The following is a 109560-nucleotide window of genomic DNA, read 5'->3' as shown; positions in this document are numbered from 1 at the left end:
GCGCGTCAGGTCGGCGTTCCGGCGCTGGTCGTGTTCATGAACAAGGTCGACCAGGTCGACGACGAGGAGCTGCTGGAGCTGGTCGAGCTTGAGGTTCGCGAGCTGCTGTCGTCCTACGAGTTCCCGGGCGACGACATTCCGATCGTGAAGGGTTCGGCACTGGCTGCGGTCGAGGGCACGAACGAGGAGATCGGCAAGAAGGCGATCCTGGAGCTGATGGCGGCGGTCGACGACTACATCCCGCAGCCGGAGCGTCCGAAGGACCAGGCGTTCCTGATGCCGATCGAGGACGTGTTCTCGATTTCGGGCCGCGGCACGGTTGTGACGGGCCGCGTTGAGCGTGGCGTGATCAAGGTTGGCGAGGAAGTCGAGATTGTCGGCATCCGCGACACCAAGAAGACGACCTGCACGGGCGTCGAGATGTTCCGCAAGCTGCTGGACCAGGGCGAGGCGGGCGACAACATCGGCGCGCTGCTGCGCGGTGTCGGCCGTGAGGATGTGGAGCGCGGTCAGGTCCTGGCGAAGCCGGGCTCGATCACGCCGCACACGAAGTTCAAGGCGGAGGCCTACATCCTGACGAAGGAAGAGGGCGGCCGTCACACGCCGTTCTTCGCGAACTACCGTCCGCAGTTCTATTTCCGGACGACGGACGTGACCGGCGTGATCGAACTGCCCGAGGGCACGGAGATGGTGATGCCGGGCGACAACATCGCGATGACGGTGGAACTGATCAACCCGATCGCCATGGACGAGGGCCTGCGCTTCGCCATCCGCGAAGGCGGCCGCACCGTCGGCGCCGGCGTCGTCGCATCCATCATCGAGTAACAGACAAAGAACCGGCTGCCGCCGGGTGAACCGGCGGCGGCCGTTTCCTTTCATTTCAAGGGAAGGGCGACATGGACAGTCAGAATATCCGGATCAGGCTGAAGGCCTTCGATCATCGGGTGCTGGACCAGTCGACGAGCGAGATCGTCAACACCGCCAAGCGGACGGGCGCCCAGGTCCGTGGGCCCATCCCGCTGCCGACGCGCATCGAGAAGTACACGGTGCTGCGCTCGCCGCACATCGACAAGAAGTCGCGCGAGCAGTTCGAGATCCGCACGCACAAGCGTCTGCTGGATATCGTCGAGCCGACGCCGCAGACGGTTGACGCGCTGATGAAGCTCGATCTGGCCGCCGGCGTCGACGTCGAGATCAAGCTCTGAGCCGGGGGTAGAGGTCGATGAGAACCGGTCTAATTGCACGCAAGCTGGGCATGACCCGCGTCTTCGGTGACGCGGGCGAGCATGTGCCGGTGACGGTGCTGCAGATTGACGGCTGCCAGGTGGTTGCCCACCGCACGGCCGACAGGGACGGCTATGACGCGCTGCAGCTTGGCGCGGGTCAGGCCAAGGTGAAGAACGTGAACAAGCCGATGCGCGGCCATTTCGCCAAGGCCGAGGTCGAGCCGAAGATGAAGCTGGCCGAGTTCCGCGTGGCCGGCGACGCCTTCGTCGATGTCGGCGCCGAGCTGCTGCCCTCGCATTTCATTGCGGGCCAGCGGATCGACGTGGTCGGCACCTCGATCGGCAAGGGCTTCGCGGGCGCCATGAAGCGGCACAACTTCGGCGGCCTGCGCGCCAGCCACGGCGTGTCGATCTCGCACCGCGCCCACGGCTCCACCGGCCAGTGCCAGGATCCGGGCAAGGTGTTCAAGGGCAAGAAGATGGCCGGCCACCTGGGCGACGTCCGCGTGACCGTCCAGAACCTGACCATCGTCCGCACCGATGACGAGAAGGGCATCGTGCTGGTTGAGGGCGGTGTGCCCGGCGCGAAGGGCGCCTGGGTCCTGCTGCGCGACGCGGTGAAGAAGGCCAGTGTCAAGGATGCGCCGTATCCGGCCTCCATCCGCGAGACGGCTGCGCCGGCGCCGGCCGAGGAAGAAGCCCCGGCGGACGAGCCGGAAGTCGAAGCCGCCGAGGCGACCGAAGCCGAGGCCGAGGCCCCGGCTGCCGAGACGGAGGACAAGTGACCATGCAGGCGAAGGTCATCAATCTCGACAATGCCGAGGCCGGCGATATCGAGCTGAACGACGCCATTTTCGGTCTGGAGCCGCGCGCGGACATCCTGCACCGGATGGTCAACTACCAGCTCGCCAAGCGCCGTGCCGGGACCCACAAGGTCAAGAACCGGAACGAAGTCGACCGCACCGGCGCGAAGCCCTTCAACCAGAAGGGCACCGGCCGTGCGCGTCAGGGCTCCTGGAAGGCCCCGAACCATCGTGGCGGCGGTGTCGCCCATGGTCCGCAGGTGCGCAGCCACGCCCATGATCTGCCGAAGAAGATGCGGCGTCTGGCCCTGCTTCACGCCCTGTCGTCCAAGGCGGCCGATTCCAAGCTGATCGTGCTGGATCAGGCCTCCGTCGAGGAGGCCAAGACCGGCCCGCTGGCGAAGAAGCTGAAGGGCATGGGGCTGAGCTCCGCCCTGATCGTGGACGGCGCCGAGCTGAACGAGAACTTCGCCCGTGCGGCCCGGAACATTCCGCTGATCGACGTGCTGCCCTGCCAGGGCGCCAACGTCTATGACATCCTGCGCCGCGAGCACCTGGTGCTGACGCGCGCAGCTGTAGAAGCGCTGGAGGCGCGCCTCGGATGAGCCTGGAACGCCATTACAACGTCATTCTGAGCCCGGTGATCACCGAGAAGTCGACCCTGCTTTCGGAGCACAACCAGGTCGTCTTCCGCGTGGCCACCGATGCGACCAAGCCGGAGATCAAGGCGGCGGTCGAGACCCTGTTCAAGGTCGAGGTTTCGGCGGTGAACACCATGGTCGTGAAGGGCAAGACGAAGCGGTTCAGGGGCCGGCCCGGCCGCCGTCCGGACGTGAAGAAGGCCATCGTCACCCTTGGCGAAGGCCACACCATCGACGTGACTACGGGACTGTAAGATCATGGCGCTGAAGACCTACAAACCGACGACCCCGTCGCGGCGCAATCTGGTGACCGTCGACCGCTCGCAGCTGCACAAGGGCGGGCCGGTCAAGTCGCTGACCGAGGGCCTGACGAAGTCCGGCGGCCGCAACAACACCGGCCGGATCACCGCCCGTCGCATCGGCGGCGGCCACAAGCGCCGCTACCGTGTCGTCGACTTCAAGCGGAACAAGCAGGACGTCGCCGCGACCGTCCAGCGTCTGGAGTACGATCCGAACCGGACCGCCTTCATCGCGCTGATCGAGTACGAGGACGGCGAACTGGCCTATATCCTGGCGCCGCAGCGTCTCGGCGTCGGCGACAAGGTGCTTTCGGGCGACCGTTGCGACATCAAGCCGGGCAACGCCATGCCGCTGCGCAACATGCCGGTCGGCACGATCGTCCACAATGTCGAGCTGAAGATCGGCAAGGGCGGGCAGATCGCCCGCTCCGCCGGTACCTACGCACAGCTGATCGGCAAGGACTCGGGCTACGCGCAGCTTCGTCTGTCCTCGGGCGAGCAGCGCATGGTGCGTGGCGAGTGCATGGCCACCGTCGGCGCCGTCAGCAACCCCGACCAGTCCAACATCAAGCTGGGCAAGGCCGGCCGCAAGCGCTGGCAGGGCAAGCGCCCGTCGGTCCGCGGCGTCGCGATGAACCCGGTCGATCATCCGCATGGCGGCGGCGAAGGCCGCACCTCGGGCGGCCGTCATCCGGTGACCCCGTGGGGCAAGCCGACCAAGGGCGCCCGGACGCGTCGCAACAAGTCCGGCGACAAGCTGATCATGCGCAGCCGCCACAAGCGGTAGGGCGCGAAGTTTTGAACGCGCCGCGGGCCAGGGGCCTGCGGCATAGGGAAGGGAAGATCGAACCGTGGCACGCTCAGTTTGGAAAGGGCCGTTCGTCGACGGCTATCTGCTGAAGAAGGCCGAGGCGGCGCGGGAGTCGGGGCGCAAGGACGTGATCAAGATCTGGTCGCGCCGCTCCACCATCCTGCCGCAGTTCGTCGGGCTGACGTTTGGCGTCTACAACGGCCAGAAGCACGTCCCCGTGCTGGTGTCGGAAGAGATGGTGGGCCACAAGTTCGGCGAGTTCTCGCCGTCCCGGACCTACTACGGCCATGCCGCCGACAAGAAGGCCAAGAGGAGGTAAGCCGTTGGGCAAGGAAGCGAGAGAACGCGCCCTGGGCGACAACGAAGCGAAGGCCGTCGCGCGCAACCTGCGCGTCAGCCCTCAGAAGCTGAATCTGGTGGCAGAGACCATCCGCGGTCACAAGGTCGAGGATGCGCTGGTGAAGCTGAGCTTCAACAACCGCCGCATCGCGCACGACGTGAAGAAGGTGCTGCAGAGCGCCATCGCCAACGCCGAGAACAACCATCAGCTAGATCCTGATCTGCTGGTGGTCAAGGAAGCCTATGTCGGCAAGGGCCTGGTGATGAAGCGCTGGCGCGCCCGCGCCCGCGGCCGGATCGGCCGGATCATGAAACCCTTCAGCCATCTGACCGTGGTCGTGGCTGAAGTCGAGGAGGCGAACTGATGGGTCAGAAGGTCAATCCGATCGGCCTGCGTCTGGGCATCAACCGGACCTGGGATTCGCGCTGGTACGCCGAGAGGGGCAACTACGCGGGTCTGCTGGACGAGGATCTGAAGATCCGCGACTACCTGTTCGACAAGCTGTCGGGCGCCGGCGTGTCGCGCATCGTCATCGAGCGGCCGGCGAAGAAGGCCCGCATCACCATCCACTCGGCGCGTCCGGGCGTGGTGATCGGCCAGCAAGGGCGCCGACATCGAGAAGCTTCGCCAGGACCTGTCGAAGATGACGACGTCGGAAGTCGCGGTGAACATCGTCGAGATCCGCAAGCCCGAGATCGACGCCAAGCTGGTGGCCGAGAACATCGCCCAGCAGCTGGAGCGCCGCGTCGCCTTCCGCCGCGCCATGAAGCGCGCGGTGCAGAACGCCATGCGTCTCGGCGCCCAGGGCATCCGCATCAACTGCGGCGGCCGTCTGGGCGGTGCGGAAATTGCCCGCACCGAGTGGTACCGCGAGGGCCGCGTGCCGCTGCACACGCTGCGCGCGGACATCGACTACGGCACCGCCACGGCGAAGACCGCCTATGGCGCGATCGGAATCAAGGTCTGGGTCTTCAAGGGCGAAATCATGGCCCACGATCCGCTGGCCCAGGACAAGCGGGCGCAGGAGCAGCAGAGCTCCGGCGGCCGCGGCTGACACGACAGAAGCTGAGGCAGAACGATGCTGCAACCGAAACGGACGAAATTCCGCAAGGCGCACAAGGGCCGCATCCACGGCAACGCCAAGGGCGGCACCACGCTGAACTTCGGCGCCTTCGGCATGAAGGCCCAGCAGCCGGGCCGCGTGACCGCGCGCCAGATCGAGGCCGCTCGCCGCGCCATCACGCGTCACATCAAGCGTGCCGGCCGCGTGTGGATCCGCGTCTTCCCGGACGTCCCGGTTTCCAAGAAGCCGACCGAAGTCCGCATGGGCAAGGGCAAGGGCTCGCCGGAATACTGGGTCTGCCGGGTGAAGCCGGGCCGGATCATGTTCGAGCTTGACGGTGTGCCGAACGAACTGGCCGCCGAGGCGTTCGAGCGTGCGGCGGCGAAGCTGCCGATCAAGGTGAAGATGGTCAGCCGTTATGCAGGGGACAACTGATATGGCCGCTGTCGAGGAATTCCGGGCGAAGTCCCAGGACGAGCTGAGCGAGAGCCTGGTCGACCTGAAGAAGGAGCAGTTCAACCTGCGCTTTCAGCGGGCGACGGGCCAGGTCGAGAACACGTCCCGCATCCGCGAGGTGCGCCGCGACATCGCGCGTATCAAGACGGTGCTGAACGAGCGGGCGAAGGGAGCCTGACACTATGCCGAAGCGCATCATGCAGGGCGTCGTCGTCAGCGACGCCAACGACAAGACGGTGGTGGTCCGGGTGGAGCGTCGCGTGCGGCATCCGCTGTACAAGAAGTTCATCCGCCTCTCGAAGAAGATTCATGCCCACGATCCGGAGAACAGCTGCAAGGCCGGCGAAACGGTCCGCGTGATCGAATGCGCGCCGATCTCCAAGCTGAAGCGTTGGGAAATCATGAAGGAAGTCGGCTGATCCGTCTCCGGATCGGTCGTGGGTAGCAGGACAGGAGTAGTCCGATGATTCAGATGCAAACCAACCTGGACGTAGCCGACAACTCGGGCGCGCGCCGGGTGCAGTGCATCAAGGTGCTCGGCGGCTCGAAGCGCAAGGTGGCCGGCGTAGGCGACGTGATCGTCGTCTCCGTCAAGGAAGCCATCCCGCGGGGCCGCGTGAAGAAGGGCGACGTGATGCGCGCGGTGATCGTCCGCACGGCGAAGGAAGTTTCCCGTGGCGACGGCACCTCGATCCGTTTCGACCGCAATGCCGCGGTGCTGATCAACAAGCAGAACGAGCCGATCGGCACCCGCATCTTCGGCCCCGTCACCCGCGAGCTTCGCGGCAAGGGCTACATGAAGATCATCTCTCTGGCGCCGGAGGTGCTTTGAGCATGTCTGAGAAGTTCAAGGTCAAGAAGGGCGACAAGGTCGTCGTCCTGGCCGGCCGCGACAAGGGCCGCAAGGGCGAGGTGCTCCGTGTGCTTCGCGACGAGCGCCGGGTCGTGGTTGCCGGCGTGAACATGATCAAGCGGCATCAGCGCCCGGGCGCCGGCAATCCCGGCGGCATCATCGAGCGCGAGGCCGCGATCCACATTTCCAACGTCGCCCATGAGGACCCGAAGGACGGCGCGCCCACCCGCGTCGGCTTCAAGACCCTCGAGGATGGCCGCAAGGTGCGTTTCGCCAAGCGGTCCGGCGAAATCATTGACGTCTGAGGAGCGGAAAATGGCTCAGCCCAGACTGAAAGAGCACTACGAGAGCACGATCGTTCCCCAGCTGAAGGAGCGCTTCGGCTACACGAACGTGATGCAGACGCCGAAGCTGGAGAAGATCGTCCTGAACATCGGCGTCGGCGAGGCGGTCGGCGATTCCAAGAAGGTCCAGGCGGCGTTCGAGGATCTGACCAAAATCGCCGGCCAGAAGCCGGTGATCACAAAGGCGCGGAAGTCCATCGCGACGTTCAAGCTGCGCGACGGCATGCCGATCGGCGTGAAGGTCACGCTGCGCGCCACTCGCATGTACGAGTTCCTGGACCGTCTGGTCACCATCGCGCTGCCGCGCGTACGTGACTTCCGCGGTGTGAACCCGAAGAGCTTCGACGGCAATGGCAACTACGCCATGGGCCTGAAGGAGCAGATCGTGTTCCCGGAAATCAACTACGACCAGGTCGACGAGATCCGCGGCATGGACATCATCATCTGCACGACGGCGAAGACCGACGACGAAGCGCGCGAGCTGCTTGCCGGTTTCAACATGCCGTTCACGAAGCAGGGGAGCTGATCGGATGGCTAAGAAGAGTGCGATCGAGAAGAACAAGAAGCGCGAGCGTCTTGTGAAGAAGTATGCCGCCAAGCGCGACGCGCTGCGGGCGATCTCGAAGGACGAATCGATGTCGATGGAGGAGCGGTTCGCCGCCCGCCTGAAGCTGGCCGAGCTGCCCCGCAATTCGGCGCCGAGCCGCCTGCACAACCGCTGCAACGTGACCGGCCGTCCGCACGCCTATTACCGCAAGCTGGGTATTTCCCGTATTGCGCTCCGCGAACTGGGCTCCGAGGGCAAGATCCCCGGCCTGGTGAAGTCGAGCTGGTAAGGAGAAGAGCGCCATGTCGTTTTCTGATCCCATCGGAGACATGCTGACCCGAATCCGCAACGGCCAGATGGCCCGCAAGGATTCGATCCGCACCCCGGCCTCGAAGTTCCGCGCCAGCGTGCTCGAGGTTCTGAAGCGCGAAGGTTACATTCGCGACTTCCACGATGATGTGAACGAGCGCGGTCACCCCGAGATCGTGATCGAGCTCAAGTACTATGAAGGCACGCCGGTCATCTCGACCATCAAGCGCGTCTCCAAGCCGGGCCGCCGCGTCTATTCCAAGATCGCGGACCTGGGCAAGGTCGCCAACGGCCTCGGCATCTCGGTCCTGTCCACGCCGCGCGGCGTGCTGTCGGACGCCGAGGCGCGCGAGCAGAAGGTCGGCGGCGAAGTACTCTGCGAGGTGTTCTGATCATGTCCCGTATCGGCAAGAACCCGGTCACTGTCCCCAGCGGCGTCGAGGTCAAGCTGGACGGCCGTGACCTGACCGCGAAGGGCAAGCTGGGGCAGCTCAGCATGCGTTTCGTCAGCGACGTGAACGTCGAGTTCGCGGACGGCAAGATCACGGTGCGTCCGGTGAACAGCACCAAGAAGGCGAGGATGGCCTGGGGCATGCAGCGCACGCTGGCCCAGAACCTGGTCACCGGCGTCTCCGAGGGCTTCAGCCGCGATCTGGAGATCACGGGCACCGGTTACCGTGCGCAGGTGCAGGGCAAGACCCTCAGCCTGGCGCTGGGCTTCAGCCACGACGTGAACTACCAGATCCCCGAAGGTATCGACATCCAGTGCGAGAAGCCGACGTCGATCAAGGTTTCGGGCATCGACAAGCAGAAGGTCGGCCAGGTGGCCGCCGAGATCCGCGCCTGGCGCCCGCCGGAGCCCTACAAGGGCAAGGGTGTGCGCTATGCGGACGAGTACATCGTCCGCAAGGAAGGCAAGAAGAAGTAAGGAACGCTGGTCATGGCCTATTACAAGCGCAAGACGAGCGCAAAGCGCCGTTCTGAGCGGGTTCGCGCCAAGCTGCGCCGCCTGGCGCAGGGGCGTCCGCGCCTCTCCATCCACCGCAGCGGCAAGCATATCTACGCCCAGGTCATCGACGACGCCCAGGGCCGCACCCTGGCCGCCGCGGCGACCGTGGAGAAAGATCTGGCGCAGCCGCTGAAGTCGACCATGTCGGTCGAGGCTGCGGCGATCGTGGGCAAGATGGTTGCCGAACGTGCTGTCGCCGCCGGCGTCAAGGCGGTCATCTTCGACCGTGGCGCCCTGCAGTATCATGGCCGCGTGAAGGCGCTGGCCGATGCCGCCCGTGAGGGCGGCCTGGAATTCTAGGGGAGCGGAACGCATGGCACGTCCCGATTTCAACGACCGCGACCGCGACAGCGAATTCGTCGACAAGCTGGTCCATATCAACCGCGTCGCCAAGGTGGTGAAGGGCGGCCGCCGGTTCGGCTTTGCCGCGCTGGTGGTTGTCGGCGACCAGAAGGGCCGCGTCGGCTTCGGCAAGGGCAAGGCCCGCGAAGTGCCGGAGGCGATTCGCAAGGCCACCGAGGTCGCCAAGAAGACCATGATCCGCGTGCCGCTTCGCGAGGGCCGTACCCTGCATCACGACATCTCGGGCCGTCATGGCGCGGGCCGCGTGATGCTGCGCGCGGCGCCTCCGGGTACCGGTATCATCGCTGGCGGTCCGATGCGCGCGGTCTTCGAGACCCTGGGCGTTCAGGACGTCGTGACCAAGTCGGTCGGCACCTCGAACCCCTACAACATGGTTCGCGCCACCTTCGACGCGCTGGCGAACATGACCTCGCCGAAGCGGGTCGCCGCCAAGCGCGGCCGCAAGGTCGGCGACATCGTCAGCCGCCGCGACGACGCCGCGGCGCAGGAGGCCGCTGATGTCTGATAGCAAGCTGAAGGTCACCCAGGTCGGCAGCCCGATCGGCCGCCCGAAGGACCAGCGCGCGACGCTGGTCGGTCTGGGTCTGAACAAGATGAACCGCACCCGCGTGCTGGAGGATACTCCCTCGGTTCGCGGCATGTGCGCCAAGGTCGCCCACCTGGTGAAGGTGGAGGAAGTCAGCGGCTGAATCCGGCCGCCGGCATCTCGAAGGTACGAAGAGGACGATCAGCCATGCAGCTGAACGAACTGAACGACAACAAGGGCGCCCGTCACGCACGCAAGCGCGTCGGCCGCGGTCTCGGCTCGGGTCTGGGCAAGACCTCGGGCAAGGGCCAGAAGGGTCAGAAGAGCCGTTCCGGCGTGGCCATCAAGGGCTTCGAAGGCGGCCAGATGCCGATCCACATGCGGCTGCCGAAGCGGGGCTTCAACAACATCTTCCGCAAGAGCTACGTGCCGCTGAACACCGGCCGCCTGCAGCAGGCGATCGACGCCGGCAAGCTGGACGTGGGCCAGAAGATCGACGGTGAGGCGCTGGTCGCTGCCGGCCTGCTCCGCCGCACGCGCGACGGCGTCCGGCTGCTGGCCAAGGGCGAGCTGACCGCGAAGGTCGAGCTGGAAGTCGCGGGTGCTTCGGCGAGCGCCGTGGCCCAGGTCGAGGCCGCGGGTGGGTCGATCGTGCAGACCGATGCACTGACCGAGGAGCAGCTGGCGCACAAGGCCAAGAAGGCCGAGACGCGCCGCACCAAGGTGATCGGCAAGGGGCACAAGAAGAAGAAGTGATCGATGCGTGGGTGGCGGACACCGGTCCGGCACCCGATTTTGGATGACGGGGTGAAATATGGCGGCGTCCGCGAGGCGCCGCTCCCTCGTCTTTAGAGGTGATCGAATGGCGTCAGCCGCCGAACAACTTGCCGCGAACATCAACTGGGGCGCCTTCGCCAAGGCGACCGAGCTGCAGAAGCGTCTGTGGTTCACCCTGGGCGCGCTTGTGATCTATCGCCTCGGCACCTTCATCCCGGTTCCCGGCGTCGACCCGCTGATCATGAAGGACATCTTCGAGCAGCAGGCCGGCGGCGTGTTCGGCATGTTCAATGTCTTCGCCGGCGGTGCGCTTGAACGCATGACGATCTTCGCGCTGAACGTCATGCCCTACATCTCCGCCTCCATCATCATGCAGCTGATGACCACGGTCTCCCCGACGCTGGAGCAGTGGAAGAAGGAAGGCGAGCAGGGCCGCAAGAAGATCAATCAGTACACCCGCTACGGCACGGTGTTGCTTGCCGCCGTCCAGGCCTACGGCATTGCCGTGGGTCTCGAGGGCCTGACCGGCTCCATGGGCAGCGCCGTCCACGACCCGGGCATGTTCTTCCGCTTCACCACCGTGGTGACGCTGACCGGCGGCACGCTGTTCCTGATGTGGCTGGGCGAGCAGATCACCGCCCGCGGCGTCGGCAACGGCATCTCGCTGATCATCTTCGCCGGCATCGTCGCCGAACTGCCCAGCGCCCTCGCCGGCACGCTGGAGCTCGGCCGTCTCGGCACGCTGTCGACCGCGATCATCCTGTTCCTGATGGTCATGGTCGTCGCCGTGATCGCCTTCATCGTCTTCGTCGAGCGCGCCCAGCGCCGGGTGCTGGTGCAGTATCCGAAGCGGCAGATGGGCCAGCGCATGATCGGCGGCGAGACCTCGCACTTGCCGATCAAGGTCAACACCGCCGGCGTCATTCCGGCGATCTTCGCCTCCTCTCTGCTGCTGATGCCGGTGACGGTTGCGCAGTTCAGCCAGTCGTCCGGTCCGGAGTGGCTGCAGACCGTCGTCGCCATGCTCGGCCGCGGCCAGCCGCTCTATCTGGCGCTCTATATCGGCGGCGTCGTCTTCTTCTGCTTCTTCTACACGACCGTCGTCTTCAATCCGCAGGACACAGCCGACAACCTGCGCAAGAACGGCGGCTTCATTCCGGGCATCCGTCCGGGCCAGCGCACCGCCGAGTATCTCGACTACGTGCTGACGCGCGTGACCGTGATCGGCGCAGCCTACCTGGCCGCGGTCTGCCTGCTGCCGGAGCTGCTGATCAGCCAGTGGAACGTGCCGTTCTACTTTGGCGGCACATCGCTGCTGATCGTGGTCTCGGTGACCATGGACACCGTCGGACAGATCCAGTCCCACCTGCTGGCGCACCAGTACGAAGGGCTGATCAAGAAATCCAAGCTTCGCGGCTCTTCGAGGGGGATGCGCCGATGAATCTGATCCTGTTCGGACCGCCGGGCGCCGGAAAGGGCACCCAGGCCGAATTCATCGTCGACCGCTACAAGGTGGTCCAGCTGTCGACCGGCGACATGCTGCGCGCGGCCGTCGCCGCCGGCACCGAGCTGGGCAAGATGGCCAAGGCGGTGATGGACCGTGGCGATCTGGTCGATGACCAGATCATCATCGGCATCATCGGGGACCGGATCGACGAGCCGGACTGCAAGGGCGGCTTCATCCTGGACGGGTTCCCGCGGACGCTGGGCCAGGCCGAGGGCCTGGACCGGATGCTGGACGAGAAGGGCCTGACCCTGGACGCGGTCGTGAACATCAGCGTGCCCGACGAGGAGCTGTTCAAGCGTATCGAGAAGCGGGCCGCCGAGACCGGCGGCAGCCGCGCGGACGATAATGCGGAGACGCTGAAGAACCGGCTGAAGGTGTATCACGACCAGACCGCGCCGGTTCTGGCCTACTACGAGAAGAAGAACATGGTCGATACCGTCGACGGCCTGCAGGCCATCGATCAGGTGACGGCCAACATCGTGACAATTCTGGACGGAAAGAGGTAGACAGGGGCGGTTGACGACAGGGCGCGCATTCGTATAATCGCGCGCCTTCATCGATCATCGGGTTCTGAGGCGGCTCCGGCCGGCCCCTGCCTGCTGCGTTTTGCTAAGGAGAAGAGCGTGGCGCGTATAGCTGGTGTCAATATTCCGAGCGCGAAGCGCGTGGAAATCGGGTTGACCTACATTCACGGCATCGGGCCGGCGAAGTCGAAGGAGATCTGCGGCAAGATCGGGATCCCGCGCGAGCGCCGGGTCAACGAGCTGACCGACGCCGAGGTCATCCAGATCCGCGAGACGATCGAGTCGGAGTACCTGGTCGAGGGTGACCTTCGCCGCGAGACCGCCATGAACATCAAGCGGCTGATGGATCTGAAGTGCTATCGCGGCCTTCGCCATCGTCGGAACCTGCCGGTGCGCGGTCAGCGTACCCATACCAACGCCCGCACCCGCAAGGGTCCGGCCAAGCCGATCGCCGGCAAGAAGAAGTAGGACCACCATGGCGAAGAAAGAGACGCGCGTTCGCCGCCGCGAGCGCAAGAACATCACGAACGGCGTCGCCCATGTGCAGGCGTCCTTCAACAACACGCTGATTGCCATCACCGACGTGCAGGGCAACGCGATCTCCTGGTCGTCGGCCGGCATGATGGGCTTCAAGGGTTCGCGCAAGTCGACCCCGTATGCCGCCCAGATGGCTGCCGAGGATGCGGGCCGCAAGGCGCAGGAGCATGGTGTGCGTACCCTGGAAGTCCGCGTGAAGGGGCCGGGTTCGGGACGCGAGTCCGCGCTGCGCGCCCTGCAGGCGACCGGTTTCGAGGTCACCTCGATCCGCGACGTCACGCCGATCGCCCACAATGGCTGCCGGCCGCGCAAGCGCCGCCGCGTCTGACATTGCGGAACAGGCGGCTACAGGCCGCCGGAACTTATTTTTCTGCAGGCGGCGGCGGTCATTCTGACCCCGGCGCGTCTGCCATGAACGACATGAGGTTTGCCAAGTGATCCAGCGGAACTGGAAAGAGCTGATCAAGCCGAACAAGATCGAATACAAGGGCGATGACCTCAGCCGCCGCGCCACCGTGGTTGCGGAGCCGCTGGAGCGTGGTTTCGGTCTGACGCTGGGCAACGCGCTTCGCCGCGTGCTGCTGTCCAGCCTGCAGGGCGCCGCCGTGACGGCCATTCACATCGACAACGTGCTGCACGAGTTCTCCTCGATCGAGGGCGTGCGCGAGGACGTCACCGACATCGTGCTGAACATCAAGCAGCTGGCGCTGAAGATGCACGGCGAAGGTCCGAAGCGGGTGACGCTGAAGGCCGACGGTCCGGGCCCGGTCACCGCCGGCCAGATCGACGCCGGCCACGACATCGAGGTTCTGAACCCCGACCTGGTGCTGATGCACCTGGACGACGGCGCGCGGATCAAGATGGACCTGACCGTCGACATGGGTTCGGGTTTCGTCGCCGCCTCGGCCAACCGTCCGGAAGATGCGCCGATCGGCCTGATTCCGGTGGACTCGCTCTTCTCGCCGATCAAGAAGGTCGCCTACAAGGTCGAGAACACCCGTGAGGGCCAGGTTCTCGACTACGACAAGCTGTCGATGGACATCGTCACCAACGGCGCCGTGACGCCCGAGGACGCCGTCGCCTTCGCCGCGCGCATCCTGCAGGACCAGTTGCAGCTCTTCATCAATTTCGAGGAGCCGCAGCGCGAGGTCGCCGAGGAGCAGAGTTCGGAGCCGGAGATCAACCGGAACCTGCTGCGCAAGGTCGACGAACTGGAACTGTCGGTCCGTTCGGCCAACTGCCTGAAGAACGACAACATCGTCTACATCGGCGACCTGATCCAGAAGACCGAGGCGGAGATGCTCCGGACCCCGAACTTCGGCCGCAAGTCGCTGAACGAGATCAAGGAAGTGCTGGCGCAGATGGGTCTGCGCCTTGGCATGGAAGTCCCCGGCTGGCCGCCGGACAACATCGACGATCTGGCGAAAAAGCTGGAAGACAATTTCTAAAGGGCGCACAGCCCCAGAACAGAAGGTTGCATAGACATGCGTCATCGCAAGAAAGGACGGCGGTTCGGCCGCTCCGCATCGCACCGCAAGGCGATGCTGGCGAACATGGCCAACGCGCTGATCAAGCATGAGCAGATCACCACGACCCTGCCGAAGGCGAAGGATCTGCGTCCGGTCGTCGAGAAGCTGGTGACCCTGGCCAAGCGCGGCGGCCTGCATGCGCGCCGCCAGGCCTACGCCCAGCTGCCGGAAGAGGCGATGGTGGCGAAGCTGTTCGACGTGCTGGCCGAGCGCTACGCCGACCGTCCGGGCGGCTACACCCGCATCGTCAAGGCCGGTTTCCGCTATGGCGACGCCTCGCCGATGGCGATCATCGAGTTCGTCGACCGCGACGAGGACGCCAAGGGGACCGATTCGGGTCCGGTGCCGGGCGATGACGAGGACGATTTCGAAGACGCGGCCTGACCCGACGTCGTCGATCATCTACAGTTGAGGGGGCGGGCCGTGTCGCGGCGCGCCCCTTTTTCTTTGACCAAGGGCGGGGAGCCATGCTGCGTCTGTTTCTGATCGGTCTGCTGGTTCTTTCGGGCGCGCCGGTGATGGCGCAGGACGGGCGCCGGCTGCCGGCGTCGCAGGCCGAGATGACGCTGTCCTTCGCGCCGGTCGTCGAACAGACCGCGCCGGCCGTGGTCAACATCTACGCCAAACGCATGGTCCAGAGCCGCGCCAACCCGCTGCTCGACGATCCCTTCTTCCAGCGTTTCTTCGGCGGCATGCTGGGTGGCCGGCAGCGTCCGCAGGAGGTTCCCTCGCTGGGTTCGGGCGTGATCGTCGATCCCGGCGGGCTGATCGTCACGAATGCGCACGTGATCGAACATGCCGACGACATCACCGTCGTGCTCAACGACCGCCGGGAGTTCGATGCGGAACTGATCCTGACCGACGCCGATACCGACCTCGCGGTGCTCAGGGTCTCGACGGGGGGCGAGCAACTGCCCTTCCTGCAGTATCGGGACGCGGACACGCTGAAGGTCGGCGACATGGTCCTGGCCATCGGCAATCCCTTCGGCGTCGGCCAGACCGTCACCAGCGGGATCGTCTCCGGTCTGGCGCGCAGCCGCGTCACCGACCGCGGCGGGCCGCAGAGCTTCATCCAGACTGATGCCGCGATCAATCCGGGCAACTCGGGCGGCGCGCTGGTCACGCTCGACGGCCGTCTCGCCGGCATCAACACCGCCATCTTCACCCGGTCGGGCGGCAGCCACGGCGTCGGCTTCGCGATACCGGCCAATCTGGTGCAGGCCGTGGTGCAGGGCGCCCGGACCGGCAAGGGCATCGTGCGCGCCTGGATCGGCATGACCGGTCAGGATCTCACCGCCGACCTCGCCGAAGGGATGGGACTGGACCGACCGGGCGGGGTTCTGGTCGCCGATACGTGGCCCAACGGACCCGCGGCACGCGCCGGCCTGAAAACCGGCGATGTCGTCGTCAGCTTCGATGGCCGTCCCGTTCGTTCGCCGGCCGAATTCCAGTTCCGTCTGGCGACGCGGCAGGTCGGCGACAAGGTGCCGCTCGGCGTCTGGCGCCGGGGCAACGAACTTGCCTTGATGCTGCCGCTTGAGCCGGCGCCGGAAGACCCGCCGCGCAATCTCACACTGCTGCGCGAACTGCATCCGCTGCAGGGCGCCGAGGTCGCGAACCTTTCGCCGGCGCTGATCGAGGAGACCGGCTTCAACGGGGTGGATCGCGGCGTCGTCGTCACCAAGACGCTGACCCGTTCGCAGGCCGCGCGGTTCGGCGTGCGGCAGGGCGACATCGTCGCCGAGGTGAACGGCGCGCCGGTTGAGCGCGTGCGCGATGTCGAGAACCTGCTGCTGGGCGTCAGCGGTTCCTGGGTGATCACGATGCGCCGCGGCGACAGCGCCTATCAGATCAAGGCGCGGCGGGGCTGATGGCCGCCAACCTGTTCGCGTCCGCCGGGCTGGAGGATGCCGCGCCCCGGCCGCTGGCCGACCGGCTGCGGCCCGCAAACCTGGCCGAGGTAGTCGGGCAGACGCACCTGACCGGGCCGGACGGACCGATCGGGCGCATGGCGCGGCAGGGCCGCCCGGGCTCCATCGTGCTCTGGGGCCCGCCCGGCACCGGCAAGACCACCATCGCCCGGCTGATGGCCGAGAGCGTCGATCTGGAATTCGTGCAGCTCTCCGCGGTCTTCTCGGGCGTCGCCGACCTGCGCAAGGCCTTCGACAAGGCGCGGGAACGGCGGAAGGCCGGCCGCGGCACGCTGCTGTTCGTCGACGAGATCCACCGCTTCAACCGCGCCCAGCAGGACGGATTCCTGCCGGTGGTCGAGGACGGCACCGTGATCCTGATCGGCGCTACCACCGAGAACCCGTCCTTCGAGCTCAATCCGGCGCTGCTGTCGCGGTGTCAGGTGCTGGTGCTCCGCCGCCATGACGATGCCTCGCTCGAGGAACTGCTGACCCGCGCCGAGGCGATCGAGGGATCGGCGCTGCCGGTGACCGAAGACGGCCGCCTGGCGCTGAAGGCGATGGCCGACGGCGACGGGCGCTACCTGCTCAATCTGGCCGAGGAACTCTGGCGGGTCGCACCGGAGGCGCCCCTGGATCCAGCCGGTCTGGCCGAGACGCTGCAGCGCCGCGCGCCGCTCTACGACAAGGCGCAGGAAAGCCACTACAACCTGATCAGCGCGCTGCACAAGTCGCTCCGCGGCTCGGACGCCGACGCGGCGCTCTACTGGATGGCCCGCATGCTGGCGGGCGGCGAGGATCCGCTCTATATCGCGCGGCGTCTGGTGCGCTTCGCCTCGGAGGATGTCGGGCTGGCCGATCCGGAAGCGCTCCGGCAGGCGCTGGCGGCGAAGGAAGCGTACGACTTCCTCGGCAGTCCGGAAGGCGAACTGGCGCTGGCCCAGGCGGCGCTCTATCTCGCCACCGCGCCCAAGTCGAACGCGGCCTACAAGGCCTTTGGCGCGGCGTCTCGGGCGGCGAAGGAAACCGGCTCGCTGAACCCGCCGATGCATATCCTCAACGCGCCGACGAGGCTGATGAAGGATCTCGGCTACGGTTCGGGCTACGCCTATGACCACGAGACCGAGGACGGGTTCTCGGGCCAGAACTACTTCCCTGAGGACATGGCCCGTCAGAACTTCTACCGGCCGGTCGAGCGCGGCTTCGAGCGCGAGATCGCCAAACGGCTGGCCTACTGGGACGGGCTGCGGCGCAAGCGGGTGGACGGCGAATGAACATGATCCTGGCCATCGCTGCGGGCGGAGCGCTCGGGGCCGTCAGCCGCTACGGCGTACAGATCCTGACGATCCGCCTTTTCGGCACGGGCTTTCCGTTCGGCACCCTGGCCGTCAATGTCGCTGGCAGCCTGATCATGGGGTTCGTGGCGCAGTGGTTCCTGGCGCGCGGCGTGTCGGCCGAGTTGCGCAGCTTCGTCATGGTCGGCGGCCTTGGCGCCCTGACAACCTTCTCGACCTTCTCGCTGGATGCCGTGGCAATTTATGAGCGCGGCGAGCCCGGCCTCGCCGCGCTCTACGTCGGCCTGTCGGTGCTTCTGTCCATCGGCGGGCTTGTAGCGGGGCTTGCAGCCTCGAGGGCGGTCTTCGCATGAGCGGCGTCACCCAGCAGACCGTGAAACGCGACGAGGATGGCATGCGCATCGACCGCTGGTTCCGCAGCCGTTACCCGGGCCTCACACAGGGTCGGCTGCAGAAGATGCTGCGCAAGGGCGAGATCCGCCTCGACGGCGGACGTGTGAAGGCCGATCAGCGTGTCGCCGCGGGCCAGACGGTCCGGGTGCCACCCATGCCCGACGACGATGCGCCGCCGCCGCCGCCGAAACAGCTCTCCGACGCTGACCGCCGCCAGGCCGAGGCGATGGTGATCTACCGTGATCCGGAAGTGCTGGTGCTCAACAAGCCGGCGGGTCTCGCCGTGCAGGGCGGGACGAAGGTTTCGCGCCATGTCGATGGCATGCTGCCGGCGCTGACCTTCGGGCTTCCGGAACCGCCGCGGCTGGTGCACCGCCTCGACAAGGACACGTCGGGCGTTCTGGTGCTCGGGCGGACGCGGCAGGCGGCGCAATGGCTGACGCGTGCCTTCCGGGACCGGGAGACCGAGAAGACCTACTGGGCGCTGGTCGCGGGCACGCCCCGGCCGCATCAGGGGACCATCGATCTCAGGCTGTCCAAGGAAGACGGCGAGCGGGTCGAGCCGGTCGAGTTCGGCGGCCAGAAGGCGATCAGCCAGTACAGCGTGGTCGCGCAGGCCGCCCAGCGCGCCTCCTGGCTGGCCATGCGGCCCGTGACCGGCCGGACGCATCAGCTCCGCGTCCATGCCGCGGCCATCGGCTGCCCCATTATCGGCGACGGCAAGTATGGCGGCGAGAAGGCCCATGAGGGCGGCTTTGCGAAGAGCCTGCACCTGCATGCCCGCCGGATCGTCATGGCGCGTCCGGACGGCCGCAAGCTGGATGTGACCGCCGAGCCGTCGCAGATCTTTCTGGACGGTCTGGACCGCCTCGGCTTCGACGTGAACGACCCGGAGACCGAGGTCGAATGGCCGGAGGCCGAGTGATCAGCGGCCGCGGACCAGCCCCTTCAGATCGGCCGGGTTGGCCAGCCGCGTGATCCAGGCCAGCAGGCCGTAGACCGCAATGCCGCCGAGGACCAGCATGGCCAGACCCGAGGCGCGCCACAACTCCCCGCCTGGCAGACGCTGATCCAGAACGATCGCGCCGAACACCAGCGCTGCGGCCATCACCACACTTGCCAGCAGGGCCTTCGGGATCGCGAGGGCAAGACGGCGGTCGGTCTTCATCCAGCCGCGCCGGTGCAGCCAGATCGCGAGCAGCGCCGTGTTCAGCCATGCGCTGATCGCCGTCGCCAGCGCCAGCCCGGCATGAAGCATCGGGCCCATCAGGATCAGGTTCAGCACCACGTTCACCACGACAGCGACGGACGCGATGATGACCGGCGTCTTCGTGTCCTGGCGTGCGAAGAATCCGGGGGCCAGCACCTTGACCATGACATAGGCCGGCAGGCCGGCGGCATAGGCCGACAGCGCCCACGCGGTTGCGGCCGTGTCTTCGGCCGTGAAGGCGCCGCGTTCGAACAGCGCGCCGATCAGCACGTCCGGCATCGCCAGGCAGGCCGCCGCTGCAGGAAAGGACAGGATCAGGCCGAGCTCGACTGCCCGGTTGAGGCTGTGGCGCGCGGCGCCGTCATCGCCGGCGGCGGCCTGCCGCGACAGCAGCGGCAGCAGCGCGGTCCCGACCGCCACGCCGACGACGCCGATGGGCAGCTGGTTGATGCGGTCGGCATAGAACAGGAACGAGATCGACCCCTCGGGCAGCGTCGAGGCGAGGACGATGTCGATGACCAGATTGACCTGCACCACGCCCGCGCCCAGGGCCGCCGGGGCCATGATCTTCATCACGCGCTTCACGCCCGGCGTCAGACGCGGGCGCGGCAGGGACGGCACCAGCCCGGCCCGTCCCAGCGCGGCCATCAGCCAGACGAACTGCAGCACGCCTGCGGCGAACACGCCGATCGCCAGTGCATGCCCGGCTGTCGGCACAAGTCCGGTCAGTCCGAGCAGAGCGCCGATCAGGCAGATGTTCAGCAGGATCGGCGTGGCGGCGGCGGCGGCGAATCGGCCGTCGCTGTTCAGCATGCCCGCCAGCAGCGAGACCAGGCTGATGAAGATCAGGTAGGGGAAGGTGATCCGCGTCAGTTCGACCGCCAGATCGAAGGTTTCCGGATCGTCGCTGAAACCCGGCGCCAGCGCGTACATCACCACCGGCATGGCAATCTGCATGGCGGACACGAACAGGAACAGGACCGTCAGCAGGACCGACAGCGTGTCCTCGGCGAAGCGCCTTGCCGCCTCGCGGCCCTCAGTTTCCAGCCGTCCGGAAAAGAGCGGCACGAAGGCGGCGTTGAAGGCGCCTTCGGCGAACAGGCGGCGGAAGAAGTTCGGCAGCTTGAAGGCGACGAAAAAGGCGTCGCCGATCGGACCGGCGCCCAGGAACGCGGCGATCAGGATATCGCGCGCGAAGCCGGTCAGCCGGCTCAACATGGTGAAGCCGCCGACGGTGGCGGCGGCCCGTATCAGTCCCGTCTCCCGGGATCTCGCGGCGCGATCGGACATGCGCCCTTCTACGACGGCTTTGAAGCGAAAGTAAGATGGGGAACGGCCTGGGCCGCCAGGCCATCAACGGCAAAGGGCCGCCGCGGTTGCGGCGGCCCCTTCGGGTCCGGAGTATCCGTGTTCCGGAAAGTCGATCCGGAGGCCCGGGCGGGTAGAGGGGGGTGCCCGGGCCCCCGGGCGGCGAACACCAATTGCCCAACAGGGCAGGGAACGGATTGGCGCTCACCGATCAGTCGACCCGCCGGCATGGCGGGCCGGCCAATCAGCGGCCAAGCCTTAGTCGTTCTGGTCGCCGTCGGCGGTCAGGTAGCCGCCTGCCGCGCCGGCCGCGCCGCCGACCGCGGCGCCGGTGCCGGCGCCGACGCCGGTGATCGCGCCCAGGGCCGCACCGCCGGCCGCGCCGATGGCGCCGCCCGACAGGGTACGCTGCTGGGTTTCGTTCATGCCTTCACACGCGCCGAGCACGAGGGTGAGGCCGATAACGCTGGTAGCTGCAATCTTGCGAACCATTGTACTGCTCCTTTTTTCTTTCTTCGCTCTGGACCGCATTTAGGTGCGGTTCTTGATGCCGCAACCGCGGCATTTGGACAGGGTGAACGAGATCAGTCGTCGTTGTCGCCCTGGTGGGTGAGGTAGCCCGCGCCCGCGCCGGCCGCGCCGCCGATCAGGGCGCCGGCCGCGATGCTGCCGCCGGTCAGGGCGGTCAGGGCCGCGCCGCCCGCCGCGCCGAGCGCGCCGCCCGACAGGGTGCGCTGCTCGAGGTCAGACATGTTCTCGCACGCGCCCAGCGTGAGGGCGGAGCCGATGACGCCGACAATGGCAAGTTTCCGGAACATGGTTTTTCTCCTTCTTCTCGGTCCGGGTTGGGATCAGTGAAACACGGCGCAAGGGGCGGCGAGCCGCGCCTCGTCCAGACGGGTCAGGGCGCCGGCCTCGATCGCGTAGAGCGTGTCGTGCACCGTGCGCGCAGGCAGGCCGGCGACCCCGTCAAGCAGCAGCGCCAGGCGGTAACCGTCCTGACGCCGGCGGCGGCGCTGGCGTGCGCGTTCCCTTCGCAGCGCAGCGCCGCCGGTCGAGGTGTTCAGGCCGTGCAGGGCGTCCAGGGTGGGGCCCAGCAGGTCCGTGTGGTGAGTCCGGCGCAGGCCGCCCGCAGCGCGGATGACATCGGGCGCCACATCGGACGGCGCCGGGATCGCGGAGGGGAAGAGCTGGCCCGCGCCGCTCATGTTGCGGCCCCAGTCGCTGTGGGCGGCGGCCAGCGCGATCAGCAGCGACGGCGCAAAGGCGTCGAAGCGGCGGTCGAGCTGCTCGGCGCTGCTGGCGCCGTACTGCCACATGGCTTCCGACAGCAAGGTCTCGTTGGTCTCCGCACGCAGCATGGAGCGCTGCAGCGTGATGATCTCGTTCGCACGCAGCACGACCGGAAGCATGATCCGGACGAAAATCATCTGGGCTTCGGAGATGCTGTGCACGTGCGCCATGTCGGCCGGCAGCCGGTGCGCGAAGACGCGCGGCACGTTCTGCTGGCCGTCGCCTGCGGCGTAGGGATCGTAGGTCAGGCGGCGGGAGGCGTCGGCGATGCATTTCGGCGAAAAGGTTTCGCCGCCGATGGCCGACCGTGCCGTTGCATGAATACGCTGCTCGTCGATTCTAAGGTACATCGTCAGTCCTCGTTCTGGGCGCGAATGATGCGCCTCGTTGCTGAGGCTAAGATGCTCCTGCGTCGGTGACCGGTCAGCGGCCAGGTTGTGGCAAGGCTGTGACCGCGGGTAACGCCTTGTAACGCCTGGACTTCAGGCTCTACGGCGGGCGAGGATTCCGGCGCATTCGGCCATGTCCTCGACATTGTCGAAGGCGGGGACCCCGGCAGCCTCCAGACTGGCGAACCAGCCGTCCCGTCCGGGCAGGGTGCCCATCATCGAATGCATGAAGGGAACCGGGCATTCGGCAGCCATTTCGGCCAGTTTCGCGACCACCGGATCGGCATCGACCATGAAGGGGACGACATGCACGCCCAGCACGGCGTCGAAGCTGCCGGCGGCATGGTCGAGCATCGACCGGAAGCACATGCCGAAACGGTCCTCGCGGGCGTCGGCCAGCAGATCGATGGGGTTGGCGACGGAAGCTTCGCCAGGCAACGCATTGCGTAGTTCGTCCGCCATGACATTGGGCAGTGGCGCGAGATCGAGACCCTGGGCCGCCGCCTCGTCCGCGGCCAGAACGCCCGGCCCTCCCGAGTTCGAAAGAAGCAGGACGCGCTTGCCGATGCCGTCCGGGAAGGCCCCGAAACCCTTGGCGGCCAGCATGAGCTGCCGCAGCGAGCGCACGCGGATGGCGCACGCATCGGCCAGCAGCTTCCCGATACCGTCATCGTCGGTGGCCGGCGCACCGGTATGCGCCGCTGCCGCGCGGCTGCCGGGCCCGGTTCTGCCGCCCATCAGCGCCACGACGGGCTTGTCTGCAGCGATGCGCCGGCAGGTCCGGACGAAGGCCTCCGGATCGGCGACGGATTCGATGTAGAGCAGCACGCAGGAGACCGTGTCCTGGCTGCCGGCATGGTCGAGATACTCGGTGACGCCCAGATGCATGGCGTTGCCGACGGAGACGACCGTGGCGAGCGGGATATGCGACCGGTTGGCGGCCGCGATGGCCTCCTCGGCGATGGCGCCGGACTGGCTGATCAGGGCGATGCCGCCCTTCGTGTTCGGACCAGGAGGCATGTCGCGCAGGAACGTGGCCGCGAAGGGCAGGCTGCGGTCCAGCGAGATCAGGCCGGCGCAGTTGGGTCCGGCGACCGTGATCCCGTACTGCCGCGCAATGTCCCGCGCCTCGGCGTCGCGCTTCAGGCCCTCGTCGCCGGCTTCGGCGAAACCGCCCGGCAGGATCAGCACATTGCGGTGGCCGGTCTCGCCGGCCTCCTTCAGCGCGCCCGGAATGAGGTCTGGCCGGATCACGACGACGCAGAGATCGGCAGGGCCGTCCAGTTCCGTCAGGGATGTCTTCGCCTCGTGGCCGAAGACGCTGCCGCCCTTCGGGTTCACCGGTATCACCTGGCCCTCGTAGCCGGAGAGCCTGAGGTTCTGCATCACTGCGCCGCCGGACGATCCGGGGCGTTCTCCGGCTCCCATGACCGCGACCGAACGCGGACGGAAGAAGCCGTCGAGGTTCACAGGGGAAGGTCCATGTCGGCGATGACCGGGACGTGGTCGGAGGGCTTCACCCAGCCGCGCGCCGGGCGGTGGATCTCCATGCCCTTCACCGCGGGCTTCAGGTTCTGCGTCACCCAGATGTGGTCCAGCCGGCGGCCGCGGTCGGCGGCGTCCCAGTCACGGGCGCGGTAGCTCCACCAGGAATAGAGCTTCTCGGTTTCCGGCACGAACTGGCGGACCACGTCGTGGAAGTCATGCGCCGCGAACCAGCGCGACATCGCCTCGACCTCGATAGGCGTGTGGCTGACCACCTTCAGAAGCTGCTTGTGGGACCAGACGTCGTTCTCGTGCGGCGCGATGTTCAGATCGCCGACCACGACGAGACGATTCGAATCCTGCCGCCGTTCGCCGAACCAGCTGGTGACCTCGTCCAGGAACTGCAGCTTGTGGGCGAACTTGTCGTTGATCTCCGGGTCCGGCTCGTCGCCGCCCGCGGGGACGTAGAAATTGTGGATCTCGGTATTGTCTTCCAGGGTCGTCACCAGATGGCGGGTGTCGTCCTTGCCGCACCAGTGCATCTTCTCCGCCGACTGGAACGGGTATTTCGAGACGGTGGCGACGCCGTGATAGCCCTTCTGACCGAAGACCTCGACCTCGCGGTAGCCCATCTCGCGAAAGGCCTCGAAGGGGAACTTCTCGTTCTCGACCTTGATCTCCTGCAGGCAGAGAATGTCCGGATCGTGCTCGGCCACGAACTGTTCGACGATCGGCAGTCGCAGCCGGACCGAGTTGATGTTCCACGTCGCGATGCGGACATTCGCCATGCGGGGCGTCTCCTGTCTCAGAATATGCTGAAGGTGCCGCCGGTGATGCCCAACGGCCAGCGCCCGGCCTGGAACAGCTGGAATTTCTGGGCGAAGGCGTGGTCCTCGTCCTCGGCGGCGGCGATCACCAGCGCGGCCTGATAGGCGGCCTGGGTCGCGGCGCCCGCGGCGGCGCGGATAAGGCTCTGATCGGCGACACCGAAGCGGGATGCGGCAACGGCCGCCGCCCCGTGCACGGCGTCGGAGGCCTTCGATGTGACGTTGGTCAGCGCGACCAGCACGGCTTCCTCGTCGCCGGTGATCTCGACGGCCTGGGCCGAGAGGCCGGCGCGGAGCTGCTCCTCGGCCTCCCACCAGGCGGTGTTCCAGTCGGGATTGCGCGCGGCGGCTTCCGCTTCCTCCCAGTCCATCGCCGGGACGATGTCGCATTCGGGGAAGCCGAGCGCCAGCAGGTAGCCGGCGGCATCGGCCCGCTCGGCATCCGACAGCCGCTCGCCCACGGCAGCGAACCATGACACGTGGTGCAGCGTCGAGGCGAAGCGCGACAGCGCCGCCAGCGTCGGCGGCAGGTCGTCGAGCGCCAGGGTTTCGTCGTCGTCTTCGTCGAAGGGGGAATCGTCCATGGCCGGGAGCCTAATGGGTCCCGCGATGCCTGTCATGGCCCGCTGTGCTAGGGTGCCGCGAGCGATCGTCATCCCCGGGAGCGGACATGAAGAAGCTGATCCTCGCAGCCGCCATGGCGCTCGCCGCGCCGCTTCCGGCCGATGCCGACACATTGAAGATCTGCTTCGAGGACTGGGCCCCGTTCCACAGCATCGAGGGCGGCAAGCCGGCCGGTATCCAGATCGAGCTGACCGACCGCGCGCTGGCCGCGCTGGGCCACGATGCGGCCTACAGCCTGATGCCCTATCTGGACTGCATCGCAGCCGTCACCGAGGGACGGCAGGACGCCATGCTGCTGACGTCGGGCGAGGAGCCCCTGGTGCCGGCCACGGTTTCCACCGTGTTCTGGGAGATCGGCATGGTCGCGCGGCCGGACTGGCCCGAAGACCGCTTCGAGTCGCTGGCCGACTTCAACGGCGCGCGGGTGGGCATGATCGAGGGCTACGTCTATCCCGAGGCGGTCGATATCGCCGCGCTGGACTGGACCGCCGTGAAGGGCCGGCAGGACATCCTCAACCTGCGCGCGGCGGCCGCCGGCAAGCTGGACCTGATCGTCATCGACGTGCCCTGGGCGCTGCGCAAGGCACGCGAGGAGGGGCTGAAGGTGAAGGCGCTGGAGCCGCGGCTGACCTCGACGCCGCAATACACCTACTTCAACCCCGACCGGGCGGCGCTGGGTCCGGCGCTCGGTGCGGAACTGCAGAAGCTGATCGCCGACGGGACCGTCAACGCCATCTACGAGCGCGAGACGGGCATGCCCTTCTCCGCCGTGCAGGCCCGCGCCGGCCAGACCCTGCTGGACTGAGCGGGTTGAAAAATCCCGGAATGCGCGATAATTTTATTACAATACACGTATAAATAGTATCGGGGTGGATCGATGGGGCTTGGTGACCGGCTGAAGGGGCTGTTCGGCGGCAAGGCGACCTATGCCTCGATGGACGAGGCGGTCGCGGCGATCAACGCAGGCGAGACCGGTGCACCGGTTGACTGGGTGCGGGGGCAGGCCGAGGCGGGCGACATGCGGGGGCAGAAGCTGATGTTCGAGCTCTGCCGGCACGGCGTCGGCATGCCCGCGGACATGGCAGCCGGAATCGACTGGCTGGAGAAGGCGGCCGGGCAGGGCGACGAGGAATCGCAGAGCAGGATCGCGGGCCTCCTCAGTGTCGACAACTCGCCGTGGCGGGATCCGGCCCGCGCCATGCCCTGGGTGCGGCTCTGCGCCGAGCGTGGCGACAGCTTCATGCAGGTGATGCTCGGCGCCCTGACCCTGCGCGGCGAGGGTGTGGTGCCGGATCTGGACGAGGCCCGGCGCTGGTTCGACAAGGCCGCGGAGCAGGGCGAGCTGGATGGGCATTTCGCCATCGGGCTGGCCCATGAGAAGGGCGATCACCTGCCCCAGGACTGGGACGAGGCGTTACGCATTTACCGCGAGATTGCGGAACGGGGCAGCGGGCGCGCCCTGCACAAGCTCGGCATGCTCCACATGCTGGGTGAGGGTGTGGAGACGGACCTGCCGGCGGCGGTGGGCTACTTCGAGCGTGCGGCCGCCGATGGCGTGATCCATGCGATGATGACCCTCGGCGATCTCTACCGAGGCGACAGGCTCGGCCAGCCGGATCATGCAGAGTCGCTGAAATGGTACCGCATGGCGGCCGGGCATGACGACGGCGAGGCCTGGTATCGCGTCGGGCAGGCCTACGATCTCGGTCGCGGCGTGGAGCAGGATTATCTGAAGGCCTGCGAGGCCTTCTCCGAGGCCGCATCGCTGGACTACGACATGGGCAAGGTCGCGCTGGGCACCAAGTACGTGAACGGTGACGGCGTGGTCCGGGACCTGCCGCGCGCCTATGCGCTCTTCTTCCTCGTCGCGCGCGAGACCGATGACGAGGACGCCCGCTCCGAGGCCCGCCGCCTGCTGACCGAGGTCGCCGACGACCTCACGCCTTCGCAGCGCGCGGAGGCGGAGCAGAACATCCTCAACTGGTCGGCATAGTGCATCGTTCTGTGGTTCCCGAGTCTTCTTGGATGGATCACGCATTACCAAGGTGGTCATGCCCGCCTTGCGCGGGCATCCGGCCCATCATTGAGTTTGCGGCGAAGCTGTTCCGGTCCCCCGAGTAGCCCGACGGGCCATCGGGGGTGACCCGTTGACCGAATTCTGACCGGCCAACCGGCAGCGTCAGCTCAACGCCGCGATCATCTCCGCCGCGTCTGGCCACCGGGCGCTGAGGTTCTTGGCGTCGGCCATCTCGAAATCGGCGAAGTCGAAGCCGGGCGCGACGGTGGTGCCCATCAGGGCGAAGCGGCCGCCCGGTTTCACCCGTGCGCCCTGCCAGACGCCGCGGGGGACGATCACCTGCGGGCGCTGGCCGGCGGCGAGGTCCGGGCCGATCTCCACGACCGCGTGCGAACCGTCGGGCATCAGATGCAGCTGTTCGACCGGGTCGCCGAGATAGAAGTGGAAGATCTCGTCCGAGGTGATCCGGTGCATGGCCGAAACGTCGTGCGGCCCCAGCAGGTAATAGATCGCGGTGCCGAAGCTCCGGTCGCCGCCATAGCGGTCCGGAAGATCGGCGGCTGCGATCCCTTCGTCCGCGCGCCAGATCTCGGCGAAGTGCCCGCCCTCGGGGTGCGGCTGCAGGCCGAGGGTGTCGATGATGTTCTTGAGGTCCATTGCGGCGCGGTCAGCCCGCCAGCGCGGCGCGGATCCTGTCGGCGTTGGCCTTCAGCTCTTCCGGCTTCGCCATCTCGCTGGCCGGGCGGCGGAGCGGCACGCCTTCGTGGCGCGGCAGCACGTGGAAATGCAGGTGGAAGACTTCCTGTCCGCCCGCGGCCTCGTTGGCCTGGGTCAGGGTCACGCCGTCGGCGTCGAAGGCCTTCATCACCGCGTGGCTGAGCTTCTGGACGGTGCGGATGCAGGCGTCGAGCTGTTCCGGCGTGGCGTCCAGCATGTTGCGCGCCGGGCCTTTCGGGATCACCAGAACATGGCCGTCCGAGCGGGGCATGATGTCCATCAGGGCCAGCGTCATGTCGTCCTCGTAGACCTGCTCCGACGGCAGTTCGCCGCGCATGATCTTCGCGAAGACATTGTTCTCGTCATAGCTCATCGGTCCCTCCTGCGCCGCTCGACGGGCGCATTGTAGGGCGGCTGGCTACAAAGTCAGGTCCCAGTTCTGACCGACCAGATCGACGCCGAAGCTGTGATGTTTTTCCTCCTCGACCAGCACGAAGCCCTTCTTCTGATAGATGCGCCGCGCCGCGTGCAGGCAGTCATTGGTCCAGAGCGTCAGCATGCGGTAGCCCTTCGCCCGAGCGAAGCCGATCACCGTATCGACCAGGGTCTCTCCGATTTTCAGGCCGCGGGCCGAGGGCTCGACGATCAACATGCGCAGCTTCGCCACCTCGTCGGATTCCTTCACCACGAAGACCGAGCCGACATTCTGGCCGTGCCGTTCGGCGATCCAGCAATGCTCCCAGCCGGGCTGGAACTCCGTGATGAAGCGGCCTGCGATCTCCGCCACCATCGCTTCGAAGGTGATGTCCCAGCCATATTCCTCGGCGTAGAGCGCGCCGTGCCGGCTGATCACCCAGCCGATATCGCCGGGCCGGTGCGGGCGCAGGATGAAGGGCGGCTGACGGCCGTCGTCGCCGCGCTCCAGAAGGCCGCGGACCCGGCCCATGGCGGCGGTCAGTTCGGCATGCTCGGCCGGCGCCAGATCCTGCAGCAGTCCGGCGACCTCGGCACGGGAACGGGCGTCGAGATCGGCGAAACAGGCCCGGCCCGCCTCGGTCAGCTCGATCAGCTTCTCCCGTCCGTCCGTCTCCGAGGCGCGTTTGGCGATCAGCCCCCGTCGCTCGAGCTGCTTGATCAAGCGGCTGACATAGGCGGGGTCCAGCGCGAGATCCTTCGACAGCGCGCCGCCGGTCAGGCTGCTGGTCTGCGCCAGTTCGAAGACGATGCGGGCCAGCGGGAGCGGGAGATCGGTATCGAGCAGGCCTTCCTTCAGCACCCCCAGACGCCGTGTGTAGAACCGGGTGAAGTCCCGGACTTCGGCGATCGTGTGATCCATGGCAGCCTCCCGATTGACCGATGGCAGCTAATTAATGGCTTTTGGCCATTATATGCGAAGTCCGCGAGGTTGCAATCGGTCACGCGATTTCGGCTGGCGCTCAACTGCGGGCCGCCTATCCTGCGGCCATGAAGTTCCTGCAGCACAAACGGCTGGAAGAACTGGACGATGGCCTGCCGGCGCTGAAGCACTGGTCTCTCCGGTTTCTCGACGAGGACTGGGACGACCGCTACCGGGCGGCGTTGCGCGAGGGGAACCTGTCCGGCCTGCGCGCTGCAATGTGGATTGCCGTAGCTCTCAATTCGATCTTCGTGCCGCAGGATATCTTCTTCTATCCCGAGAATGGCGAAGCCATCGCACTGATCCGCGGGCTCGGCATGAACGGGCTGATCCTCCTGCTGCTCGGACTCAGCTATGTGAAATACTGGTACACGCGCTGGCCGGGCCTGCTGATGATCCTGGCTGTCAGCTACACGACCTTCCAGGCATTCGCCAACGTCTACGGAAACCATCATCAGCCCGTCGATCAGGGCTTCATCCTGATGATCTTCATCATCTACGCGCTGCTGCCGTTCTTCTACATCCAGGCCGTCAATGCGGCGCTGATCTGCAGCGCGATCTTCCTGACCATCACGATCTGGGGCGGCTGGCCACACGGCGATCCGGCCCAGGTGGCCTACGCAACGCTGCTGATCATCGCGTCCAACATCGTCGGCTTCGTGGCCCTGCGGCGGATGGAGTTCCTGCGGCGGCGCGGCTACGCCACCGGCGAGATCGTCGAGCGCGAACGGGAGCGGGTACGCGATCTGCTGGACCGGATCCTGCCGGCCAGCGTCGCCAAGCGGCTGCGCGACGGCGAGACGCGCGTGGTCGAGGAACTGGCGGACGTGACGGTGATGTTCGCCGATGTCGAGGGCTTCACCACCATGGCCTCGCAATGCGCGCCGGAAGAGACGCTGGATATCCTTTCCGGCACCTTCGAGCGTTTCGACAGGCTGGTGGCGCAGCACGGGGTCGAGAAGATCAAGACCATCGGCGACGCCTACATGGTCGCGGCCGGCGCGCCGAAGGGTTCGGGCTGCGACGCCAAGGAGATCGCGGCGCTGGCTCTGGACATGATGACGTCGATCGAGGATCTGCGCCGCCCGGACGGCACGCCCCTGCATATCCGCATCGGGATCGCACGCGGCCCCATCATTGCCGGCGTGGTCGGCGAAAGCCGCTTCCTCTACGACCTGTGGGGCGATGCGGTGAACACGGCGTCTCGCATGGAGACCACCGGCGAGGCGAACCGCATCCAGGTCACGGCGGAAGTGGTGGAGGCGCTGCAGGCGCTCTACGACTTCGAACCGCGCGGCGAGGTCGAGGTCAAGGGCAAGGGCCGGATGCCGACCTGGTGGCTGACCGGTCCGAAGATGCAGGCCGCGGCCGCCGAATAGCTCCCCTTCCCGGGGCGGGACTGGCGCAGCGGACATTTCTTCATATGATCGCGCCGGGGAGGACACCCGGTGACGGACTATCCGGAATATCGGTCGATCAGGCTCGAACGGCGCGGCACGCGCGCCTGGCTCACCCTGAACCGGCCGGAGGCGCGCAATGCGCTGACGCATTCGATGATGGAAGAGATCGGCGACGCCGTCGGGCATGTCGCGCGCGACCCGGATGCGCGGGTGCTGATCCTGCGCGGCGCCGGCGGCAACTTCTCCGCCGGCGGCGACCTCAACGCCATGCAGGACATGCCGCCCGAACCCGGCCCGGGCGAGGAAGACCCGATGTTCCAGCCCTACCGCTTCTTCGGCGATGTGCTGCACGATCTCGACCGCCTGGCGAAGCCGGTGATCGCCGTGGTCGAGGGTGGTGCGGCGGGCGGTGGCTTCGGCATGGCCTGCTGCGCCGATGTCGCCATCATTCGCGACGATGCCAAGCTGGCGCTGCCCGAACCAAAGGTCGGGTTCATTCCCTCCCAGATCATTCCCTTCATCGCCCGCCGCATGGGCGCCGGGCAGTTGCGGCGCATCGCCGTTCTGGGCCAGCGCATCTCCGGGGAGGAGGCCTACCGGCTCGGCGTCTCGCACTACCTGACCCGCTCGGACGCCGAGACCGAGGCGGTGCTGGCCAGGGTGCTGGCCGAGATCGACCGCAACGATCCGGCCGCCGTCGCGGCGGTGAAGGATGTCGTGCTCCGGTGCGGCGACGAACCGATGGTCGAGACGCTGGACGCGGCCGCGCGCCATCTGATTGCGCTGCTGCGCCGGCCCGAGGCGCCGGCCGGCATGCGCGCCTTTCTCGCCAAGCAGGACCCGCCCTGGCTCGCTGCGGCCCGGGCGATGAACGGCGGGGATTGATCGTGTGTGTTGCCCCCGGACCTGATCCGGGGGCCTCGGAGTGGTGTCGAACTCAGGTCCCCGGGTCAGGCCCGGGGACGGCAATACAAATCGGGAGACCAGAATGACCTACGAACAGATCCTCTACGACGTCGAGGACAACATCCTGACAATCACCCTGAACCGGCCTGAAAAGCTGAACGCCTTCACCGAGCAGATGCGGACCGAGGTGATGGATGCGCTGGACCGGGCCGACGCCGACGACGAGGTGAAGGCGATCATCTTCACCGGCGCGGGCCGCGGCTATTGCGCGGGCGCGGACCTCAGCCGGGGCGGTGGCACCTTCGACTATTCCAAGCGCGGTTACGCGGCGGGCGAGGTGGTTCGCGACGGCGGCGGGCTGATGACGCTGCGCATCTACCAGTGCAAGAAGCCGGTGATCGGCGCCATCAACGGCCCGGCAGTCGGTGTCGGCTCGACCATGCAGCTGCCGATGGACATCCGCATCGCCTCGGAGAAGGCGCGCTTCGGCTTCGTCTTCGCCCAGCGCGGCGTGGTGCCCGAAGCCTGCTCTTCCTACTTCCTGCCGCGGCTGGTCGGCATCTCGCAGGCGCTGGACTGGGCCTATTCGGGCCGCGTCTTCGAGGCCGACGAGGCGCTGGCCGGCGGGCTGGTCAAGGAGGTGGTCCCCCACGACGAGTTGATCCCGCGCGCCCGCGCGATCGCGAAGAGCTACATGGAACGCTCCTCGGCCGTGTCGGTGTCGATGATCCGGGCCATGTTCTGGCGTCTGCTGGCGGCCGATCATCCGATCGAGGCGCATCAGGTCGACAGCCGCGGCATGGTCTACATGGGCGCGGCGGCGGATGCGCAGGAAGGCGTCAGTTCCTTCCTTGAAAAACGCGCGCCGAACTTCACCATGAAGCCGTCGACCGACATGCCCGACTTCTACCCGTGGTGGGAAGAGCCGGAATTCAAGTAGGACGGCAAGCCCTTCCCGGGATGCCCGGGTGCCCTGGGCACCGGGCATGACCGGAAAGGATCTGGAGCACGCCGATGCCGGAATACGTCCTGATCAACCGGAAGGGCTCCGGCGGACTCGCCGTCGAGGCGGCGCTGGCCATGCACGGGGCGCCCTTCCGGGTGGAGGCGCTGGACCTGCCGGTCAGCACGCCGTTGCCGGAGAGCTTCCGGGCCACCAATCCGTGGCGACAGATCCCGGTGCTCGATCTGCCTGACGGTACGCGGATGACCGAATCCGGCGCCATGCTGGTGCATCTGGCCGAGACCTTTCCGGATGCCGGGGTGGCGCCACGGCCCGGGACGGTGGAGTGGACGCAGTTCCTGCGCTGGGTGTTCTTTCTGGCGACCTCGGTCTACACGCTGATCCTGCAACGGACCTATCCGGACCGGATGATTTCGGATGAAAGTCAGCACGACGCCGTGCGGCTGGCCGCGAATCGCCGCATGCGTATGGCGTTCGAGATGCTGGAGCGTGAACTGGCCCGCGATGGCCATCTGGTCGGCGGGCGGTTCTCCACCGCCGATGTCTACATGGCCATGATGTATGGCTGGTTCGACCGGGAACGGACTCTGCCCCGCTGCACGGCCCTGATCGAACGCGTGCGCGACGATGCCGCCGCCGGACCCGTGTGGCGGACGCATTTGGGAGACAAATGAAACCGCGCCATCTGAGGCCCTCCCCCTCCGAGGGGGAGGGTTGGGTGGGGGTGGGAGCAGCTCAGGCACTCGCCATTCTTCCACCGGCGCCTCCGACCCCCACCCGTCGCTGCGCGCCGGCCTCCCCCCGCCAAGGGGAGGCTCGAGAGGCGTTGCCCTACAGCAGTTCCTTGGCCAGGACTTCCATCGCCTCGACGGAGCCGGCGCGGCAGAGCATGGCGTGGACCTGGCGCTTCTTGCCGGCTTCTTTCCAGACGGAGAGCTGCTCGCGGATATGGCCGGCCGGGCCGACCAGCGCGACCTTGTCGACCAGCTGATCGGGGACCATGGCGAAGGCCTCGGCCTTGCGGCCCTCGAAGAAGGCGTCCTGGATCGCCTGCGCCTGATCCCCGTAGCCGAGGCGCGTCGCGTATTCCTTGTAGTAGTTCTTCTTCCGGGAGCCCATGCCGCCGATATAGAAGCCCATGTTCTGCTTCACCGGCTGGCGGGCCTTCTCGATGTCGTCGTCCATCGACATGGTCACGAAGGGACAGACGTCGAAATCGTCCAGGCTCTTGTTGCCGCCCGCCTGCTCGAAACCTTCGCTGATGTAGGTGCCGATGGAGTCGTAGTTCGACGGATCCATGTAGACCGGGATGACGCCGTCGCAGACCTTGGCCGCGTTGCGGATGCCGCCCGGCGAGACCGACGCCGAGTAGACGTCCAGATCGTGCTCCGGATGCAGCACCGTCTTCAGTGCCTTGCCCATGCCGGTCGAGCCGGGGCCCATGTAGGGGATCTGGTAGTGCTCGCCCTCGTGGGTCAGCGGCTCCTGCCGAGCCACGACCTTCTTGATGATCGAGACGTATTCCTCGGTCAGCGGCAGCGGCTTGCCGTAGGGCCGGCCGTGCCAGCCCTCGATCACCTGCGGGCCGGACGGGCCGAGGCCGAGGATGAAGCGGCCACCGGACATGGCCTGCAGCGTCATCGAAGTCGTCGCCATCAGGGCCGGGCTGCGGGCCTGCATCTGGCAGATGCCGGTGCCGACCTTGATCTTCGTGGTCTGGCCCAGGATCCACGCGGCCGGCGTGATGGCGTCGGCGCCCCAGGCCTCGGAGGTCCAGACCGAATGGAAGCCCATGGCCTCCGCCGCCTTGATCATCTCGATGTCGACACGGTATTTCGCGTCGCCCGTGCCCAGAATGAGCCCGACTTCCATTGTTGTCTCCCCAGCGCCAGTTGCGTCTCTGGCGCGGACAGTAGAGGAAATTTCCGCAATGGGGAATGTCCGGGGGCGGCATCCGCGCTATCTCCGGCGGCGGTCCGGCAAAGGAGGGTGAGACCATGGCGACCAGACGGCTCTGGCAGGTGGATGCGTTCGCGTCCGCGCCGTACAGGGGCAACCCCTGCGCGGTGGTGTTCGACGCCGCCGGCATCTCCGATCAGCGCATGCAGGAGATCGCTGCCGAGATGAACCTGTCGGAGACGGTGTTCCTGCTGCCGCCGACGACGGACGAGGCCAACTACCGTGCGCGCATCTTCACGCCGCGGAGCGAACTGCCCTTCGCCGGTCATCCGACGATCTCGGCCGCCTTCTGCGTGCATCAGAGCCTGATTGAAGCCGGCTACGGACAGAGCTGCGACCTGCTGCGGCAGGAGTGCAAGGCGGGCATCATTCCGGTCGCTATCGAAGTGCAGGACAGCCGCACCGTCTACACGATGACGCAGGTTCCGCCGCAATTCATCGATCTGGACGTGCCGCGGGCGCAGATGCATGCCGCGCTCGGCTGCGAGGATGTCGATCTGCTCGAGCCGGTTGTCGAGGCCGCCAGCACCGGAATCCCGTGGATGTTCGCGCGTCTGAAGAGCCCCGAGGCGGTGGCGGCGCTCGCGCCCGACATGACCGCGATCACCGCGATTTCGAAGAAGACCGGCATCACCGGGCTGGCGGTCTACGCCATCGGCGCGACCAATGCCGGTGTCGATGTGAAGCTGCGCGCCTTCGCGCCGGCCGAGGGCGTGCCGGAGGATCCGGTGACGGGGTCCGCGAATGGTTGCCTGGCAGCCATCCTTGCGCGGAACGGTGCGCTTGGCGCCGCGCCGCTGGCCTATGTCGCCGAGCAGGGCATCGAGATGGGGCGGGACGGCCGAATCTTCGCCGCGGTCGCCGATGCCGCCTCCGGTCCGCAAATCGGCGGCGAGGTCGTCCGGGTGATGGAGGGCGTTCTCACGGTCTGATGTCAGGCCATTGACCGCCGCGCGCCGCTGTAGGACAGAAGGCGGCGGGAAACAGCGGGGCAGGCGACGTGAGCAACCATCTCTACGACCTTCTGATCGGTGCGCGATCGGACGAGGACAAGACCTTCATCGATGTGCCGGGCGGGCGCACCATCAGCTTCCGGCAACTGCATGCCGAAGCAGGCCAGGTGGCGAGCGCTCTGGCGGCGATGGGCGTGGAGCCGGGCGACCGCGTCGCGGTGCAGGCGGAGAAGTCGGCGGAGGCGGTCGCGCTCTATCTCGGCGTGGTCCGCGCCGGTGCGATCTTCCTGCCGCTGAACACGGCCTACACGCCCTCCGAGATCGACTACTTCGTCGGCAATGCCCGGCCGCGCGTCTTCGTCGGCGACCCGTCGAAAGCCGAGGCGCTTCGACCCATCGCGGAGAAGCACGGCGCGCGGCTCGAGACGCTGGCCGGCGACGGGTCCGGCACGCTCTGGCAGGCGGTCGGGACAGCTTCGCCCGATTTCGCGGCAGTCCCGCGCGGCGAGGACGATCTGGCGGCCATCCTCTACACCTCCGGCACGACCGGCCGGTCCAAGGGCGCGATGCTGAGCCACCGGAACCTGTCGTCCAATGCGGAGGTGCTGAAGGACTACTGGCGCTTCACCGCCGACGACGTGCTGTTGCATGCGCTGCCGATCTATCATTCCCACGGCCTGTTCGTGGCCATCAACGTCTCGCTGCTGGCGGGCGCGACCATGATCTTCTTCGCGAAGTTCGAGGCCGAGGCGATGGTGCGCGAGATGCCGCGTGCGACAACGATGATGGGCGTGCCGACATTCTATACGCGCCTGCTGTCGACGCCGTCATTCACCCGCGAGGTGGCGGGGCCGATGCGGCTCTTCATCTCCGGCTCCGCGCCGTTGCTGGCCGAGACCCACAAGCAGTTCAGCGATCTGACCGGTCACGCCATCCTGGAGCGCTATGGCATGACCGAGACCAACATGAACTCCTCCAACCCCTATGACGGGGACCGCCGCGGCGGCACGGTCGGTTTCCCGCTGCCCGGCGTCGAACTGCGCGTCGCCAGTCCCGACACCGGCGAGGTGCTGGGCGCCGGCGAGATCGGCGTCATCGAGGTGAAGGGGCCGAACGTGTTCTCGGGCTACTGGCAGATGCCGGAGAAGACCGCGGAGGAATTCCGCGCCGATGGCTTCTTCATCACCGGCGATCTCGGCAAGATCGACGAGGACGGCTACGTCACCATCGTCGGCCGCGGCAAGGACCTGGTGATTTCGGGCGGCTTCAACGTCTACCCGAAGGAGATCGAGGAGAAGATCGACGATCTGCCCGGCGTGCTGGAATCGGCGGTGATCGGCGTGCCGCATGCCGATTTCGGCGAGGGCGTGACGGCGGTGGTCGTCCGCGACGGCAGCCGCGACCTGACCGAGGACGACATCGCGGGTCCGATCCGCGAGAGCCTCGCTGCCTTCAAGCGGCCGAAGAAGATCATCTTCGTCGACGAACTGCCCCGGAACACGATGGGCAAGGTGCAGAAGAACGTGCTCCGCGACACCTACAGGGACATCTACGGCGCCTGAACGAAAAAAAGGCCTCCGGACCGGGTCCGGAGGCCTTCGTTCGGATATGCCGTGAACCCTACCGCGGCGCCATGCGGATGGCGCCGTCCAGGCGGATGGTCTCGCCGTTCAGCATCTGGTTCTCGACGATGGCGCGAGCCATGTGCGCGTATTCCGACGGATCGCCGAGGCGCTTCGGGAACGGCACGGAGGCGGCCAGCGCGTCCTTGACGTTGTCCGGCAGGCTGGCCAGCAGCGGGGTCATGAACAGGCCCGGCGCGATGGTGCAGACGCGGATGCCGTCATTCATCAGGTCGCGCGCGATCGGCAGCGTCATGCCGACGATACCGCCCTTGGAGGCCGAGTAGGCCGCCTGGCCGATCTGGCCGTCGAAGGCCGCGACCGACGCGGTGTTGACGATGACGCCACGGTCGCCGTTCTCGTCCGGCTCGCCGGCGGCCATCTCGGTCGCCGCCAGACGGATGCAGTTGAAGGTGCCGATCAGGTTCACGTCGATGATGCGCTTGAAGGCATCCAGCGGATGCGGCGTGCCCTTGGACGTCGTCTTCGTCGCGGTGCCGATGCCGGCGCAGTTGATCAGAACCCGGCACGGGCCGTGCGCGTCGCTGGCCGCCTTGAACGCGGCTTCGGCCGAGGCTTCGTCCGCGACGTTGCACTTGGCGAAGGCGCCGCCGATCTCGCCGGCGACCTTGTTGCCCAGATCCTCGTTCAGATCGAAGATCGTCACCTTCGCGCCGGCCGACGCGAGTTCGCGCGCCGTGGCGCCGCCCAGACCCGAGGCGCCGCCCGTGACGACGACCGCTGCACCCTTCAGATTCATGTCCATCTCCCCTGCATGACCAAACCGGCGTCATTAATCACATGTCCGCGAAGGGCGCAAACCCGCATTGGCCGCATGCGGCCTGCCCGCACAGGGACAGGGCGTGTTCAGGTGGGACGGCTTGCGGGTTCGCTTGTTGCGGCGTCCGGCCCGGCCTCGGGCCAGCGCTCCGAGGCGACGGGATAGCCGTGCCGGACCGTGCCCGGAGAGTTGCTGCCGGCCGGTCCGTCGAACGTGGCCGCCCCGCTCCGGCTGCCGGGCTTCAGCTTTGCTTCGCGGCGGGCGATGTAGATGGTCGATGCGACGATGATCAGGGCGCCCGCGATGGTCCAGATGTCGGGGACCTCGCCGAACATCAGGAAGCCGAACACGCCGGCATAGATCAGCCGGCTGTAGTCGAAGGGCGTCACGGCGGTGGCCTCGCCGACGGCGTAGCCGCGGATCAGCATGGACTGGCCGATGGTGCCGACCGTGGCCAGCGCCACCATCAGCAGGAACACCTCCAGGCTGGGCCAGCGCCAGTGCAGCAGCGCCGGGCCGAGCACGACCAGGCTGAGGATCAGGCTGGACCAGAAGACCAGCGTGTTGGGCTTGTCGTATTTCGACAGCACCTTGATGAAAATGGTGATCACCGCGACCATCGCCGCCGCGCCAAGGGCCACGAAGGCGATCGGGTCGGTCTCGCCGCCCGGCCGCAGCATGACGATCACGCCGGTGAAGCCGACCAGCGTGGCGATGGTCCGCCGAAGCCGCACCTTCTCGCCCAGGAACAGCACCGCCAGCGGGATCAGGAACAGCGGCTTGGTGAAGCTGAGCGCGGTGACGTCGGCCAGCGGCAGGTGCGCCACCGAATAGAACATGGCCAGCAGCACCCCGCCGCCGATCAGGCCGCGGCAGAGATGCATGAACGGGTGCTTCGTCTTCACCGCCGAGATGCCGCCCTTCAGCGCGAAGGGCGCGATGATCAGGAAGCCGAAGAAGGCGCGGAAGAACGCGACCTGGAAGGGGTGCAGTTCCTGGCTCGCCAGCTTGATGAAGACGCCCATGGCCGACAGGAACACGCCGGCGCCAAGCAGCCAGAGCGCGCCCTGCACATTGGGCGGCAGTTTTCCGAAACGGTTGAGCAAAGGGGGCTCGTCACAATGATCACGAACCCCCTAGATAACGCACCCCGCCCTTAAAGGCGCGTGAAGATCGCGAATGCGGGGATTGAGGACAGCGCGCCGCGGCGGCGTCACGCAATCCGCTCCCCCTTCACCTTGATACCGGCCTTCTCCCGGTCCCAGGTGTCGGCGGTGATGCCGTCGGCCTTCAGGTTGACCTTCTGCACCTTCTGCGTCGGCGTCTTGGGCAGGTCGTCGACGATGCGGATGTAGCGGGGCAGCATGAAGTGCGCCATGCGCGGTTCCAGGAAGCGGAAGAGGGCCTCGGCGTCGATGGCCTCGCCGGGCGTCGGGGCGACCACGACCATCACCTCGTCCTCGTTGAACTCGCTGGGGACCGGGATGGCGGCGGCCTCGCGCACGGCCGGATACTGGGTCACCTCGCTCTCGACCTCGAAGGAGGAGATGTTCTCGCCGCGGCGGCGGATGGCGTCCTTGATGCGGTCGACGAAGAAGAAGTTGCCGTCCTCGTCGTACTTGAAGCCGTCGCCGGTGTGGAACCAGCCATTGCGCCAGGCCTTCGCGGTGGCCTCGGGGTTCTTGTAGTAGCCCGAATTCATCGCCCAGGGCCGGTCGGTGCGCACGATCAGTTCGCCGACCACGCCCGGCGCGACCTCGCAGTCGTTCTCGTCCACCACGCGGCACTCGACGCCGGCCCGCTGCTTGCCGGCCGTGCCGAGCGCCGCCGGGTTGGCTTCCGAGACGATGGGGGAGGAGATCTCGGTCATGTTGAAGCCGGTGTACATGTCGATGCCGTAGCGCTTGCCGAGCGCCAGCGAGTCCTCGTTCCACGGGATGGTGACGATGGAGCGCATCGGATGGTCCCTGTCGCGGTTGGACGGCGGCAGCTTCAGCAGGAAGGGCGTCATGGCGCCGACGAGACAGGTCGAGGTGATCTCGTTACGGCGGACCAACTCCCAGAAGCCGTCGGTGCGGAAGCTGTTCTCGATCATCACCGACCCGCCATGCGCCAGCATGACATAGACGAAGATGGTGCCGCCGACATGGAACAGGGGCAGGTTGACCAGCACCCGGTCGTCGCCGGTGAGGAAGTGGTAGCTGTCGCAGGCCATGGAGTAGGCCTGCAGGTAGGGGGACAGCACCGCCTTGGACGGGCCGGTCGTGCCGGACGTGAAGATGATGTACTGGCTGTCCCAGGGCTCGATGGGATCCTCGGCCTCGGCTTCCTCGTCGGGCTGCAGCGCGTCCGCGGGATGATTGGTGAGGCCGTCGATTCCGGTGGCCTCGCCGCCGACGACGATGGCGTCGGTCAGCAGCGCGCGATCGACATCGGCCAGCCGCGGCATCAGCTGGCTGTGGACCACGATCAGCTTCGCGTCCGACAGCGCCACGACATGCTCCAGCAGACCGCCGCGGTAGCTGGTGTTGATCGGCACATAGACCGCGCCGAGCATGTTCAGTCCGAACCAGGTCAGGACGGCTTCCTTGCCGTTCGGCAGCCATGACATGACATGGTCGCCCCGTCCGACGCCCAGTTTCCGGAACCCGGCGGCCGGCCCGGCGGACCCGGGACAGGGTCTCGGTATAGGTCCAGGTCTCTCCGTCCTCGAAGACGGCAAAGACCTTGTCGGGCCTCTCCGCGGCCTGCCGGCGCAGCATGTGGGCGACGACGCAGTGCTCGCGCGCCGGAATGCGGTGATCGTGAAGGCTCATGGCGTCTCCCTCCCCAGAGATGGGCCGTTGCGGCCGGGATAGTTGCACGGGCGTCTCCGATGGCCAAGACGGGCGATGGTTGTCACAATTCGGCCGATTGGGGGTGGGGAAAGGGGCGTTCGGCGGGCCCTTTCACCAAATATTATTCAGTGAATTCTAAGCCGTTACCGAAACCGGGATCAGAGGGCTGCTTGCTGGAACTCGATATCAGGACCATCCACCTCGTGTCGTTCGCGACCAACCTCGCCACGGCGTGGTTCATCTGGTCGCAGCGCCGGTCGCCGATCCCGTCGGCGGCCCGCGCCGCGCGTCTCTGGTCGGTGGGGTTCCTGTGCGTCTCGCTCGGTTCACTGGGCATGGCGCTGCGCAGCGTGGTGCCCGACGGCATCTCGATCCTGTTCGGCGACAGTTTCATCGTCGGCGGCTTCGCGATCGCGATCATCGGCCTCCGCGCGTTCTTCGAGAGACGCGCCATGTACTGGCCGGCGGCCGCGGTGACATCCTGCCTGGTGCTCAGCGCCGCGTACTGGTGGTTCGTCTCGCCCGATGAACGGATGCGCATCGTGGCGATGTGCGCCGCCGGATCGGCCCTGTGTCTGTGGCTCGTCGTCACGCTCCGGCCCTGGCATACCGCTGGCGCGGGCGGAATCCGTGGCGGTCTTCAGGCGTCGATCGTCGCCGGTGTCTTCGGTATCGCAGTCGCGATCATCGCGGTCCGCTGGATGCTGCGCCCGCCGGAGGAGGTGAACCTGTTCAGTTCGGGCGCCGTGGCGGCCACCGTGTCCGCGTTGATCGTGGTCTCCATGTTCTTCGCGCTCTGGACGTTGTCGTTGCTGACGGGACGGATGAGCGCCTCGCTCAGGCGCGAAGTCCGCCGCCGCGACCGCCTGATCTCGGTTCTCGCGCACGACCTGCGGACGCCCTTCAACCTGCTGCTGGGGGGAACGGAAGCCATGGAGCTCTATGCCCGCATGGGCGACCACAACAAGGTGCTCGAGACCGCCGGCGAGGTACACCGGGCCTCGCACCAGGCCAACACCCTTGTCGAGAGCCTGCTGACCTGGGGGCGCTCTCAACTGGTGGGCGCCGAGTTGCGGCCGGTGAACCTGTCCGACGCCTTCGGACGCGTTCATCACAGCATGAAGTCCAGCATCGAACGCAAGAGCCTGAGATGCGCGCCGCCCGACCGCTCGGACGTCGCCGCGCTGGGCGATGCGGCATCGGTGGAGATCGTGATCCGCAACATTCTCGCCAACGCCATCAAGTTTTCCGAACCCGGCGGGGAGATCCGGATCGGGATCGGCCGCAAGGGCGCGATGGCCGAGCTCTCCATCGGCGACGATGGCGTGGGCATGGATGCGGACACGCTGGAACAGGTGCGCCGTCCCGGCGCGCAGGAGACGGTCGCCGGCACGCTGGGCGAGACCGGAACCGGTCTGGGCCTGTCCTTCTGCCACGATCTGGTCGACGCACAGGGCGGGCGCCTCATCATCGAGAGCCTGAAGGGCCGGGGTACAGATGTGACGATCTGCCTGCCGCTGGAACAGGTTTAACCATTGGGAAATGCGACCAGCTCTAGGGTAGGGCTCTTTTCAGCCTGAGCCGCGGCATTCCGTGATCGACCTCGACGCAAAGACAATTCTTTTCGTGGCATTCGTCGCGAATCTTTCTGTGTCCTATTTCATCCAGGCACAGAGGCGTCCGCCTATTGCTGCGGCTGCGCTTGCCGCGCGGCTGTGGTCGGTCGGGTTCGGCGTCATCGGGATTGGCGCATTCCTGATTTCGCTAGAGGACCGGGTTCCCAATGTGCTGTCCATCGTCATTGGCGAGACGTTGGGGATCGGGGGGTTCAGCATCGCGATCCTGGGTACCCGGGCCTTCATGTCGCTGAACGTCCGGATATGGCCCGTGATTATCAGCATGCTGCTGATCACGTCCGCCAGCGTCTATTTCACGTTGATCCAGCCAGATGACCGGATGCGGGTCCTTGTACTGTCGATCTGGGGATTCCTTGCCTGTTGGTATCTCTTCATCTCTCTCAGGCCCTGGATTCCGCCATCAAGGATCGGCAATCGCACCCGTCGGCCGGCTGCCGTCATCGTTCTGGTCTATTCCGCTGCGGTCGCCTATTACGGCGTCAAGGTCGGCTTCGGTCCGGACTTCGATGACTATCTGACCGATTCCGGGGCCACGACATCCACGATCGCGGTCCTCTACCTGATCGCAGTGGTCTACGGGTTGTGGTCGATGTCGTTGCTGTCGGGCCGCATGAGCTCTGAACTCGACAAGGAAATCCGGAAGCGCGACCGTCTCATCTCGGTGCTGGCGCATGACCTCCGAACGCCCTTCAACAGCCTGATCGGCGGTACCGAAGCGCTGCGGATGTTCGTGCGCAAGGGCGAACCGGAACGCGTCGAACGGATGGCTGACACGGTGCATACGGCGGCGACCCAGGCGCTCTCGCTGGTCGAGAGCCTGCTGTATTGGGGACGCAACCAGTTGAGCGGCGCCACGCTCGAGCCGGTGCAACTGGACCAGGCGATCGAGGCGGCATGCGCGCCGCTGCGCGAGAGCTTCCGCGAGAAGGACATCTCGCTCGCGACGGAATGCGAACCGGGCATCACCGCCGTGGCCGAGGCGGGCGGGCTGGAAACCATCCTCCGCAACCTGTTGAGCAATGCGCTGAAGTTCTCGCCGGGCGGCGAACAGGTCAGCATATCGGCCCGGCGCGACGGCGAGGAGATCATAGCTGTCGTACGTGATTGCGGTATAGGTATGAGCCAGGATGTGTTGCGCCGGATCGAGGATCCGGCCAATCTCTTCACAGCCGAAGGTACGCTGGGCGAGACCGGGACGGGGCTGGGTCTTTCCTTTTGCCGCGATCTCGTAGCAAGTTACCAAGGGCGACTGGAGTTTGACACCACACCAGGCATGGGCACGACGGTCAGGCTGCGTTTGCCTGCCGGGCCGACCGAGGCTGCCTTGAAGGACGACCTCGATGTTGCCGCCTGATGACCGCCGGACGATGAATGAATGCCGCACCATGACAACGACATTCCGCTTTCCGCCTTTCTGACCTTCCGCCTGAATGTCCTGGCGCAGCTGGCCAACCGGGCCGGCGCGCACTGGCACGAGCAGCGCAGCGGCCTGTCGCTGGCGGAATGGCGCATCATCGCCACCCTCGGCTTTTTCGGCCCCCTGTCACCCAGCGAGATCGCCAACCGGACCCTGATGGACAAGGCCGTCATCAGCCGGGTCAAGAGCACGCTCTCGCGCAAGCGCCTGATTGCCGACCGGCCCGATGAGCAGGACTCCCGCAAGCGCCGCCTCAGCCTCAGCGATGGCGGGCAGCGGGTGTACGACCAGACCATGCCGCAGGCGCAGAGCCGGCAGCGCGAGATGATCTCGCAGTTCAGCGACAGCGAACTCGAGGCGCTGGATTCGGCCATGAGCCGGCTCCAGGCCATCTTCGAGCGCGTTCTCGGCGAGGGACCGGACGTGTCCGCGGTCGAACGGCCTATGACGGCCGGGTTGGCGGGAGCGGACCCAGCTCGGCAACGGGATCCAGTGCCTTCCGGCCTCGCCGCACCTCGAAGTGGAGCTGAGCGGGATTGACGCCGCCGCTGCGGCCGACGGTTCCGATCCGCTCGCCGCGCGTGACCTTCTGGCCCTTGCGAACGGCGATTTCGCCGAGATGCGCATAGGCCGTGGTAAGGCCGCCCGCATGGCGGATCAGCACCAGATTGCCGAAGCTTCGCACCTCGTTGCCCGCGTAGACCACCGTGCCGGCGCCGGCAGCGCCGACCTCGCGGCCTTCCGGTGCGATGATGTTGACGCCGTCATTGTGCAGGCCGCCCTGCTTGGGTCCGAAACCCGATACAACCCGGCCGCCGACCGGCCAGACCATGGCGCCGGCCCGGACAGGCGGCGCGGTCGGTCCGGGCGCCGGCCTGACTGCCGCGCGCCGTGGCGTTGCCGCCGGTGGCGCCTTGGCGGTCGCGGGCGGCGGTCCAGCGGTGGCCCGAGGCGGTGAGGCGGAGGCGGCTGTATCGCGTGGCCGTTCCGGGGGCAGCGGCGGCGGCGTCCGGACCCGCGCGACCTGAGTCGCGGCAGGGGCGCGGCTGCCGCCCGGAATTTTCAGGATCTGGCGCGGAAAGACGCGGTAGGGCGGGCCGATGCCGTTCAGGCGCGCCAGGTCGTAGCGCCCGACGCCGTAGGCCTCCGAAATGACCGAGATCAATTCGCCCCGCACCACGCGGTGCAGGCGCAGGCTGGGAACGAACAGCCGCTGACCGGGACGGAGATCGTAGGGCGGTTGCAGCTCGTTTGCGGACACCAGATCCCGGACCGAGACGCCGGCACGACGGGCGACGTCGGACAGGTCTTCTCCGCTCTCGACACGGACCGTGCCGCCCTGCGTGCTGTTGGCGTCGTGCACCGTGGGCGGTCCCGACGGCCCCGAGCCGCCGCAGGCCGCGGATAGCAGGAGAACCAACGCTGCCAGATACCGAATCCGCATGGCGTGAACCTAGCCGAGCTTGAAGTCCCTGTGAATCGCCTGCCGGGCCGCCCGTTCAACTGCCCGAGGGCATGCCGGAGACCAGCGGCACGAAACGCACGGGGAGGATATTCTCCTTCCCGATCGTACCGTCCTCGTGGCGGGTCACCCGGACGATCTGCTGGCCGCTGCTGTCGCCTACCGGAATCAGCATCAGACCGCCTGGCGCCAGCTGTTCGGTCAGCGCGTCGGGCACCTGTCCGAAGGCGGCGGCTGTCACGATGATGCGGTCGAACGGCGCCTGCTGCGGCCAGCCCTTCATGCCGTCGCCGTGCAGGGTGACGATGCTGTGAAGGCCCAGCTCGTCGAACATCTTCCGCGAATCCAGATAGAGCCCGCGATGGCGTTCGATGGTGTAGACGCGCCGGCATATCTGCGCCAGCACCGCGGCCTGGTAGCCGGAACCCGTGCCGATCTCCAGCACCTTCATCCGCTCCTTCAGCGCCAGCTTCTCGGTCATGAAGGCGACGACATAGGGCTGACTGATGGTCTGGCCCTGCTTGATGGGCAGCGGCAGGTTGTCATAGGCCTGCGTCCTGAGCGCCTCGGGCACGAAACGCTCCCGCGGCACGGTCTCGATCGCGCGCAGCACCGCCGTGTCCGTAATGCCCTCCCGCCGAAGCTGCATCAGCAGCCGGATCTTGCGGTCGATATCAGGCATGGGGCGTCATCAATCGGCGAATATCTCGCCCGCGGCCTGCAGCGCCTTCGCATCGGTGAAGTTGAGGCTGATCGGGGTGACGGAGATGCCGCCGCGCCAGATCGTGCCGATATCCGTGCCCGGCGGCGGCATGGAGCGTTGCCGGCGGAGGCCCAGCCAGAAATAGGGAATGTTGCGGCCGTCGATGCGTTCGTCGACCGTCACGTCCGACTGGTCGCGGCGGCCGTGCGGAACCGCGTGGATGCCGTTCACCTCGTCAGGCTCGACATCGGGGAAGTTGACGTTCATCAGCACGTCCTTCGCCCAGCCGGTGTCGATCAGGCGGCGGATCACCTTCGGCGCCCAGTCCTCGGCGGTCTGCCACTTGATGACCTGGCCGTGCGCGCCGACCTGGCTGAGCGCGATCGACGGAACGCCCAGCAGGGTGCCTTCCATGGCCGCGGCGATGGTGCCGGAATAGGTGATGTCCTCGGCGATGTTGGCGCCGCGGTTGACGCCCGAGAGCAAGAGATCCGGCTTGCTGTCCAGCACCTTCCGCAGCGCCATCATCACGCAGTCGGTGGGCGTGCCCACGACGGAGTAGCGGCGGTCGCCGAGCTCATTCAGCCGAAGCGGCTGCGTCAGGCTGAGCGAGCGGCCGGCGCCGCTCTGCTCGGCGGCCGGCGCGACGATCCAGACATCGTCGGAGAGTTCGCGCGCGACCTTCTCCAGCACCTTGATGCCGGGCGCTTCGACGCCATCGTCATTGCAGATCAGGATACGCATGGATCAGGCCGCCTTTCCGCCGATGACCTCGAGCCCGCCCATGTAGGGGACGAGCACCTCTGGCACGCGGACGCTGCCGTCGGCCTCCTGGTAGTTTTCCAGAACGGCGATCAGCGCGCGGCCCACCGCCAGGCCCGAGCCGTTCAGCGTATGCACGAAGCGGGTCCGCTTCTCGCCTTCGGGGCGGTAGCGCGCGTTCATGCGCCGCGCCTGATAGTCCCAGCAGTTGGAGCAGGACGAGATCTCGCGGTAGCGGTTCTGCCCCGGCAGCCAGACCTCCAGATCATAGGTCTTCCGCGCGCCTGCGCCCATGTCTCCCGACGAAAGCATCATCACCTGATAGGCGAGGCCGAGCTTCTGCAACAGCTTCTCGGCGCAGCCGGTCATGCGCTCCAGCTCCGCCTCCGACTGATCGTCGGCGGTGATGCAGACCATCTCCACCTTGGTGAACTGGTGCATGCGGATCATGCCGCGGGTGTCGCGGCCCGCCGCGCCGGCTTCCGAGCGGAAGCAGGGCGTCATCGCCGTCACCCGCATCGGCAGGTCGCCGGCATCGACGATCTGTTCGCGCACAAGGTTGGTCAGCGGCACTTCCGAGGTCGGGATCAGCCAGTAGCCATTGTCGGTGTGGAACAGGTCCTCGGAGAATTTCGGCAGCTGGCCGGTCCCGAAGACCGCCTGATCGCGCACCAGCAGGGGCGGGATGATCTCGGTGAAGCCGAATTCCTCGGTCTGGGTGTCGATGAAGAAGTTGGCCAGCGCCCGTTCCAGGCGCGCCAGCTGGCCGCGCATGACCACGAAGCGCGATCCGGACATCGCCGTCGCGGCGTCGAAATTCATCATGCCCAGCGCCTCGCCGATCTCGAAATGCTCCTTCGGTTCGAAACCGAAGGCCGGCGGTTCGCCGTGCTGGCGGATCAGCACATTGGCGCTCTCGTCGGCGCCGACCGGCACGTCGTCCATCGGGATGTTCGGAATCCCGGCCAGCACATCGTCCAGCTCGGCTTCCTTAGCCCGGTCTTCCTCTTCAAGACGCTGCACATCGGCCTTCAGGTCGGCGGTGGCCTGCATCAGGCGCTGGGCCTCGGCCTCGTCGCCCTGCGCCTTCGCCTTGCCGATCAGCTTGGCGGTGGCGTTGCGCTCCGCCTGCTTCTCCTGAAGCTGCTGCTGCACGGCCAGACGGGCCTCGTAGAGCGAGGACAGCTCCGCCGCGCGCACGGACTGGCCGCGGGCGTCCATGCCGCGGTCGAAGGCTTCCGGGTTGTCGCGAATCCAGCGGATGTCATGCATGGGATCGTCTGCCGATTTAGGGATGGAAAGACGCGGGCGTTATAGGACCCGTCAAACTCGCCGTCCACATCTGCCGCAAGGGGCAGGTGCGTCAGCCGGCGGCGTCGGCCTTGGCCTGTTCCTGATCGCGCTTCCGCTCGACATAGACGGCGCAGAAGATCGATATCTCGTAGAGCAGGATGATCGGTATAGCGAGGGTGATCTGGCTGATCGGATCCGGCGGCGTGATGATCGCGGCGACGACGAAGACGCCGACAATGGCGTATTTCCGCTTGTCCCGCATGCCCTGCGCCGAGGCGATGCCCACCCGCGCCAGCAGCGTCAGCAGCACCGGCAGCTGGAAGCAGAGGCCGAAAGCGAAGATCAGCTTCATCACCAGCGACAGGTATTCGTTGACCTTCGGCTCCAACTGGATGGCGAGGCTCTCGCTGCCGACGGCCGGCGCCTCGAACGACAGGAAGAACTGCCAGGCCATCGGCATGACCAGGTAATAGACCATGGCGCCGCCGATCAGGAACAGGATGGGCGTCGCGATCAGGAAGGGCGCGAAGGCCTTTTTCTCGTTCTGGTAGAGACCCGGCGCCACGAACATGTAGACCTGCGAGGCGATGATCGGGAACGCCAGCATGAAGGCGGCCCAGAAGGCGACCTTGATGTAGGTGAAGAAGGCCTCGTGCAGCGCGGTGAAGATCATCCGCCGGCCCTGATCCTGCCCGATCAGATCCGCCAGCGGCGCCATCAGGAAGCCGTAGATCCCCTCGGCGAAATAGAAGCAGATGATGAAGGCGACGAAGATCGCGGCCACGGCGTAGAGCAGGCGGTTGCGGAGCTCGACCAGGTGGGAGAGCAGCGGCTGCTTCTTGTCCTCGACCTCGTCATAGGCGTCGTTGCCGTCGGGCCCGTTGATCGCGTCCGACATCAGCCGCTGGCCTTCTTCTGTTCGGCCGGCGCTGCTTCGCCGCCGGCTTCCGGCGCAGGGGCCTGCCCCGGTGAGGGCGCGTCACCCGGCTCGGCCTGCGCCTCGGGCGCCGGCGGTTCGGAGGCGGGGCCTTCTGCCGGCTTCTTGTCCTTTGCGCTGTCGAAGCCCGGAACGGGGGCTGTCGACTTGCGGTTTACCGGCGTGCCGTCGACTTCCTCGTCATCGTCGAAGAGGTTGTCGAACATGTTGTTCTCGGTGCCGGTCGGATCCAGCATCGAGTTGGCGTTGGTCGCGTCCTTGACCTCATCCTTCAGCTTGTCGAGTTCGGCCTCGCGTGCGACGTCGTCCATGGTGCGCTGGAAGTCGCGCGCCATGCCGCGGGCCTTGTTGACGAACTGGGTCACCGTGCGCAGCACGGTCGGCAGTTCCTTGGGTCCGAAGATCAGGACCGTCAGGACCGCCACCACCAGCAGTTCGGACCAGCCGAGGTCGAGCATGGGACCTGCCCGTCAGGAAGGGGAAAGGACGAAGGGTGGGAAGAGGATCAGGCCTTGCTCGCCTTGTCCTGCTCGTCGGACACCCGCGCGTTATCCTTGGTTTCCTCGCCTTCCTTGGCCTCGCCTTCCTTGAGGCCGCTGCGGAAGCTCTTGATGCCCTTGCCGACATCGCCCATCAGGCTGGAGATCTTGCCGCGTCCGCCGAACAGGACCAGCACGACCACCAGAACGATCAGCCAGTGCCAGATGCTGAATGAACCCATTGAATTTCTCCGCTCGTCATGTGTTGGCGGCGGGACCTGACGCATGAGCGCCGGTTCCACCAGGGCCTTTCGGCCCCTTATAGAGGATCAGGGGCTTACGGGAAAAAGAATCATGCGTTCGGGATCAATCGTGACCGAAACGCTTGCGCCCGCGGCCGGAGGCCGTGCGGCCGTCCGCAATCTCAGCGCCTCGCCGTCGGGCCCCGTCGCAACCACCCGCCAGTAGGCGCCGACCAAGCGTGTCTCCTCGATACGGCAGGTGCTGCCGGTGATGTCGATGTCCATGGCCTCCGGCCGGATCACGACGGTCGCCCCGCCATCCGGCGCATCGGCGGGAAAGCGGCCCAGCACGGTGGAGACGGCGCCGTCCTTCACCTCGCCTGTCAATTCGTTCACGACGCCGAAGAAGCGGGCCATGAACAGGTTTGCGGGCTTCAGATAGACGTCTTCCGGCGTGCCGATCTGCACGATCCGGCCCGCCTGCATCACCGCGATCCGGTCGGCCATCCGCATGGCTTCCTCGGGATCGTGGGTCACCAGCAGCACCGATGCACCGGCCTGTTTCAGCACCGACAGCGTTTCGTCGCGGACCGCGTTGCGCAGGGTGACGTCCAGATTGGCGAAGGGTTCGTCCATCAGCATCAGTCCGGGCTCCGGGGCCAGCGCGCGGGCCAGCGCAATGCGTTGCTGCTCGCCGCCGGAGAGCTGATGCGGGTACTTGGCGCCGATGCCCGGCAGCCCGACGCGGGCGAGCACGGTCTCGACCCGGCGCTTGCGCTCCGATGCGGCGGCGCTCTTCAGGCCGAAACCGACATTCTCGGTGACCGACAGGTGCGGGAACAGGGCGTAATCCTGGAAGACCATCCCGATGCGCCGGGCTTCGGGCGGCGCCGACCGTCCCGGTTCGGCCACGGTCACGCCGTCAATGCCGATGGAGCCGGCCTGCAGATCCTCCAACCCGGCGGCGAGGCGCAGGCTGGTGGTCTTGCCGCAGCCCGACGGTCCGAGAAGACAGAGGATCTCGCCTTCGCCAATCTCGAGCGTGAGGCCGTCGACGGCCTTCACGTCGCCGAACCTGTGCGTGACGTCGGTGAAGCGGAGTCTGGTCAAGTCAGGCGCCCGGCGGAAAGGTCATGACCGCTTGTTAGTGTGGAACCGCGGTCAGCGCAAACGCTCGCTTGAGGCCGGCCCGTTCAACCCATCCAGATCGGAACCACCGACAGCGCGAGCAGCAGGCCGAGCGTGACATTCGCCGCGCGCCACTGCCGGTCGCTGCGGATGACCTTGCCCAGCAGCGTTCCGCCTGCGCACCAGAGCGACAGCGCCGTGATCCCCGACAATCCGAACACGCCGCCGAGGATCAGCGCGAGCTCGGCGGGGCTGGCGGCCAGCGTGGCGAATGACGCCGCGCCGCCGAGCGCCATGGTCCAGGCCTTGGGGTTCACGACCAGCAGCAGCAAGCCGGTCAGGACGCCCATCGGCTCGGTCCTGCCGCCGGACGAGGGCGGTCCCGCGCTGCCGATCCGCCAGGCCAGCCAGAGCAGATAGGCCGAACCGGCAACCCGCATCGCCAGGGTCAGTTCCGGAACCGCCAGAAGCAATGCGCCCAGGCCTGCCCCGGCCGTGGCGCAAAGTATCGCAAGTCCCCCGGCATTGCCGGCGAGCAGCGGCAGGCTCCGCCAGTACCCGAACTGGACGCCGGATGCGGTTGCGAGCGTGGTCGCGCCGCCGGGTGTCAGGGTTGCCACAGCGGCGAAGATCAGAAGCGATATGAAGGTATCCGACATGCCCGGCTCCAAGCTGGCGCAGGCATGAAGCTAGAGCCGGGGACGGGTGCGGCAATTGAGTTATTCTCGCGCTTAGGACAGAAATACTGTCCTATCTGCGGATCACGCGGTGCCGTTGCCGTTGCCGCCGTCGAAAAGGCCCGGATCCTTCGGCTCGGCCGACAGGAGGCCCGTCGCCTTCAACTCGTCGATGCCGGGCAGGTCGTTGAGGTTGCTCAGCCCGAAATGGATCAGGAACTCGTCGGTGGTGCCGTAGGTCACCGGGCGGCCCGGGGTCTGACGACGGCCGCGCGGTCGGACCCAGGCGGTCTCCATCAGCACGTCCATGGTGCCCTTGGACACGGCCACGCCGCGCAGTTCCTCGATCTCGGCGCGGGTGATCGGCTGGTGATAGGCGATGATCGAGAGCGTCTCCACGGCCGCGCGCGACAGCTTGCGCGGCGTCACCCGGTGCTCGGCCAACGCGTCGGCCAGATCCGGCGCGGTGCGGAACATCCACTTCTCGCCGACGCGGACGGGCTCGACGCCCCGGCCGCGGTAGTCCTCGGCCAGCGCCGCCATCACCACCGACGCATCGACACTGTCAGGCAGGCGCTTCGCGATGGTCGCCAGGTCGAGCGGCTCGCTGGCCGCGAACAGAAGCGCCTCTGCGATGCGGACGTGGTCGCGGTCGACGCTCAACTGTTCGCCCGCCGGCGGACATAGATCGGTCCGAAGGTGCGTCCCTGCCTGAGGTCGATGTCGCCCTGTTTCGCCAGCTCAAGCGCCGCAAGCAGGGTGGAAGCTGTGGCCGAGCGGCGGGTGAAGGGCTGCGCCGGTGTCGGCGGCAGGAAGGCCTGCAGGCTGGACCACTCCGGCAGAGCGCCGAGCAGCCGCCGCATACGCTCCAGCGCCATTTCGACCGAGATGACCTTCTCGCGCCGGACTTTCAGCGGTTCGTTGTCGCCCTTGGCCTCGCAATGCGCGCCATAGGCCTTCAACAGATCGTAGAGATCGCAGTCCCAGGCCGAGGCGCGCTGGATGCGGATGCCTTCGGGCGCGCCGCGGCGGTGGAAGTCGATGCTCTCGCGCTGACGGCCCATCAGCTTCACCGAGACCTCGCGCATCGCCTGAAGCCGCCGCAGCTGCCAGTTCAGCCGCGCCGCCATCTCTTCGGCCGAGAGTTCGTCCTCGGGTTCCGGATCCGGCAGCAGCAGGCGGGATTTCAGATAGGCGAGCCAGGCGGCCATCACCAGGTAGTCAGCGGCGAGTTCCAGCCTGAGCTGGCGGGCGGATTCGACATAGTCGAGATATTGCTCGGCGAGCTTCAGCATCGAGATCCGCGCGAGATCGACCTTCTGGTCGCGGGCGAGATCCAGCAGCAGGTCGAGCGGACCTTCGTAGCCGTCGAGATCGAGCACGAGCTGCGTCCCGGCATCGGGGCGCGGCGCGTCTTCCTCGAAGGCGGGCGGGGTCATGTCCGACAATTCGACCATATATCTAGTATGGCACGCTCACCCGACCACATCACGCAGTTCCTCGAGCAACTGGGCGCGGTCGACAGGCTCCGCCGATGTCCGGGCTTCGCTGACCTTCGCCCATCGGGCTGCCGCTGCCTCGCCCATGTCGGACAGCGCCTCGGCGACCCCCGTCATGACAGTGAAATCGCCCGAACACTGCAGAACGCCGTCGCAGCCCGCTGCCACCGCCGCGGTGGCGAGTTCACCCCGCGAGCCGTCCAGCGCCTTCATGTCCAGATCATCGGAAACCAGAAAACCGTCGAAGCCGCAGAAGCCGCGGATGATGCCCTCGATGATATCCGGCGACAGGGTCGAAGGGCGGTCCGGATCGATATCCCGGAAAACCAGATGGCCGGTCATGGCGATCGGTGCGCAATCGCCCGCCGCGCGGAAACTGGCGAAGTCGGTATCTTCCAGCGCCGTCCGGTCGGCCGTGACCAGCGGCAGGCTGTCATGACTGTCCACCAGGGTGCGGCAGTGCCCCGGCCAGTGCTTCGAGACCGGGACGATGCCGCCGGCGAGCAGACCCTCGGCCTGCGACCGCCCGAGTGTGGCCACCGTCTCCACCGATGCGCCGAAGGCGCGGTCGCCGATGACGTCGTGGGTTCCCGGAAAGGCCAGATCCAGCACCGGGGCGCAGGCGATGTCGAAACCGGCGCCGGCGCACTGATCGGCGATGATCCGGCCCGACAGCCAGGCCGCGTACTCCGCCGTTTCCGGGTCGCGCTCCCAGAGCGCGCCGATCGCGGCCGCCCGCGGCAGCTTCTCCCAGTGCGGCTCGGTCAGGCGCTGGACCCGGCCGCCTTCCTGATCGACCCATAGGCAGGGGGCCTCCGTATCGAGGACGCGGCGGACGCTGTCGGTGAGGCGGCGGACCTGGTCCGGCGTCTCGACATTGCGCCGGAACAGGATGACGCCGAGCGGCCGGTGTTCGGCCAGCAGGGCTGCTTCGTCTCCGGTGAGTTCAGGCCCCGAAATGCCGAAGATGGCGGGTTTCATTGGTCCTACCGTTTCGCAACCAGACAGTCCTGACCGGCCTGCTTCAGCCGGCCGCAGAAAGTCTCCGCCTCGGCGCGGGACCCGAAGTTGCCGACACGGAGGCGGTAGAAGATGCCCCGGTCTCCGGTATCGACGCGGCTCACGTCCGGGTTCATGCCGCCCAGCAGCGCCTTCTGCTTGCCGCTGATCCGGTTCCAGGTCTGCATGGCCGCCGCATTGTCGCGCAGCGCGGCCAACTGGACCTGCCAGTCACCGGTCGGGGCGGCAGGGGTTGCTGCGGGGGTCGCCGGTGCCGGTGCCGCGGCCGGTTTTGGCTCCGGTGTACTCGCCGGGGGCGGAGCGGGCGGCGGCGGCACGGCTGCCGCTGTCTCGCCCCCTTCACCGCGTGGCTCGACCTCGACGGTTTCCAGGTCTTTCTGCGGCAAGTCCGCGGGCGGCGGCATTTCCTTCACCGTGGGCGCTGGAGCCGGCGCGGGCTGGGGCTCCGGCAGAGGTTGCTCGACGGCGGGCAGCAGCCGTTCCACGGTCTCGCCCTGAGCGCCGCTGCCGAAGCTGTCATAGACCCGCTTGTCCTGATCGGGGATCTCCTCACCGCCGGGCTCGGCCAGCCGTTCGCGGTCCGGCCCGTCCGGTGCGCGGGCGATGGGTACGGCCTCCCGAACCTGCACCACGGCCTCCTCGCCGCGGAAGACGAACCAGGCTACGACGCCGAACGCCATCAGCGCGGCGAGGAGCACGAGCCCCGCCGCCAGCCGCCAGCGTCCGCCTGCCTCTGCCATCAGCGCATTTCCTCCACCGGCGTCACGCCCAGCACCGCGAGGCCGCTGCGGATGACCGTCCGGACGCCCTCGACGAGCGCCAGCCGGGCCGTTGTGAGTTCCGTGTCGTCCGGCTGGATGAAGCGCAGTTCCTCGGCGTCCCGGCCGCGGGTCCAGAAGCCGTGGAAGCCCGAAGCCAGATCGTTCAGATAGAAGGCCAGCCTGTGCGGCTCGGCGGCCTCGGCGGCCTGCTCGACGGTGCGGGGCCAGGCGGCCATCAGCCGGATCAGCGCCAGTTCCTCGGGATGATCCAGCCGGCCGAGATCCGCGCCCTGCAGCGCGCCGCGGCTGACGTCCAGTCGCGGCATGTCCCGCTCGGCGTTGCGGAAGACCGAGCAGCAGCGGGCATGTGCATACTGGACGTAGAAGACGGGATTGTCCTTCGACTGCTCGAGCGCCTTCGCGAAGTCGAAGTCCAGCGGCGCCTCGTTCTTCCGGGTCAGCAGCATGAAGCGGACGACATCCTTGCCCACGCGGTCGACCAGATCGCGCAGCGTGATGAAGGTGCCGGCGCGCTTCGACATCTTGAAGGGCTCGCCATTGTCGTAGAGGTGCACCAGCTGGCAGAGCTTGATGGTCAGGCTGCCCTGATCGTTGGTCACCGCGCGCGTCGCCGCGACCATGCGCTTCACATAGCCGCCGTGGTCGGCGCCGAATACGTCGATCATCTGTCCGAAGCCGCGCTTGTACTTGTCCAGGTGATAGGCGATGTCGGCAGCGAAATAGGTCCAGTCGCCGTTTGATTTCCTCAGCGGCCGGTCGACGTCGTCGCCCCAGTCGGTGGCGCGGAACAGCAGCTGCGGCCGGGGCTCCCAGTCCTCGGGCGTCTTGCCCTTCGGCGGCTCCAGCACGCCGGTATAGACCTGACCGCGGCTCTCCAGTTCCTCCACCACGTCGGTGATGCGCCCGTCGAGATGCAGCGTCCGTTCCGAGGTGAAGACCTCCTGATCGATGCCGACGGCAGCGAGGTCGTCGCGGATCATCGCCATCATCTTCTCGACCGCATAGAGCCGCAGCGGCTCCAGCCAGTCGGCTTCCGGCGCGTCCAGCCAGCGGTCCTGCTCGGTCTCGGCGAGGTCGCGGGCCGGCTGGACAAGGTAGTCGCCGGGATACAGACCCTCCGGCATCTCGCCCACGTCGCGGCCCAGCGCCTCGCAGTAGCGGAAGTGCAGCGAGCGGGCGAGCGCGTCGATCTGGTTGCCGGCGTCGTTGATGTAGTATTCCCGGGTGACGTCATAGCCGGCCTTGGCCATCAGGCCTGCCAGCGCGTCGCCGAAGACCGCGCCGCGGGCGTGGCCGACATGAAGCGGTCCGGTCGGATTGGCGCTGACATACTCGACGTTCACGGCCGCGCCGCCGCCCATGTCGCTGTCGCCATAGCTGCGCCCGCGGATCAGGATCTGCTTCAGCCGTTGCTGCATGTAGGCCGGGGTCAGCCGGATGTTGATGAAGCCGGGGCCGGCGATCTCGACCGTCTCCACCCCCTCCAGCGCCGCAATGGCCGGCTGCAGCAGATCGGCGATGTCGCGGGGCTTCATCTTCGCCGGCTTGGCCAGCACCATGGCGACATTGGTCGCCAGGTCGCCATGCGAAGGATCGCGCGGCGGTTCGACCGTGACCCCCTTGAAGGCCAGGCCGTCGGGCAGTCCCTCGGCGCTGGCGGCCAGCGCCACGATCTCGTCCTGAAAGTGCTTGAACAGGTTCATTCCGAATCGCCCGGTTTTTCGTGGAAGAGACTAGCAAACCCCGATCCCGCCGGCATCCGGCGGCGACCCGAGGAAGCAATTGACAAAGCAGGCCTGCGGTCTAAATCCGTGGGGCACAGGACGCAACCGAGAAAGCCGGGCAGGGAGCCATGAGCGAGACCCAGACCGCAGACTTCGCCGTAACCGAATCCGCCGCACGCCGCGTGGCCGAACTGATCGAGGCCGAAGGCAACCCCGACCTGAAACTGAGAGTTCAGGTGCTGGGGGGCGGCTGTTCAGGTTTCCAGTACGATTTCCGCTTCGACAGTGAAGTGGCCGAGGACGATCTGATCATCGAGCAGGACGGCGTGAAGGTTCTCGTGGACTCTGTTTCCATCGAGTATCTCCGCGGCTCCCAGTTCGACTATGTCGAGGAAATGATCGGTTCGTCCTTTCAGGTGAAGAACCCGAACGCGACCGCGTCCTGCGGCTGCGGCACCTCCTTTTCGGTGATGTAGCGGCATGCTGAACCGCGTCGCCCGCTGGCTCAGCGGCGAAGAGAGTTCCGCCGCTGGACAGGTCGGCGGATTCGACGAACTGCAGATCTGCGCCGCGGCCCTGCTGGTCGAAGCGGCCCATCTTGACGGCGAATTCACCGATGACGAACGTGGGGCCATTGCAGGTGCGCTGAGGCGTCAGTTCGAGTTGTCGGATGACGAGACGGAGAGCCTGATCGGCGAGGCCGAGCGGGTGCACAGCGACGCCGTGGAGATTTCCCGGTTCACCCGCGCGGTCAAGGCGCTGCCGCATGAGCGGCGCATCGAAATTCTTGAGGCCATGTGGGATGTCGTGCTTGCAGACGGCGACCTGCATGCCTATGAAGCCAATCTGTTGCGCCGTGTCGGAGGCCTGATCTACGTTTCCGACAGGGAAAATGGGGAAGCGCGGCAGCGTGCGGCGGCCCGGCAGGGCTGAGCGGTCGCGTTGGATCTCCGGTGGGGCCGGAGCGGGTTGCAAGGGGAGAAACGGCTGATGCCTTACGTCGTCACGGAAAACTGCATCAAGTGCAAGTTCCAGGATTGTGTCGAGGTTTGTCCGGTCGACTGCTTCTACGAAGGCGAGAACATGCTGGTCATCCATCCGGATGAGTGCATCGATTGCGGCGTGTGCGAGCCGGAATGCCCCATCGAGGCGATCATCCCGGATACCGACCCCGAGTCCGAGAAGTGGCTGGAACTCAACCGCGAGTGGTCGGAGAAGTGGCCGAACATCACGCGCAAGGGCGACAGCCCGGCGGACGCCGACGAATGGCGGGATGTCGAGAACAAGTTCGAGAAGCACTTCAGCGAGGCGCCCGGCGCCGGAGACTGACGCTGCGTCAACTTCGGTTGACTCTCAACAAGAGCCGTTATGCCGCGCCGATTCAGAAAAATTGGCGTGTGAAAACTGTCATTTTTGTGTTATATACTAGGCGTCTGACGACGTCAGGGCTTACGGCATAGAGATTCGGAGCAGTTGAGGCGGGACGCATACGTGCAGCCCGTTTTTTCATGACCGGTCCTTCCGCGACCCGGAACCGCTCTGCGGTCAGGCATGATGATGGCTTCGCGTGTTCGGTCGCCCTCTTTCAAGGGCGCAGGAAGGTTTTGCGCGCCTTCATCCAGTGACCCCATGGGTCGCTGCGCTTGCGTGATTTGATAAGGAACTGGATCGACCATGACCGAGAAGAAGGCGACCCCGGTGTCGCGGAAGAAGAAGGCGAAGCTGGAGTATTCGAAGGGCGACCATGTCGTCTACCCGTCGCACGGCGTCGGACAGATCACCTCCATCGAGGAGCAGGAGATCTCCGGCTACAAGCTGAAGCTGTTCGTCATCGACTTCCCGCATGAGAAAATGACCCTGCGCGTCCCGACGACGAAGGCCGAGGCCACAGGCATGCGTCCGCTCGCCTCGACGAAGGTGATGAAGCAGGCCCTGGAAACCCTGAAGGGCCGTGCCCGCGTCAAGCGCACCATGTGGTCGCGCCGCGCGCAGGAATACGAAGCCAAGATCAATTCCGGCGATCCGGTCTCGATCGCGGAGGTCGTGCGCGACCTGCACCGCAACGAGGACCAGCCCGATCAGTCCTATTCCGAGCGCCAGATCTACGAAGCGGCGAAGGAGCGGCTGACGCGGGAGCTGGCGGCGGTCGAGAAGATCGAGCACGATGACGCCCAGGTGAAGCTGAACAAGCTGCTGGCCGCCTGACCCGTTCGGGACATTCTGTCTGGGAAGAGGCCGGCCTTTGCGCCGGCCTTTTTCGTGTCCGGCCGGCCCGGACAGGGAGATGAACATGCTGGAACTCAGACCGGGTTGCGAATGCTGCGACCGCGATCTGCCGCCGGACTCGGCCGAGGCGGTGATCTGTACCTTCGAGTGCACCTTCTGCCGCGATTGCGCCGAGAACCGTCTCGGCGGTGTCTGCCCCAATTGCGGCGGCAACTTCAGTCCGCGGCCCATCCGGCCTGTGCACATGCTGACGAAGTACCCGGCCGCGACCGAACGGACATACCACCCCGGCAACTGCGGCGACGCCGCCTGAGGCAGCCTACTGCAGCGCGAACGGTCCGCAGGCCATACCGGCCCGCTCGGCATCGACGGCGGGCCAGTCGTCCTGCCGCCGGACCAGACGCCGGACCAGCACGATACCCTTCGTCGACGGCGAGACCACCGCATCCGGCAGGCCTCGTACCGCCTGGTCTTCGGTGGCGATGACGCCGGTCCAGCCGTCGGTGCCCGTTTCCTGCTCGCCGACCGTGAGGAAGTTAGCCGTGTCGTCGGCGTAGGCGGCCAGCGACAGGTCGTCGGCCGACTGAGGCAGCCGGACCGACAGCGGCCCCTGCGAGAGATCATAGGCGCAGACCGAATAGGCGATGTCCGGGTCGGGCCGCACGATGGCACGGCTCTCTGCGTTGACCGGCGGCAGGTGCTGCAGGCTGTTGTAGCCGAAGCTGTCGCCAGTGCGCTCGAATACCCGGTTCATCGACAGTTGCGGCAGCAGCCAGACGGTTGCGACATGCACCAGCGCCGCGGTCAGCAGCATGAAGCCGATCCAGCGGCCGGCCTTGCGGACCTGCATCGGCGTCATCGGCAGGCCCCCCGGTCGATATGCGGCAGCGCGACCGTGGCGAGGTCGGCTGCAACGCCTTCTGCAGGGCGATAGAGGCGCAGGGTGACCGAACGGCCCGCATCGCCGGCACCCGAGGGAATCCAGGCGCTGCCGGGATCGTCGCCGCCAAGCTGGATCCGGATGTTGCCCTGACCGTCCTGCGTGACGTCGCCGGCGCTGGCCGACCAGATACTGGCGGCGTTCGGTATCGGGAAGTGGTCGTTGCCGTAGAGGGTCACGGTCCACCAGTCGGCGTCCGGCACCGGCCCCGACAGGTAGTAGACGCAATTCGCCTTCAGCCGCTCGCCGGCACTGTCGCGGAAGGCGGTGAGGTGGACCGCCTCGTCCTGACGCGTGGTCATCAGTCCCGACAGGGCCACTGCGCTCAACATCCAGGGATTGGCGTCCGGGTTGCCGTAGTCGGCGCTGGTCTGCCAGGGGCCATTGCGGACGGACTCGGTATCGGAGACCATCTTGACCGCCATCAGGCCGGATCCGGCACCCAGAATGCCGCCGACGACGATGACCGACAGGACGAAGTAGAAGCGCCCGGCCTCGAACTTGAGCCAGCGCGTCACCGTTGGGTCAGCTTCAACTCGATGCGGCGGTTGCGGCGCATGGAGATCTCATCCGAGCCCGGCTCGATCGGGTAGTAGGACGCGAACCCGGTGGGCGCCAGGCGGTCGCCTGGAATGCCCTGGTCGATCAGGAACTTGGCGACGGCGATGGCGCGCGCCGACGACAGCTCCCAGTTGGAGGGGAACCGGGCCGTGTTGATGGGCCGGGCGTCGGTATGGCCGTCGATCCGAAGCACCCAGTTGATGTCTTCCGGAATCTCGTCGGCCACCTTGCGCAGGGTTTCCGCCAGCTTGGTCATCTGGATCTGGCCGGCGACGCCGAGGTCGGCGCTGCCCGAGCCGAACAGCACCTCGGACTGGAAGACGAAGCGGTCGCCGACGACCCGGATACCGGGCTGGTCGGACAGTACCTCGCGCAGGCGTCCGAAGAACTCGGAGCGGTAGCGGGCCAGCTTCTCGACCTGGCTGGCCAGCGCCTTGTTCAGGCGGCGGCCCAGATCGGCGATCGCAGCCTTGCTTTCCTCGTCCCGCCGCTCGTATTCGTCCAGCAGCCCCTGGATCTCGTTCAGCTGCTTGCGCAGGTCGGCGATCTGCAGGTTCAGCAAATGGATCTGACGCCTTGCTGCTTCGGAGATGCGCTGCTCCTCGGTCAGCGACGCCTGGGCGCGCTCGACCGCGGCGCGTTCCGTCGACAGCTCGTCCCGCGCGCCCTGCAACTCGTCCAGGGTCTCCTTCAGCCGCTGCGAAGCGTCTTCGAGATCGCCTTCCATGCCCGCGATCCGCGTCTCGGTCTCGACCGCCTGACGCTCCAGCTCGGCGACCCTGTCCTGGGTCTGGAAGTAGAGCGACTGCAGTTCGGTGTAGGATTCCTCGGCCTCGACCCGCTTGCTCTCGGATTCGTCGCGCAGCCTCGCGAGCGCCGCTTCCCGCGCCCGGAGCTCGGCCAGCTGGGCCTCGAGTTCGGCGCGGTCCGCCTCGGTGAAGGTCTGAAGGTTTTCCAGCCGTTCTTCAGCGGTTTCCGCGCGCTCCCTCAGCGTCGCGATCTGCAGCGCCAGGTCGTCGCGCTCCGCCGTCGATGCGGACAGCGCCGCCGACAGCTGCGAGACATTGCGGCGCAGGTCCTCGTTGGCCCGGCGCTCGCTGGACAGCAGGCTCTGCAGGCTGGTGAGTTCGGCGCTGAGCCGCTCCAGTTCCTCGTCGCGGCCGGTCAGTTCCTTGTCCAGGAAGTACTGGGCCAGGTTCATCAGCACGAAGACGAAGATCAGGATCAGGGTCAGCGACGCCAGGGCGTCGACGAAACCCGGCCATGTGGTGTCGTCGTCGCCGGCCCGGAAGCGTCGGCGTGAGAGGGCCACGGTCAGCGGCCCTCGTCGGCGATGGCTGCGATGGTGCGGGTCAGCACCTTGATCTCGGCGCGGATCTCGTCGACGGCCTGCTGGCGGCCGGTGGTGACCTCCTCAAGCAGCCGCGTGACGTGGACGCCGATGTTGCGCAGATGCGCATCGGCGGCCGAATCCGTGTCGCCCTCGGTGGCGACGGCGATGCGCTGCAGGATCGGCTTCAACTCCATCTGGCCCTCGGCCAGCTTCACCATCAGGTCGCGCTCTGTCCGCATCTGGTCGGTCAGGCCGGCCAGCCGCTCCGACAGCTGCAGCAGGGTGTGGTTGCCGGAGGTCCGGGACTCCTCGGACCGCGCCATGATGCGTTGCAGGTTTTCCAGACTGTCCGCCGTCTGCTCCAGCAGCGCCTGGACATAGACCGGGACCGAGGCCTCGCCGTCGGCGATGCCGCCGACGCCGCCGCTGGACAGCCGCGTGAAGCTGGAGAGCCATTCCTCCAGATCGTTGTAGAAGCGGTTCTGCGCCTGGCCGGCCTGCAGGTCCATGAAGCCCAGCACCAGCGATCCGGCAAGGCCGAACAGCGACGAGGAGAACGCCGTCGCGAGTCCCTGAAGCGGGTCGTTCAGCCGGCCCATGATGTCGGCGAAATCCGGGTCGAGATCGCCGCCCAGCGTCATGCCGCCGAAGACGTCGCCGATCGAGGCGATGGTCTGGATCAGGCCCCAGAAGGTGCCCAGCAGACCGAGGAAGATCAGCAGACGGCCGAGATAGCGGGTCATGTCCCGGCTTTCGTCCAGCCGGGCGCCGATCGAAGTCCAGCAGCGAGCGCATCGACGTCGCCGACAGGCTCACCTTGCCCTTCTTCTCCTGCAGCATGGTCGCCAGCGGCGCCATCATGGACGGCGCGGACTGCATCGACAGGCCCGGCTCGTTGCGGCGGTAGGTGTCGACCCAGCGCACCGCGGGGCGCAGCGACAGCACCTGACGCAGGACATAGCCGATACCGATCAGCAGCACGCCGACGATCAGACCGTTCAGGACCGGGTTGGTCATGAAGGCGGCGATGACGACCTCATGCAGCACGCCGACAACGGCGACCACGAGCACCAGAAAGATCAGGATGCGGGTCAGATAGGCCGAAGGCTGGGTCATGGGGCTATGGGGTCCTTCCTGTAGCGCCGGTCACCGGGCCGCGACTTTCAGATCCACTCGGTTGCCCGGTCCCCCTCCGGTCGGCTCGCCAAGCGCCCGCACCAGGATGCGGAAGCTCTCGATGCCGTTGTCCAGCAGGATCCGCCGGACGTTCTGCGCCCGCCGCAGCGATACCCGGCGTTTCCAGACGCTGGTTTCGGTGCTGCTGTCGGCATAGGCCTCGATCTGGATGCGCAGATTGCGGTCCGACTGCGCTTCGGCGGCGACGGATTCAAGCAGCGCGCGGCCCTCGGGTCCGACTTCGGTCGACGGGCCGTCGAACAGGATCTGCATGCCTCCGGGTGCAGCGGCGGGCGGCGTCACCACGGCGACACGGCGCTCGGGCTCCGGCGCCGGCCTGGGCGCCGGATCGGCTGCCGGTTGCGGCTTCGGTTCGGGCGTCTGCGCCGCCGGTGCGGGCGGCGGGCTGGCCTTGGGCAGTTCGACCTTCGGCGGCTCCGGCTTCGGCGCGGGTTTCGGCGCCGGCGCAGGCTCCGGCGCGCGGGCAACCGGTTCGGGCTTCGGTTCCGGTTTCGGCGCGGCTTGCGGCGCTGGCCGCGGCTGCGGTTCGGGGCGCGTCACCTGAACCGGACGCGGCGACGGGGCCGGCGTCTCGGAACCGGGCGGCCGCAGGCGAATTCGCTCGGACCCCGAAAACTGGTGAAGCGGCGTCGAGTTGTCCTGCGGCGCCAGCACGGGGCCGTCGCTGGTGTTGAATGGCAGGCTGGCGCGGCCGGGATTCCCGGTCTGGCCATAGCCGGCATTCGGATAGACCTGAACCGGCGACGTTCTCGAGACCGGCCTGTCGCCGTCCTGACGCACGCCGCTGCCGTCGATCACGATCGTCTGCGCGGCGGCTGGCACTGCGAACAGCACCGCCAGCGCCACGACAAAGCCCCCGCCATGTCTGCGAATCGATGCCACCATCATCCTCTGCGCCCAGTTGGGCGAAACATAACGGCGCTGGCGGAACAACGCCAGCCTGTCAGCGGGTTGCGGTCGCAGCCTTCAGCGATTTCAGAAGCGGCGCATGCAGGCTGCCATTGCCCGCAACGATGTCGCCGGTCTCCATCATCTTCCGGCCGCCCTTGATGTCGGTGACCAGTCCGCCGGCCTCGCGCACCAGCACGATGCCTGCCGCGATGTCCCACTGATGCAGCCCGCGCTCCCAGAATCCGTCGAAGCGCCCGGCCGCGACGAAGGCCAGGTCCAGCGAGGCGACACCGAAACGGCGGATGCCCGAGATGTTGTCGGTCAGCGCCCGAAGCTCGGCCAGCAGCGTGTCATGACCCGGCCGGCCCATGTAGGGGATGCCGGTGGCGAACAGCGCTTCCGACATCCGCGACCGGCCCGACACGCGCAGACGCCGGTCGTTCATGAAGGCGCCCTTGCCCCTCTCGGCGTAGTAGAGCTCATCGGTGACCGGGGCCAGGATGACGCCGGCCTGGATGTCGCCCTTCTGCATCAGCCCGATGGAGATGGCGAAATGCGGGAGGCCATGCAGGAAGTTCGTCGTGCCGTCCAGCGGATCGACGATCCAGTAGCTGTCGCCGTCACCGGCCTCGATGCGGCCGCCTTCCTCCTGGATGAAGCCGAAGTCGGGACGCGCGCGCGACAGTTCCTCCCGGATCGTTTCCTCGGCCGCGACATCGGCGCGGGAGACGAAATCGGCCGGTCCCTTGCGGGAGACCTGAAGCTGTTCCACCTCGCCGAAGTCGTGCAGCAGCTTGCGCGCGGCCTTGCGGGCCGCCCGCTCCATGACGTTGATCAGTGCGGATTTGCGCAAGACGGATCAGTCCGCGCGCTTGACGTATTCGCCGGCCTCGGTGGCGACGATGATGTTCTCGCCCGTCTCGATGAAGGGCGGCACCATGCAGCGCATGCCGTTCGACAGGGTCGCCGGCTTGTAGCTCGACGCCGCGGTCTGGCCCTTCACGGTCGGCTCGGTCTCGGTGACTTCCAGCGTGACATGCTCGGGCAGGATCACGCCCAGCGCTTCCTCCTCGTAGAACTCGACCTGAACCATCATGCCGTCCTGCAGATAGATGGTCTCGTCGCCCATCAGGCTGGCGTTGATGTCGACCTGTTCGTAGGTGTCGGTATCCATGAAGGTCAACAGCTCGCCGTCGGCGTAGAGGTACTGGTAGTCCTTCTGCTCCAGGCGGACACGCTCGACGGTCTCCGAGGACCGGAAGCGCTCGTTCAGCTTGGAGCCGTCGCGGATGTTGCGCAGTTCCACCTGCAGGTAGGCCCCGCCCTTGCCGGGCTGGGTGTGCTGGATGCGCACGGCCTTCCACAGGCCGCCCTTGTGCTCGATGACATTGCCGGGGCGAATGGCGTTGCCGTTGATCTTCATTGTCAGACTTTCCGGTGTTCAGATGCGGGGCGGCGGGAAACAGCGTCCGCCACCCGAAGAAGGTGGGCGTTCTCTATCACCCCGGCCGGTTGGCCGCAATCGCCTCCCCGAAAGCGCGGACCGCGGTGGCCGGTCCCTCCGGATGTCCCCAGACGCCGTTGATGACGGCGAGGAAATCGGCGCCCGCCCGGACCAGCGGGCCGCAGTTTTCGTGTGTGATCCCGCCGATGGCGACGCAGGGCACCACAGTCATGGCCGACCACGCTTCCAGGATTTCCGGCTCGGCCTTCGACTTCGGTACCTTGGTCGTCGTCGGGAAGAAGGCGCCGAAAGCGACATAGTCCGCACCTGCGTCGCCGGCATCCATCGCCTTCTGCCGGCTGTCGTAGCAGGAAACGCCGACGATCGCGTCGGCGCCGACGGCGGCGCGGGCATCCGCATAGGCGCCGTCCTCATCGCCGATGTGAACGCCGTCCGCGCCGGTCTCCGCGGCAAGGTCGGGCCGGTCATTGACGATGAAGGCCACATCGCGTTCGTGGCAGACAGGCATCAGCCGTTCGACCGCGCGGCGGATCTCGTCGTCGGAGACGTCCTTCAGCCGCAGCTGCAGGCAGGCAACATCGCTCGCGTCCAGCGCTGCGGCCAGATCGCCGGCAAAGGCGTCCGGATCCAGCTTCGGCGGGGTGATGAGGTAGAGGCGGCAGGCGTCGTCAGCATTCATTCGCGCGTGTTAGCGCCAGCGCCGCAGCGGCGCAAGCCGCTACGGTCGCAGGCTGCCTCCGGCTGCTGTCCGGACTACTCCCGGTAGCTCGGGTCGATGCGGTCCAGCTTGCGGAGCAGGCCCGGCCAGTCCCGCTTGCCGATGGGCGCGAACTTGTCGAACTGCTGCGCCGTGTGCTCGCAGACTTCCGGCGGGGGCAGCTGCAGTTCGCGGCCGCCCGACAGGGCGTCGATCTGCAGCTGACAGGACTTCTCCAGATAGGCCAGCGCGCTGAAGGCCTCGTAGATCGTGTCGCCCACGGTCAGCAGGCCGTGGTTGCGCAGGATCATCGCCTTGTTGGTGCCGAGATGGCCGATCAGGCGGTCACGCTCGCTGTGGTCCAGCGCAACGCCCTCGTAGTCGTGATAGGAAATCCGGTTGTAGAACCGCAGCGACGTCTGGGCCAGCGGCAGCAGCCCTTCCTTCATCGCCGAGACCGCCATGCCCGCGCGCGTGTGGGTGTGCGCGGCGCAGAAGACGTCCGGCCGCCCGGTCAGGACCGCGGAGTGGATGGTGAAACCGGCCTGGTTGACGGGATAGCCGCCGTCCAGCAGCACGTTGTTGTCGAAATCGATCTTCACCAGGCTTGAAGCGGTGATCTCGTCGAAGAACAGGCCGTGCGGGTTGAGCAGGAAGGCGTTCGGCTCGCCCGGCACGCGGGCCGAGACGTGTGTGGCGGTCAGGTCGTCCCAGCCGTAATGGGCGATAAGCCGGTAGAAGGCGGCGAGATCGACGCGGACCTCCCACTCCTCCTTCGAGACCTGATTGCGGATGGATTTCACGATCGGTGCGGTATCGGGCATCTTGAGTTTCCTCCCATGTGTCCCGTCCCCGTTCAGCCGGCAAGTGCGATGGCCGCCTCGTCGCCGACCGCGCGGAAGGAGAGCGTTTCCTCAACATACAGGCGGACCCGCTCGGCGTCATGAGATGAATATCCGATGGCAAAGTCGCGTCCTACGTATAGCTCGAAGTCGCCGCCACGGCGCGACAGCACCGCCGCCCCGTCGATGGCGCGGCAGGGAACGACCTCGCCGTCGAGCAGTTTCACGACATGGTCCATGACCCTGCGCCCGGTGCTGGACACGGCCGCCTGCAGCCGGGTGTAGGCGTCGGGCGGCACGACAAGGGCGAACGGCCCCTGCACGCCCTCGGCCCGCATTCGGTCCAGCGCCGACGCGATGATCTCCGGCCAGTCGGAGGGGTCGTCAGGCAGGGCGGGCGCCGTACCGCAGGCCTCGGTCAGCCCCTCGATCCCGCCGGCCTCGTAGCCATGAAAGACCAGGCGGTCCTCGGCCATGGCGATGGTCCGTGCCGCCTCGACCACCGGATCCATGTCCGCGTCCTCGGCCCCGCGGGCGAGGTCGTCGAGTTCCTCGATCGACAGATCGAAGTCGACCCGCATCTCGACCATGGGCAGGACGATGCGGCTGGCGGACCGGACGCCCTCGAACACGGGTTCGGAGAGCTTGCGAATGCGGCCCGTCGAGACGGCGTCACGGTCGTAGCCGAGCGGTCCCTTGAAATCGACCACGCGCCGGGCGGCCAGCACGGCGTTCAGCGTGGTCACCGCGGTTTCCTCGATCTCGGTCCAGGCGGCGTCCGGAATGGGCGCCAGCCGGCGTTTCAGATTGTCCATTGCTGCCTCCTCAGTCGGTGTTGCCGCGAATGCCCAGGTCGCCCGGAGTCCGTTCTGGCGGTGCGTCCTGGCCGTTGGTGTGGTTCCCCGTGATCGGGCCGTCCTTGAACAGGAATTCCCGCAGGTTCCTGTCCAGCGCGGGCAGGCGCCGCCGCAGCCATTCCAGCGTCATCACGGCATGTTCGATCTCTTCGTCGCGGTTGTGCGCAAGCACGGCCCTGAGGTCGTCATCCGCTGTTGCGTCGGCGCGTTGCTGGTACCAGTCCACGGCCTCGAATTCCTCCATCAGCGAGACGATGGCCCGGTGCAGGTCCAGGGTTTCTTCCGACAGTCGTTCGATGGGTTCGTGCAGCCCTTCACTGGCCATATCGCCCTTCTCCTTCGTGGCGTTGCTTGGTGGATCGGCATGTGTTGAGGCGGCCGCGGCCATGCAACCGGTTGGATTGTCGCGCCGATCCGACTAAGAATCCGGCATCGGGAGCACATGATATGAAACAGATGCAGTTCACCCGCTTCGGCAATCCGGCCGAAGTCGCAGAGATCGTCGAAGTCGATCCGCCAGGCCCGCCGGGTCCGGGGCGGGTCAATGTTCAGGTGCTCGCGAGTCCCATCAATCCGGCCGATCTCCTGAACATGGAGGGCCGTTACGGCGCAGAGCTGCCGAAGCTGCCGCAGACGCAGGGCGCCGAGGGCGTTGGCCGGGTGACCGAGATCGGCGAGGGCGTCGACAACGTCAAGGTCGGCGATCTGGTGACGCCGCCCGCGCGGGGCATGTGGCGGGAGATGGTGCAGGGGCCGGCCCGCGGCCTGGTGGCGCTACCCCCGGAAGCCGATATCCTGCAGCTGTCGATGCTGCGGGCCAACCCGGCCACCGCCTGGTTGATGCTGAAGGACTATGTCGACCTCCAGCAGAACGATTTTGTCATCCAGAACGCCGCCAACTCGGCCGTCGGCCGCCACGTGATCCGACTGGCGCGGTCGCAGGGCTGGCGGACGGTCAATGTGGTCCGCCGTCCCGAACTCATCGACGAACTGACGGCGCTGGGCGCGGATCACGTGCTGGTCGAAAGCGAGGATCTGGACGACGAGGTGCAGCGCGTGACCGGCGGCGATCTGCCGAAGCTGGGGATCGACGCCGTCGGTGGCGTCTCTGTCCAGCGGCTGGCGCGCTGCGTCGCCGATGGCGCCACGGTGGTGAACTACGGTCTGCTTTCCGGCGATCCGCTGATGATCGACGCACGCGAAACCGTTTTCCGCGACATCACCTTGAAGGGCTTCTGGCTGGCGACATGGTTCGCCACTGCCGATCCCGGCGAGATTGCGGCGACCTACGCCATTCTCGGCAAGAAGATGGCAGAGGGCCTGCTGGAGGTCCCTGTGGAAGCCACCTACCCGCTGTCGAAGGTGAAGGAGGCGGTCGCCCATGCGGCCCGCGACGGCCGCAGCGGCAAGATCGTCCTGACGATGGGCGACGACTGAGGGCATGAAGAAGCCGGTTCTCCTCGTCGTCCATCAGCAGCACTCGGACCCGGGGCGGATCGGTCTCCGGCTCCGCACGATGGGGTACCCCCTCCATATCTGCCGCCATGCCTGTGGCGACCCGTTGCCGGAATCGCTGGACGATTACTCGGGGGTGATCATCTTCGGCGGTCCGATGAGCGCCAATGACGACCATGAGGACTTCATCCGAAACGAGATCGACTTCACGCCGAAGGCGATCGAGAGCGGCGCGCCCTTTCTGGGCGTCTGCCTGGGCGCCCAGATCATGGCGCGGGCCTATGGCGGCGCCGTCAGCGAGCACCCGGAAGGCCAGGTCGAGATCGGCTACTATCCCGTCCGCGCCACGCAGGCGGGCGAGACCTTCTTCCCGAAGGAGATGCGGATCTTCCAGTGGCACCGGGAGGGCTTCGAACTGCCCGACTGCGCGACCCTGCTGGCGACCGGCGACCAGTACCGCAACCAGGCCATCGGCGTCGGGCCGAACGGCATCGGCATACAGTTCCACCCGGAAGTGACCGAGCAGATGAACCGCCGCTGGCTGATCGGCGGCGCGCACCGGCTGGAAAGTCCCGGCGCACAGCAGCCGGACGCACATCACGCGGGCCGCGCCGAACACGATCCCTTCGTCGACCGCTGGGTGGACGAGTTTCTCGCCTGTTGGCTGTCGACGGATCAGCGCGGCGGGTAGGCGCGCCCGTTATTCGAACCCGGGTGGGGTCTGAACGCCGCCAAAAGCCTCCTCGATCAGCCGCGCGAAGCGGATCGTCGTCAGGTCGCCCATGAAGGGTCCGACGATCTGCACGCCCAGCGGCAGGCCGCTCTCCCGCCCCAGCCCGATCGGCGCGACGGTGCCCGGCAGGTAGACCGCGCCTGAAATGCCGGCCCAGAAGAGCTGGTCATTGTAGCCGACCTCCTTGCCGTTGATGGTCAGTTTGCGCACCTCGCGCGGCTCGTCCTCGTTGCGGGGGAAGGCGGCGCAGGCCGCCTGCGGGCAGAGCAGAAGGTCGTAGTCGCGGAAGAAGCCGTTCCACTTGTCGCGGTATTCGTAGCGGCGCGTATCGGCGGCGGCCCAGTCGTAATAGGTGATGGTTCCGGCGCGGGCGTTCATGGCGAAGTAGCTGTCGTCGTCGTCGGACAGCTTCGCGACCTCGTCCTGGAACCATTTGAACTTCTCGGGCGGCAGACGGCTGTGCGTGACGGGCCGGAACAGCCGGAAATAGTCGAGGTGGTAGAGTTCCCAGTCGACCTTGAAGGGCTCTCGTTCGTCGACGGTCGCGCCCGCAGCCCTGAGCCGGTCGGCGAGGTCGTGCAGCGCATCCTGGTATTCCTGCTCGACGTCGGATACCGGCGACGTGGTCATCAGCGCCACCCGGAAGTCCCCCAGATCGTCCTTGTCCGGTTTCGGCAGGTTCAGTTCCCAGCCCGCGCCATAGACCGGATCGTCGCCCGCGACCGCCAGCAGCGCGGCCTCCAGATCGCGCGCCGAGCGCGCCAGCGGACCGCAGACCGCGATATCGGACGGGGCCATGGACGGTGACTTCCAGTGACCGCGTTTCGGCACGATGCCATAGGTTGGCTTGTGCCCGAAGACGCCGCAGAAATGCGCCGGGTTGCGGACGGAGGCGCCGATGTCGGAGCCGAACTCGAGACCTGTCATGCCGGCCGCCAGGGTCGCTGCCGACCCGCCCGACGAGCCGCCCGGCGTGCGCGACGGGTCCCAGGGATTGCCGCAGCCACCATAGACATCGTTGTAGGACTGCCAGTCGGTCAGGTTCAGCGGCACGTTGGTCTTGCCGAAGACGTTGGCGCCGGCCCGCTTGATGCGTTCGACCAGCACCGCGTCGGTTGCGGCGATGTTGCCCTTCAGCGCCGGATCGCCCCAGGTCGTCTGGTACCCGGTCAGATCGTAGCTTTCCTTCACCGTCATCGGAACGCCGTGGAACGGGCCGAGGCAGTAGCCGCGGGCCATCAGCTTGTCCAGGCCCTCCGCAGCCTCCTCGGCGCCGTCGAAATCGTGGGCGATCACGGCGTTGATCGGCGGGTTGAGACGTTCGACCCGGTCGCGGAAATGCGCCAGCGCCTCGACGGCGGTGGTGCGGCCTTCGCGGATGTCCTCGGCGATCTGCAGCGCATCGCGCCGGTGCAGCGGCGTGTCGGTCATTCTCGGTCTCCCCCCGGATCTGGCCGCCGGATTTTGGGCGAAGCACGCATCCGGCGATAGCCCGGAATCGCCGGTGCTGCTATCAGGTCGGAATGCCCGTCGCCGAAGCCCTCATTCTGCTGCCCTTGCTTGCCTGGCTCTGGCTGCTGGCCCTCCATGGCCGATACTGGCAGCTCGCCGAGCGTCTTCCGCCGTTCGCGACCGAGCCGGCGGTCTGGCCTTCGGTGGTCGCGATCATCCCGGCGCGCAACGAGGCCGATGTCATCGCCGAGACCGTCGCGCGGCACGAGGCGCAGGACTATCCGGGCGACTATCGGGTGATCGTTGTCGACGACCGCTCGGACGACGCTACTGGCGACGCCGCCCGCGCCGCGGCCGGAGCGAGGACAACCATCATCGAGGCCGAGGAACGCCCGGCCGGCTGGATGGGCAAGGTCTGGGCGATGGAGCAGGGGTTGCGGCACCTGCGAGGCCAGCCCGATCAGCCGGACTGGATCCTGTTCACCGACGCCGACATCCATCATCCGCCGGACAGCCTGCGGCGGTTGGTGGCGCACGCGCTGGAAGATGACCGCGATCTGGTCTCGCTGATGGTGAAGCTGAAGGTCGAGACGTTCTGGGAGCGGTTGCTGATCCCGGCCTTCGTGCTCTTCTTTGCCAAGCTTTACCCCTTCAGCCGGGTGAACGACCCGGAGAACAGGACGGCTGCGGCCGCCGGCGGCTGCATGCTGGTCCGGCGAGAGACAGCGGATGCGGCGGGTCTGGCGGAGGGCATCCGGGGCGAACTGATCGACGACTGCGCGCTGGCGCGGCGGGTGCGCGAGGCGGGATCGGGCAGAATCTGGCTCGGCCTGACCGAAGATGTGACCAGCGCCCGGCCCTATGCCGGCCTTTCAGGTGTCTGGGAAATGGTGGTCCGATCGGCCTACACGCAGTTGAACCACTCGCCGCTGCTGCTGATCGGCTGCGTCATCGGCATGCTGTTCCTGTATCTCGCCGGGCCGGCTGCGGCACTGGCCGGTGAAACGCCTGGATGGGTCGTCTGGCTGATGATCGCACTCAGCTTCTCGGCGGCCTTGCGGCTGTATGGACAGCCGCTCTGGATGGGCCCCCTTCTGCCGCTCGCCGGGTTGATGTACACCGCCATGACCGTCGACAGCGCCCTCCGGCACTGGCGCGGAAAGGGCGGCGGCTGGAAGGGCCGCTATCAGGCGAGGGAAAAGGCGTGAGCATGGCTGCCGTGGAGACGCCATCGGGCAAGGGTGCGGGAGACGAGAATTTCCCCGTCGGCTCGTTCCTGTTGCCGAAGCCGCTCCGCCCGCATGTCGCCTGTTTCTACGCCTTCGCCCGCGCCGCCGACGACATTGCAGACAACGCCGATCTCACGCCGCAGGCGAAGCTGGACCGGCTCGCGGCCTTCGACGCGGCGCTTGTGAACGGTTCGGATGATCCCGATCTGGCGAAACCCGACCGCCTGCGCGACAGCCTGCGCGCGACTGGCGTCACCGACGCCCATGCCCGCGATCTCCTTCGCGCCTTCATGCAGGACGCCGTGAAGACCCGCTACGAGAGTTGGGACGATCTGATGGCTTATTGCCGGCTCTCGGCATCGCCGGTCTGCCGCTACCTGCTCGACCTGCATGGCGAGGACCCGGCGGACTACGCCGTTTCCGACCCGCTCTGCGACGCGCTGCAGGTGATCAATCATCTGCAGGACTGCCAGGAAGACTACCGGGAGATGGACCGGGTCTACCTGCCGCTGGACTGGCTCGCAGCGGCCGGCGAGACGGTCGAGGCGCTGGACCGGCCCGCGGCTTCGGAAGGTGTGCGGCAGATTCTGGATCAGTGCCTGGACGGTTGCGAAAACCTGATGATCAGGGCCCGGAAGATGCCAAAAAAGCTGAGATCGAGGCATCTTGGCGCCGAATCGGCGGTGATCATTGCTCTTGCCGACGGCCTGATGGGCGAGCTTCGGCGGCGCGATCCGCTGGCCGAACGGGTCGCATTCGGCAAGCCGCGCATGGCTGTGGTCGCCATCGGTGCGCTGCTCCGCTTCTGGGCCGGGGGGCGCGGATGAGCGAGCGGCAGGCCGAGGCCGAAGCGCATGTGAAGCGCATCGTCGAGAAGTCCGGCACCTCCTTCGGGCTCGGCATGCGCATCCTGCCCGAGTTTCCGCGCAACGCCATGTACGGCGTCTACGCCTTCTGCCGGGAAATCGACGACATCGCCGACGAACCGGGCGAGGAAGCGGAGAAGCGCCGGGGCCTGGAAGCCTGGCGGCAGGAGATCGAGGCGCTCTATCAGGGTCGGCCGACCGATCTGACCACCATCGCGCTGCTGCCCGCTGTCGAGGCCTACGATCTGCCGAAACAGGAGTTCATCGAGCTGATCGAAGGCATGTTGATGGACGTCGATCTGGATTTCGGCAGCGCCCCGCGGCTCGACCGGACGGGGCTCAGCCTCTATTGCCGCCGGGTGGCCGGGGCGGTCGGCATGCTGTCGGTCCGCATCTTCGGCGAGCCCGATGCGACCCAGTTCGCGCTGGCCATGGGCGACGCGCTGCAACTGACCAACATCCTCCGCGACATCGGCGAGGACGCCGAGGAAGGGCGGATCTACCTGCCCATCGACCGCATTCGCGACGCCGGGATCGAGGCGACCGAACCGACCGAGATCGTGCGCGATCCGCGCCTTTCGGCGGTATGCGACGGGGTCGCGGCGGAGGCCGAAGCCCGTTTCCGGGATGCCGACGAACTGGCGAACCGCTTCGACCGGAAGAAGCTGAAGCCCGCCCTGATCATGGGGTCGGTCTACCGCGGCTATCTGGACCGCTTGCAGGCCCGCGGCTTCGCCGATCCGACCGCGACCGTCAGCATGTCGAAATGGGCCAAGGCGGGGCGGGCGCTGCGCGTCTATCTGGGATGACGGAGACGGTCCACGTGCTGGGGGCTGGACTTGCCGGTCTCGCGGCGGCGCTCAGTCTGTCGAAAGACGGCCGCAAGGTTGTGATCCACGAGGCCGCGCGTCAGGCCGGCGGGCGATGCCGCAGTTACCACGACGCCGTGCTCGACCGGGTGATCGACAACGGCAACCACCTGATGATGAGCGCCAACGACCATGTCTTCGGCTTCCTGAAGGAGACCGGCTCCGTCAGCCGCGTCGCCGTCAGCGAGCCCGCGGCCTACCCGTTCTGCGACGTCGAGACCGGCGAGCGCTGGACGCTCCGGCCGAACCGCGGGCGCATCGGCTGGTGGATACTGGACTCGCGACGAAACGTGAAGGGCGCGCGGCTGCGCGACTATCTGCAGGCCTGGCGGCTGCTGACCGCCGGGCCGGACAGGACCGTCGCCGACTGCCTTTCGACAGACACCGTGCTCTGGCGCCGCTTCTGGGAGCCACTGACGGTGGCGGCGCTGAACATCGCACCCGACGAGGGCGCGGCCCGGCTGCTGGCCGAGGTATACCGCCGGACATTTGCGAAGGGCGAGGCGGCAGCCCGCCCGGTGCATGTGAGGGGATCGCTGGCCGATTCGCTGATCGACCCGGCGCGGGCGCTGCTGGAGCGGCGCGGCGTCGAATTCTGCTTCCGCGCCCGCGTTCGCAGCCTCGACCTCGCGGATGGCCGCATCGCCGGCTTCGAGACGACGCGCGAGACGGTGACTCTCGGAAATCTGGATGCCATCGTCATGGCGCTGCCGTCCTGGTCGGTGGCGGAGTTGCTGCCCGAGATCGCGCCGCCCGAGGGCGCGCGGATGATCCTCAACCTGCACTACCTGCTGGACGCCAAACCCGAGCTCGCGCCGGTGACCGGCCTGACCGGCAGCATCGCCCAGTGGCTGTTCATCCGCGGGCCGGTCGCCTCGGTGACCGTCAGCGCGGCGGACGCCTTCGCCGAAACCGCGTCGGAGGAGATCGCGGCCCGCATCTGGCCCGAAATCGCCGTCGCGCTGGGCACGCCCGGCGCGCCCCAGCCGCCCTGCCGTGTGGTGAAGGAGAAACGCGCCACCTTCGCCGAGACGCCCGCCAATGAGGCGCGGCGGCCGGGGCCGGTCACGCGGTGGCGCAACCTGGTGCTGGCCGGCGACTGGACCGCCACCGGCCTGCCGGCAACCATCGAAGGCGCGATCCAGTCCGGACGGGTTGCGGCGAGGGCTTTGCGGATCTGAGCCAGGCCCGATGGGGCTTTGCTTCAGTCCCGAATGTCATGCCCGCCTTGTGCGGGCATCCGGCCAGATGAAGAAATTGCGGCGCAGCCGCTCCGGACCCCCGCATAAAGCGGGGGTGACAGGCTGAGAGTGGCGGCGTTGCCGGAGCCGCCGGAGTCGGGACGGGCCGGTGGTTCTTGAGAGCATATCACCCGCAGCGGGACCTGATCCCGCGGCCCATTCGGCGTTGGCGATGCCATATCCCGTGTCCCGGGCTTGACCAGGGTCCCATTCCGCGGCGCTTCCGCCGCCGCTGATTGTCCAAAAGCGCTCAGGCCTGGGCCCCGGATCAGGTCCAGGGCGCTTCGGCGCAGGGGACTACCCGTCGCGCTCCATCGGCAGGTCCGGATCGGCGGACCATTCCAGCAGGGAATTGTCGTAGAGCCGCAGCTTCTCGAAGCCGGCGAGCTTCAGGGCGAACAGGGTCGAGGCCGCGGCGATGCCGCCGCCGCAATAGGTGATCACCGGCCTGTCCGGATCGACCGCTTCCGCTGCCTTCCGGATGTCCGCCATCGAGGCGAAATCGCCGGTCTGCGGGTCCTGCAACTGCATTGCGGGAATGTTGACGCTGCCCGGAATGCGGCCGGGCCGTCCGTAATGGGTGCCGCCGGTGCCCGTATGCTGTGCCGGGGCCAGCGCGTTGACGATCTGTGTGCTGTCATCGATGGCGGCGGCGATGTCGGCGCGGCCGGCGATGGCGTTGTCGTCACGGACGCCGCGGAACTCCGATGGTTCGAAGCTTTCCTCGCCGGTGGCCACCGGGCGGCGCTCCGCGGTCCAGCGTGCCCAGCCGCCATCCATGATCCGGACATCCCGGCAGCCCGAGACGCTCAGCACCCACCAGGCGCGGGCGACGGCGAAGGGCGTGCCGCCGCCATAGACCACGATGGTGTCGTCGGGCCGGATGCCGATTGATGACATCAGCCGGTCGATCTGTGCCTGCGGTGCGATGGTGAACGGATACGCGCCGTCCGGATCTGACAGGTCATCGACCATGTGCAGCCAGGCCGCGCCGGGAATGTGGCCCTTCAGCCAGTCGTCGCGCAGCGAGTGGATGGTCGACGCCCCGACCGGTTTCGTCTCGAAGCGGACACCGGCGTCGATCACGCGGAAGCCGTCCCGCCCGAGCCGTTCCTCGACCCAGGCGGGGGTGACCAGAAGGCCGCTGCCGTCCCCGCTCACTCGGCGGCTTCGTTCTCGGGCAGCATCCGCGCGGCGTGCAGCGCCATGCGCTTGGCGCGCTCCATGTCGTAATGCTTGCGGGTGACGATGCGCTGCGCGTAGAGCCCGCCGCCGGCCTGCAGGTTGGTGACATAGCGCCAGCCGCCCATGGCGTCCGCGGTAAGGTCGCGGATGGCGTGGAACAGCTTCATGCGGGTCTCGCCGTCGACCTCCGGATTGGCGGTCATGTACTTCCTGACCAGCGGCCCGACCTCGTTGTTCTCCAAGTCGGCAATGGCCGGCGCGGTCAGTACCGAACCGCCGGAGATGTCATGCAGGTGGCGGCACATCATGTTGTACTGCGCCGCCGCCTGGTACTTGCCGGCATTGATGTAGAGTTCGGACGGGAAGGCCGCGCCGTTGTCGCCGATCTCGCAATTGGCGATGGCCGCCTCCAGCGCGCCGCGGATCAGCGTCGCGTGGATGATCATCTCCGAGATCTTCTCGCGCACATGGGCGACCTTGGCGAGGCCATTGGCTTCGGCGATCAGCTGCGCGAAGCCGACCAGTTCGTCCGCCTCGTTCGACATGAAGGTCAGGCCGCCCAGCCGCTCCCAGAGACCCAGCGAGTGGGCGAAGATCGCGGCGTATTTGGTCTCGCCATTCAGGAATATGCGCTCTTCCGGCACGAAGACGTCGTCGAAGATGACGAAGCCCTCGGGCATGTGGTTCTGGCGGCTGACGGGGAAGACGCGGTCGTCCTCGTGGCGCGGCGCGTAGGAGGTGTTGACGATCTTCACGCCCGGCGCATTGACGGGGATGGCGCAGGCGATGGCGTAGTCTTCCTCACCCGGCTTCATCGCCTTGGTCGGGATCACCATGGTCTCGTGGCCCAGCGACGCGCCGGTGATGTGCAGCTTGGCGCCGCGGATCACGACGCCGTCCGGCCGGCGCTCGACCACGCGGGTGTAGGCGTCCGGATCGGGCTGCTTGCCGGGGCTGAGCGAACGGTCGCCCTTGCCGTCGGTGATGCATTCGGTGATGCGGATGTCGCGCTTCGTGGCGTCCTTCACCCAGGCGTCGATGCGCTTGGCGTAGACCGGCAGCTCGTGGCCCATGCGGCCCGCCGCAGTCATCAGCGTCATGATCGACTGGTTGGTGGTATTCGCGACGATGTCGGCCGCGGTCATGATCGGCAGGCGCGCCTTCAGCCCTTCGGCGTCGCGCGGAATGTCCATCAACGGGCTCTGCGCGTCCTCACCCGGCTGGTAGAGCCGGTCATAGCCCTCGGCGATCAGCTCCGCCGATTCGCGCAGGATCTTGTCGTCCAGAATGTTCTCGATCTTGCGGCCTTCGAAATAGGTCGCGCGGCCGTCGTCGAGGGACTTCAGATATGCCTCGCCCGTCATCATGGCCCATGTCCTCCCCAGGATGATCTACTGGCCGGTATGGTGACAGGACCGCCCGCAGGGTCAAGCGCGGCCGGCACATGCTGGACGTGCGTTCAGCGCCGGAACGAGCGAAGGAGGTCGAGGAACGGCCCGGCGCTGCCGCGGCGGCTGCGGATCGACCAGGCCGGACGCCAGGCGAGCTTCGTCACCTTGGTCCAGTCCAGCCGTCCGCCGGTGTCGGCCGGCGTCGCCACGGCCGAAGCTGCGCCGGGCGCGTGGCGGAACGGCTCGACCGAGCCGTCATTGTCGCGGGGATCGCTCATCCGGGCAGTATGGCAGGGCCTGCCAGGTCTTCGTCTCACGTCCGCGGGAGCGGTGGTTCAGGCCGCCCTACGCACGGGCAGCGAGGTGAAGCCGCGGATGAAGTTGGAGTAGATTCGCTCCGGTTCGCCGGTGATCTCGAAGCGCATGCCGCGCGACAGGATCTCCTCCCACAGGATGCGCAGCTGCAGTTCGGCCAGCCGGTCGCCGACGCAGCGGTGGATGCCCGCGCCGAAGGAGAGATGCCGCCGCGCATTCGGGCGGTCGATGCGGAACGCCTCCGGGTCCTCGAAGATGTCCGTGTCGCGGTTGCCGGAAACGTACCAGAGCACGACCTTCTCGCCCTTGCGGATGGCCTGGCCGGCGAACTCGGTGTCGGCCAGCGCGGTGCGGCGCATGTGGATCACCGGCGTCTGGTAGCGGATCATCTCCGAGACCATGTTCGGGATCAGATCCGGGTCCGCCTTCACCTTCTCGTACTGGTCGGGATTCCGGTGCAGCGCCAGCAGCCCGCCGCTCATCGAGTTCCGTGTGGTGTCGTTGCCGCCGACGATCAGCAGGAACAGCGTGCCGATGAACTCGACATGGCTCATCTCTGCGGTGACAGGATCGTTGGCCAGCATGGTGATCAGGTCGAAGCCGCCCTGGCCGTCCTTCCGTGCGTCCCAGAGCGGCTTGAACGCGGCCGCCATCTCTTCCAGCACGGCGTAGCGCTCGGCCTCGGTCTTCACCAGCGGCTCGGGCGCGTTCAGGTTCGCTGTGGCGACGTCCGACCAGTACATCAGCTCGTGGCGGCGCGCTTGCGGGAAGTCCAGCATGGTCGCCAGCATCATCGAGGTCAGGTCCATCGAGACCCGCTTCACCCAGTCGAATGTCTCGCCCGGCGCGATGCTGTCCAGCAGCGCCCCAGTGCGCGCCCGGATCAGGTCGTCATAGCCGCGCAGGCTCTGGCGGTTGCCGATGGGCGCCACGGCGCGGCGGCGCGGCGTGTGGTCCGGCGGGTCCATCGAGACGAAGGCCGGGCGGTCGAGTTCCGGCGCGATGTTGTTGATCTGGATGCCGCCCAGGTCGGCGCGGTTGGAGAAGTGTTTGACGTCGAGCTCGGCCTTCATGATCAGGTCGTAGCTGCAGACCGACCAGTAGGGGCCATAGGCGCTGTCGTCGCAGCGGTGCACGGGGGCCTCCCGGCGCAGCTTCTCGAACAGCGGCTGCCAGCGGTCTTCGGCGTAGAGCGCCGGGTCGCTGACATCGATCCCGCCCGGTTCCGCCCGACTGTCTTCGGTCGCCACCATGTCCGTGTTCCCCCTTCTGATCGGACCTCATTATTCGCCGATCGTTGCTCGGTCCACAATTGTCTACAAAGCGCATTGTCTCGGGCGGGGCGGCCGCTAGAGTTCAAGCCACAGGGATCAAGGGGAGGAAGCCGGCCATGGCGTTCATCACATTCGTCAACCAGTGCCACATCGAACACGGCGCCATCGACATGCTGGGCGATACGCTGAAGCAGCTGGGCATCTCGCGCCCGCTGATCTGCACCGACAAGGGGCTGGTGAAGATCGGTATTGTCGACACCATCCGCGGCCGCATCCCCAACGACGTGGCGGTGACCATCTATGACGGCACGCCGGAGAACCCGACCGAGACGGCGGTGAAGGACGCGGTGCGGCTGTTCCGGGAGAACGACTGCGACGGCATCATCGCGCTGGGTGGCGGCTCCTCGATGGACCTCTCGAAGGGCGCGGCGCTGCTGCTGACCCATGACGAGCCTCTGGTCGAATACAACGCCGCGACCGGCGGGGCGATGAAGATCGGCCCGACCACCCCGATGATCGCCATCCCGACCACGTCGGGCACCGGTTCGGAAGTCAGCCGCGGGGCGGTGATCAAGACCGAGGACGGCCGCAAGCTGATCTTCTCCAGCCCGAACATGATCGCGAAGGTCTCGCTATGCGATCCCGAACTGACCGTCGGCCTGCCGCCGCTGCTGACCGCCGCGACCGGCATGGATGCGGTCACCCACCTCATGGAGGCGGTGATGAGCCCGGTCGAGAATCCGCCGGCGGAAGCCATCGGCATCGACGGGCTCTGGCGCGCGGTCGGGCAGGGGCATCTGCTCAAGGCGACCGAGAACGGGCAGGACCGCGAGGCCCGCAAGCAGATGATGATCGCGGCGTCCGAAGGGGCGCTGGCCTTCACCAAGGGCCTCGGCGCGGTGCACGCGATGAGCCATGCGGCGGGCCGCATCACGGAACTGAACCTGCATCACGGCACGCTCAACGCCGTCTGCCTGCCGGCCTGCCTGCGCTACAATGACGAGGTGCTGGGCGACAAGCGGGACCGGATGAAGCACGCCATGGGCGTGCCAGCCGGCCAGACGCTGGACAAGGCGATCGAGGAACTCAACGCGAAACTCGGCCTGCCTGCGAACCTCTCGGAGATGGGCATCACCGAGGACATGGTGCCGGGCATGATCGAGCACGCGCTGGTCGATCCCACGACGCCGACCAACGCCAGGCCGGTCGACGCGGCAGGCTTCAAGGCGCTCTACGCCGACGCGATGGGGTAGGGGAAGCCGCCCGTCTGGGGATGGTTGGGTCGGCCAGGCGGGCGGCTCCGATTCTCAGAACACACGCCTGAGCCCTCCCCCTGCCAGGGGGAGGCTTCAGAAGGTTGCAGCCGCCTTTTGCCGTCCTCGGGCTTGACCCGAGGACCTTTTGTTTCCGCCTGCGCCGAGGCCTTCGGATCGAGTCCGAAGGCGGAAAAGAAGCAAGGAACAGCCTTCGTATCTGATTGCGGTCAGATCCGCCGCGGCATGCCCGCCCAGTAGGGCTCGCGGAGCTTGCGTTTGAAGATCTTGCCTGAATCCTCGCGCGGCAGGCTGTCGGCGAAGACGATCTCGCGCGGGATCTTGTACTTGGCGACGTGGCCGGCGAGGAAGCTCTTCACGTCTTCCGGGCCGATACCCGGATCCGCCAGTTCGATATGGGCCGCCAGCGCCTCACCGAACTCGGCGTTGGGAATGCCGAAGACGGCGCAGTCCTTCACGCCCGGCATGCCGACCAGCGCCTTCTCGATCTCGGCGGGGTAGATGTTCACGCCGCCGGAGATGACCATGTCGTTCTTGCGGTCGGCCAGGAACAGGCAGCCGTCCTCGTCCAGCCAGCCCATGTCGCCATTGGTCAGGAAGCCCTCGACGTCCATTTCCCGGCGCGCATCCTCGCGCTTGTTGTAGGTGAAGTCGGTGCGGTTCGGCCGCCAGATATAGACCTCGCCGATCTCGCCGGGCGGCAGGTCGTTCTTGTCGTCGTCCAGGATGCGGATGACGTTGCCGGTGATGGGCTTGCCCACGGTCCCCTGTTTGTTCAGCGCCATCTCCGAGGTGACCACGGTGACGATGCCGTTCTCGGTCGAGCCGTAATACTCGTAGATCACGGGACCCCACCATTCGATCATCTGCCGCTTGGCCTCGGGCGGGCAGGGGGCGGCGCCGTGGATCACATGCTGCAGGCTGGAGACGTCGTACTTCGCCCGGACCTCGTCGGGCAGCCGGAGCAGGCGCACGAACATGGTCGGCACCACATGCATGTGGGTGATCTTGTGCTCGTCGATGATCCTCAGCAGGTCCTCGGCGTCGAAGCGCGCCTGCAGGATGATGGCCGCGCCGTTCCTGGCAGCCGACAGGCCGTAGGCGTTGGGCGCCGAATGATACATCGGGCCGGTCATCACGGTGCGTATGTCGGTGCTGTCCGGCGGGACGCCGAAGCCCTCGAAGACCTGCTCGGCCTGGCGGGCCTGTGCATCCTCGTCCATGGGATCGCGGCGGACGCCCTTCGGATGGCCGGTGGTGCCGGAGGTGTAGATCATGGTGCCGCGGCTGGCCGGCGGCAGGTCCGTCCAGGGTTCGCGGTCGCGGATGAAATCCTCGTAGAGCACGACCCCTTCGGGCAGGGTCTCCGGCACCACGACGCCATAGGCCGCGGCGATCTCGTGCGGCGTCGGTACGGCGACGATCGTGACGCCCTCGGGCACCGTCTTGTGGATGGGCGGCAGCAGGTCGGAATGGATCACCACGACCTTTGCGTCGCAGTCGCGCAGGATGTAGCCGGCTTCCTCGGCGGTGTAGTGCCAGTTGATCGGCGTGGCATAGGCGCCCAGCAGGGTGCAGGCGGCCGATGTCTCGAAGAACGGGAAATCGTTGCGGAGATAGATCGCCACGCAATCATCGGTGCCGATGCCGCTCTCGCTCAGCGCCCGCGCCATGCGCGCAGCGTTGGCCGCCCGCTCCTCGGCTGTGCGGATGCGGTCCCCGCTGATGATCGCGCCCTGTTGCATGTCCATGTGGCGGTGTCTCCGTCCCCTGTCCCGTTTTTCCTCAGATCTGCCGGCCGGCTTCCGCCCAGTAGGGCTCGCGCAGCTTGCGCTTGAAGATCTTGCCCGAGTCCTGCCGCGGCAGTTCGCTTTCGAACACGATCAGCTTCGGCACCTTGAACTTCGCCAGCCGCTTGCCGAGATAGCTGCGGATTTCGGCTTCGGTGATGGCGGTATCTGCAAGTTGCACATGGGCGGCCAGCGACTCGCCGTATTCCTCGTCGGGAACGCCGAAGACGGCGCAGTCGCGGATGCCCGGCATGCCGATCAGCACGCTCTCGATCTCGGCCGGATAGATGTTCACGCCGCCGGAAATGACCATGTCCTTCTTCCGGTCGCAGAGGAACAGGAACCCGTCCTCGTCCATGAAGCCGACATCGCCGCAGGTGACCAGATGCTCAAGCCCGGCCTCGGCGCGCTTGGCGTCGTTCTTGTTGTAGGTGAAGTCCGGCCATCCGATCAGACGCAGATAGATCTCGCCGATCTCGCCCTGGGGCAGTTCGTTCTTCTGGTCATCGACGATGCGGACGTCGGCGAAGGGCAGCGCCCTGCCGACCGTGCCGGGCTTCTTCAGCGCTTCCTCCGAATTGTGGAAGAAGACCGCGCCTGTCTCGGTGCCGCCGTAGTACTCGTTGATCACCGGACCCCACCACTCGATCATCTGCCGCTTCACGTCGGGCGGGCAGGGGGCCGCGGCGTGAACCACGAATTTCAGCGACGACAGATCGTATTTCGATTTCACCTCGTCGGGCAGCTTCAGCAGCCGGACAAACATCGTCGGCACCATGTGGACATGGGTGATCCGGTACTGCTCGATCAGTTGCAGCAGTTCCTCGGCGTCGAAGCGGGGCTGCAGGATGACCAGACCGGCCAGCTTCGCGGACCAGAGGCCGTAGGCGTTGGGCGCCGAGTGGTACATCGGTCCGGTAATCACCGTCCGGATCGAATTGTCCTCCTTCAGGCCGAAGACGATCTCGAACAGCTCGTTCATCTTGGCCTGGGTCGCCAGGTCGGCGGGCTGGCGGCGGACGCCCTTCGGGTTTCCCGTGGTGCCGGAGGTGTAGATCATGTTGGTCCGGGTGGTCGCGGGTTCCTTGGTGTAGGCCGGCTGATCGGCCAGCCAGGCGTACCAGTCCGTCCGGCCTTCAGGCACGGTGCGGGCGTCGGCCGGGATACCGTAGGCGTCGCCGACTTCGGGCGGCGTCTCCACGACGAACACGGCGCAGCTGTCGGGGATGTTGCTTTCGATGCCCGGTAACAGGTCAGCATGAATGACCAGTGCGCGGGCGTCGCAATCGTCCAGGATGTAGCCGGCCTCGTCCGCCGAGCCATGCCAGTTGATCGGCACCGCATAGGCGCCGGCCAGGCTGGCGCCCATCGATCCCTCGAAGAAGGCGAAGTCGTTGCGCAGCATCAGGCAGACGGAATCGTCCTCGCCGACACCCATCTTCTCGAAGCCGCCGGCAGCCCTCGCCACACGCTGATTGAGTTCCGCCCTCGTCAACTTGCGGTCGCCCGACAGGATCACACCTTCATACATGACCGCTCCTCCCCAGAAACGATGGTCCGTCATCTTTACGCGGGCCCTGCGATGCTGTGAAGTGCGCAAGCGAATTGCAATCGGCAGATCGACGAAAGGCGGGTACTTGAGTGATGTTGGACTGGCGCCGGTTGCTGTCGGCCAGCCGCACCGCGGGTGACAGGCCCGACCCGGTCGATCCTGCCCGGAGCCCGTTCCAGAAGGACTTTGACCGGATCGTGTTCTGTTCGGCCTTTCGGCGGCTGCAGGACAAGACCCAGGTCCATCCGCTGCCCGAAAGCGATTACGTCCGCACGCGCCTGACCCACAGCCTGGAAGTCGCATCGGTCGGCCGCTCGCTCGGCGCCGGCGCCGGACATGTGATTTCGGGCCGCCGCCGTCTGCCGCCCGATCTGGGCGCCGCGGAATTCGGTCATATCGTATCGGCGGCCTGCCTGGCGCACGACATCGGCAATCCGCCCTTCGGTCACCGCGGCGAGGCCCTTATCCGCGACTGGTTCAGCGGATCGCCGACAGGACGGGCGGCGATCGCCGGCCTCGACGAGGCGCAGCGGCTGGATTTCCTTCGCTTCGAGGGCAATGCGCAGGGGTTCCGGGTGCTGACCCGGTTGCAGAACTGGCGCGATGCCGGCGGCCTTCGGCTGACAGCGGCGATGCTGGGCGCCTTCACGAAATATCCCTGCCAGTCCGATGCGGTCACCGGGCGGGAAGCCGGGTCGCGGAAGTTCGGTGTCATGCAGTCGGAACTCCCGATCTTCCGCCGACTGGCGGACGAACTCGGCCTGCCCGAAGAGTTCCCGGGCCGCTGGCGGCGCCACCCGCTGACCTGGCTGGTCGAGGCGGCCGACGACATCTGCTACTCGGTCGTCGACCTGGAGGACGGGTTCAAGCTGGGCAAGCTTTCCTTCGACACCGTGGCCGGGTTGTTGATGCCGCTGGCCGGCGACGGCCGGCGCTACCGCGAGATCGGGGAGGACGGCCGGCGGGTGTCCTACCTCCGAGCCAAGGCCATCGGCCGCCTGGTGGATCAGGCGATTGCTGCCTTTCTGGATGCCGAGCCGTCGATGCTGGAAGGCGCGCCGCCGCCGCCTCTGCTGGAGATCGTGCCGGCCAGCGCGCGCATCCGGGAGATCAACGATGTCACCGCGCGGCACGTCTTCGTTGCAGACGACGACTACGACACCTATCTGGGGGCGGATCGGGTGATCGCCTGGCTGCTGGAGCGTGTGATGGCGGAGGACTTGTTCGCAGCCGACCGATATGAGCGGATTCTGCGCACGACCGACCACATTTCCGGCATGACGGACTCGTATGCCTTGCAAACCTATCGCAAAGGTACTGGTATGCTACCGGCGCGGCCTTCCGGATACCGCGCCCTGTGAGGCAGTCATGACGGTCGACTACTACTGTGCGTTGTCTTCGCCCTGGTCCTATCTGGGGCACGAGAGGCTCGGCAAGATTGCCGCGGCCCGCAAGCTGGCCATCAGGATCCATCCCGTGAACGCGCTGGCGATCTTCGACCGGACGGGGGGGCTGCCGCTGCCGAAACGGTCCCCCGAGCGCCAAGCCTACCGGCTGCAGGAACTCGAGCGCTGGCGCAAGCGGCTGGGTGTTGCCCTGAACCTCAAGCCGGCGCATTTCCCCGCCGACGAGACAGAAGCCGCCCGCCTGGTGGTGGCGTCGCGGGAAGCGGGGAGGGATGCCTTCGGTCTCGCCGGCCGGTTCATGCGGGCGGTCTGGGCCGAGGAACGCAACATCGCCGATCCCGGCACTATCGGCGCCATCGTTGCCGAAGCGGGACAGGATCACGCCGAACTCGTGAAGACAGCGGACAGCATCGACGCCCTGGCCCTCAGGGACAGGGATGGAGAGGCCGCCATTGCACGCGGCGTGTTCGGCGTACCCACCTATGTCGTGGGCGATCAGCTTTTCTGGGGACAGGACCGCCTGGAATTCGTAGAGGAAGTCCTGTCATGACCGCGGCGCGCGAAAAGATTCAGGAAGCCCCCGTACTGGACGATGGCATGCTTTCGGAGCTGGCAGGCGGCGCGGACGGCAGCGTCGTCAGCTCGCTGGTCGAGGGGTTCCTCGAGGAATCCGAAGAACGCATCAGGGCGATCCGCCGGGCGGTGGCGGCCGACAATATCGAGGCGATCGGATTCCAGGCGCACGCCCTGAAGAGTACGGCCGCAACCTACGGCGCCATGCGTCTCGGCGAAATGGCGGCTGCGCTGGAGCGTATGGCGAAGACCGGGGACAGTTCCACCGCAAGGGAACAGTCGGACAGCATCGAGGCGGTCTGGCCGCTCACCCGCGCCGCGTTCACCGACCGGTTCCTGTCAGGCTGAGGCGGCCATCTCCGGAGGGCGGACGCCCGGCAGCAGCAGGCTCACCCGGGTGCCGCTTCCCGGCAGCGATGCGATCTCCAGCTCACCGCCGTTCAGTTCCACCAGCTTCTTGGTGATCGGCAGTCCCAGACCCGTGCCGCCGGCGATCTCGGCGTTGGCGGCGCGGCCGAAGGGCTCCATCGCCAGGCTGATGTCGTCATCGGTCATGCCGATTCCGTTGTCCTCGACGAAGATCCGCACATGGCCGCCGCAGGCCTCGGCGCCGAGCCGGATTCGGCCATCCTCGCCGGTGAACTTGATGGCGTTGTTCAGCAGGTTGATCACCATCTGGCGGAAAGCCCGGCGGTCGGCGGTAACGGCCGCTGACTCCGGCCTGATCGCCAGTTCGATATGCCGGCTGCCGAAATCGTCGCGGAACAGGGCAACGGCGCGCTCCAGCTCTTCTGTGAGCGGGATCGGCTCGGGTTCGATCTTGAGCCGCTCCGCCTCGATCCGGGAGAGGTCGAGAATGTCGTTCACCAGGCTGAGCAGGTGCTGGCCGCTGGCGGAGATGTCGCTGGCGTATTCACGGTAGCGCCGGTTCTCCAGCGGGCCGAACATCTGCTGCTCCATGACCGACGCGAAACCGATGATGGCGTTCAGCGGCGTGCGCAGTTCATGGCTCATATTGGCGATGAATTCGGACTTGGCGCGGTTTGCGGCCTCTGCCCGGCGCCGGGCGGCAAGCGCCTCCTGCTGGGCGGCGATCAGTGAGGTCACGTCCTTGCCAACACCCCGATACCCGACATAACGGCCCTGTGCGTCGAAGACGGGGTCGCCGTTGATGTTGATCTGCCGGTCGCGGCCGCCGCCGAACCGGAACAGCAGCGCAAGGTTCCGGACGGGTTCGCGGTTGTGCCAGGCCTCGAGGAGGTCGAGCCAGGGCTGGCGGTTTTCCTCCGGCATGTCCTTCAGGACGTTGCGCGTGATCGTGGTCCAGCTGTGTCCGACGAAGCGCGACGCCGGGATGCCGCTGACCTCGGCGAAGCTGTCGGACAGGAAGGTGAGGTTCATGTCCGGATCGGCCTCGAAATACCAGTCCGCGGCAATCGCGGCGAATTCGCGGAACCGGTCCTCGCGGTGCTGCAGCTCGGCCTCGACCAGCTTGCGTTCGGTGATGTCGATCAGATAGGCGTCGAGATGCTTCTCACCGGTTGCCCGGTCTTCGGTGACCCAGGCGTTCTCCAGCATCCAGCGCGGCTCGCCGGTCGTGAGATCGCGGTAGCGGTATTCGATGCGATAGGGCTCGCCGTGCCGGATCCGGCGTTCGCCGGCCGCGATGTAGGCGTCGCGGTCATCCGGATGAACCGCGGCGAGCCATTCGCCGAGCTTCACCTTGCCGTTCTCGCGGGAATTGAGAAGGGCTTCCGAATCCTGGCCCCAGATCTTCAGGGTCTTCAGATCGGTGCTGACCCGGGCGTAGATCATGTCGTGGGTGTTGCGCATGAAGGACTGGAACTGCTCCAGCTCCTTCTGGGAGCGGGTCACGTCGACGAGCAGGATCGCCATTGCGCCATTGCGGAAACGCAATCGGCTGGTGGTGATCCAGTGGCCGTTGCCGGTCAGCGCCGTCAGCGGCCCGGCGTCCTTGGCGGTGAAATTGCGGATCGTGGAGCGGACATACTTGTCCTCGCGTCCACGGGCCTGGGGCAGGTAGCCAAGCTTGATGGCCGAGCGGAGCATGGTCTCGAAGCTGCCGCCGTAGTTGGGATAGCCCTCGGTAGCCGGAAAGAAACGGAAGTAGGCCTCGTTGACCGCCAGCACCCGTAGCTTCTCGTCGAGAAAGATCACGCCGATATCGTCGTTGGCCAGCGTGGCGATGGCGCTCGCCGTCATGGTGTTGGAGACGTCCATCTGGTCCACGAAGGTGCCGCGGAGCTGATAGACGCCGCCCGACTGGCGGCGCACCGATGCGGCGATGCTCTTGCCGTTGTCGAGGTGGAGTTCCAGACGTTTCCGGGTTTCGGCGTGGCGTTCCAGCATGGCCATGCCGCCAAGGCCGTCGATCCAGCGGAGCAGGGCCTCGTCTTCGGCCGAGCCCAGCGCATCGCGGAGACCGTCGCTCGCGGCGACAACGGCGAGCGTCTCGCCCTCACGGCGAAGCAGCGCCACGGCGCGGCTATCGCCGCGCAGCGCTTCCAGCAACGCGTCCCGGTCCGGATCGGCGTTCAACTCGACAGGCCTCCAGCAGTTAGCAGCACAACCTACTGCGACTTCGTTCACAAATTACGAATTCAATGCAGGGTTGGACGCAAGTGCCGTGCCGGAGAGCGTGGATCACGCAACGCAAAAGGCCCGGACGGGAGCCGCCCAGGCCGATCGGTACGTATTCGAATGTAGGTGGAGTGCCCGGTGGGCTCAGAGCCCGTCGCGCTGCGCCCGCTTCCGCGCCAGCTTGCGCGCACGGCGGACGGCTTCGGCCTTCTCCCGCGCGCGGCGCTGGGACGGCTTCTCGTAGTAGTTGCGGAGCTTCATCTCCCGGAAGATGCCTTCCCGCTGCATCTTCTTCTTCAGGACCTTCAGAGCCTGATCGACATTGTTGTCGCGAACGCTGACTTCCAATTTACCCTCTTTCGAGTTCGTTGTTCCGTACCGGCAGTCGAAAAGCTTCGGGCGAAAGACGCCCTGCCGCCGGAACCGCTTCCGGCGTTGGAGCGCGGCTTATAACACAGTGTTCCGAATCAGCCAAGTCCCGGATCCGCCGTTGCCTCGACCGGCTCCGACCGGCATCCTCGGCCCGGTTTCGGGCAGGGAGGGACAGGCATTTGACGGAACTGAAAGCGCCGCTGGCGGCCTATCGGGATACGGTCCGGCCGGAATGGATCGACCACAACGGCCACATGAACATGGGCTATTACATGGTGGTCTTCGACTACGCCACCGACGAGTTCTTCGACCATTGCGGCCTGACCCGGGCGCATCGCGCGGCCCAGAACATCACGACCTTCTCGCTGGAAGCGCACATCAACTATCTGAACGAGGTCCGCGAGGGCGACCCGCTGCATTTCCGCACCTACCTGCTCGACTTCGACGAGAAGCGCATCCACTACATCCACGAGATGTGGCACGGCACGGAGAACTACCGTGCGGCCACCAACGAACTGATGAGCCTGCATGTCAGCCAGGAGACGCGGCGGGCCGCGCCGATGCATCAGGACATTCTCGACCGTCTCGGCGCCATCCGTTCGGCGCAGACGGCCGCCGGGGTCGAGTTTCCGTCCGAGGCCGGGCGGTCCATCGGGCTGAAGAATCGCCGCAGATAGGTCGATCCCCATACCGCGGCGCAGCATGATCCCCTAGACTGGCTTCATGCATGAAGCGGAACTGATCGGACTGGCGATCGTCGCCGGGGCGGCCATGATGATGGGCGTCCTGTTCAGCCGTATCCGCCAGCCCGTCGTCGTCGGCTACATCGTCGCCGGCGTGGTGCTCGGCCCGTCGGTACTGGCCATCATCCCCAGCCGCGAGGATGTCGGTCTTATCGCCGAAATGGGCGTGCTGATGCTGCTGTTCCTGATCGGCATGGAGCTCAGCCTGCGCAACTTCCGGCGCATCTGGCGGCTGGCGGTCACGGTGATGGCGCTGCAACTGGCGCTGGGGCTCGTCTTCGCCTTCGGCATGGGCACGACGCTGGAGTGGGGGATCGAACTCAGCCTGATCGTCGGCTTCGGGCTGAGCCTCTCGTCGACCGCTGTGGCGATCAAGATCCTCGACGATATCGGCCAGCTCCGCACAGAAGTAGGCCGGCTGGCCGTCGGTGTGCTGATCGCGCAGGACCTCGCCGTCGTGCCGATGCTGATCATCGTTTCCGAGATGGGCCGGGAGTCGGGCAGCCTCTACAGCGCCATCATTCCTGTCGTCGTCGCCGTCGTCATCCTGATCGGAATCGTCTACCTGCTGAGCCGGCGCAAGCGCGAGCACCTGCCCTTCGGCCACTGGATCACGCACCATGCGGATCTCGCCGCGATGGCGGGGCTGGCGCTCTGCTTCATCGGGTCGGCGATCAGCGGTCTGATCGGCCTGTCGCCGGCCTATGGGGCCTTCGTCGCCGGACTGGTGGTCGGCAACACGACCGAGCGCAGCAAGATGATCGCGGCAGTGCAGCCGGTGCAGTCGGTGTTGCTGATGGTTTTCTTCCTGTCGATCGGCCTTCTGCTGAACCTCGACTTCATCGCCGACAACTGGGGCGTCGTGCTGGCGCTTCTGCTGGTCGTGACCGTCACCAAGACAGCCGCGAACATCGGCATCTTCCGCATGCTGGGCGAACCCTGGCCGCGGGCCTGGCTGGCCGGGACGGTGCTGGGGCAGGTCGGCGAGTTCTCCTTCGTGCTGGTCGCCGCCGGCCTCGCGGCGGGGATCATCGACACCTTCGGCGGCAATCTGATGACCTCGGTGATCGTGCTGTCGCTGGCCTCCAGCTCGCTGGTGCTGTTCACCGCGCGCCGGATGGCGACGGTGCGCTGGCGCCGGGTCCGGACCTTCGAGGAGGTGATCGGCGCGGTCTATGGCCGGCGAGCGGGCAAGGTCGTCGTTACCCCGGCGCGCGCCGCGCGCAGCGCCGGGCGCGTCTCCCTGACCCTCGGCGACTACAGCCGCGGCGAGGTCGACAGGCTGATGAAGCGCATCCGGCCGGCGAAACCGTTCCGTCCCGAGGCGCCGCCCGCGACGGAGCAGGGCTGGGACGACGCCGCCATGCAGCCGAAGCCGGAAGATGCGCCGAAAGACGCTCCGGAAGGAGGTGCTGGGACGGATCCGGATGATCGGCCGCGCGGCGGAAACTGAGGCGCGCCGGAATGCCGGCGGCCCGGTCGCCGGACTGGACGAGGCGGGGCGCGGACCCATTGCCGGGCCGGTCGTCGCCGCCGCAGTCATCCTGCCCGAAGACTTCGACTGTACCGGTCTGGACGATTCCAAGAAGCTGTCCGGCAAGCGGCGGGAAGCGCTGGCCGGGCGCATCCTCCTGGACGCGAAGGTCGGCGTCGGTATCTGCACGGTCGAGGAGATCGACGAACTCAACATCCTCTGGGCCGCGATGCTGGCAATGCGCCGCGCGGCGGAAGCCCTGCCGCTCGAACCCGCCTTCGCGCTGGTCGACGGCAACCGGATTCCGCCCGAACTGCCCTGTGCGGCCGAGGCGTTGGTGAAGGGCGACGGACGCGAGGCCTGCATCGCCGCCGCCTCAATCGTCGCCAAGACGCATCGAGACAAGATCATGTGTGAACTTGACCTGCAGTACCCCGGATATGGCCTCGGCGGCCATGCCGGATACCCGACGCCGGCGCACAAGAAGGCTCTTCTCCGGCTCGGTCCGAGTCCGGTTCATCGCCGCAGCTTTCGTCCTGTTCGTGACATGTTCACTTGAACAACGACCTGTAATGTCATGACTCCAATTGCTTTTTCTTGACGCTCGAATCGCGGCGCGTCACTTTGAGGCCGAATCAGGGATTCGAACGGGGTGCGCCGGAGCGGCGTTGAGGGGTCATGCAGGAACTGCCGGTCAACCGCATCATCCAGGGTGACAGCGTCCAGATCATGGAGGGGCTGCCGGCAGGGTCGGTGGACATGATCTTCGCCGATCCGCCCTACAATCTGCAGCTGAAGGGCGAACTGAAGCGGCCCAACGAGACCGTGGTCGACGCGGTCACCGACGACTGGGACCAGTTCGAGAGCATGGAGGCCTATGACGCCTTCACCCGCGCCTGGCTGACCGCGGCGCGGCGGCTGCTGAAGGACGACGGCACGCTCTGGGTCATCGGCAGCTATCACAACATCTACCGAATTCGGCTCGCAGCTTCAGGATCTGGGCTTCTGGATCCTGAACGACGTGGTCTGGCGCAAGACCAACCCCATGCCGAACTTTCGCGGCCGGCGTCTGACCAATGCGCACGAGACCATGATCTGGTGCGCGAAGTCGGAGTCCGCAAAGGGCTACACCTTCAACTACGAAGCCCTGAAGGCGCTGAACGACGACCTGCAGATGCGCTCCGACTGGCTGCTGCCGATCTGCTCGGGCAACGAGCGTCTGAAGGTGAACGGCAAGAAGGCGCATTCGACGCAGAAACCCGAGGCGCTGCTCTACCGCATCCTGCTGACCGCGACCCGCGACGGTGACATCGTGCTCGACCCCTTCTTCGGCTCCGGCACCACCGGGGCGGTGGCCAAGAAGCTGGGCCGCCGGTTCGTCGGCATCGAGCAGGAAAGCCGCTTCTGCCGTCTGGCCCAGGCCCGCATCGCCCGGGTCCGCACCCTGCCGCCCGAGGACCGGGTGATCACGCCGCCCAAGCGTCAGGAACAGCGGATTCCCTTCGGCATGCTGCTGGAGCGCGGCCTGATCGAGCCGGGCACCGTGCTGCACGATCCCTACCGCCGCCACCAGGCGAAGGTGCGTCCTGACGGCTCACTGATCTGCGCCGACGCCACCGGCTCGATCCACAAGATCGGCGCCCATGTCCAGAAGGCGCCCAGCTGCAACGGCTGGGTCTACTGGCATGTTGACGTGGAGGGGAATCTGAAGCCGATCGACCTGTTCCGCCAGCAGATCCGCAGCGAGCTGGGAGACATCTGAGAGGCCGCGGCGCGTCTTGACCGTACAGTCGGGGCGAATTATCTCCGAAACAATCCTGTAACACCGAGAGTAGCGCAGACCCATGGCCCTTCTGCCGATCATCACCGCGCCCGACCCGCGTCTCCGGGTCAAGTCCGAGCCCGTCGAGACCGTCGACGACGGCCTGCGCAAGCTGATGGATGACATGCTGGAGACCATGTACGACGCGCCCGGCGTCGGCCTGTCGGCGATCCAGGTGGGCGTGCCGAAGCGGGTGATGGTGGTCGATTGCGCCCCCGACGATGCGGACCCGGAGCCGATCTATCTGGTCAATCCGGAGATCCGCGAGGCCTCGCCGGACCTCCGCGCCTACGAGGAAGGCTGCCTCAGCCTGCCCGAGCAGTATGCCGAGGTAGAGCGCCACGACCGCATCACCGTCGACTACCTCGACCGCGACGGCAACAGGCAGACGCTGGAGGCCGATGGCCTGCTCTCGACCTGCATCCAGCACGAGATGGACCATTTCGACGGCGTCCTGTTCGTCGACCACATCTCGGCGCTGAAACGGTCGATGATCATGAAACGGCTGAAGAAGGCGAAGAAGCTCAAGGCGACGGGGTGACCGCGCTGCGCATGGTCTTCATGGGCACGCCGGATTTCGCCGTGCCCGCCCTCCGCGCCATCCATGCGGCCGGTCACGAGGTCGTTGCGGCCTATTCCCAGCCGCCGCGCGCGGCAGGTCGGGGCAAGAAGCCGCGGCCCTCGCCGGTGCACAGGGCCGCCGCCGAACTCGGTATCGAGGTCTTCACGCCGCTGTCGCTGAAATCGCCGGAGGTGCAGTCGGAATTCGCCCTGCACAGGGCCGATGTCGCCGTCGTGGCGGCCTACGGCCTGATCCTGCCGCAGGCGATTCTGGATACGCCGCGGCTCGGCTGCTTCAACATCCACGCCTCGCTGCTGCCGCGCTGGCGCGGGGCGGCGCCGATCCACCGCGCGGTGATGGCAGGCGACGAGAAGACCGGCGTCACCATCATGAAGATGGATGCGGGGCTCGATACCGGCGACATGGCGCTGGTCGAGGAAACCGAGATCGGCCCGCGCGACACCACGGCGACGCTGCATGACCGGCTGGCGGAGATGGGCGCGAGACTGATGGTCGACGCGCTGGCGAAGCTTGCGGACGGGACGCTGGAGCTGACGCCGCAGCCCGACGAGGGCGTGACCTATGCGAAGAAGATCGACAAGGCCGAGGCGCAGATCGACTGGACCCGGGACGACTTCGAGATTGTCTCCCTGATCCACGGCCTCACGCCCTTTCCCGGCGCCTGGTTCGAGCATGGCGGCGAGCGGATCAAGGTGCATGACGCGCATCCGGTGATGATCGATCCGGCGGGGCACCCGCCGCCGCCCGGCACCGTCATCTCCGACAGCCTGATCGTCCGCTGCGGCAACGGTTTCGTGCAGCTGGAAACCCTGCAGCGCGCCGGCAAGAAGGCGATGAGCGCCGGCGACTTCCAGCGCGGCAAGGCCATTCCAGTGGGCGCGAGGCTGGGGTGAGGTTCCGACTTCTCATGCCCGTTGCGGGACTTGATCCCGCAACCCATTGCGGCGGCGATCCCGCTCTGGGCACCGGGATCGAGTTCCGGTGCGGATGGTGGGAAATCCGGCGGCGCGGCTTTCGATGACCCGCTACCGGTTCACGCTGGAGTATGACGGCGGCGACTTCGTCGGCTGGCAGCGGCAGACCAACGGCTATTCGGTCCAGCAGGCGGTCGAGGAGGCGATCCACCGCTTCACGGGCGAGACGGTCACGGCCATCGCGGCCAGCGCACGGACTCGGGCGTTCATGCGTTGGGCATGGTGGTCCATGCCGACATCGACAAGGCCATGCCGGCGGACAAGATCCGGGATGCGCTGAACTTCCATCTGAGACCGCATCCGGTGGCGGCGCTGTCCGCCGAGGCAGTGACCGAAGAGTTCAGTGCGCGCTTCGACTGCACGGCGCGGCACTATCTCTACCGCATCCTCAACCGCCACTCTGCGCCGGTGATCGACCGCGGCCGTGTCTGGCATGTGCCGGGGACGCTGGACGTGGCGGCGATGAACGAAGCCGCGGCGCAGCTTGTCGGCAAACATGACTTCGAGAGCTTCCGCTCGGCCCACTGTCAGGCCGAGACGGCGCTGAAGACGCTCGACCGGCTGGACGTCGAACGGTCGGGCGACGAATTGCAAATGCGCTGTTCGGCCCGGTCCTTCCTGCACAATCAGGTCCGCATCTTCGCCGGCACGCTGATCGAGGTGGGCAAGGGGCGCTGGAGCCCGGACGACGTGAAGACCGCGCTGGAAGCCCGCGACCGCAAGGCGGCGGGGCCGACGGCGCCGGCGCACGGGCTCTATTTCGTGAAGGCCGACTACCCGGCTTGACGCCTACTGGAAACGGGGACGGATGTCGTCGTCCAGGATCGCGAACAGCAGGTGATCCTGCCAGCGTCCGTTGATGCGGAGATAGCGGCGGGCGTAGCCTTCCTCGGTGAAGCCGCATTTGCGCAGCAGATCCGCGCTCGGCTTGTTCTCGGGCAGGCAGGCGGCCTCGATCCGGTGCAGGCCCATCTCCGAGAAGGCCCATTCAACCGTGAGGCTGATCGCCGCCGCCATGACGCCCTTGCGGGCGAAGCGGCGGCCGACCCAGTAGCCGGCGGAAGCCGACTGGGTGACGCCGCGGCGCACATTGGAATAGGTGATGCCCCCCATCAGCTGCCCGTCGGCATTGTTGAAAATGAAGAAGGCGTAGGCCTGATCGGCGCGGGCGTCGCGTTGATACAGGCGGATGCGGCGGCGGAAGCCGAGGCGCGAGAGCGCGTCGGCCGGCCATGTCGGTTCCCACTTTTCCAGGAAGTCGCGGCTTTCGGCGCGGACCTCGGCCCACATGCGCCAGTCGCCCGCCATCGGCGGACGAAGGTGGATGCGCGCGCCCCGCAGTACCGGTCTTGCGTCCTCGCTGGACATGCCTGCGAACATCAGCGCTGCGCTTTCCCTCTGTTCCCCTCGAAAGATTACCGTACCACGAGGCCGTTAGCCGAATCTTTCTGCGAAACGCGCGCCGTCTTCAAGCCCGGCGGCCGGGCCGATGGCGGCCAGTGCCGGCGGGCGGCCGCTGCCGAACAGTTTCGCCGCGACGCGGCGGACGGCGGCGGCGTCGACGGCATCGACCAGTTCCAGCCATTCGGCGGTGTCGGGCGGCGCGCCGTAGATCAGGGTCTGGCGGGCGATCTGTTCCAGACGCGCCGACGAGCTTTCCAGCGCCATCACCATGCCGGCCTTGATCTGGGAGCGGGAGCGCGCGGTCTCGTCCTCATCGACATCGTCTGCGGCGCGGCGGATCTCGTCGGCCAGCACGGGCTGCAGTTCGCCCAGCGCCTCGGGGTCGGTTGCGGCATAGACGCCGACCATGCCGCCATCCATCATCGAGCCGGCGAAGCTGAAGACGGAATAGGCGAGGCCGCGGTTCTCGCGGATCTCCTGAAACAGCCGCGAGGACATGCCGCCCCCCAGCAGGTTCGACAACACCTGCACCGCGGGGAAATCCGGATCGTCGAAGGCGACGCCGTCGACGCCGAAGGCGAGATGCACCTGTTCGATCGCACGTTCGTCGACCAGCTGGCTGCCGCGCCAGAGGCTCGGTTCCGGGCGTTCCATCGGGCTGTCGGCGACGTGGCCGAAGCGCGCCTCGGCCAGCTTCAGGAACTCGTCCGGGTCGACCGCGCCGGCTGCCGCCACGACCATCCGGCTGGCGCCATAGCCACGGCCCATGAAGCCTTCCAGCTCCTGGCGGCTGAAGCGGCCGACGCGGTCAGGCTTGCCCAGGATCGAACGGCCGACCGCCTGATCGGGATAGGCGGCTTCCTGCAGCAGGTCGAAGACCAGATCGTCGGGCGTGTCGTTGACCTGCGCGATCTCCTGACAGACGACGCTCCGCTCCCGCGCCAGTTCGTCTTCGGGGAAGGTCGAGTTCAGCACGATGTCGGCGATGATGTCGGTCGCCAGTTCCAGGTCTTCCTTCAGGGCGCGGGCGTAGTAGGCGGTCTGTTCCCGGCTGGTGTACGCGTTGATGTAGCCGCCGACGCCCTCGATCTCTTCGGCGATTGCGCGGGCCGTGCGCCGCCGCGTGCCCTTGAAGGCCATGTGCTCCAGCATGTGGGCGACGCCGTTCTCGTCGGCCCGCTCGTGGCGGCCGCCGACATCGATCCAGACGCCGACCGAGGTGGTCTCGACATGCGGCATCGGCGCGGTCACGACGCGCAGCCCGTTCGGCAGCGTGTGCATCAGTTCGGTCATCGGGCCACCCTGGCGCGTTCGGTGATGAAGGTCTGAAGCGCCGCCAGATCGTTCGGCAGGTCGGCGGCCCGCTCCGGCCGCTCCATCAGGTCGCCCATGCGCTCCGGCAGCGCCGGGCGGCGGCCGATGGCGCGCTCGACGGCGTCCGGGAACTTGGCCGGATGCGCGGTGGCCAGGCTAATCAGCGGCGTCTCGGGCGTGACGGCGCCGGCGGCGCGGGCCTGCCGGGCGGACGCGGTGCCCACCGCGGTGTGCGGATCGACGATCTCGCCGGTCTCGGCATGCAGGCGGCGGATCTCCGCCAGCGTGGCTTCCTCGTCGACGCGCGCCGAAGCGAAGCCCTGCCGCACCCCGTCGAAGGCCTTGCCGGCGATGTCGAAGCCGCCTGACTGTCCGAGGCTCTGGATCAGGCCGCGGACCTTCGCGCCGTCGCGTCCGGTCAGTTCGAACAGCAGGCGCTCGAAATTGGAAGCGACCTGGATGTCCATCGAGGGGCTCATGGTGGGGACGACGCCGTCCTTGCGGTAGCTGCCGGTCTCGACGAAGCGGTGCAGGATGTCGTTGACGTTGGCGCCGACGACCAGCCGGCCGATATCGGCGCCCATCTGCCGCGCGATGTGACCGGCGAAGACATTGCCGAAATTGCCCGACGGCACCGAGAACGCGACCTTGCGATCGGCGCTGCCGCCCAGCGCCAGTACGCCATGCACGTAATAGACGACCTGCGCGGCGACCCGGGCCCAGTTGATCGAGTTCACGGCCGACAGGCGCAGCCGGTCGCGGAACGCGAGATCGCCAAAGGCCGCCTTGACCAGCGCCTGGCAGTCGTCGAAGTCGCCGTCGACGGCGATGGCGTGCACGTTCGGATCGTCCACCGTGGTCATCTGGCGTCGCTGCACGTCCGACACGCGGCCCTTGGGGAACAGGATGAAGATATCGACGGCGTCGCGGCCGCGGCAGCCTTCGATCGCGGCGGACCCGGTGTCGCCGGAGGTCGCGCCAAGAATGGTGACCCGTTCGCCCCGGCGGGACAGCGCCTGGTCGAACAGACGGCCCAGCACCTGCAGGGCGAAATCCTTGAAGGCGAGGGTGGGGCCGTGGAACAGCTCCATCAGCCAGTCATTGGGGCCGATCTGCCTGATCGGAGCGACAGCGGCATGATCGAAGCCGTCATAGGCGGCGCGGGCCATGGCCTCGAGCTCGGCGCGGCTGACGGAATCGCCGGTGAATTCGGCCAGCACGGCTGCGGCCAGGGCCGGATAGTCCGTTCCGGCCAGCGCGGAAAGGTCGATCTCAGGAATTTTTTTCGGCACGTAAAGGCCGCCGTCGCGGGCGAGCCCCGCCAGCAGAACGTCCTCGAATGCCAGGTCCGGAGCTTCGCCCCGCGTGCTTTGATAGATCAACGACCGATCCTTCCCGAGTTTCCGCGGGTTCTAGATCAGAATGCCGCCGGTTGAAAGCCGCTGTCGAAGGCCGCTCTATGGCGCCGGCTGGATCGTGCCGGAAGCGGAAAATCCGAGTGGAATCAGCCGGATGAGCCGGATGGAGTAACTTACTCCAATTGATGAAGATCCCTAACCCACTTCAATTGATCCGGTTCATGCCTTTATAGATGTTCCCGATAGTATGTAAAATCGGGACAAGGCGTCATGTGATGAAGAAGCGCAACCCGATGATCTTCCTGTTTTTCGGCCAATTGAGCGCCTTCAGACAAGTACATTTTCGACCTATACGAAAATTCTTGCAGCAATTCGGGCCTCGATTACCTTCATGGACATGGCAATCACGCCATCAACAAAAAACAAGGAGGCCCCATGCCGGTGTTGCTCTCAATCGTGACGGTCGAAGACATCCTCTCCGATGTCAGCCGGTCGAACGGCGAGAAGCACGATCCGGATGTCAGCTCCGCCGTACGCAACGACAAGAAGGCGCGTGAAGCGCACAAGGCGGCGAGGCAGGCCCGGCGCATGGTCAGGTCTCTGGCCCATCAGGAGTAAGGAAATGAGTTTCCGCGACACCTTCATCACCTACGCCACGATCATCGCCTTCGGCGGTCTGCTGGCCGCGTGCGACGACACCATCCGCGGCATCGGTCAGGACACCAAGCAGACCGTCGATGCCGTCAGCGACAGCGTCCAGGGCAATCCCGAAGGTTCCAGCGAATAAGCAAGGGTCGACGGAACAGGTTCTGAGGAAGGGGAAGTAGCATGATCAGCGATCGCGCAGCAGGAATGACGATAGCCATCTTCACCATCATGGTGTGCGCGGCAGTAGCGTCCACGTTGGACCGCAGCCTTGACACCGGATCGATCAAGATCGCCGGGGCGGGGAAAGGGACGACATCAGAATTGTTCCAGCCGACCGGACTCAAGGGAGGTGCCCTCAAGATCAACCGCTAGCCGATATCTGCCGCCCCGCCGGGCCAACAAGAAGAACAAGAAGCAGAACAACAAGAACGAAGCTACGGCAAGGCGGCAGGTATCGGTGGCGGAGCCGACGAATCCGAGGTTGGACCGGCACCGGCCGGTCATCGCAAGCGGCGACGCAACAAGCCGCACAGGCGAACAGACCAGGGTTCCGCACCTCCTCCCTGGACGCCGGTCCGCGCGGTCCCAGCCAGCCCGCGGACCCGGCCGACGCAGCCAGCCAGGAACATCACGGGGCGGTCGTCCACGGGACGGCCGCCCACTTCTTTTTGGGTCCGACAGTGCGGGCACCTTCGGTATCGGTTGCCGGGACGGATTGCTCGCCGGGGACCTCGTCATGCGCATTCGGCAGGCCAGCATTCCGGCTTCGGAACGCAGACGCGCCGTCTGGAGCGCAGGGGCTGCCGCAAGATCCTCGGGATTCGAAATCAGAGTTCCAGCGAGCCCTCGATCAGGATCCGGGTCTCGCCACCGATCATGATCCTGTCCGGATCCCGGGCGTCGCGTCGGATGTGGACGCGGCGGCCCGGCCGATGCTGACACCCTGCGAGACCGTGATGTCGCCGTTCAGCCTGCCCTCGGCATGCATCCAGCGTGCGATCGCGGCGTTCAGCGAACCGGTGATGGGATCCTCGCTCATGCCGCTGGACGGCGCCAGCATGCGCACCTCGTAGTCGAATTCCGAACCCGGGACGTGCGGACCGATCAGGCCGATGGCCTTGAACTGCGGCCAACTGACCTTCGCGGAGTCGGCCGCCAGCACGTCATCGGCGCTTCCTAGTTCGAAAACCTGCCAGACCGGACCGTTGTCCAGCACCGCCGTCCGGACAATCCGCTCCGCCGCCAGATCGAGCTGGCCTGCGATGCGGTTCCGTTCGGCGTCCGGCATCGGGGCTATTCGGGTCGGTGGCGCGGCGAACGCCGGAACCGGGCCTGAAATGTCGATCTCGACGATGCCAACGCCGCATTCCTGCCGGACAAGACCGGCATGGGCCGGTACGCCGCCTGTATGCAGCCAGGCGGCGCAGCTTCCCAGTGTCGGGTGGCCGGCAAAGGGCATCTCCCGCGACGGGGTGAATATCTTCAGCCGGTAGTCGGCGGTCTCGTCTGTCGGCGGCAGCAGGAAGGTCGTTTCGGCCAGGTTGGTCCATGCCGCGAAGCGCTGCATGTCGTCGTCGGTCAACCCGCCGGAATCGACCACCACGGCCAGTCCGTTGCCACGCGTCGGGACCGAGGTGAATACATCGCACTGGATGAAGCGTCGCCGCATGGCCGAACCCCCTGTGAAGAAGCAACGATCTGGTGCGGCGGCGGCTGCAATCCAGTGCCGCTTTGCCCGTGATTTTGCATCTGAGCGCTGATAGTGTCCGGCTTTCCGACACGGTCGAAACTCCGGGGGACATCGGGCCATGAGCATTCAGCAGAACATTCCCAACGACCTGGAATCCTTCTGGATCCCGTTCACGCCGAACCGCCAGTTCAAGCGCGAGCCGCGGCTGCTCGTTTCCGCCAAGGACATGCACTACACCTCGCTGGACGGCCGCCAGATCCTCGATGGCTCGGCCGGTCTCTGGTGCGTGAATGCCGGCCATGCGCGCGAGAAGATCGTGAAGGCGATCCAGGCGAATGCCGAGACGCTCGATTTCGCGCCGTCCTTCCAGTATGCCAACCCGATGGCCTTCGAACTGGCGACCAAGGTCGCCGAGCTGACGCCGGATCCGCTGAACCGCATCTTCTTCACCAATTCCGGCTCCGAGGCGGTCGATACCGCGCTGAAAATCGCCCTGGCCTATCACCGCGCCCGCGGCGAAGGGCACCGTACCCGACTGATCGGCCGGGAGCGCGGCTATCACGGTGTCGGCTTCGGCGGCATCTCGGTGGGCGGCATCGTCAAGAACCGCAACGTCTTCGGCTCCCTGCTCGCCGGCGTCGATCACCTGCCGCATACCCACGATCTGAAGCGCAACGCCTTCACGAAGGGCGAGCCGCAGCACGGCGCCGAACTGGCCGACCGGCTGGAGGAAATCGTCCAGCTGCACGATCCGGCGACGGTCGCCGCCGTCATCGTCGAGCCGATGGCCGGCTCGACCGGCGTGCTGGTGCCGCCGAAGGGCTACCTGCAGCGCTTGCGGGAGATCTGTGACAAGTACGGCATCCTGCTGATCTTCGACGAAGTCATCACCGGTTTCGGCCGGCTGGGCACGAACTTCGCGGCGCAGCGCTTCGGCGTCACCCCCGACCTGATGACCATGGCCAAGGGGCTGACCAACGCTGCCGTACCGATGGGCGCGGTCGCGGCCCGCGACGACATCTACGAGACCTTCATGACCGGCCCCGATCACATGATCGAGCTGTTCCACGGCTATACCTATTCGGCACATCCGATGGCCTGCGCCGCCGGCATCGCGACGCTGGATCTCTACAAGGAAGAGAAGCTGTTCGACCGGGTCGTCGAACTGGAGGACTACTGGCAGGAGGCGGTCCACGGGCTGGCCGACGCGAAGAACGTCATCGACATCCGCAATATCGGCCTGGTCGGCGCCATCGAGGTCGCGCCGCGCCCCGGCGAGCCGACCAAGCGCGGCTTCGAGGCGATGATCAAGGCGTTCGAGAAGGGCGCGATGGTGCGCGTCACCGGCGACATCATCGCCCTTTCGCCGCCCTTCATCATCTCGAAGGACCAGATCGACGAACTGATGGGCCTCGTCCGCGAGGTGCTGAGCGAGATCGACTGACCGGATTCAGGAGCGGGGGCGCTCGACCCGGTCGATCCCCGGCTCCCGGCTCAGGGCGGCGATGATGTCGTTGAGGTGCCGCACGTCGCGGACCTCGATATCCAGCGTCAGAATGGCGAAGTCCGGTGTCGTCTTGCGCATGTGCAGGTAGACGATGTTGCCGTCGTGGTTGGCGATGACGGCGGTGGTGCGGTTCAGCATGCCCGGACGGTTCGGCATCTCCGCCTCCAGCCGCCCGACATAGAGTCGGCCGTCCTCCTCGACGCCGGTCCAGGCGGTGTCCAGCCAGCGTTCCGGCATGTCCTGCACCATCTCCAGCGCAGCGCAGTCGATGGTGTGGATGTAGATGCCGCGGCCCTCATACATGATGCCGACGATGCGGTCGCCGGGCACGGCGCGGCAGCATTCGGGGAAGTGGACCGCGCTGCCGGGGCGCAGGCCGCGGATCGGCAGGGCGTCGTCGCGCTCCGGATTCTTCGGTTTCAGCCGGCGGCGCTTGCTCTTGCTCTCGGTCGGATAGGCCTCGGCCAGCACATCGCGCGGCGCGACGATGCCCTCGCCCACGGCGGCGTAGAGATCCTCGATCGAGGCGTAGCCCAGCGACAGCACCGCAGCGCCCATGTCCTTCGGCCGGAACCGCCGCCGTGCGGCCGAGAAGGTCGATTCCAGCAGGCGCTGACCCATGCTGATGTGCTCGGCGCGGATCTTCAGCCGGGTCGCGCGGCGGATGGCGGCGCGGGCCTTGCCGGTGACGACCAGCCCCTCCCATGACGGATCGGGGCTCTGCGTGTCGGAGGCCAGAATCTGCACCTGGTCGCCATTGCGCAGGATGGACTGCAGCGGCCGCCGCCGGCCGTTCACATGCGCGCCGACGCAGGTGTTGCCGAGATCGGTGTGGACGGCATAGGCGAAGTCGAGTGGGGTCGCGCCCTGCGGCAGCTGTATGAGCCGGCCCTTGGGTGTGAAGCAGAACACCTGGTCGGCGTACATGTTCAGCTTCGAGTTATCGAGGAACTCCTTGAAGCTCGACGCGTCGTTGAGGATGTCCAGCAGTTCCTTCAGCCAGCGTTCTTCTTCCAGCGCCGGCTTCGATTTCGCGCGTGGCCCTTCCTTGTAGCGCCAGTGGGCGGCCAGGCCGAACTCGGCGCGCTCGTGCATCTCGCGGGAGCGGAACTGGATCTCGGTGCGCATCCGCTCCGGTCCGATGACCACGGTATGGAGCGACTGGTAGTTGTTGCGCTTGGGCGTCGAGATGTAGTCGTCGAACTCGCCCGGCACCATCGGATAGGCCTGATGGATGGCGCCCAGTGCCCGGTAGCAGGTGTTGGGATCGGCGACGATAGCGCGGAAGCCGAACACGTCCGCCAGCTTCTCGAACGGAATCTTCTTCTGCTCCAGCTTGCGCCAGATGGAGAAGGGCCGCTTCTCGCGGCCCGTGACCTCGGCCTCGATGCCCGCCTCTTCCAGCCGCCGCGACAGCTCGGCCTTCATGCGGACGATCAGGTCGCCGGCCTGGGCCCGGAGTTGCTGCAGCCGGGCGGTCACCGTCTGGTAGGCCTCCGGCTCGAGGACCTGGAAGGAGAGGTCCTGCAGTTCCTCCTTGATCTCGTGCATGCCGACCCGTTCGGCCAGCGGCGCGTAGATCTCCATCGTCTCCTGCGCGATCCGCTGCCGCTTCTCCGGTTTCAGGAAGCCGATGGTGCGCATGTTGTGCAGGCGGTCGGCCAGCTTCACCAGCAGCACGCGGATGTCGTCGGACATGGCCAGCAGAAGCTTGCGGAAATTCTCCGCCTGCTGGGTCTCGTCGGAGATCAGCTCGACCTGGGACAGCTTGGTGACGCCGTCGACCAGACCGGCGATATCCTCGCCGAACATGCCGGCGATCTCGCGCCGCGTGGCCTTGGTGTCCTCGATCGTGTCGTGCAGCAGGGCGGTGACGATCGATTCCGGGTCCATCCTGTAGTGGGTCAGGATGCCGGCCACCTCCAGCGGGTGCGTGATGTAGGGATCGCCGGACGCGCGCTTCTGGCTGCCGTGCGCCTTCATGGCGAAGACGTAGGCCTTGTTTATCAGGTTCTCGTCGGCGGCCGGGTCGTAGGCCAGCACCGATTCAACCAGTTCCATCTGCCGCATCATGGCGGCGATTTTACGTGCGTTTTACGGAAGGTCGAGCCTGTCGAACACAGGGGGATTGCTGAAATTCAGCCCTCCGACGACGACTCGCCTGACGCAATCGCCGCCAGCTCGCGGCGCATGCGCTCGGCCAGATCGTCCTCTTCCGGCTCGTCGCGCTCGACGCGGCGCTGGAAGCTGCTTATCAGCGCCTCCTTGAGGTCGGCCGGCTTCAGCTTCTCGTCGGCGATCTCGCGCAGGGAGACGACCGGATTCTTGTCGTTGTCGCGGTCGACCAGCAGCTCGGCGCCATTGGAGATGCCGCGGGCGCGCTGCCCGGCGAGCAGAACCAGCTCGAAGCGGTTCTCGACCTTGTCGATGCAATCTTCAACGGTGACGCGGGCCATGAACGGGCCTCCTGCAGATCGGGAAAGAGGTGAAGCCGGCTATTTAGCTACCCGCAGCGCCGCCGGCAAGGTGTTTCTCCTGCTCTGGCGTCATGGGCACGATGCGGCTGCAGTCGGTACCGCCGATCATGCTTTCCAGCGGCAGCCCGCTTGATGGATGCCGCCAGTCCGGCGCGATTTCCTGCAGCGGCAGCAGCACGAAGGCCCGCTCGTGCATCCGGGGATGCGGCAGCGCGGCGACGCCATGGACGCCGCAGGGCGCGCGGACGACGCCGTCGAAGTCGATCAGGTCCAGATCGATCCGGCGCGGCGCCCAGCGCTCGGTGCGGACCCGGCCAAAGGACCACTCCACTTCGTGAAGGGTCTGCAGCAGGCGGTCGGCGCAGAGATCGGTCTCGACGGCGGCGACGCCGTTCACATACCAGGGCTGGCCGGACAGGCTTTCCGGCCAGGGTGGCGTCAGGTACCAGCGGCTCTGTGCCGCCACCCGCACGCCCCGGCTGGCAAGGGCTGCGAGGGCCGCCTCAAGGGTCTGCGCCGGCTCGCCATGTTCGGGGTGCGGAAGATTGGCACCCAGACCGATGATGATCACGCAAACCTCCCGGACGGCAGCCCGCCGCCAATCCCGTTCCAGATGATGGGCCGCCATTGCGGAGCGCACCGGCCTGTGGCAGACCTATCGCGCGAAAGCAATTACCCGCGCGCCCGAAAGCGGCACGACCATGTCGCCTCTCCGCAGCGCGGGACCGTGCATAGGACATTATGGGATTTTTGGAAATGGCCGGTTTGGATCTGGGCGTCTACTCGACCGAGAAAGTGGCGCTGTTCATTGACGGCGCCAATCTTTACGCCGCGGCGCGGACGCTGGGTTTCGACATCGACTACCGCAAGCTCAGGGCCGCCTTCGCCCGCCAGGGAACGCTGGTCCGGGCCTTCTACTACACCGCATTGATGGAAGATCAGGAGTATTCGCCGCTGCGTCCGCTGGTCGACTGGCTCGATTACAACGGTTTCACGATGGTGACCAAGCCCGCCAAGGAATTCGTCGGCCAGGACGGCCGGCGCAAGGTGAAGGGCAACATGGATATCGAGCTGGCCGTCGACATGATGGAGATGGCCGAGTTCATCGACCACGCCATCCTGTTCTCAGGCGACGGCGATTTCCGCAGCGTCATCGAGGCGGTCCAGCGCAAGGGCGTCCGTTGCACGGTGGTCAGCTCCATCCGGACCCAGCCGCCGATGATCGCCGACGAGCTGCGCCGGCAGGCCGACCAGTTCGTCGAACTCGCCGACCTGCAGCAGACCATCGCCCGCGAAGGTGGCCGCCCGCCCCAGCCAAGGCGCGAGATGCCGTCGCGCGACGATGACGAGGACGACTACGAAGACGATCCGCTGGTCCGCTGATGCCAGACGGTTTTGCCGGGCCCGCGCCGGATTGCGCGCGCTGCCCGAGACTGGTCGCCTTCCGGACAGACAACTGCGCCGCCTATCCTGATTTCCACAACGCGCCGGTTCAGTCCTTCGGCGGGCTGGATTCACGCGTGCTGGTGGTCGGGCTGGCGCCGGGCCTGAAAGGGGCCAACCGAACCGGCCGTTCACCGGCGACGGCGCAGGCGACCTGCTCTATCCGGCGCTGGTCCGCGCAGGCTTTGCCGCCGGAACCTATGACCGGCGGGCGGATGACGGTCTGGAACTGAGAGGTGCGCGGATCACCAACGCTGTCCGCTGCGTCCCGCCGCAGAACAAGGTCACCGGCGCCGAGGCCGCGAACTGCCGGCCCTTCCTTATCGACGAGATCGGCGCCATGCCACGTCTGAAGGTGCTGCTGGCGCTGGGACGCGTGGCGCACGAGGCCGTCCTGCGCACCTTCGGGCTGCGGCTCGGCGATTACCCCTTCGCGCATGGCGAGGTGCACGAACTGCCCGGCGGCCTGCGGATGGCCGACAGCTTTCACTGTTCGCGCTACAACGTGAACACCGGCCGCCTGACCGAAGCCATGTTCGATCAGGTCCTGGAGACGGTGCGTCAGAACACCCAGTAACCGCCGTCGATCAGGAAGCTCTCGGCGGTGTGGAAGCTGGACGCCTCCGACATGATGTAGACCGCGATGCCGCCGAAATCCTCGGGCTTGCCCCAGCGGCGCATCGGCATGCGCGGCATCACGTTGCCGCTGAAGCGCGGGTCGGCGAAGGCGCTCTCGGTCATCTCGGTCTCGATCCAGCCGGGCAGGATGGAGTTGGCTGTGACGCCGTGGCGCGCGAACTCGATCGCCAGCGCGTTCATCATCGAGACCAGGCCGCCCTTGGAGAAGGCGTAGTGCTCGTTGCGGGCCGGACCCGACAACGCGGCCAGCGATGCCGTGCCGACCAGCCGCCCGAAGGGATCGCCGTTCTTCGACCGCTCGACCATGTGCCGTGCGGCAGCCCGGAAAGTGTAGAAGACGCCGTCCATGTTCACCGACATGACATAGCGCCAGTCCTCGATATCCATCTCGGTGAAGGCCTTGCCGCGGGCGGAAACGCCGGCATTGGCGAAGCAGCCGTCGACGCGGCCATGCGCTTCCAGGGTGGCGGCGAAGCACTTCTCGACATCGGCCTCGTCGGCGACGTCGCAGACCAGCGCGGTATGGGTGCCGCCGGTTCCGGCGGCCTTCAGCTTCTCCAGCGCCTCGGCGTTCTTGCCCTCGTTGCGGCCCCAGATGCAGACGTCGCCGCCCGCTGCGGCGATGGCTTCGCCGAAGCCGAGACCGATGCCGCCATTGCCGCCGGTGACAAGAGCGACCTTGCCGGTCAGATCGAACGGTTGATAAGCCATGACCAATCCCTCCCCGAATTGTCGTCGTGGATACGCAGTACGGCCCCTCGGGGCCTGCGTCTAGATAGTGGGGTCGGCGGGACCGCCCTTGCTGTACTCGACGCCGTTCTCGCGCATCAGCGATTCCACCTCGGCGACGACGTCCTTCAGATGGAACGGCTTGGACAGCACCTTCGCGGCATGCTTGCCCTCCCGGTGGGACTGCATCGCCACGGCGGCAAAGCCGGTGATGAACATGACCCGGATGTTGGGATCGGTGCGTTCGGCCCGGCGCGCCAGTTCGATGCCGTCCAGTTCGGGCATGACGATGTCGGCCAGCAACAGGTCGAACTTCTCCGGGCCCAGATGCATCAGGGCTTCCATGCCGTCCCTGACAGCGACGACTTCGTGGCCGTCCCGTCTCAGTGCGCGCGCCAGATAGGGCCGCAGTGAGTTGTCGTCCTCAGCCAGCAGTATCCTAGCCATACAAGTTCCTTGCCCGGTGGGGTCGGATCGAAGATCCGCTTCCGGGGCTGCTCCCTCAAGTGCGGAGACAATTCTAGCCCCAAATGCATTCGCTTGGGAACGGTTTGCCGTCCTCCATGGCCCGCTATATCATCGAAATGCAAAGAAAGTCCTGCTCCGGCAGCGCCGGATGCAATCTCCGAAAGCCCGTTCATGCGAATCGACCCCGACAGGCGTTTGATCGACCCCGCACTTGCGCTGTTTTCGCCGGCCGAACAGCTGTTGCCGGTGGTCCTGGCGTCGCCGCATTCGGGGCGGATCTATCCGCAGGCCTTCCTCGAGGCGTCCCGGCTTGACGAAGTCACGATCCGCAAGTCGGAGGACAGCTTCGTCGACGAGATCTTCGAGCCAGCGGTCGCCCGCGGCGCGCCCCTGCTGGCGGCGCTGTTTCCCCGCGCCTATTGCGACGTCAACCGCGAACCCTACGAACTCGATCCCTCGATGTACGAGGACCGGCTGCCGCCGCATGCGAATACCCGCTCGCTGCGGGTCGCCGGCGGCCTGGGCACCATCGCGCGGGTCGTCAGCAGCGGCGAGAACATCTACCGCCACCGCCTGCCGTTCGCCGAGGCGGAGCGCCGCATCCGGCACTATTACAGGCCCTATCACGCCGCCTTGTCGGACCTGGTGGACCGGACCGTGGACGCCTTCGGGACCTGTCTGGTCATCGATTGCCACTCCATGCCGTCGAACGCCCTGCCGCGCGACCGACGGCGCCGTCCCGAAAAGCCGGACATCGTCCTCGGCGACCGCTTTGCGACCTCCTGCGCCCGGGATTTTACTGACAGGGCCGAGGCGTTCCTGACCGCCCGAGGGTACCGGGTCGCCCGCAATGCGCCATACGCAGGGGGGTTCTGCACCAGCCATTACGGCCGTCCCGGTCTGGGCCTTCATGCCCTGCAGATCGAGATCAATCGGGCCCTCTACATGGACGAGGCGCGATTCACCCGCCGCCCGCGGATCGCGAACCTGGCGCTGGACATGGCCGATCTGATCGAGGTCCTGGCGGATGCCAATGCTGCCGGGATGCAGCACGCCGCAGAGTAAATTCCGGATCCGGAAGAAAAAAGGCCGTCCCGAAATTCGGGACGGCCCAAGTCTAGGGAGGAAACGCCCGGAAACCGGGCAAGGCGGTCAGCGACCGCCCGTATGAAGACTCTATCTCGCAAT

At 66.7% G+C, this 109560-nt stretch carries 125 protein-coding genes and 5 pseudogenes (1 of these 130 only partly in view); 73 read left to right on the top strand and 57 right to left on the bottom strand.

Going from position 1 to position 109560, the window contains the following annotated elements:
- From tuf to ACMVY4_RS00495, 32 genes and pseudogenes are all read left to right on the top strand, one after another.
- On the top strand, positions 1-825 hold the 3' portion of the coding sequence (tuf, locus tag ACMVY4_RS00650; protein ID WP_416898288.1) for an elongation factor Tu. It extends 366 nt beyond the left edge of the window; the window shows 825 of its 1191 coding nt (coding positions 367-1191); its start codon lies off the left edge, out of view; the stop codon is at positions 823-825.
- 71 nt (positions 826-896) lie between these two features.
- A complete protein-coding gene (gene rpsJ, locus ACMVY4_RS00645; protein ID WP_416898287.1) occupies positions 897-1205 on the top strand; it encodes a 30S ribosomal protein S10 in 309 nt (102 codons plus the stop codon).
- 17 nt (positions 1206-1222) lie between these two features.
- A complete protein-coding gene (rplC, locus tag ACMVY4_RS00640) occupies positions 1223-2011 on the top strand; it encodes a 50S ribosomal protein L3 (protein ID WP_416898286.1) in 789 nt (262 codons plus the stop codon).
- Positions 2012-2013: 2 nt separating this feature from the next.
- On the top strand, positions 2014-2634 hold the full coding sequence (gene rplD / locus ACMVY4_RS00635) for a 50S ribosomal protein L4 (protein ID WP_416898285.1): 621 nt from the start codon (positions 2014-2016) through the stop codon (positions 2632-2634).
- Entirely contained in the window at positions 2631-2924 is a 294-nt protein-coding gene (locus tag ACMVY4_RS00630; protein WP_416898284.1) for a 50S ribosomal protein L23, read from the top strand. The genes rplD and ACMVY4_RS00630 overlap by 4 nt, the downstream gene beginning before the upstream one ends.
- 4 nt (positions 2925-2928) lie before the next feature.
- Positions 2929-3756, top strand: coding sequence for a 50S ribosomal protein L2 (gene rplB, locus ACMVY4_RS00625; protein ID WP_416898283.1), 828 nt, complete (start codon positions 2929-2931; stop codon positions 3754-3756).
- Between the two features lie 64 nt (positions 3757-3820).
- Entirely contained in the window at positions 3821-4099 is a 279-nt protein-coding gene (rpsS, locus tag ACMVY4_RS00620; protein ID WP_416898282.1) for a 30S ribosomal protein S19, read from the top strand.
- Between the two features lie 4 nt (positions 4100-4103).
- Positions 4104-4484 carry a 50S ribosomal protein L22 gene (rplV, locus tag ACMVY4_RS00615; RefSeq protein ID WP_416898281.1) on the top strand — a complete coding sequence of 127 codons (381 nt, stop codon included), beginning with the start codon at positions 4104-4106 and terminating at the stop codon, positions 4482-4484.
- Positions 4484-5174 (top strand): annotated as a pseudogene (gene rpsC, locus ACMVY4_RS00610) (30S ribosomal protein S3). Before rplV ends, rpsC begins: the two are co-directional and overlap by 1 nt.
- A 24-nt stretch (positions 5175-5198) precedes the next feature.
- Positions 5199-5618 carry a 50S ribosomal protein L16 gene (gene rplP / locus ACMVY4_RS00605; protein ID WP_416898280.1) on the top strand — a complete coding sequence of 140 codons (420 nt, stop codon included), beginning with the start codon at positions 5199-5201 and terminating at the stop codon, positions 5616-5618.
- 1 nt (position 5619) lies between these two features.
- Positions 5620-5817, top strand: coding sequence for a 50S ribosomal protein L29 (gene rpmC, locus ACMVY4_RS00600; protein ID WP_416898279.1), 198 nt, complete (start codon positions 5620-5622; stop codon positions 5815-5817).
- Between the two features lie 4 nt (positions 5818-5821).
- A complete protein-coding gene (gene rpsQ / locus ACMVY4_RS00595; protein WP_416898278.1) occupies positions 5822-6058 on the top strand; it encodes a 30S ribosomal protein S17 in 237 nt (78 codons plus the stop codon).
- A gap of 44 nt (positions 6059-6102) precedes the next feature.
- A complete protein-coding gene (gene rplN / locus ACMVY4_RS00590; protein WP_416898277.1) occupies positions 6103-6471 on the top strand; it encodes a 50S ribosomal protein L14 in 369 nt (122 codons plus the stop codon).
- A gap of 2 nt (positions 6472-6473) precedes the next feature.
- A complete protein-coding gene (gene rplX, locus ACMVY4_RS00585) occupies positions 6474-6797 on the top strand; it encodes a 50S ribosomal protein L24 (protein WP_416898276.1) in 324 nt (107 codons plus the stop codon).
- 10 nt (positions 6798-6807) lie between these two features.
- Positions 6808-7362, top strand: coding sequence for a 50S ribosomal protein L5 (gene rplE, locus ACMVY4_RS00580; protein WP_416898275.1), 555 nt, complete (start codon positions 6808-6810; stop codon positions 7360-7362).
- A gap of 4 nt (positions 7363-7366) precedes the next feature.
- Complete coding sequence (gene rpsN / locus ACMVY4_RS00575; RefSeq protein ID WP_416898274.1) at positions 7367-7672, top strand: 30S ribosomal protein S14; 306 nt, start codon at positions 7367-7369, stop codon at positions 7670-7672.
- 13 nt (positions 7673-7685) lie between these two features.
- Positions 7686-8084 carry a 30S ribosomal protein S8 gene (gene rpsH, locus ACMVY4_RS00570; RefSeq protein ID WP_416898273.1) on the top strand — a complete coding sequence of 133 codons (399 nt, stop codon included), beginning with the start codon at positions 7686-7688 and terminating at the stop codon, positions 8082-8084.
- A gap of 2 nt (positions 8085-8086) precedes the next feature.
- On the top strand, positions 8087-8620 hold the full coding sequence (gene rplF, locus ACMVY4_RS00565; protein WP_416898272.1) for a 50S ribosomal protein L6: 534 nt from the start codon (positions 8087-8089) through the stop codon (positions 8618-8620).
- A gap of 12 nt (positions 8621-8632) precedes the next feature.
- Positions 8633-9001 (top strand): 50S ribosomal protein L18, encoded by a 369-nt coding sequence (rplR, locus tag ACMVY4_RS00560; protein WP_416898271.1) that lies wholly within the window; start codon positions 8633-8635, stop codon positions 8999-9001.
- A 13-nt stretch (positions 9002-9014) separates the two neighbouring features.
- A complete protein-coding gene (gene rpsE / locus ACMVY4_RS00555; RefSeq protein WP_416898270.1) occupies positions 9015-9569 on the top strand; it encodes a 30S ribosomal protein S5 in 555 nt (184 codons plus the stop codon).
- The gene (gene rpmD / locus ACMVY4_RS00550; RefSeq protein WP_416898269.1) at positions 9562-9753 is read left to right on the top strand and encodes a 50S ribosomal protein L30; all 192 of its coding nucleotides are present in this window, start codon (positions 9562-9564) and stop codon (positions 9751-9753) included. Before rpsE ends, rpmD begins: the two co-directional genes overlap by 8 nt.
- 44 nt (positions 9754-9797) lie before the next feature.
- Entirely contained in the window at positions 9798-10346 is a 549-nt protein-coding gene (rplO, locus tag ACMVY4_RS00545; RefSeq protein WP_416898268.1) for a 50S ribosomal protein L15, read from the top strand.
- A gap of 106 nt (positions 10347-10452) precedes the next feature.
- Entirely contained in the window at positions 10453-11808 is a 1356-nt protein-coding gene (secY, locus tag ACMVY4_RS00540; RefSeq protein WP_416898267.1) for a preprotein translocase subunit SecY, read from the top strand.
- Positions 11805-12380, top strand: a complete 576-nt coding sequence (locus ACMVY4_RS00535; RefSeq protein ID WP_416898266.1) for an adenylate kinase — start codon at positions 11805-11807, stop codon at positions 12378-12380. The genes secY and ACMVY4_RS00535 overlap by 4 nt, the downstream gene beginning before the upstream one ends.
- A gap of 117 nt (positions 12381-12497) precedes the next feature.
- Positions 12498-12866, top strand: a complete 369-nt coding sequence (gene rpsM, locus ACMVY4_RS00530) for a 30S ribosomal protein S13 (RefSeq protein ID WP_416898265.1) — start codon at positions 12498-12500, stop codon at positions 12864-12866.
- 7 nt (positions 12867-12873) lie between these two features.
- Positions 12874-13263, top strand: coding sequence for a 30S ribosomal protein S11 (gene rpsK / locus ACMVY4_RS00525; RefSeq protein ID WP_416898264.1), 390 nt, complete (start codon positions 12874-12876; stop codon positions 13261-13263).
- 106 nt (positions 13264-13369) lie between these two features.
- Positions 13370-14383, top strand: a complete 1014-nt coding sequence (locus ACMVY4_RS00520; RefSeq protein ID WP_416898263.1) for a DNA-directed RNA polymerase subunit alpha — start codon at positions 13370-13372, stop codon at positions 14381-14383.
- Between the two features lie 36 nt (positions 14384-14419).
- Positions 14420-14848 (top strand): 50S ribosomal protein L17, encoded by a 429-nt coding sequence (gene rplQ / locus ACMVY4_RS00515; protein ID WP_416898262.1) that lies wholly within the window; start codon positions 14420-14422, stop codon positions 14846-14848.
- 83 nt (positions 14849-14931) lie between these two features.
- The gene (locus ACMVY4_RS00510) at positions 14932-16335 is read left to right on the top strand and encodes a Do family serine endopeptidase (RefSeq protein WP_416898261.1); all 1404 of its coding nucleotides are present in this window, start codon (positions 14932-14934) and stop codon (positions 16333-16335) included.
- Complete coding sequence (locus ACMVY4_RS00505) at positions 16335-17648, top strand: replication-associated recombination protein A (protein WP_416898260.1); 1314 nt, start codon at positions 16335-16337, stop codon at positions 17646-17648. The genes ACMVY4_RS00510 and ACMVY4_RS00505 overlap by 1 nt, the downstream gene beginning before the upstream one ends.
- A complete protein-coding gene (locus ACMVY4_RS00500; protein ID WP_416898259.1) occupies positions 17645-18022 on the top strand; it encodes a fluoride efflux transporter FluC in 378 nt (125 codons plus the stop codon). Before ACMVY4_RS00505 ends, ACMVY4_RS00500 begins: the two co-directional genes overlap by 4 nt.
- Positions 18019-18987 (top strand): RluA family pseudouridine synthase, encoded by a 969-nt coding sequence (locus ACMVY4_RS00495; RefSeq protein ID WP_416898258.1) that lies wholly within the window; start codon positions 18019-18021, stop codon positions 18985-18987. The genes ACMVY4_RS00500 and ACMVY4_RS00495 overlap by 4 nt, the downstream gene beginning before the upstream one ends.
- Here the strand turns inward: ACMVY4_RS00495 and murJ are convergent, their stop codons facing one another.
- The 7 genes from murJ to ACMVY4_RS00460 form a co-directional block, all read right to left on the bottom strand.
- A complete protein-coding gene (murJ, locus tag ACMVY4_RS00490; protein ID WP_416898257.1) occupies positions 18988-20562 on the bottom strand; it encodes a murein biosynthesis integral membrane protein MurJ in 1575 nt (524 codons plus the stop codon).
- 276 nt (positions 20563-20838) lie between these two features.
- Entirely contained in the window at positions 20839-21072 is a 234-nt protein-coding gene (locus ACMVY4_RS00485; protein ID WP_416898256.1) for a YMGG-like glycine zipper-containing protein, read from the bottom strand.
- A gap of 92 nt (positions 21073-21164) precedes the next feature.
- The gene (locus tag ACMVY4_RS00480; protein WP_416898255.1) at positions 21165-21398 is read right to left on the bottom strand and encodes a hypothetical protein; all 234 of its coding nucleotides are present in this window, start codon (positions 21396-21398) and stop codon (positions 21165-21167) included.
- Between the two features lie 33 nt (positions 21399-21431).
- Positions 21432-22223, bottom strand: a complete 792-nt coding sequence (locus tag ACMVY4_RS00475; protein ID WP_416898254.1) for a hypothetical protein — start codon at positions 22221-22223, stop codon at positions 21432-21434.
- A 132-nt stretch (positions 22224-22355) separates the two neighbouring features.
- Positions 22356-23732 carry a CoA-binding protein gene (locus tag ACMVY4_RS00470; RefSeq protein WP_416898253.1) on the bottom strand — a complete coding sequence of 459 codons (1377 nt, stop codon included), beginning with the start codon at positions 23730-23732 and terminating at the stop codon, positions 22356-22358.
- Positions 23729-24535: an exodeoxyribonuclease III gene (gene xth, locus ACMVY4_RS00465; protein WP_416898252.1), complete on the bottom strand. Its 807-nt coding sequence runs from the start codon at positions 24533-24535 to the stop codon at positions 23729-23731. Before xth ends, ACMVY4_RS00470 begins: the two co-directional genes overlap by 4 nt.
- A 17-nt stretch (positions 24536-24552) precedes the next feature.
- A complete protein-coding gene (locus ACMVY4_RS00460) occupies positions 24553-25158 on the bottom strand; it encodes a hypothetical protein (protein WP_416898251.1) in 606 nt (201 codons plus the stop codon).
- A gap of 86 nt (positions 25159-25244) precedes the next feature.
- Here ACMVY4_RS00460 and ACMVY4_RS00455 point away from each other — a divergent pair, with 86 nt between their 5' ends.
- Positions 25245-26003: a substrate-binding periplasmic protein gene (locus tag ACMVY4_RS00455; protein ID WP_416898250.1), complete on the top strand. Its 759-nt coding sequence runs from the start codon at positions 25245-25247 to the stop codon at positions 26001-26003.
- 72 nt (positions 26004-26075) lie between these two features.
- A complete protein-coding gene (locus ACMVY4_RS00450; protein WP_416898249.1) occupies positions 26076-27191 on the top strand; it encodes a tetratricopeptide repeat protein in 1116 nt (371 codons plus the stop codon).
- 186 nt (positions 27192-27377) lie between these two features.
- Here ACMVY4_RS00450 and ACMVY4_RS00445 read toward each other — a convergent pair whose 3' ends face one another.
- From ACMVY4_RS00445 to ACMVY4_RS00435, 3 genes are read right to left on the bottom strand one after another with little or no spacing between them, the layout of a single operon-like run.
- Positions 27378-27872, bottom strand: a complete 495-nt coding sequence (locus ACMVY4_RS00445; protein ID WP_416898248.1) for a cupin domain-containing protein — start codon at positions 27870-27872, stop codon at positions 27378-27380.
- 10 nt (positions 27873-27882) lie between these two features.
- Positions 27883-28305 carry an HIT family protein gene (locus tag ACMVY4_RS00440; RefSeq protein WP_416898247.1) on the bottom strand — a complete coding sequence of 141 codons (423 nt, stop codon included), beginning with the start codon at positions 28303-28305 and terminating at the stop codon, positions 27883-27885.
- Between the two features lie 45 nt (positions 28306-28350).
- Entirely contained in the window at positions 28351-29268 is a 918-nt protein-coding gene (locus ACMVY4_RS00435; protein WP_416898246.1) for a bifunctional helix-turn-helix transcriptional regulator/GNAT family N-acetyltransferase, read from the bottom strand.
- Positions 29269-29396: 128 nt separating this feature from the next.
- Between ACMVY4_RS00435 and ACMVY4_RS00430 the strand changes: the two genes are divergently transcribed.
- The 4 genes from ACMVY4_RS00430 to ACMVY4_RS00415 all read left to right on the top strand — a co-directional run bounded on the left by ACMVY4_RS00430 (position 29397) and on the right by ACMVY4_RS00415 (position 33272).
- On the top strand, positions 29397-30707 hold the full coding sequence (locus ACMVY4_RS00430; protein WP_416898245.1) for an adenylate/guanylate cyclase domain-containing protein: 1311 nt from the start codon (positions 29397-29399) through the stop codon (positions 30705-30707).
- A 69-nt stretch (positions 30708-30776) separates the two neighbouring features.
- Positions 30777-31613: an enoyl-CoA hydratase/isomerase family protein gene (locus ACMVY4_RS00425; protein WP_416898244.1), complete on the top strand. Its 837-nt coding sequence runs from the start codon at positions 30777-30779 to the stop codon at positions 31611-31613.
- A gap of 103 nt (positions 31614-31716) precedes the next feature.
- The gene (locus ACMVY4_RS00420) at positions 31717-32574 is read left to right on the top strand and encodes a crotonase/enoyl-CoA hydratase family protein (protein ID WP_416898243.1); all 858 of its coding nucleotides are present in this window, start codon (positions 31717-31719) and stop codon (positions 32572-32574) included.
- Positions 32575-32648: 74 nt separating this feature from the next.
- The gene (locus ACMVY4_RS00415; RefSeq protein ID WP_416898242.1) at positions 32649-33272 is read left to right on the top strand and encodes a glutathione S-transferase family protein; all 624 of its coding nucleotides are present in this window, start codon (positions 32649-32651) and stop codon (positions 33270-33272) included.
- Between the two features lie 157 nt (positions 33273-33429).
- Here the strand turns inward: ACMVY4_RS00415 and ACMVY4_RS00410 are convergent, their stop codons facing one another.
- Positions 33430-34470 (bottom strand): LLM class F420-dependent oxidoreductase, encoded by a 1041-nt coding sequence (locus tag ACMVY4_RS00410; protein ID WP_416898241.1) that lies wholly within the window; start codon positions 34468-34470, stop codon positions 33430-33432.
- 125 nt (positions 34471-34595) lie between these two features.
- On the opposite strand from ACMVY4_RS00410, the gene ACMVY4_RS00405 reads away from it, so the two are divergent.
- Positions 34596-35489, top strand: a complete 894-nt coding sequence (locus tag ACMVY4_RS00405) for a PhzF family phenazine biosynthesis protein (RefSeq protein ID WP_416898240.1) — start codon at positions 34596-34598, stop codon at positions 35487-35489.
- Between the two features lie 68 nt (positions 35490-35557).
- A complete protein-coding gene (locus tag ACMVY4_RS00400) occupies positions 35558-37072 on the top strand; it encodes a malonate--CoA ligase (RefSeq protein WP_416898239.1) in 1515 nt (504 codons plus the stop codon).
- A 58-nt stretch (positions 37073-37130) separates the two neighbouring features.
- On the opposite strand, the gene ACMVY4_RS00395 is transcribed toward ACMVY4_RS00400, so the two are convergent.
- The 3 genes from ACMVY4_RS00395 to ACMVY4_RS00385 form a co-directional block, all read right to left on the bottom strand.
- Positions 37131-37892, bottom strand: coding sequence for a 3-hydroxyacyl-CoA dehydrogenase (locus tag ACMVY4_RS00395; protein WP_416898238.1), 762 nt, complete (start codon positions 37890-37892; stop codon positions 37131-37133).
- A gap of 107 nt (positions 37893-37999) precedes the next feature.
- A complete protein-coding gene (locus ACMVY4_RS00390) occupies positions 38000-39019 on the bottom strand; it encodes a DMT family transporter (RefSeq protein ID WP_416898237.1) in 1020 nt (339 codons plus the stop codon).
- Positions 39020-39126: 107 nt separating this feature from the next.
- Positions 39127-40524, bottom strand: coding sequence for an AMP-binding protein (locus tag ACMVY4_RS00385; protein ID WP_416898236.1), 1398 nt, complete (start codon positions 40522-40524; stop codon positions 39127-39129).
- Positions 40525-40920: 396 nt separating this feature from the next.
- Here ACMVY4_RS00385 and ACMVY4_RS00380 point away from each other — a divergent pair, with 396 nt between their 5' ends.
- From ACMVY4_RS00380 to ACMVY4_RS00370, 3 genes are all read left to right on the top strand, one after another.
- Positions 40921-42282: a sensor histidine kinase gene (locus ACMVY4_RS00380; protein ID WP_416898235.1), complete on the top strand. Its 1362-nt coding sequence runs from the start codon at positions 40921-40923 to the stop codon at positions 42280-42282.
- A 61-nt stretch (positions 42283-42343) separates the two neighbouring features.
- Positions 42344-43741, top strand: a complete 1398-nt coding sequence (locus tag ACMVY4_RS00375) for a sensor histidine kinase (protein ID WP_416898234.1) — start codon at positions 42344-42346, stop codon at positions 43739-43741.
- Positions 43742-43762: 21 nt separating this feature from the next.
- Positions 43763-44344 (top strand): MarR family winged helix-turn-helix transcriptional regulator, encoded by a 582-nt coding sequence (locus ACMVY4_RS00370; RefSeq protein ID WP_416898233.1) that lies wholly within the window; start codon positions 43763-43765, stop codon positions 44342-44344.
- On the opposite strand, the gene ACMVY4_RS00365 is transcribed toward ACMVY4_RS00370, so the two are convergent.
- The 14 genes from ACMVY4_RS00365 to argS form a co-directional block, all read right to left on the bottom strand.
- Positions 44247-45167 (bottom strand): peptidoglycan DD-metalloendopeptidase family protein, encoded by a 921-nt coding sequence (locus tag ACMVY4_RS00365; RefSeq protein ID WP_416898232.1) that lies wholly within the window; start codon positions 45165-45167, stop codon positions 44247-44249. The genes ACMVY4_RS00370 and ACMVY4_RS00365 overlap by 98 nt on opposite strands.
- A gap of 136 nt (positions 45168-45303) precedes the next feature.
- Positions 45304-45948, bottom strand: coding sequence for a protein-L-isoaspartate(D-aspartate) O-methyltransferase (locus tag ACMVY4_RS00360; RefSeq protein WP_416898231.1), 645 nt, complete (start codon positions 45946-45948; stop codon positions 45304-45306).
- A 9-nt stretch (positions 45949-45957) separates the two neighbouring features.
- Positions 45958-46713: a 5'/3'-nucleotidase SurE gene (gene surE / locus ACMVY4_RS00355; protein WP_416898230.1), complete on the bottom strand. Its 756-nt coding sequence runs from the start codon at positions 46711-46713 to the stop codon at positions 45958-45960.
- Positions 46714-46716: 3 nt separating this feature from the next.
- Positions 46717-48003 (bottom strand): serine--tRNA ligase, encoded by a 1287-nt coding sequence (gene serS / locus ACMVY4_RS00350; RefSeq protein ID WP_416898229.1) that lies wholly within the window; start codon positions 48001-48003, stop codon positions 46717-46719.
- Between the two features lie 91 nt (positions 48004-48094).
- On the bottom strand, positions 48095-48922 hold the full coding sequence (gene tatC / locus ACMVY4_RS00345; protein WP_416898228.1) for a twin-arginine translocase subunit TatC: 828 nt from the start codon (positions 48920-48922) through the stop codon (positions 48095-48097).
- Entirely contained in the window at positions 48922-49419 is a 498-nt protein-coding gene (gene tatB / locus ACMVY4_RS00340; RefSeq protein WP_416898227.1) for a Sec-independent protein translocase protein TatB, read from the bottom strand. Before tatB ends, tatC begins: the two co-directional genes overlap by 1 nt.
- A 47-nt stretch (positions 49420-49466) precedes the next feature.
- Positions 49467-49682 carry a twin-arginine translocase TatA/TatE family subunit gene (locus ACMVY4_RS00335; RefSeq protein WP_416898226.1) on the bottom strand — a complete coding sequence of 72 codons (216 nt, stop codon included), beginning with the start codon at positions 49680-49682 and terminating at the stop codon, positions 49467-49469.
- An 87-nt stretch (positions 49683-49769) separates the two neighbouring features.
- Positions 49770-50792: an ABC transporter ATP-binding protein gene (locus ACMVY4_RS00330; protein ID WP_416898225.1), complete on the bottom strand. Its 1023-nt coding sequence runs from the start codon at positions 50790-50792 to the stop codon at positions 49770-49772.
- A gap of 83 nt (positions 50793-50875) precedes the next feature.
- A complete protein-coding gene (locus ACMVY4_RS00325; RefSeq protein ID WP_416898224.1) occupies positions 50876-51469 on the bottom strand; it encodes a LysE family translocator in 594 nt (197 codons plus the stop codon).
- Positions 51470-51571: 102 nt separating this feature from the next.
- On the bottom strand, positions 51572-52150 hold the full coding sequence (gene scpB / locus ACMVY4_RS00320; RefSeq protein ID WP_416898223.1) for an SMC-Scp complex subunit ScpB: 579 nt from the start codon (positions 52148-52150) through the stop codon (positions 51572-51574).
- A complete protein-coding gene (locus tag ACMVY4_RS00315) occupies positions 52147-52926 on the bottom strand; it encodes a segregation and condensation protein A (protein WP_416898222.1) in 780 nt (259 codons plus the stop codon). The genes scpB and ACMVY4_RS00315 overlap by 4 nt, the downstream gene beginning before the upstream one ends.
- A gap of 36 nt (positions 52927-52962) precedes the next feature.
- A complete protein-coding gene (gene nagZ, locus ACMVY4_RS00310) occupies positions 52963-53967 on the bottom strand; it encodes a beta-N-acetylhexosaminidase (protein ID WP_416898221.1) in 1005 nt (334 codons plus the stop codon).
- 5 nt (positions 53968-53972) lie between these two features.
- A complete protein-coding gene (locus tag ACMVY4_RS00305) occupies positions 53973-54746 on the bottom strand; it encodes an SPOR domain-containing protein (RefSeq protein WP_416898220.1) in 774 nt (257 codons plus the stop codon).
- Positions 54746-56491: an arginine--tRNA ligase gene (argS, locus tag ACMVY4_RS00300; RefSeq protein ID WP_416898219.1), complete on the bottom strand. Its 1746-nt coding sequence runs from the start codon at positions 56489-56491 to the stop codon at positions 54746-54748. Before argS ends, ACMVY4_RS00305 begins: the two co-directional genes overlap by 1 nt.
- A gap of 149 nt (positions 56492-56640) precedes the next feature.
- On the opposite strand from argS, the gene erpA reads away from it, so the two are divergent.
- From erpA to ACMVY4_RS00275, 5 genes are all read left to right on the top strand, one after another.
- Entirely contained in the window at positions 56641-56988 is a 348-nt protein-coding gene (gene erpA, locus ACMVY4_RS00295; protein ID WP_416898218.1) for an iron-sulfur cluster insertion protein ErpA, read from the top strand.
- Between the two features lie 4 nt (positions 56989-56992).
- Positions 56993-57445: a TerB family tellurite resistance protein gene (locus tag ACMVY4_RS00290; protein ID WP_416898217.1), complete on the top strand. Its 453-nt coding sequence runs from the start codon at positions 56993-56995 to the stop codon at positions 57443-57445.
- Between the two features lie 57 nt (positions 57446-57502).
- Positions 57503-57841: a ferredoxin FdxA gene (gene fdxA / locus ACMVY4_RS00285; RefSeq protein ID WP_416898216.1), complete on the top strand. Its 339-nt coding sequence runs from the start codon at positions 57503-57505 to the stop codon at positions 57839-57841.
- Positions 57842-58186: 345 nt separating this feature from the next.
- Positions 58187-58717, top strand: coding sequence for a CarD family transcriptional regulator (locus ACMVY4_RS00280; RefSeq protein ID WP_416898215.1), 531 nt, complete (start codon positions 58187-58189; stop codon positions 58715-58717).
- Positions 58718-58802: 85 nt separating this feature from the next.
- The gene (locus tag ACMVY4_RS00275; protein ID WP_416898214.1) at positions 58803-59051 is read left to right on the top strand and encodes a DUF1272 domain-containing protein; all 249 of its coding nucleotides are present in this window, start codon (positions 58803-58805) and stop codon (positions 59049-59051) included.
- 6 nt (positions 59052-59057) lie between these two features.
- Here ACMVY4_RS00275 and ACMVY4_RS00270 read toward each other — a convergent pair whose 3' ends face one another.
- Genes ACMVY4_RS00270 through ACMVY4_RS00255 form a run of 4 tightly spaced genes read right to left on the bottom strand, consistent with a single transcriptional unit; the run spans position 59058 to position 62315 of the window.
- Positions 59058-59597 (bottom strand): DUF1254 domain-containing protein, encoded by a 540-nt coding sequence (locus ACMVY4_RS00270; protein ID WP_416898213.1) that lies wholly within the window; start codon positions 59595-59597, stop codon positions 59058-59060.
- Positions 59594-60196, bottom strand: coding sequence for a DUF1214 domain-containing protein (locus ACMVY4_RS00265; protein ID WP_416898212.1), 603 nt, complete (start codon positions 60194-60196; stop codon positions 59594-59596). Before ACMVY4_RS00265 ends, ACMVY4_RS00270 begins: the two co-directional genes overlap by 4 nt.
- On the bottom strand, positions 60193-61551 hold the full coding sequence (locus ACMVY4_RS00260; RefSeq protein ID WP_416898211.1) for a peptidoglycan -binding protein: 1359 nt from the start codon (positions 61549-61551) through the stop codon (positions 60193-60195). Before ACMVY4_RS00260 ends, ACMVY4_RS00265 begins: the two co-directional genes overlap by 4 nt.
- A gap of 2 nt (positions 61552-61553) precedes the next feature.
- On the bottom strand, positions 61554-62315 hold the full coding sequence (locus ACMVY4_RS00255; protein ID WP_416898210.1) for a hypothetical protein: 762 nt from the start codon (positions 62313-62315) through the stop codon (positions 61554-61556).
- Here ACMVY4_RS00255 and ACMVY4_RS00250 point away from each other — a divergent pair.
- Positions 62314-62712 (top strand): hypothetical protein, encoded by a 399-nt coding sequence (locus ACMVY4_RS00250; RefSeq protein WP_416898209.1) that lies wholly within the window; start codon positions 62314-62316, stop codon positions 62710-62712. The genes ACMVY4_RS00255 and ACMVY4_RS00250 overlap by 2 nt on opposite strands.
- A gap of 6 nt (positions 62713-62718) precedes the next feature.
- Here the strand turns inward: ACMVY4_RS00250 and ACMVY4_RS00245 are convergent, their stop codons facing one another.
- The 7 genes from ACMVY4_RS00245 to ACMVY4_RS00215 all read right to left on the bottom strand — a co-directional run bounded on the left by ACMVY4_RS00245 (position 62719) and on the right by ACMVY4_RS00215 (position 67846).
- Positions 62719-63657 (bottom strand): OmpA family protein, encoded by a 939-nt coding sequence (locus ACMVY4_RS00245; RefSeq protein ID WP_416898208.1) that lies wholly within the window; start codon positions 63655-63657, stop codon positions 62719-62721.
- Between the two features lie 55 nt (positions 63658-63712).
- Entirely contained in the window at positions 63713-64513 is an 801-nt protein-coding gene (locus ACMVY4_RS00240) for an inositol monophosphatase family protein (protein WP_416898207.1), read from the bottom strand.
- Positions 64514-64519: 6 nt separating this feature from the next.
- Positions 64520-65083 carry an elongation factor P gene (efp, locus tag ACMVY4_RS00235; RefSeq protein ID WP_416898206.1) on the bottom strand — a complete coding sequence of 188 codons (564 nt, stop codon included), beginning with the start codon at positions 65081-65083 and terminating at the stop codon, positions 64520-64522.
- 76 nt (positions 65084-65159) lie between these two features.
- Positions 65160-65804, bottom strand: a complete 645-nt coding sequence (thiE, locus tag ACMVY4_RS00230; RefSeq protein WP_416898205.1) for a thiamine phosphate synthase — start codon at positions 65802-65804, stop codon at positions 65160-65162.
- Between the two features lie 74 nt (positions 65805-65878).
- On the bottom strand, positions 65879-66646 hold the full coding sequence (locus ACMVY4_RS00225) for a class II aldolase/adducin family protein (protein ID WP_416898204.1): 768 nt from the start codon (positions 66644-66646) through the stop codon (positions 65879-65881).
- A 32-nt stretch (positions 66647-66678) separates the two neighbouring features.
- A complete protein-coding gene (locus ACMVY4_RS00220) occupies positions 66679-67479 on the bottom strand; it encodes a family 1 encapsulin nanocompartment shell protein (RefSeq protein ID WP_416898203.1) in 801 nt (266 codons plus the stop codon).
- Between the two features lie 10 nt (positions 67480-67489).
- Positions 67490-67846 carry an encapsulin-associated ferritin-like protein gene (locus tag ACMVY4_RS00215; RefSeq protein WP_416898202.1) on the bottom strand — a complete coding sequence of 119 codons (357 nt, stop codon included), beginning with the start codon at positions 67844-67846 and terminating at the stop codon, positions 67490-67492.
- Between the two features lie 122 nt (positions 67847-67968).
- On the opposite strand from ACMVY4_RS00215, the gene ACMVY4_RS00210 reads away from it, so the two are divergent.
- Both ACMVY4_RS00210 and ACMVY4_RS00205 read left to right on the top strand, forming a co-directional pair.
- The gene (locus tag ACMVY4_RS00210; protein WP_416898201.1) at positions 67969-68958 is read left to right on the top strand and encodes an MDR family NADPH-dependent oxidoreductase; all 990 of its coding nucleotides are present in this window, start codon (positions 67969-67971) and stop codon (positions 68956-68958) included.
- A 4-nt stretch (positions 68959-68962) separates the two neighbouring features.
- Positions 68963-69667 (top strand): glutamine amidotransferase-related protein, encoded by a 705-nt coding sequence (locus ACMVY4_RS00205; protein ID WP_416898200.1) that lies wholly within the window; start codon positions 68963-68965, stop codon positions 69665-69667.
- Between the two features lie 9 nt (positions 69668-69676).
- Here ACMVY4_RS00205 and ACMVY4_RS00200 read toward each other — a convergent pair whose 3' ends face one another.
- A complete protein-coding gene (locus ACMVY4_RS00200) occupies positions 69677-71140 on the bottom strand; it encodes an amidase (protein ID WP_416898199.1) in 1464 nt (487 codons plus the stop codon).
- A gap of 92 nt (positions 71141-71232) precedes the next feature.
- Between ACMVY4_RS00200 and ACMVY4_RS00195 the strand changes: the two genes are divergently transcribed.
- The 4 genes from ACMVY4_RS00195 to hpnE are packed head-to-tail and all read left to right on the top strand — an operon-like array spanning position 71233 to position 75306.
- Positions 71233-72369 carry a glycosyltransferase gene (locus tag ACMVY4_RS00195; protein WP_416898198.1) on the top strand — a complete coding sequence of 379 codons (1137 nt, stop codon included), beginning with the start codon at positions 71233-71235 and terminating at the stop codon, positions 72367-72369.
- Between the two features lie 2 nt (positions 72370-72371).
- Complete coding sequence (gene hpnC, locus ACMVY4_RS00190; protein ID WP_416900381.1) at positions 72372-73217, top strand: squalene synthase HpnC; 846 nt, start codon at positions 72372-72374, stop codon at positions 73215-73217.
- On the top strand, positions 73214-74065 hold the full coding sequence (hpnD, locus tag ACMVY4_RS00185; RefSeq protein WP_416898197.1) for a presqualene diphosphate synthase HpnD: 852 nt from the start codon (positions 73214-73216) through the stop codon (positions 74063-74065). Before hpnC ends, hpnD begins: the two co-directional genes overlap by 4 nt.
- Positions 74062-75306 carry a hydroxysqualene dehydroxylase HpnE gene (gene hpnE / locus ACMVY4_RS00180; RefSeq protein ID WP_416898196.1) on the top strand — a complete coding sequence of 415 codons (1245 nt, stop codon included), beginning with the start codon at positions 74062-74064 and terminating at the stop codon, positions 75304-75306. The genes hpnD and hpnE overlap by 4 nt, the downstream gene beginning before the upstream one ends.
- Positions 75307-75663: 357 nt before the next feature.
- Here the strand turns inward: hpnE and ACMVY4_RS00175 are convergent, their stop codons facing one another.
- The 4 genes from ACMVY4_RS00175 to ACMVY4_RS00160 all read right to left on the bottom strand — a co-directional run bounded on the left by ACMVY4_RS00175 (position 75664) and on the right by ACMVY4_RS00160 (position 79510).
- On the bottom strand, positions 75664-76527 hold the full coding sequence (locus tag ACMVY4_RS00175) for a sulfurtransferase (RefSeq protein WP_416898195.1): 864 nt from the start codon (positions 76525-76527) through the stop codon (positions 75664-75666).
- A complete protein-coding gene (locus ACMVY4_RS00170) occupies positions 76524-77918 on the bottom strand; it encodes a 4-hydroxyphenylacetate 3-hydroxylase N-terminal domain-containing protein (protein ID WP_416898194.1) in 1395 nt (464 codons plus the stop codon). Before ACMVY4_RS00170 ends, ACMVY4_RS00175 begins: the two co-directional genes overlap by 4 nt.
- A gap of 92 nt (positions 77919-78010) precedes the next feature.
- A complete protein-coding gene (locus tag ACMVY4_RS00165) occupies positions 78011-78220 on the bottom strand; it encodes a hypothetical protein (RefSeq protein WP_416898193.1) in 210 nt (69 codons plus the stop codon).
- A 57-nt stretch (positions 78221-78277) separates the two neighbouring features.
- Positions 78278-79510 carry a cytochrome P450 gene (locus tag ACMVY4_RS00160; RefSeq protein WP_416898192.1) on the bottom strand — a complete coding sequence of 411 codons (1233 nt, stop codon included), beginning with the start codon at positions 79508-79510 and terminating at the stop codon, positions 78278-78280.
- Between the two features lie 137 nt (positions 79511-79647).
- On the opposite strand from ACMVY4_RS00160, the gene ACMVY4_RS00155 reads away from it, so the two are divergent.
- On the top strand, positions 79648-80784 hold the full coding sequence (locus ACMVY4_RS00155; RefSeq protein ID WP_416898191.1) for an iron-containing alcohol dehydrogenase: 1137 nt from the start codon (positions 79648-79650) through the stop codon (positions 80782-80784).
- Between the two features lie 230 nt (positions 80785-81014).
- Here ACMVY4_RS00155 and ACMVY4_RS00150 read toward each other — a convergent pair whose 3' ends face one another.
- Together ACMVY4_RS00150 and ACMVY4_RS00145 are read right to left on the bottom strand one after the other, a co-directional pair.
- Positions 81015-82550, bottom strand: a complete 1536-nt coding sequence (locus tag ACMVY4_RS00150) for an acyl-CoA synthetase (RefSeq protein WP_416900380.1) — start codon at positions 82548-82550, stop codon at positions 81015-81017.
- 40 nt (positions 82551-82590) lie between these two features.
- The gene (locus tag ACMVY4_RS00145) at positions 82591-84126 is read right to left on the bottom strand and encodes an acyl-CoA synthetase (RefSeq protein ID WP_416898190.1); all 1536 of its coding nucleotides are present in this window, start codon (positions 84124-84126) and stop codon (positions 82591-82593) included.
- 113 nt (positions 84127-84239) lie between these two features.
- Between ACMVY4_RS00145 and dgt the strand changes: the two genes are divergently transcribed.
- The 3 genes from dgt to ACMVY4_RS00130 are packed head-to-tail and all read left to right on the top strand — an operon-like array spanning position 84240 to position 86474.
- Positions 84240-85508, top strand: a complete 1269-nt coding sequence (dgt, locus tag ACMVY4_RS00140; protein ID WP_416898189.1) for a dGTP triphosphohydrolase — start codon at positions 84240-84242, stop codon at positions 85506-85508.
- A 7-nt stretch (positions 85509-85515) separates the two neighbouring features.
- Positions 85516-86103, top strand: coding sequence for a 2-hydroxychromene-2-carboxylate isomerase (locus ACMVY4_RS00135; RefSeq protein ID WP_416898188.1), 588 nt, complete (start codon positions 85516-85518; stop codon positions 86101-86103).
- A complete protein-coding gene (locus ACMVY4_RS00130) occupies positions 86100-86474 on the top strand; it encodes an Hpt domain-containing protein (protein ID WP_416898187.1) in 375 nt (124 codons plus the stop codon). Before ACMVY4_RS00135 ends, ACMVY4_RS00130 begins: the two co-directional genes overlap by 4 nt.
- Here the strand turns inward: ACMVY4_RS00130 and ACMVY4_RS00125 are convergent.
- Together ACMVY4_RS00125 and rpsU are read right to left on the bottom strand one after the other, a co-directional pair.
- The gene (locus ACMVY4_RS00125) at positions 86466-88685 is read right to left on the bottom strand and encodes a PAS domain-containing sensor histidine kinase (RefSeq protein WP_416898186.1); all 2220 of its coding nucleotides are present in this window, start codon (positions 88683-88685) and stop codon (positions 86466-86468) included. The two genes, ACMVY4_RS00130 and ACMVY4_RS00125, sit on opposite strands and share 9 nt — an antisense overlap.
- A 186-nt stretch (positions 88686-88871) precedes the next feature.
- Positions 88872-89075: a 30S ribosomal protein S21 gene (gene rpsU / locus ACMVY4_RS00120; RefSeq protein WP_109794465.1), complete on the bottom strand. Its 204-nt coding sequence runs from the start codon at positions 89073-89075 to the stop codon at positions 88872-88874.
- A gap of 203 nt (positions 89076-89278) precedes the next feature.
- Between rpsU and ACMVY4_RS00115 the strand changes: the two genes are divergently transcribed.
- The 7 genes and pseudogenes from ACMVY4_RS00115 (at position 89279) to truA (ending at position 95481) form a co-directional block, all read left to right on the top strand.
- Positions 89279-89776, top strand: coding sequence for a thioesterase family protein (locus ACMVY4_RS00115; protein WP_416898185.1), 498 nt, complete (start codon positions 89279-89281; stop codon positions 89774-89776).
- A 46-nt stretch (positions 89777-89822) separates the two neighbouring features.
- Entirely contained in the window at positions 89823-91295 is a 1473-nt protein-coding gene (locus ACMVY4_RS00110; RefSeq protein WP_416898184.1) for a cation:proton antiporter, read from the top strand.
- Positions 91270-91875, top strand: coding sequence for a ribonuclease HII (locus ACMVY4_RS00105; RefSeq protein ID WP_416898183.1), 606 nt, complete (start codon positions 91270-91272; stop codon positions 91873-91875). Before ACMVY4_RS00110 ends, ACMVY4_RS00105 begins: the two co-directional genes overlap by 26 nt.
- 119 nt (positions 91876-91994) lie before the next feature.
- Positions 91995-93078, top strand: a pseudogene (locus ACMVY4_RS00100) (site-specific DNA-methyltransferase).
- An 82-nt stretch (positions 93079-93160) separates the two neighbouring features.
- Positions 93161-93679, top strand: coding sequence for a peptide deformylase (def, locus tag ACMVY4_RS00095; RefSeq protein ID WP_416898182.1), 519 nt, complete (start codon positions 93161-93163; stop codon positions 93677-93679).
- 5 nt (positions 93680-93684) lie between these two features.
- The gene (gene fmt / locus ACMVY4_RS00090; RefSeq protein WP_416900379.1) at positions 93685-94614 is read left to right on the top strand and encodes a methionyl-tRNA formyltransferase; all 930 of its coding nucleotides are present in this window, start codon (positions 93685-93687) and stop codon (positions 94612-94614) included.
- A gap of 124 nt (positions 94615-94738) precedes the next feature.
- A pseudogene (gene truA / locus ACMVY4_RS00085) lies at positions 94739-95481 on the top strand (tRNA pseudouridine(38-40) synthase TruA).
- 3 nt (positions 95482-95484) lie between these two features.
- Here truA and ACMVY4_RS00080 read toward each other — a convergent pair.
- Genes ACMVY4_RS00080 through thrC form a run of 3 tightly spaced genes read right to left on the bottom strand, consistent with a single transcriptional unit; the run spans position 95485 to position 98795 of the window.
- Positions 95485-96075, bottom strand: a complete 591-nt coding sequence (locus tag ACMVY4_RS00080) for a GNAT family N-acetyltransferase (protein ID WP_416898181.1) — start codon at positions 96073-96075, stop codon at positions 95485-95487.
- A gap of 54 nt (positions 96076-96129) precedes the next feature.
- Positions 96130-97392 (bottom strand): M16 family metallopeptidase, encoded by a 1263-nt coding sequence (locus tag ACMVY4_RS00075; RefSeq protein ID WP_416898180.1) that lies wholly within the window; start codon positions 97390-97392, stop codon positions 96130-96132.
- Positions 97389-98795 (bottom strand): threonine synthase, encoded by a 1407-nt coding sequence (gene thrC, locus ACMVY4_RS00070; RefSeq protein ID WP_416898179.1) that lies wholly within the window; start codon positions 98793-98795, stop codon positions 97389-97391. The genes ACMVY4_RS00075 and thrC overlap by 4 nt, the downstream gene beginning before the upstream one ends.
- A 411-nt stretch (positions 98796-99206) precedes the next feature.
- Here thrC and ACMVY4_RS00065 point away from each other — a divergent pair, with 411 nt between their 5' ends.
- From ACMVY4_RS00065 to ACMVY4_RS00055, 3 genes are read left to right on the top strand one after another with little or no spacing between them, the layout of a single operon-like run.
- Positions 99207-99389 (top strand): hypothetical protein, encoded by a 183-nt coding sequence (locus tag ACMVY4_RS00065; protein WP_416898178.1) that lies wholly within the window; start codon positions 99207-99209, stop codon positions 99387-99389.
- Positions 99390-99393: 4 nt separating this feature from the next.
- Positions 99394-99558, top strand: coding sequence for an EncA/B family entericidin (locus ACMVY4_RS00060; RefSeq protein WP_416898177.1), 165 nt, complete (start codon positions 99394-99396; stop codon positions 99556-99558).
- Between the two features lie 41 nt (positions 99559-99599).
- The gene (locus ACMVY4_RS00055) at positions 99600-99791 is read left to right on the top strand and encodes a hypothetical protein (RefSeq protein ID WP_416898176.1); all 192 of its coding nucleotides are present in this window, start codon (positions 99600-99602) and stop codon (positions 99789-99791) included.
- 502 nt (positions 99792-100293) lie between these two features.
- On the opposite strand, the gene ACMVY4_RS00050 is transcribed toward ACMVY4_RS00055, so the two are convergent.
- Positions 100294-101088 carry a PhzF family phenazine biosynthesis protein gene (locus tag ACMVY4_RS00050; RefSeq protein ID WP_416898175.1) on the bottom strand — a complete coding sequence of 265 codons (795 nt, stop codon included), beginning with the start codon at positions 101086-101088 and terminating at the stop codon, positions 100294-100296.
- Positions 101089-101227: 139 nt separating this feature from the next.
- Between ACMVY4_RS00050 and ACMVY4_RS00045 the strand changes: the two genes are divergently transcribed.
- Positions 101228-102553, top strand: a complete 1326-nt coding sequence (locus tag ACMVY4_RS00045; protein WP_416898174.1) for an aspartate aminotransferase family protein — start codon at positions 101228-101230, stop codon at positions 102551-102553.
- A gap of 6 nt (positions 102554-102559) precedes the next feature.
- On the opposite strand, the gene ACMVY4_RS00040 is transcribed toward ACMVY4_RS00045, so the two are convergent.
- The 3 genes and pseudogenes from ACMVY4_RS00040 to folK all read right to left on the bottom strand — a co-directional run bounded on the left by ACMVY4_RS00040 (position 102560) and on the right by folK (position 105664).
- The gene (locus tag ACMVY4_RS00040) at positions 102560-104677 is read right to left on the bottom strand and encodes a RelA/SpoT family protein (protein ID WP_416898173.1); all 2118 of its coding nucleotides are present in this window, start codon (positions 104675-104677) and stop codon (positions 102560-102562) included.
- An 83-nt stretch (positions 104678-104760) separates the two neighbouring features.
- Positions 104761-105072 (bottom strand): annotated as a pseudogene (gene rpoZ / locus ACMVY4_RS00035) (DNA-directed RNA polymerase subunit omega); the annotation flags it as partial.
- A 43-nt stretch (positions 105073-105115) separates the two neighbouring features.
- Entirely contained in the window at positions 105116-105664 is a 549-nt protein-coding gene (gene folK / locus ACMVY4_RS00030) for a 2-amino-4-hydroxy-6-hydroxymethyldihydropteridine diphosphokinase (RefSeq protein ID WP_416898172.1), read from the bottom strand.
- A 185-nt stretch (positions 105665-105849) separates the two neighbouring features.
- Here folK and ACMVY4_RS00025 point away from each other — a divergent pair, with 185 nt between their 5' ends.
- Both ACMVY4_RS00025 and ACMVY4_RS00020 read left to right on the top strand, forming a co-directional pair.
- Positions 105850-106476 (top strand): NYN domain-containing protein, encoded by a 627-nt coding sequence (locus ACMVY4_RS00025; protein ID WP_416898171.1) that lies wholly within the window; start codon positions 105850-105852, stop codon positions 106474-106476.
- Positions 106476-107113 (top strand): annotated as a pseudogene (locus ACMVY4_RS00020) (uracil-DNA glycosylase). Before ACMVY4_RS00025 ends, ACMVY4_RS00020 begins: the two are co-directional and overlap by 1 nt.
- On the opposite strand, the gene ACMVY4_RS00015 reads toward ACMVY4_RS00020, so the two are convergent.
- Both ACMVY4_RS00015 and ACMVY4_RS00010 read right to left on the bottom strand, forming a co-directional pair.
- Positions 107098-107886, bottom strand: a complete 789-nt coding sequence (locus tag ACMVY4_RS00015) for an SDR family NAD(P)-dependent oxidoreductase (protein WP_416898170.1) — start codon at positions 107884-107886, stop codon at positions 107098-107100. The pseudogene ACMVY4_RS00020 and the gene ACMVY4_RS00015 sit on opposite strands and share 16 nt — an antisense overlap.
- A gap of 60 nt (positions 107887-107946) precedes the next feature.
- Entirely contained in the window at positions 107947-108351 is a 405-nt protein-coding gene (locus ACMVY4_RS00010; RefSeq protein WP_416898169.1) for a response regulator, read from the bottom strand.
- Between the two features lie 192 nt (positions 108352-108543).
- Here ACMVY4_RS00010 and ACMVY4_RS00005 point away from each other — a divergent pair, with 192 nt between their 5' ends.
- Positions 108544-109437 (top strand): N-formylglutamate amidohydrolase, encoded by an 894-nt coding sequence (locus ACMVY4_RS00005; protein WP_416898168.1) that lies wholly within the window; start codon positions 108544-108546, stop codon positions 109435-109437.
- The last annotated feature ends 123 nt before the right edge of the window (positions 109438-109560 follow it).

Source organism: Minwuia sp. (assembly GCF_048007105.1).
Classification (GTDB): domain Bacteria; phylum Pseudomonadota; class Alphaproteobacteria; order Minwuiales; family Minwuiaceae; genus Minwuia.
The sequence above is the reverse complement of the archived record's forward strand: the minus strand, read 5'-3'. Positions and strand labels throughout refer to the sequence as shown.

Coding starts and splice junctions, on each gene's coding strand:
- rpsJ (WP_416898287.1), top strand. CDS start 897: ATGGACAGTCAGAATATCCGGATCAGGCTGAAGGCCTTCGATCATCGG.
- rplC (WP_416898286.1), top strand. CDS start 1,223: ATGAGAACCGGTCTAATTGCACGCAAGCTGGGCATGACCCGCGTCTTC.
- rplD (WP_416898285.1), top strand. CDS start 2,014: ATGCAGGCGAAGGTCATCAATCTCGACAATGCCGAGGCCGGCGATATC.
- ACMVY4_RS00630 (WP_416898284.1), top strand. CDS start 2,631: ATGAGCCTGGAACGCCATTACAACGTCATTCTGAGCCCGGTGATCACC.
- rplB (WP_416898283.1), top strand. CDS start 2,929: ATGGCGCTGAAGACCTACAAACCGACGACCCCGTCGCGGCGCAATCTG.
- rplP (WP_416898280.1), top strand. CDS start 5,199: ATGCTGCAACCGAAACGGACGAAATTCCGCAAGGCGCACAAGGGCCGC.
- rpmC (WP_416898279.1), top strand. CDS start 5,620: ATGGCCGCTGTCGAGGAATTCCGGGCGAAGTCCCAGGACGAGCTGAGC.
- rpsQ (WP_416898278.1), top strand. CDS start 5,822: ATGCCGAAGCGCATCATGCAGGGCGTCGTCGTCAGCGACGCCAACGAC.
- rplN (WP_416898277.1), top strand. CDS start 6,103: ATGATTCAGATGCAAACCAACCTGGACGTAGCCGACAACTCGGGCGCG.
- rplX (WP_416898276.1), top strand. CDS start 6,474: ATGTCTGAGAAGTTCAAGGTCAAGAAGGGCGACAAGGTCGTCGTCCTG.
- rplE (WP_416898275.1), top strand. CDS start 6,808: ATGGCTCAGCCCAGACTGAAAGAGCACTACGAGAGCACGATCGTTCCC.
- rpsN (WP_416898274.1), top strand. CDS start 7,367: ATGGCTAAGAAGAGTGCGATCGAGAAGAACAAGAAGCGCGAGCGTCTT.
- rpsH (WP_416898273.1), top strand. CDS start 7,686: ATGTCGTTTTCTGATCCCATCGGAGACATGCTGACCCGAATCCGCAAC.
- rplF (WP_416898272.1), top strand. CDS start 8,087: ATGTCCCGTATCGGCAAGAACCCGGTCACTGTCCCCAGCGGCGTCGAG.
- rplR (WP_416898271.1), top strand. CDS start 8,633: ATGGCCTATTACAAGCGCAAGACGAGCGCAAAGCGCCGTTCTGAGCGG.
- rpsE (WP_416898270.1), top strand. CDS start 9,015: ATGGCACGTCCCGATTTCAACGACCGCGACCGCGACAGCGAATTCGTC.
- rpmD (WP_416898269.1), top strand. CDS start 9,562: ATGTCTGATAGCAAGCTGAAGGTCACCCAGGTCGGCAGCCCGATCGGC.
- rplO (WP_416898268.1), top strand. CDS start 9,798: ATGCAGCTGAACGAACTGAACGACAACAAGGGCGCCCGTCACGCACGC.
- secY (WP_416898267.1), top strand. CDS start 10,453: ATGGCGTCAGCCGCCGAACAACTTGCCGCGAACATCAACTGGGGCGCC.
- ACMVY4_RS00535 (WP_416898266.1), top strand. CDS start 11,805: ATGAATCTGATCCTGTTCGGACCGCCGGGCGCCGGAAAGGGCACCCAG.
- rpsK (WP_416898264.1), top strand. CDS start 12,874: ATGGCGAAGAAAGAGACGCGCGTTCGCCGCCGCGAGCGCAAGAACATC.
- rplQ (WP_416898262.1), top strand. CDS start 14,420: ATGCGTCATCGCAAGAAAGGACGGCGGTTCGGCCGCTCCGCATCGCAC.
- ACMVY4_RS00510 (WP_416898261.1), top strand. CDS start 14,932: ATGCTGCGTCTGTTTCTGATCGGTCTGCTGGTTCTTTCGGGCGCGCCG.
- ACMVY4_RS00505 (WP_416898260.1), top strand. CDS start 16,335: ATGGCCGCCAACCTGTTCGCGTCCGCCGGGCTGGAGGATGCCGCGCCC.
- ACMVY4_RS00500 (WP_416898259.1), top strand. CDS start 17,645: ATGAACATGATCCTGGCCATCGCTGCGGGCGGAGCGCTCGGGGCCGTC.
- ACMVY4_RS00495 (WP_416898258.1), top strand. CDS start 18,019: ATGAGCGGCGTCACCCAGCAGACCGTGAAACGCGACGAGGATGGCATG.
- murJ (WP_416898257.1), bottom strand. CDS start 20,562: ATGTCCGATCGCGCCGCGAGATCCCGGGAGACGGGACTGATACGGGCC.
- ACMVY4_RS00485 (WP_416898256.1), bottom strand. CDS start 21,072: ATGGTTCGCAAGATTGCAGCTACCAGCGTTATCGGCCTCACCCTCGTG.
- ACMVY4_RS00480 (WP_416898255.1), bottom strand. CDS start 21,398: ATGTTCCGGAAACTTGCCATTGTCGGCGTCATCGGCTCCGCCCTCACG.
- ACMVY4_RS00475 (WP_416898254.1), bottom strand. CDS start 22,223: ATGTACCTTAGAATCGACGAGCAGCGTATTCATGCAACGGCACGGTCG.
- xth (WP_416898252.1), bottom strand. CDS start 24,535: ATGGCGAATGTCCGCATCGCGACGTGGAACATCAACTCGGTCCGGCTG.
- ACMVY4_RS00460 (WP_416898251.1), bottom strand. CDS start 25,158: ATGGACGATTCCCCCTTCGACGAAGACGACGACGAAACCCTGGCGCTC.
- ACMVY4_RS00455 (WP_416898250.1), top strand. CDS start 25,245: ATGAAGAAGCTGATCCTCGCAGCCGCCATGGCGCTCGCCGCGCCGCTT.
- ACMVY4_RS00450 (WP_416898249.1), top strand. CDS start 26,076: ATGGGGCTTGGTGACCGGCTGAAGGGGCTGTTCGGCGGCAAGGCGACC.
- ACMVY4_RS00445 (WP_416898248.1), bottom strand. CDS start 27,872: ATGGACCTCAAGAACATCATCGACACCCTCGGCCTGCAGCCGCACCCC.
- ACMVY4_RS00440 (WP_416898247.1), bottom strand. CDS start 28,305: ATGAGCTATGACGAGAACAATGTCTTCGCGAAGATCATGCGCGGCGAA.
- ACMVY4_RS00435 (WP_416898246.1), bottom strand. CDS start 29,268: ATGGATCACACGATCGCCGAAGTCCGGGACTTCACCCGGTTCTACACA.
- ACMVY4_RS00430 (WP_416898245.1), top strand. CDS start 29,397: ATGAAGTTCCTGCAGCACAAACGGCTGGAAGAACTGGACGATGGCCTG.
- ACMVY4_RS00420 (WP_416898243.1), top strand. CDS start 31,717: ATGACCTACGAACAGATCCTCTACGACGTCGAGGACAACATCCTGACA.
- ACMVY4_RS00415 (WP_416898242.1), top strand. CDS start 32,649: ATGCCGGAATACGTCCTGATCAACCGGAAGGGCTCCGGCGGACTCGCC.
- ACMVY4_RS00410 (WP_416898241.1), bottom strand. CDS start 34,470: ATGGAAGTCGGGCTCATTCTGGGCACGGGCGACGCGAAATACCGTGTC.
- ACMVY4_RS00405 (WP_416898240.1), top strand. CDS start 34,596: ATGGCGACCAGACGGCTCTGGCAGGTGGATGCGTTCGCGTCCGCGCCG.
- ACMVY4_RS00395 (WP_416898238.1), bottom strand. CDS start 37,892: ATGAATCTGAAGGGTGCAGCGGTCGTCGTCACGGGCGGCGCCTCGGGT.
- ACMVY4_RS00385 (WP_416898236.1), bottom strand. CDS start 40,524: ATGTCATGGCTGCCGAACGGCAAGGAAGCCGTCCTGACCTGGTTCGGA.
- ACMVY4_RS00370 (WP_416898233.1), top strand. CDS start 43,763: ATGCCGCACCATGACAACGACATTCCGCTTTCCGCCTTTCTGACCTTC.
- ACMVY4_RS00360 (WP_416898231.1), bottom strand. CDS start 45,948: ATGCCTGATATCGACCGCAAGATCCGGCTGCTGATGCAGCTTCGGCGG.
- surE (WP_416898230.1), bottom strand. CDS start 46,713: ATGCGTATCCTGATCTGCAATGACGATGGCGTCGAAGCGCCCGGCATC.
- serS (WP_416898229.1), bottom strand. CDS start 48,003: ATGCATGACATCCGCTGGATTCGCGACAACCCGGAAGCCTTCGACCGC.
- tatC (WP_416898228.1), bottom strand. CDS start 48,922: ATGTCGGACGCGATCAACGGGCCCGACGGCAACGACGCCTATGACGAG.
- tatB (WP_416898227.1), bottom strand. CDS start 49,419: ATGCTCGACCTCGGCTGGTCCGAACTGCTGGTGGTGGCGGTCCTGACG.
- ACMVY4_RS00335 (WP_416898226.1), bottom strand. CDS start 49,682: ATGGGTTCATTCAGCATCTGGCACTGGCTGATCGTTCTGGTGGTCGTG.
- ACMVY4_RS00325 (WP_416898224.1), bottom strand. CDS start 51,469: ATGTCGGATACCTTCATATCGCTTCTGATCTTCGCCGCTGTGGCAACC.
- ACMVY4_RS00315 (WP_416898222.1), bottom strand. CDS start 52,926: ATGACCCCGCCCGCCTTCGAGGAAGACGCGCCGCGCCCCGATGCCGGG.
- nagZ (WP_416898221.1), bottom strand. CDS start 53,967: ATGAAACCCGCCATCTTCGGCATTTCGGGGCCTGAACTCACCGGAGAC.
- ACMVY4_RS00305 (WP_416898220.1), bottom strand. CDS start 54,746: ATGGCAGAGGCAGGCGGACGCTGGCGGCTGGCGGCGGGGCTCGTGCTC.
- argS (WP_416898219.1), bottom strand. CDS start 56,491: ATGAACCTGTTCAAGCACTTTCAGGACGAGATCGTGGCGCTGGCCGCC.
- erpA (WP_416898218.1), top strand. CDS start 56,641: ATGAGCGAGACCCAGACCGCAGACTTCGCCGTAACCGAATCCGCCGCA.
- ACMVY4_RS00290 (WP_416898217.1), top strand. CDS start 56,993: ATGCTGAACCGCGTCGCCCGCTGGCTCAGCGGCGAAGAGAGTTCCGCC.
- fdxA (WP_416898216.1), top strand. CDS start 57,503: ATGCCTTACGTCGTCACGGAAAACTGCATCAAGTGCAAGTTCCAGGAT.
- ACMVY4_RS00280 (WP_416898215.1), top strand. CDS start 58,187: ATGACCGAGAAGAAGGCGACCCCGGTGTCGCGGAAGAAGAAGGCGAAG.
- ACMVY4_RS00275 (WP_416898214.1), top strand. CDS start 58,803: ATGCTGGAACTCAGACCGGGTTGCGAATGCTGCGACCGCGATCTGCCG.
- ACMVY4_RS00270 (WP_416898213.1), bottom strand. CDS start 59,597: ATGACGCCGATGCAGGTCCGCAAGGCCGGCCGCTGGATCGGCTTCATG.
- ACMVY4_RS00250 (WP_416898209.1), top strand. CDS start 62,314: ATGTCCCGGCTTTCGTCCAGCCGGGCGCCGATCGAAGTCCAGCAGCGA.
- ACMVY4_RS00255 (WP_416898210.1), bottom strand. CDS start 62,315: ATGACCCGCTATCTCGGCCGTCTGCTGATCTTCCTCGGTCTGCTGGGC.
- ACMVY4_RS00245 (WP_416898208.1), bottom strand. CDS start 63,657: ATGATGGTGGCATCGATTCGCAGACATGGCGGGGGCTTTGTCGTGGCG.
- efp (WP_416898206.1), bottom strand. CDS start 65,083: ATGAAGATCAACGGCAACGCCATTCGCCCCGGCAATGTCATCGAGCAC.
- thiE (WP_416898205.1), bottom strand. CDS start 65,804: ATGAATGCTGACGACGCCTGCCGCCTCTACCTCATCACCCCGCCGAAG.
- ACMVY4_RS00225 (WP_416898204.1), bottom strand. CDS start 66,646: ATGCCCGATACCGCACCGATCGTGAAATCCATCCGCAATCAGGTCTCG.
- ACMVY4_RS00220 (WP_416898203.1), bottom strand. CDS start 67,479: ATGGACAATCTGAAACGCCGGCTGGCGCCCATTCCGGACGCCGCCTGG.
- ACMVY4_RS00215 (WP_416898202.1), bottom strand. CDS start 67,846: ATGGCCAGTGAAGGGCTGCACGAACCCATCGAACGACTGTCGGAAGAA.
- ACMVY4_RS00210 (WP_416898201.1), top strand. CDS start 67,969: ATGAAACAGATGCAGTTCACCCGCTTCGGCAATCCGGCCGAAGTCGCA.
- ACMVY4_RS00205 (WP_416898200.1), top strand. CDS start 68,963: ATGAAGAAGCCGGTTCTCCTCGTCGTCCATCAGCAGCACTCGGACCCG.
- ACMVY4_RS00200 (WP_416898199.1), bottom strand. CDS start 71,140: ATGACCGACACGCCGCTGCACCGGCGCGATGCGCTGCAGATCGCCGAG.
- ACMVY4_RS00195 (WP_416898198.1), top strand. CDS start 71,233: ATGCCCGTCGCCGAAGCCCTCATTCTGCTGCCCTTGCTTGCCTGGCTC.
- hpnC (WP_416900381.1), top strand. CDS start 72,372: ATGGCTGCCGTGGAGACGCCATCGGGCAAGGGTGCGGGAGACGAGAAT.
- hpnD (WP_416898197.1), top strand. CDS start 73,214: ATGAGCGAGCGGCAGGCCGAGGCCGAAGCGCATGTGAAGCGCATCGTC.
- hpnE (WP_416898196.1), top strand. CDS start 74,062: ATGACGGAGACGGTCCACGTGCTGGGGGCTGGACTTGCCGGTCTCGCG.
- ACMVY4_RS00170 (WP_416898194.1), bottom strand. CDS start 77,918: ATGATGACGGGCGAGGCATATCTGAAGTCCCTCGACGACGGCCGCGCG.
- ACMVY4_RS00165 (WP_416898193.1), bottom strand. CDS start 78,220: ATGAGCGATCCCCGCGACAATGACGGCTCGGTCGAGCCGTTCCGCCAC.
- ACMVY4_RS00160 (WP_416898192.1), bottom strand. CDS start 79,510: ATGGTGGCGACCGAAGACAGTCGGGCGGAACCGGGCGGGATCGATGTC.
- ACMVY4_RS00155 (WP_416898191.1), top strand. CDS start 79,648: ATGGCGTTCATCACATTCGTCAACCAGTGCCACATCGAACACGGCGCC.
- ACMVY4_RS00150 (WP_416900380.1), bottom strand. CDS start 82,550: ATGCAACAGGGCGCGATCATCAGCGGGGACCGCATCCGCACAGCCGAG.
- ACMVY4_RS00145 (WP_416898190.1), bottom strand. CDS start 84,126: ATGTATGAAGGTGTGATCCTGTCGGGCGACCGCAAGTTGACGAGGGCG.
- dgt (WP_416898189.1), top strand. CDS start 84,240: ATGTTGGACTGGCGCCGGTTGCTGTCGGCCAGCCGCACCGCGGGTGAC.
- ACMVY4_RS00135 (WP_416898188.1), top strand. CDS start 85,516: ATGACGGTCGACTACTACTGTGCGTTGTCTTCGCCCTGGTCCTATCTG.
- ACMVY4_RS00130 (WP_416898187.1), top strand. CDS start 86,100: ATGACCGCGGCGCGCGAAAAGATTCAGGAAGCCCCCGTACTGGACGAT.
- ACMVY4_RS00110 (WP_416898184.1), top strand. CDS start 89,823: ATGCATGAAGCGGAACTGATCGGACTGGCGATCGTCGCCGGGGCGGCC.
- ACMVY4_RS00105 (WP_416898183.1), top strand. CDS start 91,270: ATGATCGGCCGCGCGGCGGAAACTGAGGCGCGCCGGAATGCCGGCGGC.
- def (WP_416898182.1), top strand. CDS start 93,161: ATGGCCCTTCTGCCGATCATCACCGCGCCCGACCCGCGTCTCCGGGTC.
- ACMVY4_RS00080 (WP_416898181.1), bottom strand. CDS start 96,075: ATGTTCGCAGGCATGTCCAGCGAGGACGCAAGACCGGTACTGCGGGGC.
- ACMVY4_RS00075 (WP_416898180.1), bottom strand. CDS start 97,392: ATGACCGAACTGATGCACACGCTGCCGAACGGGCTGCGCGTCGTGACC.
- ACMVY4_RS00065 (WP_416898178.1), top strand. CDS start 99,207: ATGCCGGTGTTGCTCTCAATCGTGACGGTCGAAGACATCCTCTCCGAT.
- ACMVY4_RS00060 (WP_416898177.1), top strand. CDS start 99,394: ATGAGTTTCCGCGACACCTTCATCACCTACGCCACGATCATCGCCTTC.
- ACMVY4_RS00055 (WP_416898176.1), top strand. CDS start 99,600: ATGATCAGCGATCGCGCAGCAGGAATGACGATAGCCATCTTCACCATC.
- ACMVY4_RS00050 (WP_416898175.1), bottom strand. CDS start 101,088: ATGCGGCGACGCTTCATCCAGTGCGATGTATTCACCTCGGTCCCGACG.
- ACMVY4_RS00045 (WP_416898174.1), top strand. CDS start 101,228: ATGAGCATTCAGCAGAACATTCCCAACGACCTGGAATCCTTCTGGATC.
- ACMVY4_RS00040 (WP_416898173.1), bottom strand. CDS start 104,677: ATGGAACTGGTTGAATCGGTGCTGGCCTACGACCCGGCCGCCGACGAG.
- ACMVY4_RS00025 (WP_416898171.1), top strand. CDS start 105,850: ATGGCCGGTTTGGATCTGGGCGTCTACTCGACCGAGAAAGTGGCGCTG.
- ACMVY4_RS00015 (WP_416898170.1), bottom strand. CDS start 107,886: ATGGCTTATCAACCGTTCGATCTGACCGGCAAGGTCGCTCTTGTCACC.
- ACMVY4_RS00010 (WP_416898169.1), bottom strand. CDS start 108,351: ATGGCTAGGATACTGCTGGCTGAGGACGACAACTCACTGCGGCCCTAT.
- ACMVY4_RS00005 (WP_416898168.1), top strand. CDS start 108,544: ATGCGAATCGACCCCGACAGGCGTTTGATCGACCCCGCACTTGCGCTG.